The organism is Vibrio sp. 2-2(8), assembly GCF_963888495.1.
Taxonomy (GTDB): Bacteria; Pseudomonadota; Gammaproteobacteria; order Enterobacterales; family Vibrionaceae; genus Vibrio; species Vibrio anguillarum.
In genome coordinates this window covers 114,358-229,700 of the sequence record NZ_CAWPJM010000052.1, presented here as the reverse complement: position 1 = coordinate 229,700, position 115,343 = coordinate 114,358, and the positions used below count along the sequence as shown (strand labels likewise).

The 115,343-nt window shown below is 46.4% G+C and carries 102 protein-coding genes (2 of these 102 only partly in view); 51 read left to right on the top strand and 51 right to left on the bottom strand.

Going from position 1 to position 115,343, the window contains the following annotated elements:
- A protein-coding gene (purH, locus tag AACV12_RS15210; protein WP_170888871.1) for a bifunctional phosphoribosylaminoimidazolecarboxamide formyltransferase/IMP cyclohydrolase crosses the window boundary here: on the bottom strand, positions 1–389 show its 5' end (the start). 1,222 nt of this gene lie to the left of the window's left edge; 389 of the gene's 1,611 nt are visible here — the first part of the coding sequence; it begins with the start codon at positions 387–389; its stop codon lies off the left edge, out of view.
- A 164-nt stretch (positions 390–553) separates the two neighbouring features.
- Between purH and zntR the strand changes: the two genes are divergently transcribed.
- Entirely contained in the window at positions 554–952 is a 399-nt protein-coding gene (zntR, locus tag AACV12_RS15205; RefSeq protein ID WP_017046798.1) for a Zn(2+)-responsive transcriptional regulator, read from the top strand.
- A 28-nt stretch (positions 953–980) separates the two neighbouring features.
- Here zntR and AACV12_RS15200 read toward each other — a convergent pair whose 3' ends face one another.
- The 10 genes from AACV12_RS15200 to AACV12_RS15155 all read right to left on the bottom strand — a co-directional run bounded on the left by AACV12_RS15200 (position 981) and on the right by AACV12_RS15155 (position 12,649).
- Positions 981–2,621 (bottom strand): methyl-accepting chemotaxis protein, encoded by a 1,641-nt coding sequence (locus AACV12_RS15200; RefSeq protein WP_170900662.1) that lies wholly within the window; start codon positions 2,619–2,621, stop codon positions 981–983.
- A 400-nt stretch (positions 2,622–3,021) separates the two neighbouring features.
- Entirely contained in the window at positions 3,022–3,318 is a 297-nt protein-coding gene (fis, locus tag AACV12_RS15195) for a DNA-binding transcriptional regulator Fis (RefSeq protein WP_010320338.1), read from the bottom strand.
- 23 nt (positions 3,319–3,341) lie between these two features.
- Complete coding sequence (dusB, locus tag AACV12_RS15190) at positions 3,342–4,310, bottom strand: tRNA dihydrouridine synthase DusB (RefSeq protein WP_010320339.1); 969 nt, start codon at positions 4,308–4,310, stop codon at positions 3,342–3,344.
- Positions 4,311–4,449: 139 nt separating this feature from the next.
- Positions 4,450–5,337 carry a 50S ribosomal protein L11 methyltransferase gene (gene prmA, locus AACV12_RS15185; RefSeq protein ID WP_013855808.1) on the bottom strand — a complete coding sequence of 296 codons (888 nt, stop codon included), beginning with the start codon at positions 5,335–5,337 and terminating at the stop codon, positions 4,450–4,452.
- 113 nt (positions 5,338–5,450) lie between these two features.
- Positions 5,451–6,797: an acetyl-CoA carboxylase biotin carboxylase subunit gene (gene accC, locus AACV12_RS15180; RefSeq protein WP_013855809.1), complete on the bottom strand. Its 1,347-nt coding sequence runs from the start codon at positions 6,795–6,797 to the stop codon at positions 5,451–5,453.
- A gap of 14 nt (positions 6,798–6,811) precedes the next feature.
- Positions 6,812–7,267: an acetyl-CoA carboxylase biotin carboxyl carrier protein gene (accB, locus tag AACV12_RS15175; protein ID WP_013855810.1), complete on the bottom strand. Its 456-nt coding sequence runs from the start codon at positions 7,265–7,267 to the stop codon at positions 6,812–6,814.
- 83 nt (positions 7,268–7,350) lie between these two features.
- Positions 7,351–7,800: a type II 3-dehydroquinate dehydratase gene (gene aroQ, locus AACV12_RS15170; RefSeq protein WP_013855811.1), complete on the bottom strand. Its 450-nt coding sequence runs from the start codon at positions 7,798–7,800 to the stop codon at positions 7,351–7,353.
- 285 nt (positions 7,801–8,085) lie between these two features.
- Positions 8,086–10,035, bottom strand: a complete 1,950-nt coding sequence (gene acs / locus AACV12_RS15165) for an acetate--CoA ligase (RefSeq protein ID WP_026027881.1) — start codon at positions 10,033–10,035, stop codon at positions 8,086–8,088.
- Positions 10,036–10,176: 141 nt separating this feature from the next.
- Complete coding sequence (locus tag AACV12_RS15160) at positions 10,177–10,809, bottom strand: 3'-5' exonuclease (RefSeq protein ID WP_026027882.1); 633 nt, start codon at positions 10,807–10,809, stop codon at positions 10,177–10,179.
- 13 nt (positions 10,810–10,822) lie between these two features.
- Entirely contained in the window at positions 10,823–12,649 is a 1,827-nt protein-coding gene (locus AACV12_RS15155) for a DUF294 nucleotidyltransferase-like domain-containing protein (RefSeq protein ID WP_170900722.1), read from the bottom strand.
- Between the two features lie 202 nt (positions 12,650–12,851).
- Between AACV12_RS15155 and AACV12_RS15150 the strand changes: the two genes are divergently transcribed.
- Together AACV12_RS15150 and AACV12_RS15145 are read left to right on the top strand one after the other, a co-directional pair.
- Positions 12,852–14,042 carry a 3-phenylpropionate MFS transporter gene (locus tag AACV12_RS15150; RefSeq protein ID WP_170900660.1) on the top strand — a complete coding sequence of 397 codons (1,191 nt, stop codon included), beginning with the start codon at positions 12,852–12,854 and terminating at the stop codon, positions 14,040–14,042.
- 86 nt (positions 14,043–14,128) lie between these two features.
- A complete protein-coding gene (locus tag AACV12_RS15145; protein ID WP_170900658.1) occupies positions 14,129–17,563 on the top strand; it encodes a PAS domain-containing hybrid sensor histidine kinase/response regulator in 3,435 nt (1,144 codons plus the stop codon).
- Between the two features lie 94 nt (positions 17,564–17,657).
- Here AACV12_RS15145 and AACV12_RS15140 read toward each other — a convergent pair whose 3' ends face one another.
- Both AACV12_RS15140 and AACV12_RS15135 read right to left on the bottom strand, forming a co-directional pair.
- Entirely contained in the window at positions 17,658–19,361 is a 1,704-nt protein-coding gene (locus AACV12_RS15140) for a sodium:solute symporter family protein (RefSeq protein WP_013855817.1), read from the bottom strand.
- Between the two features lie 12 nt (positions 19,362–19,373).
- Positions 19,374–19,640 carry a DUF4212 domain-containing protein gene (locus tag AACV12_RS15135; RefSeq protein ID WP_013855818.1) on the bottom strand — a complete coding sequence of 89 codons (267 nt, stop codon included), beginning with the start codon at positions 19,638–19,640 and terminating at the stop codon, positions 19,374–19,376.
- 387 nt (positions 19,641–20,027) lie between these two features.
- Here AACV12_RS15135 and AACV12_RS15130 point away from each other — a divergent pair, with 387 nt between their 5' ends.
- Positions 20,028–21,773: a potassium/proton antiporter gene (locus AACV12_RS15130; protein WP_013855819.1), complete on the top strand. Its 1,746-nt coding sequence runs from the start codon at positions 20,028–20,030 to the stop codon at positions 21,771–21,773.
- A 4-nt stretch (positions 21,774–21,777) separates the two neighbouring features.
- On the opposite strand, the gene AACV12_RS15125 is transcribed toward AACV12_RS15130, so the two are convergent.
- The 11 genes from AACV12_RS15125 to aspA all read right to left on the bottom strand — a co-directional run bounded on the left by AACV12_RS15125 (position 21,778) and on the right by aspA (position 36,410).
- On the bottom strand, positions 21,778–22,407 hold the full coding sequence (locus tag AACV12_RS15125) for a response regulator transcription factor (protein ID WP_013855820.1): 630 nt from the start codon (positions 22,405–22,407) through the stop codon (positions 21,778–21,780).
- A gap of 239 nt (positions 22,408–22,646) precedes the next feature.
- Positions 22,647–24,449, bottom strand: a complete 1,803-nt coding sequence (locus AACV12_RS15120) for a protein-disulfide reductase DsbD (RefSeq protein ID WP_170900656.1) — start codon at positions 24,447–24,449, stop codon at positions 22,647–22,649.
- Positions 24,450–24,609: 160 nt separating this feature from the next.
- The gene (locus AACV12_RS15115; RefSeq protein ID WP_088718009.1) at positions 24,610–25,068 is read right to left on the bottom strand and encodes an arginine repressor; all 459 of its coding nucleotides are present in this window, start codon (positions 25,066–25,068) and stop codon (positions 24,610–24,612) included.
- A 408-nt stretch (positions 25,069–25,476) separates the two neighbouring features.
- Positions 25,477–25,941 carry an aspartate carbamoyltransferase regulatory subunit gene (gene pyrI, locus AACV12_RS15110; protein ID WP_017042201.1) on the bottom strand — a complete coding sequence of 155 codons (465 nt, stop codon included), beginning with the start codon at positions 25,939–25,941 and terminating at the stop codon, positions 25,477–25,479.
- 15 nt (positions 25,942–25,956) lie between these two features.
- On the bottom strand, positions 25,957–26,886 hold the full coding sequence (gene pyrB, locus AACV12_RS15105; RefSeq protein WP_017042200.1) for an aspartate carbamoyltransferase: 930 nt from the start codon (positions 26,884–26,886) through the stop codon (positions 25,957–25,959).
- A gap of 468 nt (positions 26,887–27,354) precedes the next feature.
- Entirely contained in the window at positions 27,355–28,365 is a 1,011-nt protein-coding gene (locus AACV12_RS15100) for an ornithine carbamoyltransferase (RefSeq protein ID WP_013855826.1), read from the bottom strand.
- 115 nt (positions 28,366–28,480) lie between these two features.
- Positions 28,481–29,392 (bottom strand): carbamate kinase, encoded by a 912-nt coding sequence (gene arcC, locus AACV12_RS15095; protein WP_013855827.1) that lies wholly within the window; start codon positions 29,390–29,392, stop codon positions 28,481–28,483.
- Between the two features lie 73 nt (positions 29,393–29,465).
- Positions 29,466–30,689 (bottom strand): arginine deiminase, encoded by a 1,224-nt coding sequence (arcA, locus tag AACV12_RS15090; protein ID WP_017046788.1) that lies wholly within the window; start codon positions 30,687–30,689, stop codon positions 29,466–29,468.
- Between the two features lie 843 nt (positions 30,690–31,532).
- Positions 31,533–32,978, bottom strand: a complete 1,446-nt coding sequence (locus tag AACV12_RS15085; RefSeq protein ID WP_026027156.1) for a YfcC family protein — start codon at positions 32,976–32,978, stop codon at positions 31,533–31,535.
- A gap of 515 nt (positions 32,979–33,493) precedes the next feature.
- On the bottom strand, positions 33,494–34,807 hold the full coding sequence (locus tag AACV12_RS15080; RefSeq protein ID WP_017042196.1) for an anaerobic C4-dicarboxylate transporter family protein: 1,314 nt from the start codon (positions 34,805–34,807) through the stop codon (positions 33,494–33,496).
- A gap of 148 nt (positions 34,808–34,955) precedes the next feature.
- The gene (gene aspA / locus AACV12_RS15075) at positions 34,956–36,410 is read right to left on the bottom strand and encodes an aspartate ammonia-lyase (protein WP_017042195.1); all 1,455 of its coding nucleotides are present in this window, start codon (positions 36,408–36,410) and stop codon (positions 34,956–34,958) included.
- Positions 36,411–36,889: 479 nt separating this feature from the next.
- On the opposite strand from aspA, the gene AACV12_RS15070 reads away from it, so the two are divergent.
- Together AACV12_RS15070 and cspE are read left to right on the top strand one after the other, a co-directional pair.
- Positions 36,890–37,393, top strand: coding sequence for an FxsA family protein (locus tag AACV12_RS15070; RefSeq protein ID WP_038149154.1), 504 nt, complete (start codon positions 36,890–36,892; stop codon positions 37,391–37,393).
- Positions 37,394–37,679: 286 nt separating this feature from the next.
- Complete coding sequence (gene cspE, locus AACV12_RS15065; RefSeq protein WP_013855834.1) at positions 37,680–37,892, top strand: transcription antiterminator/RNA stability regulator CspE; 213 nt, start codon at positions 37,680–37,682, stop codon at positions 37,890–37,892.
- 96 nt (positions 37,893–37,988) lie between these two features.
- On the opposite strand, the gene trmL is transcribed toward cspE, so the two are convergent.
- From trmL to AACV12_RS15050, 3 genes are all read right to left on the bottom strand, one after another.
- Positions 37,989–38,465, bottom strand: coding sequence for a tRNA (uridine(34)/cytosine(34)/5-carboxymethylaminomethyluridine(34)-2'-O)-methyltransferase TrmL (trmL, locus tag AACV12_RS15060; protein ID WP_013855835.1), 477 nt, complete (start codon positions 38,463–38,465; stop codon positions 37,989–37,991).
- Positions 38,466–38,564: 99 nt separating this feature from the next.
- Positions 38,565–39,965 carry an envelope stress sensor histidine kinase CpxA gene (gene cpxA / locus AACV12_RS15055; RefSeq protein ID WP_170900654.1) on the bottom strand — a complete coding sequence of 467 codons (1,401 nt, stop codon included), beginning with the start codon at positions 39,963–39,965 and terminating at the stop codon, positions 38,565–38,567.
- Positions 39,965–40,651 carry a response regulator gene (locus AACV12_RS15050; protein WP_013855837.1) on the bottom strand — a complete coding sequence of 229 codons (687 nt, stop codon included), beginning with the start codon at positions 40,649–40,651 and terminating at the stop codon, positions 39,965–39,967. The genes cpxA and AACV12_RS15050 overlap by 1 nt, the downstream gene beginning before the upstream one ends.
- 183 nt (positions 40,652–40,834) lie before the next feature.
- Between AACV12_RS15050 and AACV12_RS15045 the strand changes: the two genes are divergently transcribed.
- The 3 genes from AACV12_RS15045 to pfkA all read left to right on the top strand — a co-directional run bounded on the left by AACV12_RS15045 (position 40,835) and on the right by pfkA (position 43,586).
- Entirely contained in the window at positions 40,835–41,332 is a 498-nt protein-coding gene (locus AACV12_RS15045; protein WP_170900652.1) for a CpxP family protein, read from the top strand.
- A gap of 122 nt (positions 41,333–41,454) precedes the next feature.
- Positions 41,455–42,363 carry a CDF family cation-efflux transporter FieF gene (fieF, locus tag AACV12_RS15040; RefSeq protein WP_010318335.1) on the top strand — a complete coding sequence of 303 codons (909 nt, stop codon included), beginning with the start codon at positions 41,455–41,457 and terminating at the stop codon, positions 42,361–42,363.
- A 260-nt stretch (positions 42,364–42,623) separates the two neighbouring features.
- The gene (pfkA, locus tag AACV12_RS15035) at positions 42,624–43,586 is read left to right on the top strand and encodes a 6-phosphofructokinase (RefSeq protein ID WP_026027886.1); all 963 of its coding nucleotides are present in this window, start codon (positions 42,624–42,626) and stop codon (positions 43,584–43,586) included.
- A 111-nt stretch (positions 43,587–43,697) separates the two neighbouring features.
- Here the strand turns inward: pfkA and glpX are convergent, their stop codons facing one another.
- Positions 43,698–44,705, bottom strand: coding sequence for a class II fructose-bisphosphatase (glpX, locus tag AACV12_RS15030; protein ID WP_013855841.1), 1,008 nt, complete (start codon positions 44,703–44,705; stop codon positions 43,698–43,700).
- Positions 44,706–45,022: 317 nt separating this feature from the next.
- On the opposite strand from glpX, the gene zapB reads away from it, so the two are divergent.
- Complete coding sequence (gene zapB / locus AACV12_RS15025) at positions 45,023–45,265, top strand: cell division protein ZapB (RefSeq protein WP_013855843.1); 243 nt, start codon at positions 45,023–45,025, stop codon at positions 45,263–45,265.
- Between the two features lie 118 nt (positions 45,266–45,383).
- Here the strand turns inward: zapB and metF are convergent, their stop codons facing one another.
- The 3 genes from metF to AACV12_RS15010 all read right to left on the bottom strand — a co-directional run bounded on the left by metF (position 45,384) and on the right by AACV12_RS15010 (position 50,097).
- Positions 45,384–46,274, bottom strand: coding sequence for a methylenetetrahydrofolate reductase (metF, locus tag AACV12_RS15020; protein WP_017043191.1), 891 nt, complete (start codon positions 46,272–46,274; stop codon positions 45,384–45,386).
- 245 nt (positions 46,275–46,519) lie between these two features.
- Positions 46,520–48,931: a bifunctional aspartate kinase/homoserine dehydrogenase II gene (locus tag AACV12_RS15015; RefSeq protein ID WP_170895443.1), complete on the bottom strand. Its 2,412-nt coding sequence runs from the start codon at positions 48,929–48,931 to the stop codon at positions 46,520–46,522.
- Positions 48,931–50,097, bottom strand: coding sequence for an O-succinylhomoserine (thiol)-lyase (locus AACV12_RS15010; protein WP_170900650.1), 1,167 nt, complete (start codon positions 50,095–50,097; stop codon positions 48,931–48,933). The genes AACV12_RS15015 and AACV12_RS15010 overlap by 1 nt, the downstream gene beginning before the upstream one ends.
- Before the next feature lie 393 nt (positions 50,098–50,490).
- Between AACV12_RS15010 and metJ the strand changes: the two genes are divergently transcribed.
- Positions 50,491–50,817 (top strand): met regulon transcriptional regulator MetJ, encoded by a 327-nt coding sequence (gene metJ / locus AACV12_RS15005; RefSeq protein ID WP_010318342.1) that lies wholly within the window; start codon positions 50,491–50,493, stop codon positions 50,815–50,817.
- A 148-nt stretch (positions 50,818–50,965) separates the two neighbouring features.
- Here the strand turns inward: metJ and AACV12_RS15000 are convergent, their stop codons facing one another.
- Complete coding sequence (locus tag AACV12_RS15000) at positions 50,966–52,243, bottom strand: malic enzyme-like NAD(P)-binding protein (RefSeq protein WP_026027888.1); 1,278 nt, start codon at positions 52,241–52,243, stop codon at positions 50,966–50,968.
- Positions 52,244–52,448: 205 nt separating this feature from the next.
- Complete coding sequence (rpmE, locus tag AACV12_RS14995) at positions 52,449–52,664, bottom strand: 50S ribosomal protein L31 (RefSeq protein WP_010318344.1); 216 nt, start codon at positions 52,662–52,664, stop codon at positions 52,449–52,451.
- 268 nt (positions 52,665–52,932) lie between these two features.
- Between rpmE and priA the strand changes: the two genes are divergently transcribed.
- The 7 genes from priA to rraA all read left to right on the top strand — a co-directional run bounded on the left by priA (position 52,933) and on the right by rraA (position 60,784).
- Positions 52,933–55,134, top strand: coding sequence for a primosomal protein N' (priA, locus tag AACV12_RS14990; RefSeq protein WP_170900648.1), 2,202 nt, complete (start codon positions 52,933–52,935; stop codon positions 55,132–55,134).
- A 305-nt stretch (positions 55,135–55,439) separates the two neighbouring features.
- A complete protein-coding gene (gene cytR, locus AACV12_RS14985; protein ID WP_170900646.1) occupies positions 55,440–56,447 on the top strand; it encodes a DNA-binding transcriptional regulator CytR in 1,008 nt (335 codons plus the stop codon).
- Positions 56,448–56,549: 102 nt separating this feature from the next.
- A complete protein-coding gene (locus AACV12_RS14980; protein ID WP_170900644.1) occupies positions 56,550–57,092 on the top strand; it encodes an SPOR domain-containing protein in 543 nt (180 codons plus the stop codon).
- Positions 57,093–57,212: 120 nt separating this feature from the next.
- Complete coding sequence (gene hslV, locus AACV12_RS14975; protein ID WP_010317615.1) at positions 57,213–57,779, top strand: ATP-dependent protease subunit HslV; 567 nt, start codon at positions 57,213–57,215, stop codon at positions 57,777–57,779.
- Positions 57,780–57,814: 35 nt separating this feature from the next.
- Positions 57,815–59,146 (top strand): HslU--HslV peptidase ATPase subunit, encoded by a 1,332-nt coding sequence (gene hslU, locus AACV12_RS14970; RefSeq protein ID WP_094124733.1) that lies wholly within the window; start codon positions 57,815–57,817, stop codon positions 59,144–59,146.
- A 122-nt stretch (positions 59,147–59,268) separates the two neighbouring features.
- Positions 59,269–60,186, top strand: a complete 918-nt coding sequence (locus AACV12_RS14965; RefSeq protein ID WP_017043197.1) for a 1,4-dihydroxy-2-naphthoate polyprenyltransferase — start codon at positions 59,269–59,271, stop codon at positions 60,184–60,186.
- A 76-nt stretch (positions 60,187–60,262) separates the two neighbouring features.
- Complete coding sequence (gene rraA / locus AACV12_RS14960) at positions 60,263–60,784, top strand: ribonuclease E activity regulator RraA (protein WP_026027418.1); 522 nt, start codon at positions 60,263–60,265, stop codon at positions 60,782–60,784.
- 105 nt (positions 60,785–60,889) lie between these two features.
- Here the strand turns inward: rraA and AACV12_RS14955 are convergent, their stop codons facing one another.
- Together AACV12_RS14955 and tpiA are read right to left on the bottom strand one after the other, a co-directional pair.
- Complete coding sequence (locus AACV12_RS14955; protein WP_170900642.1) at positions 60,890–62,227, bottom strand: MATE family efflux transporter; 1,338 nt, start codon at positions 62,225–62,227, stop codon at positions 60,890–60,892.
- Between the two features lie 147 nt (positions 62,228–62,374).
- The gene (tpiA, locus tag AACV12_RS14950) at positions 62,375–63,148 is read right to left on the bottom strand and encodes a triose-phosphate isomerase (RefSeq protein ID WP_026027419.1); all 774 of its coding nucleotides are present in this window, start codon (positions 63,146–63,148) and stop codon (positions 62,375–62,377) included.
- Between the two features lie 292 nt (positions 63,149–63,440).
- Between tpiA and AACV12_RS14945 the strand changes: the two genes are divergently transcribed.
- Positions 63,441–63,788: a 5-carboxymethyl-2-hydroxymuconate Delta-isomerase gene (locus AACV12_RS14945; protein WP_017043199.1), complete on the top strand. Its 348-nt coding sequence runs from the start codon at positions 63,441–63,443 to the stop codon at positions 63,786–63,788.
- A 17-nt stretch (positions 63,789–63,805) separates the two neighbouring features.
- Positions 63,806–64,231, top strand: a complete 426-nt coding sequence (locus AACV12_RS14940; protein ID WP_029190043.1) for a DUF805 domain-containing protein — start codon at positions 63,806–63,808, stop codon at positions 64,229–64,231.
- Between the two features lie 76 nt (positions 64,232–64,307).
- Here AACV12_RS14940 and AACV12_RS14935 read toward each other — a convergent pair whose 3' ends face one another.
- Both AACV12_RS14935 and AACV12_RS14930 read right to left on the bottom strand, forming a co-directional pair.
- Complete coding sequence (locus tag AACV12_RS14935) at positions 64,308–64,646, bottom strand: DUF3135 domain-containing protein (RefSeq protein WP_013855858.1); 339 nt, start codon at positions 64,644–64,646, stop codon at positions 64,308–64,310.
- A 116-nt stretch (positions 64,647–64,762) separates the two neighbouring features.
- On the bottom strand, positions 64,763–65,380 hold the full coding sequence (locus AACV12_RS14930) for a helix-turn-helix transcriptional regulator (protein ID WP_017043200.1): 618 nt from the start codon (positions 65,378–65,380) through the stop codon (positions 64,763–64,765).
- Between the two features lie 252 nt (positions 65,381–65,632).
- Between AACV12_RS14930 and AACV12_RS14925 the strand changes: the two genes are divergently transcribed.
- From AACV12_RS14925 to AACV12_RS14915, 3 genes are all read left to right on the top strand, one after another.
- Complete coding sequence (locus tag AACV12_RS14925; protein ID WP_010317634.1) at positions 65,633–65,923, top strand: co-chaperone GroES; 291 nt, start codon at positions 65,633–65,635, stop codon at positions 65,921–65,923.
- Between the two features lie 69 nt (positions 65,924–65,992).
- On the top strand, positions 65,993–67,627 hold the full coding sequence (gene groL / locus AACV12_RS14920) for a chaperonin GroEL (RefSeq protein ID WP_013855861.1): 1,635 nt from the start codon (positions 65,993–65,995) through the stop codon (positions 67,625–67,627).
- Between the two features lie 191 nt (positions 67,628–67,818).
- Positions 67,819–68,376 (top strand): VC2662 family protein, encoded by a 558-nt coding sequence (locus AACV12_RS14915; RefSeq protein ID WP_170900640.1) that lies wholly within the window; start codon positions 67,819–67,821, stop codon positions 68,374–68,376.
- Between the two features lie 49 nt (positions 68,377–68,425).
- Here the strand turns inward: AACV12_RS14915 and AACV12_RS14910 are convergent, their stop codons facing one another.
- Together AACV12_RS14910 and epmB are read right to left on the bottom strand one after the other, a co-directional pair.
- Complete coding sequence (locus AACV12_RS14910) at positions 68,426–68,899, bottom strand: MgtC/SapB family protein (protein WP_013855863.1); 474 nt, start codon at positions 68,897–68,899, stop codon at positions 68,426–68,428.
- Between the two features lie 72 nt (positions 68,900–68,971).
- Entirely contained in the window at positions 68,972–69,994 is a 1,023-nt protein-coding gene (gene epmB, locus AACV12_RS14905; protein ID WP_019282863.1) for an EF-P beta-lysylation protein EpmB, read from the bottom strand.
- Positions 69,995–70,027: 33 nt separating this feature from the next.
- Here epmB and efp point away from each other — a divergent pair, with 33 nt between their 5' ends.
- Complete coding sequence (efp, locus tag AACV12_RS14900) at positions 70,028–70,594, top strand: elongation factor P (RefSeq protein WP_017043203.1); 567 nt, start codon at positions 70,028–70,030, stop codon at positions 70,592–70,594.
- Positions 70,595–70,718: 124 nt separating this feature from the next.
- Here the strand turns inward: efp and frdD are convergent, their stop codons facing one another.
- From frdD to frdA, 4 genes are read right to left on the bottom strand one after another with little or no spacing between them, the layout of a single operon-like run.
- The gene (gene frdD, locus AACV12_RS14895; protein ID WP_010317640.1) at positions 70,719–71,096 is read right to left on the bottom strand and encodes a fumarate reductase subunit FrdD; all 378 of its coding nucleotides are present in this window, start codon (positions 71,094–71,096) and stop codon (positions 70,719–70,721) included.
- A 12-nt stretch (positions 71,097–71,108) separates the two neighbouring features.
- A complete protein-coding gene (gene frdC, locus AACV12_RS14890; RefSeq protein WP_017043204.1) occupies positions 71,109–71,492 on the bottom strand; it encodes a fumarate reductase subunit FrdC in 384 nt (127 codons plus the stop codon).
- Positions 71,493–71,494: 2 nt separating this feature from the next.
- Entirely contained in the window at positions 71,495–72,253 is a 759-nt protein-coding gene (locus tag AACV12_RS14885) for a succinate dehydrogenase/fumarate reductase iron-sulfur subunit (protein WP_017046770.1), read from the bottom strand.
- A complete protein-coding gene (gene frdA, locus AACV12_RS14880) occupies positions 72,253–74,067 on the bottom strand; it encodes a fumarate reductase (quinol) flavoprotein subunit (protein WP_013855868.1) in 1,815 nt (604 codons plus the stop codon). Before frdA ends, AACV12_RS14885 begins: the two co-directional genes overlap by 1 nt.
- A 244-nt stretch (positions 74,068–74,311) precedes the next feature.
- On the opposite strand from frdA, the gene epmA reads away from it, so the two are divergent.
- The 5 genes from epmA to cysE all read left to right on the top strand — a co-directional run bounded on the left by epmA (position 74,312) and on the right by cysE (position 78,660).
- A complete protein-coding gene (gene epmA, locus AACV12_RS14875; RefSeq protein WP_170900638.1) occupies positions 74,312–75,286 on the top strand; it encodes an elongation factor P--(R)-beta-lysine ligase in 975 nt (324 codons plus the stop codon).
- A gap of 156 nt (positions 75,287–75,442) precedes the next feature.
- Positions 75,443–75,877, top strand: a complete 435-nt coding sequence (locus AACV12_RS14870) for a rhodanese-like domain-containing protein (RefSeq protein WP_010317649.1) — start codon at positions 75,443–75,445, stop codon at positions 75,875–75,877.
- Positions 75,878–76,044: 167 nt separating this feature from the next.
- Complete coding sequence (gene secB / locus AACV12_RS14865; protein ID WP_170900636.1) at positions 76,045–76,512, top strand: protein-export chaperone SecB; 468 nt, start codon at positions 76,045–76,047, stop codon at positions 76,510–76,512.
- 181 nt (positions 76,513–76,693) lie between these two features.
- Positions 76,694–77,752, top strand: a complete 1,059-nt coding sequence (gene gpsA, locus AACV12_RS14860) for an NAD(P)H-dependent glycerol-3-phosphate dehydrogenase (protein WP_013855871.1) — start codon at positions 76,694–76,696, stop codon at positions 77,750–77,752.
- Positions 77,753–77,838: 86 nt separating this feature from the next.
- Positions 77,839–78,660 (top strand): serine O-acetyltransferase, encoded by an 822-nt coding sequence (cysE, locus tag AACV12_RS14855; RefSeq protein ID WP_010317654.1) that lies wholly within the window; start codon positions 77,839–77,841, stop codon positions 78,658–78,660.
- A 62-nt stretch (positions 78,661–78,722) separates the two neighbouring features.
- Here cysE and AACV12_RS14850 read toward each other — a convergent pair whose 3' ends face one another.
- The 3 genes from AACV12_RS14850 to argE all read right to left on the bottom strand — a co-directional run bounded on the left by AACV12_RS14850 (position 78,723) and on the right by argE (position 83,631).
- The gene (locus AACV12_RS14850; RefSeq protein WP_010317655.1) at positions 78,723–79,262 is read right to left on the bottom strand and encodes a PadR family transcriptional regulator; all 540 of its coding nucleotides are present in this window, start codon (positions 79,260–79,262) and stop codon (positions 78,723–78,725) included.
- Between the two features lie 366 nt (positions 79,263–79,628).
- Positions 79,629–82,262 carry a phosphoenolpyruvate carboxylase gene (ppc, locus tag AACV12_RS14845; RefSeq protein ID WP_026027891.1) on the bottom strand — a complete coding sequence of 878 codons (2,634 nt, stop codon included), beginning with the start codon at positions 82,260–82,262 and terminating at the stop codon, positions 79,629–79,631.
- A 232-nt stretch (positions 82,263–82,494) separates the two neighbouring features.
- On the bottom strand, positions 82,495–83,631 hold the full coding sequence (gene argE, locus AACV12_RS14840) for an acetylornithine deacetylase (RefSeq protein ID WP_010317659.1): 1,137 nt from the start codon (positions 83,629–83,631) through the stop codon (positions 82,495–82,497).
- A gap of 155 nt (positions 83,632–83,786) precedes the next feature.
- Between argE and argC the strand changes: the two genes are divergently transcribed.
- The 4 genes from argC to argH all read left to right on the top strand — a co-directional run bounded on the left by argC (position 83,787) and on the right by argH (position 88,924).
- Positions 83,787–84,788 (top strand): N-acetyl-gamma-glutamyl-phosphate reductase, encoded by a 1,002-nt coding sequence (gene argC, locus AACV12_RS14835; protein ID WP_094147415.1) that lies wholly within the window; start codon positions 83,787–83,789, stop codon positions 84,786–84,788.
- A 23-nt stretch (positions 84,789–84,811) separates the two neighbouring features.
- Positions 84,812–85,603: an acetylglutamate kinase gene (gene argB / locus AACV12_RS14830; protein ID WP_010317663.1), complete on the top strand. Its 792-nt coding sequence runs from the start codon at positions 84,812–84,814 to the stop codon at positions 85,601–85,603.
- 93 nt (positions 85,604–85,696) lie between these two features.
- Positions 85,697–86,920 carry an argininosuccinate synthase gene (locus AACV12_RS14825; RefSeq protein WP_170900634.1) on the top strand — a complete coding sequence of 408 codons (1,224 nt, stop codon included), beginning with the start codon at positions 85,697–85,699 and terminating at the stop codon, positions 86,918–86,920.
- A 129-nt stretch (positions 86,921–87,049) separates the two neighbouring features.
- Positions 87,050–88,924, top strand: coding sequence for an argininosuccinate lyase (gene argH, locus AACV12_RS14820; RefSeq protein ID WP_013855879.1), 1,875 nt, complete (start codon positions 87,050–87,052; stop codon positions 88,922–88,924).
- A gap of 193 nt (positions 88,925–89,117) precedes the next feature.
- Here the strand turns inward: argH and AACV12_RS14815 are convergent, their stop codons facing one another.
- From AACV12_RS14815 to AACV12_RS14805, 3 genes are all read right to left on the bottom strand, one after another.
- Positions 89,118–89,372: a DUF3624 domain-containing protein gene (locus tag AACV12_RS14815; RefSeq protein ID WP_013855880.1), complete on the bottom strand. Its 255-nt coding sequence runs from the start codon at positions 89,370–89,372 to the stop codon at positions 89,118–89,120.
- Positions 89,373–89,501: 129 nt separating this feature from the next.
- Complete coding sequence (locus AACV12_RS14810) at positions 89,502–90,971, bottom strand: dihydrolipoyl dehydrogenase (RefSeq protein ID WP_170900720.1); 1,470 nt, start codon at positions 90,969–90,971, stop codon at positions 89,502–89,504.
- 113 nt (positions 90,972–91,084) lie between these two features.
- A complete protein-coding gene (locus tag AACV12_RS14805; RefSeq protein WP_013855882.1) occupies positions 91,085–91,813 on the bottom strand; it encodes a redoxin family protein in 729 nt (242 codons plus the stop codon).
- Between the two features lie 146 nt (positions 91,814–91,959).
- Between AACV12_RS14805 and oxyR the strand changes: the two genes are divergently transcribed.
- Positions 91,960–92,850 carry a DNA-binding transcriptional regulator OxyR gene (oxyR, locus tag AACV12_RS14800; RefSeq protein WP_026027425.1) on the top strand — a complete coding sequence of 297 codons (891 nt, stop codon included), beginning with the start codon at positions 91,960–91,962 and terminating at the stop codon, positions 92,848–92,850.
- A 36-nt stretch (positions 92,851–92,886) separates the two neighbouring features.
- Here the strand turns inward: oxyR and AACV12_RS14795 are convergent, their stop codons facing one another.
- Positions 92,887–95,385, bottom strand: coding sequence for a PBP1A family penicillin-binding protein (locus AACV12_RS14795; protein WP_170900631.1), 2,499 nt, complete (start codon positions 95,383–95,385; stop codon positions 92,887–92,889).
- A 149-nt stretch (positions 95,386–95,534) separates the two neighbouring features.
- On the opposite strand from AACV12_RS14795, the gene pilM reads away from it, so the two are divergent.
- The 14 genes from pilM (at position 95,535) to AACV12_RS14725 (ending at position 110,822) form a co-directional block, all read left to right on the top strand.
- Positions 95,535–96,545, top strand: a complete 1,011-nt coding sequence (pilM, locus tag AACV12_RS14790; protein ID WP_170900629.1) for a type IV pilus assembly protein PilM — start codon at positions 95,535–95,537, stop codon at positions 96,543–96,545.
- A complete protein-coding gene (locus tag AACV12_RS14785) occupies positions 96,535–97,137 on the top strand; it encodes a PilN domain-containing protein (protein WP_017047271.1) in 603 nt (200 codons plus the stop codon). The genes pilM and AACV12_RS14785 overlap by 11 nt, the downstream gene beginning before the upstream one ends.
- Complete coding sequence (locus AACV12_RS14780) at positions 97,130–97,723, top strand: type 4a pilus biogenesis protein PilO (protein ID WP_013855887.1); 594 nt, start codon at positions 97,130–97,132, stop codon at positions 97,721–97,723. The genes AACV12_RS14785 and AACV12_RS14780 overlap by 8 nt, the downstream gene beginning before the upstream one ends.
- Positions 97,710–98,231: a pilus assembly protein PilP gene (locus tag AACV12_RS14775; RefSeq protein ID WP_170900627.1), complete on the top strand. Its 522-nt coding sequence runs from the start codon at positions 97,710–97,712 to the stop codon at positions 98,229–98,231. Before AACV12_RS14780 ends, AACV12_RS14775 begins: the two co-directional genes overlap by 14 nt.
- A 23-nt stretch (positions 98,232–98,254) precedes the next feature.
- On the top strand, positions 98,255–99,970 hold the full coding sequence (locus AACV12_RS14770) for a type IV pilus secretin PilQ (RefSeq protein ID WP_013855889.1): 1,716 nt from the start codon (positions 98,255–98,257) through the stop codon (positions 99,968–99,970).
- A gap of 186 nt (positions 99,971–100,156) precedes the next feature.
- Entirely contained in the window at positions 100,157–100,678 is a 522-nt protein-coding gene (aroK, locus tag AACV12_RS14765) for a shikimate kinase AroK (protein WP_010317691.1), read from the top strand.
- Positions 100,679–100,702: 24 nt separating this feature from the next.
- Positions 100,703–101,791, top strand: coding sequence for a 3-dehydroquinate synthase (gene aroB / locus AACV12_RS14760; protein WP_026027426.1), 1,089 nt, complete (start codon positions 100,703–100,705; stop codon positions 101,789–101,791).
- Between the two features lie 48 nt (positions 101,792–101,839).
- Entirely contained in the window at positions 101,840–103,339 is a 1,500-nt protein-coding gene (locus tag AACV12_RS14755) for an SPOR domain-containing protein (RefSeq protein ID WP_013855891.1), read from the top strand.
- Between the two features lie 69 nt (positions 103,340–103,408).
- Positions 103,409–104,239: a Dam family site-specific DNA-(adenine-N6)-methyltransferase gene (locus AACV12_RS14750; RefSeq protein WP_013855892.1), complete on the top strand. Its 831-nt coding sequence runs from the start codon at positions 103,409–103,411 to the stop codon at positions 104,237–104,239.
- Between the two features lie 112 nt (positions 104,240–104,351).
- A complete protein-coding gene (rpe, locus tag AACV12_RS14745; protein WP_013855893.1) occupies positions 104,352–105,026 on the top strand; it encodes a ribulose-phosphate 3-epimerase in 675 nt (224 codons plus the stop codon).
- Between the two features lie 95 nt (positions 105,027–105,121).
- Positions 105,122–105,808 carry a phosphoglycolate phosphatase gene (locus tag AACV12_RS14740; protein WP_026027427.1) on the top strand — a complete coding sequence of 229 codons (687 nt, stop codon included), beginning with the start codon at positions 105,122–105,124 and terminating at the stop codon, positions 105,806–105,808.
- Between the two features lie 155 nt (positions 105,809–105,963).
- Positions 105,964–106,980 carry a tryptophan--tRNA ligase gene (gene trpS, locus AACV12_RS14735; RefSeq protein ID WP_013855895.1) on the top strand — a complete coding sequence of 339 codons (1,017 nt, stop codon included), beginning with the start codon at positions 105,964–105,966 and terminating at the stop codon, positions 106,978–106,980.
- A 155-nt stretch (positions 106,981–107,135) separates the two neighbouring features.
- Complete coding sequence (locus AACV12_RS14730; RefSeq protein ID WP_088718007.1) at positions 107,136–107,900, top strand: substrate-binding periplasmic protein; 765 nt, start codon at positions 107,136–107,138, stop codon at positions 107,898–107,900.
- A 306-nt stretch (positions 107,901–108,206) separates the two neighbouring features.
- Entirely contained in the window at positions 108,207–110,822 is a 2,616-nt protein-coding gene (locus AACV12_RS14725) for an ExeM/NucH family extracellular endonuclease (protein ID WP_170900625.1), read from the top strand.
- Positions 110,823–110,867: 45 nt separating this feature from the next.
- On the opposite strand, the gene AACV12_RS14720 is transcribed toward AACV12_RS14725, so the two are convergent.
- Positions 110,868–111,758, bottom strand: coding sequence for a LysR family transcriptional regulator (locus AACV12_RS14720; protein WP_170900623.1), 891 nt, complete (start codon positions 111,756–111,758; stop codon positions 110,868–110,870).
- Positions 111,759–112,093: 335 nt separating this feature from the next.
- Between AACV12_RS14720 and AACV12_RS14715 the strand changes: the two genes are divergently transcribed.
- The 3 genes from AACV12_RS14715 to AACV12_RS14705 all read left to right on the top strand — a co-directional run.
- A complete protein-coding gene (locus AACV12_RS14715; protein WP_170900621.1) occupies positions 112,094–112,930 on the top strand; it encodes a TauD/TfdA dioxygenase family protein in 837 nt (278 codons plus the stop codon).
- Positions 112,927–114,363, top strand: coding sequence for an FAD-binding protein (locus tag AACV12_RS14710; protein WP_170900619.1), 1,437 nt, complete (start codon positions 112,927–112,929; stop codon positions 114,361–114,363). The genes AACV12_RS14715 and AACV12_RS14710 overlap by 4 nt, the downstream gene beginning before the upstream one ends.
- A 76-nt stretch (positions 114,364–114,439) precedes the next feature.
- A protein-coding gene (locus AACV12_RS14705; RefSeq protein ID WP_170900617.1) for an L-tyrosine/L-tryptophan isonitrile synthase family protein crosses the window boundary here: on the top strand, positions 114,440–115,343 show its 5' portion. Its footprint extends 839 nt past the window's final position; 904 of the gene's 1,743 nt are visible here — the first part of the coding sequence; it begins with the start codon at positions 114,440–114,442; its stop codon lies beyond the right edge, outside the window.

Genomic DNA, 115,343 nt, shown 5'->3' with positions numbered 1-115,343 from the left:
CCACCAATGTCGATATTTTCTACCGCATCAGCTAGGGTACAACCTGCTTTAGCAACGGTTTCGGCAAACGGGTAAAGGTTGACGACTACCATATCAATCGGCTTAATACCGTGTTGTTGCATAATGTCGTCATCTTGACCGCGGCGGCCCAACACGCCACCGTGTACTTTCGGGTGCAATGTTTTTACGCGACCGTCCATCATCTCAGGAAAACCGGTGTAGTCAGAAACTTCTGTAACAGCAATACCTTGGTCTGCTAATAAGCGAGCGGTGCCACCAGTAGAAAGAATATCGACACCGCGCTTCGCGAGAGCTTGAGCGAACTCAACAATGCCGGTTTTGTCTGATACGCTGATCAATGCGCGGTGAATAGGACGAGCGTTATTCATGCTTCGGTCTTCCTCAAATCATGGAGTTAATAGGAAATTTGATGGCGCACATTCTAACCAAACAATCATCAAAAAGCTCGCGCAATCGTTTGGCATCGCAAAATTTTTTATAAAAACGGCGATATTGGGTATCAAACGTAATAAAAACGTTAAAGGAGAATGAGATGTTTCAAATTGGAGAGCTCGCCAAACGCTGTAAAGTTTCAACCGATACGCTGCGTTTTTATGAAAAAAATGCGCTAATAAAACCGGCGGGGCGCAGTGAGTCTGGTTATCGTTTATATAATCAAAAAAATCAGCAGCAGGTGAGTTTTATTCTCAAAGCCAAAGAGCTAGGGCTCAGTTTGGATGAGATCAAAGAGTTATTGGAAATAAAGCTGGAAGCGACCGAACACAGCTGTGCAGAAGTGAAATCGATCACCAGCGCTAAGCTGGTGGTGATTGATCAAAAAATCGCCGAGTTAACGGCGATTCGTCAAGCGCTAAAAAAAATCAACGATGCGTGCTGCGGTCATATAGACGACAACGCCAGCCACTGCTCAATTTTAGCGGCATTGGAGTGATCTCATCAGCCGATAAGGTGTGAGTTGCTCACACTTTAAAATGGCTAATGCTCTGTTTCAGTTGTTGGCCACTGTCTGAGAGATATTGACTGGCTGTCGACACTTGATCGGCTTGGGCTGCAGCTTGGGAGCTGTGCTCGGCAATATGAGTCAGATTGCGATTAATCTCTTCTGTAGCGGTGGTTTGCTGGGCGCTTGCCTCAGCAATATGTTCATTGAGTGAGAGAATCTGTTTTACTTGCTCGTCGATCTCATTGAGCACTTGCTGCGCTAAAACGGCTTGTTGCTGTGTGGCGGTTGATTGTTGCTGCGTTTGAGCCATAAATTCTCCCAGCTCTTTTGCGCGAGCCTGTAATCTATTGATTATCTGCTCTATCTCGTTGGTACTGGTTTGAGTACGCGTTGCCAGCGCCCGTACTTCATCCGCGACGACCGCAAAGCCTCTCCCTTGTTCACCAGCACGCGCTGCTTCAATCGCCGCATTCAGGGCCAATAAGTTGGTTTGTTCGGCTATCCCTTGGATGACCGCCAGTATCGCTCCGACATCTTGCGTCTCTTTCGCGAGGTTTTTAGTGGTAGTGTCAGTGGTGGTCAGTAGTGCAGACAAGGAGTCCATAAAATCAGAAGCTTTGCCAATCACCGAGCTGCCTTCTTTGCCTTTGCTGCTGGCCGTATGCGCGGCTTTCGCGGCACTACTCGCTGCATTAGCCACTTCTTGATTGCTCGCATGCAGTTCGTTCATCGCTGATGCGACCGTATCGACGGATTGCTGCTGCTCTAAGGCTTTGATTGAGGCATGTTGTGAGAGTTGAGTAAGCTCATTTGCCGAGTGGTTAACATTGTCGGTGATCGGTGTGATATTGGTAATGGTATGACGAATCTTCTCTGTGAACTCATTGAAGGCTTGCGCTATGTGTGACAGCTCATCACTACCTTGCACCGAGAGCTGTTTGGTTAAATCACCGTCGCCTTTGGCGATTTCTTCAAGTGCCTGTTTGGTTTCTTCACACGGTTTAGTGATGCTATTTCCTATCACTACTGAAAGAATCAGCATCACAATAATAACGAGGCTAAGAATGATCAATATCGATTGTAGGCGTTGCCAAATCAGCGCATTGACATCATCGATGTAGACTCCAGAACCGAGGATCCAACCCCAAGGTTTAAATAATTTTACATAAGAGATTTTACCCACATCGACGCTAGAACCTGGTTTGGGCCACATATAGTCGACAAAGCCTTCACCCTGCTGTTTAGCGACTTTAGTAAATTCTACAAACAGTTTTTTTCCGGTCGGGTCTGCGGCATTGGAGAGATCTTTACCGTCCAATTGGGGCTTCATTGGGTGCATGATCATACTTGGCTGAAGGTCGTTGATCCAAAAATAATCATCAGCCTCGTAGCGCAGTTTCGCGATGGCTTGTTTGGCTTGAGTCTGTGCTTGTTGCTCGGACAAGGTGCCATCGATTTGTAATTGGTGGAAGTAACTTAATACGCCGTATCCTGTTTCGACGATGTGGCGAGTTTTTGTCTGTTTTGATTGCATTAAATCGTGTTGATAACTATTGAGCATGGAGACAAATGGGATCAACAGTAGCAGTGTGGTGACCGTGGTCAGCAGGTATAAACGCGTTCTAATTTTGGTCTGGCGCAAGTTCAGTAAGCTCATTGACGTCACTCCTTGTCAATCTTCCGAGTGGTTTTATCATTATAGGCCCATTTGACTTGGTGTTTAGATTGTTGCGTCGCCGAGCTCATCTTAGTCACTCCATTTTTGGGGGGATAAAGCCTTACTCATTGTATGCACTGTTCACGACAAGTGATTTGGGGATCGGTCGGTAAATTTCCATCACATGCACAATGTAACCAGTTTGTTGCGGTCGCGTAAATGCGACAACAGAAGAAGAGAGAGCCCGCTCAAACAATCAGATCTCTTTATTGCATTAATGCAAAGTAAAGCAGCCCGTTGATATTTTAGTTATCCGTTGGGTGAAAATGAAAAAACCGAGCGCAGAGGCTCGGTTTTAAAAGCGATGGTATCTAGTTGCTAGATTTGTGCAGTAGCTAGATTAGTTCATGCCGTATTTTTTTAGCTTCTTACGAAGAGTGCCGCGGTTGATGCCCATCATGGTTGCTGCGCGAGTTTGGTTACCGCGAGTGTACTGCATGATGGTGTCGAGTAGTGGCTGTTCAACTTCAGCAAGAACTAACTCGTATAGTTCTGTCACTTCTTGGCCGTTTAACTGCGCAAGGTAGTTTTTAAGAGATGCTTTAACTGAATCACGTAGTGGCTTTTGCGTGATTTGATCTTGTGAAGTTACGGTTGTTACTGTGAAAGCTTCTGAAGTCAGGTTTTGTTCGAACATATGCGGTCTAGCTCTTCTCTTAATTATGATGCAACGTTATCAAAATAACCTTCGAGCGCGTCAATTTGCAGCGGTGCTGCGTCAATAGCGTTGAAGGTACGGCGAAACTCACTCGCTTGTTCATGTTCTTTCAGATACCAACCCACATGCTTACGAGCGATGCGAGGGCCTAAATACTCACCATAGAAACTGTGGAGAGCCTGTACATGGCCAAGCATAATATCTTTCACTTCCGCAGCCGGAAGTTCAGACATCGTGGTGCCGTTTTCCAAATAGTGTTGGATTTCTTGGAAAATCCACGGGCGACCTTGGGCAGGGCGTCCAATCATTAAAGCGTCAGCGCCGGTGTAATCCAGCACGTATTTCGCCTTCTCTGGGCTATCGATATCACCGTTAGCAATAACCGGAATAGAGATGGCGTTTTTCACCGCTTTAATGCTGTCGTATTCGGCCTCGCCTTTGTACATACACGCTTTGGTTCTGCCATGCAGGGCTAAAGCTTGTATGCCGCAGTCTTCGGCTAATTTAGCGATGTAGACACAGTTTTTGTTGTCTGTGTCCCAGCCAGTACGGGTCTTTAATGTCACTGGGACATCAACGGCGTTCACCACCGCTTTCAAGATCTGTTCAATCGTCTCCGGAAATTGGAGTAAGGCTGAACCCGCCAGCTTTTTATTCACTTTTTTTGCTGGGCAACCCATGTTGATGTCGATGATCTGAGCACCGTTCTCAACACTAAATTGGGCTGCATCGGCCATAAGCTGTGGGTCGGCTCCCGCAATTTGTACCGAGCGAATGCCCGATTCGCCCTCATGTACCATACGTTGCATCGACTTTGACGTATTCCATAGAGCAGGATTAGAGGACATCATTTCACTGACGGCCATGCCTGCTCCATAGCGAAGACACAACTCTCGAAATGGTCTGTCAGTTACTCCTGCCATAGGGGCAACGATAAGATTGTTCTTAAGTTGATAGTTTCCGATTTTCAAAACGTCATCACAGTTCTGTACCAGCAAGGGCGCGCATTTTACGCATTTTTTTACTGCGTGAAAAGACTAATATTTGAGCATTTACAATTTGTTTTAGTAAATCGTATAAAATACAGTCTATTAGCACGCAAAGTCTTATCTAGCCTTGCTTGCGACCCGAGATGCGGCACCACTCATTGAGCTCAATTATCGGGTCAATGTGAAGCTCGTCACGATAATGGTTGGCAACTTCTTCGGCTTGAGTGTCCAAAACACCGGACATCGCAAGTTGGCCGTTGGGTTTAAGTAACCCTTTGATCACGCCATTCAGGTCACGCAGTGGGCCGGCCAAAATGTTGGCCACAACCACGTCAGCGATTAAGCCTTCAGGTTGGTCTTGTGGTAAATACACTTCAAGTTGGTCAGCTACGCCATTGCGTCCTGCGTTGTCGTTGGAAGCAAGCAGTGCTTGTGGGTCGATATCAATCCCGACGACTTTGGCTGCGCCCAATTTGATCGCTGCAATGGCTAGGATGCCTGAACCACAACCAAAATCGATGACGGTTTTGCCTGTCAGATCGAGCCCTTCGAGCCACTCTAAACATAATGCGGTCGTCGGGTGAGTCCCTGTACCGAATGCAAGGCCCGGGTCGAGCATTACGTTGACAGCGTCAGGTTCTGGGATTTCACGCCAGCTTGGGCAAATCCACAAACGTTGACCAAATTTCATCGGGTGGAAGTTGTCCATCCATTCACGTTCCCAGTCTTTATCTTCGAGCTGTTCAACTTTGTAGGCAAAGTCATCACTCAGCAGTTTGCTTGAGCGAATTTGGTCAATGATCCATGCGCTATCGGCTTCGGCATCATATAGCGCCAGCACGTCGGTATCGCCCCAAAGGCGAGTTTCGCCCGGAAGCGGTTCAAAAACAGGGGTGTCGTGAGCATCAAGAAAAGTGACGGATACTGCGCCCGTCTCTTCCATCAGCATGTCGCCAATTGGCTCGGCATTGGCGTTAGTTGCGTTCAGTTTAATTTGAATCCAAGGCATGTCAGTTGCTCTGTTATGTCGTCAGTTGGCGCAGAGTTTAGCAGAAACTGACTCGGCTGCCGAAAACAAAAATGCTCACCGAAGTGAGCATTTGGTCTCTCGCGACGCGAAAATTAGTGCTGTAAACCCAATTTCTTCTCAAGGTAGTGGATGTTCGCTCCACCGTGTTGGAAGTTCTCATCTTGCATGATCGATTGCTGCAAGGTGATATTGGTTTTAATGCCATCGACGATCATTTCGTTTAACGCATTTTTCATGCGCGCAATCGCCACGTCACGGTTTTCACCGTAAGTGATGAGCTTGCCGATCATTGAATCGTAATGTGGCGGCACTGTGTAGCCAGCATAAATGTGCGATTCCCAACGAACGCCCATACCGCCCGGCGCGTGAAAACGTTCAATTTTGCCCGGTGAAGGGAGGAAACGAACCGGATCTTCCGCGTTGATACGGCATTCAATTGCATGGCCACGGATCTTGATGTCATCTTGGGTAAACGACAGTGGTTGACCTGCGGCGACGCGAAGCTGTTCTTTGATGAGATCAACGCCAGTGACCATTTCAGTGACTGGGTGCTCAACTTGAATACGCGTGTTCATCTCAATGAAGTAGAACTCGCCGTTTTCGTATAGGAACTCAAACGTACCGGCACCACGATAGCCAATTTCGAGACAAGCGCGAGTACAACGTTCACCGATGTATTTACGCATCTCTTCGGTAATGCCTGGTGCAGGAGCTTCTTCAACCACTTTTTGATGACGACGCTGCATTGAGCAGTCACGTTCACCAAGGTGAATAGCGCCACCTTGACCATCCGCAATAATTTGTACTTCAACGTGACGTGGGTTTTCTAGGAATTTTTCCATGTAAACCATGTCATTGTTGAACGCCGCTTTGGCTTCGGCACGTGTCATTGCGATCGCTTGGGTCAGTTCATTTTCGCTACGAACCACGCGCATACCACGACCGCCGCCGCCACCAGAAGCTTTGATGATCACAGGGTAGCCGATGCGTTTCGCATGAGCTTTGTTTTTGACTTCATCGCCATCCAGTGGGCCGTCAGAACCCGGTACACAAGGAACGCCCGCTTTTTTCATTGCGCTGATGGCTGACACTTTGTCACCCATCATGCGAATGGTATCGGCTTTCGGGCCAACAAAAATGAAGCCTGAACGCTCGACTTGTTCAGCAAAGTCGGCGTTTTCAGAAAGAAAACCGTAACCGGGGTGAATTGCTACTGCGCCAGTTACTTCTGCTGCAGAAATAATGCGTGGAATGTTTAAGTAGCTGTCAATACCACGTGCTGGGCCAATACAGATGGTTTCGTCGGCCAGCAGTACGTGTTTTAAATCACGATCGGCAGTGGAGTGCACGGCAACAGTTTTGATGCCAAGCTCTTTACATGCGCGCAGAATACGAAGTGCAATTTCACCTCGATTCGCGATGACTAATTTATCTAACATAAAGCAAACCTCGATTATTCGATAACAACAAGCGGTTGGTCGAATTCAACGGTCTGGCCGTCTTCAAGTAGGATTGCCGTAACGATACCTGCTTTATCGGCTTCGATTTGGTTCATCATTTTCATCGCTTCAACGATGCATAGTGTGTCACCGACTGAAACACTTTGACCGACTTCGATGAACGCTTTTGAATCTGGACTTGGTGAGCGGTAGAAAGTACCGACCATTGGCGAAAGTACTTGGTGACCTTTTGGCGCTACAGGCGCGGCGGCTTCAGCCGTTGGCGCAGGGGCAGCGACTGGCGCGGCTTGTTGTGCTGGCGCTGGTGCAGCGTAATGCATCTGAGCCATCTGTACTGGCGCAGTGTTACGACTGATGCGTACCGATTCTTCACCTTCAGAGATTTCTAGTTCAGAAATGCCAGATTCTTCTACCAGTTCGATAAGCTTCTTGATTTTACGAATATCCATCTTTTCTTTCTCTTTATCTTGTGAATACGTCAGCCCTTAAGGTTGGGCCGTAGAGTGTTTGTTTATCGTTGATCGTCTGTGGGTTATTTTGCCTGTAGCGCTTTTATGGCAGCTGCAAGAGCAAATTCATAACCTTGTGCACCTAACCCGCAAATCACCCCTTGCGCCTTATCCGACAGATAGGAGTGGTGGCGAAAAGGTTCACGTGCGTGAACGTTGGATAGATGCACTTCAATAAATGGGATGGCGACACCCAATAACGCATCGCGCAGTGCCACACTGGTGTGCGTCAATGCGGCGGGATTAATGATGATGAAGTCGACCTTGCCGTAAGCGGCATGGATGGCTTCGATCAGCTCATATTCGCGGTTCGATTGAAGATGTTCTAACTCAATATCTGCTTTTTGCGCTTGTTCGCGTAATGTCTCGACAATGTGCGCTAAGGTGTCAGAACCATAATGTGCAGGTTCACGTAGCCCTAACAGGTTAAGATTTGGCCCATTTAAGACCAGAATGCGAGATTTGGCAGTCATTGTGTCGACATCTCCCTATATCGTGAAACGAATATTAATATTCCCATATTATTCTTAGGTCAGAGTGAATTTTTCGTCAAAAATTCCCTGAATTTAAGAAATTGCCCAAGATTATAGCTAATTCAGCGCAAATGGCAGCAATTTACTGGTCTTATCAGATAGTTTACTCATTTAATTCTGCAACCGAGTTAACAGAATGAGAAGAACTGAGAGGGAAAGAAAAAGCCGCCACAAGTGTGACGGCTTAATCATCTCAATGCCTCGCGGCAGGTAGAATCGTTAGCGTTAAGACAATTCTGCTTTTTCGGCGATCAATTTATCCACTACGCTAGGATCGGCCAGTGTTGAGGTATCGCCCAAATTGCTGGTGTCGCCGGTGGCGATTTTACGCAAAATACGACGCATGATTTTGCCAGAACGGGTTTTGGGCAGTGAATCGGTCCAGTGCAGTACATCGGGCGTTGCAATTGGGCCAATCTCTTTCCGTACCCAATCTTTGACCTCTTTGTGTAACTCGGCACTGGGGTAGACGCCATCATTTAAGGTGATGTAAGCATAAATGGCTTGGCCTTTAATATCGTGTGGCACGCCGACAATTGCCGCTTCTGCAATTTTATCAAAAGCAACCAAAGCGGATTCAATTTCCGCGGTGCCCATGCGGTGGCCAGAAACGTTTAACACGTCATCCACACGGCCCGTTATCCAGTAGTAGCCATCCTCATCGCGGCGTGCACCATCACTGGTGAAATACATACCTTTGAAGGTTGAGAAGTAGGTTTGTTCAAAACGGTCATGATCGCCATAAACGGTGCGCATTTGGCCCGGCCATGAATCTAAAATAACCAAGTTACCTTCGGCAGCTCCTTCAATGATGTTGCCCATGTTATCGACCAAGGCTGGTTGCACGCCAAAAAATGGTCGTGTGGCCGAACCCGGTTTAAGTGCTGTCGCGCCCGGCAGTGGAGTAATTAAAATGCCACCCGTTTCGGTTTGCCACCATGTATCGACAATCGGTGATTTTTCGTTACCGATGGTTTTGTAGTACCACTCCCACGCTTCTGGGTTAATCGGTTCTCCCACCGAACCCATAATGCGCAAACTGGTGCGTGACGTCTCTTTGACGGCTTCATTGCCTTTCGCCATCAAGGCGCGAATAGCGGTCGGCGCAGTGTAAAGAATGTTGACTTGGTGTTTATCCACCACTTGACTCATGCGGTTGGTGTCTGGGTAGTTGGGAACCCCTTCAAACAGAACGGTTTTTGCACCATTGGCCAAAGGACCGTAAACCAAGTAGGTGTGGCCAGTGATCCAGCCCACATCGGCGGTACACCAAAACACTTCGCCTGGCTGATAGTCAAACACATATTTGAAGGTCATCGCCGCGTAAACAAGGTAGCCACCGGTTGTGTGCAGCACACCTTTGGGTTTACCCGTTGAACCAGAGGTATAGAGAATGAAGAGGGGATCTTCGGCTTTCATGGCTTCGGCTGGGCAGTGGTCGGAAGCTTTTGCGGTTGCTTCATGCCACCACACATCACGATGTTCGTGCCAGTCAATTTGGCCACCAGTGCGTTTAAAGACGATCACTTTGCTGATGTTTTTCACTTCAGGGTGGGTCAAGGCTTCATCGACGTTTTTCTTCAAGGGCACAGCGCGACCGCCACGTACACCTTCGTCGGCAGTGATGACTATTTTGGAATCAGAATCAATGATGCGACCGGAAAGGGCTTCCGGTGAAAAGCCACCAAACACCACAGTATGCACTGCGCCTATTCGAGTACAAGCGAGCATCGCAACGGCTGCTTCTGGCACCATAGGCATGTAAAGACAGACCACATCTCCTTTGCGTACTCCTTGATCTTTTAACACATTAGAAAAGCGACACACTTGTTGATGGAGTTCTTTAAAGGTGAGGGTTTTATCGTCAGCCGGATCGTCACCTTCCCAGATAATCGCCACTTCATCACCACGAGTGGCAAGGTGGCGATCGATGCAGTTAGCAGAGACGTTTAATGTGCCATCTTCAAACCAGCGAATATCTACATGGCCAGTATCAAACGAGGTTTGTTTCACTTGAGTGAAAGGCTTAATCCAATCCACAATCTTGCCGTGTTCACTCCAGAAGCCTTCTGGGTCGGTCACTGATTGTTGGTACATCGCTAGGTAAGTGTCATTATCCGCATGTGTTTTGGCTTTGATGTTCTCTTTTACCGGATAAACGTGGGCTTCACTCATTGCTTTTCTCCTTGTGAATTCGAACAATTTCCCTGTTGATTGGCGATCAAATTGCGCTGAAAGGAAAATCTGTATGTGGGTAACTGTCAGTCAGAGTGCGATTTTCTACAATTAGACTTTAGGATGAGTGTGGGGTAAGTGCTAGCGCGAGTAAGGTGCAACAAAGGGAGGCAGATCACCTTTGGTCAAGCGCACAAACACTAATGCCGCGGCGATGGCATCTTGCAGCGCGTCGTGTTTATCCTGCATCGGCAAGTCAAGATGGCGACAAATCGCCTCTAAGCTGAGGTCGATGTACGCGTTCGGCAGCATTCTCTCTAACTGATCATGATAGATCTGACTTACTTCGATGAGAGCATTGGGCAGTGGAAAGCCTAAATGTCGCCGACAAGCGAGGTCGAGGATTTTTTTGTCATAACGAATGTGATAGCCCACTAAAGGTCGGTTGCCGATAAAGTCTAATAGGTGAGTGATGGCCTCTTGCTCGTCGATGCCATCGACCAGATCTTGATGGCGAATTTTGTGGATTTTGACTGAACCCGAGTCGAGCGATTGTGGCGCGCTCAAACGCACTTCAAATGGCTGGCTGGTTAAAATGCGGTTGTCGATGATTTTGGTGGCGGCAATCGTCACTAACTCGGCGCGATTCGGGTCAAGGCTGGTGGTTTCGCAATCGAGCGACACATATTCCCCTTGCATCGGCGTCGCAAACAACGGCTGATAAGGCGAGTCTTTCAGCTTGTGAAACCAATAATGGCGTGTAAACCAATTCAATTGTTCGCCTCCACTATTCGCGAATTTGATAGTGATAGCCAAGCCACTGCTTGAATTTTTTCACCACGTGTAAACTGTGCCTGAGCAGGTCACGCTCGGTTCGGTCGAGCTGTTTTAAATCGAGTTTATTGGTGCTGTGTTGATTGCTCAGTTGCTGAGCTAAGCGCAATTTAAAGAACTGTTTGAGCGCTTCACTGAGATTATCGGCGGTTTCTTTTTCCAAAACCCGTTGCTCTACTAGCGCCTCGATGCGTTCAAAGGTGTTGTTTTGTTGAACTTGATGTTCAAGGCTTAGGGCGCGAATGCCATGCACAATCGGGAAAATGCCACCTTGTTTAATATCTAAGCCAGATTTGGAGTGTTTTACGGTGCCAAACAGCGTGAGTGGCACAGAAAAGCTCAGCGCGGGGCGAGTAAACTCCATCAAAATCAATTCTTGGTCGGCCATTAAATGGCTCAAGTGCTGTTTAATAGGGGCCAATAAGTGTTTGTTGCCCGCAACTGCGTGTGCGTCGGCCATGATCGCAATATCCATCACTTGCTCGGGTTTGGCCGCTTTCACCCATTGGCTAAGCGTGGTTTTCCACTCAGTTTGGCTTTTAACCCATTTCGGATTATTGACCATCACATTGCCCGGACAAAGCGGATAGCCGAGCTGCTGTAAGGTGTGGGTGAGCGTGTCCATGACCACACCCATTTGATGCCACTGCAAGCCATCTTTGATGATCAGCGCGTTATCTTGGTCGGTTTTGAGGATCTGCTCCCCACGGCCTTCGGAGCCGAGTACGATCAAGCAGCAGTGATCATGCAGCGCGGGTGGCACAACCAAATGAAAGGCTTTTTCGATGATCTGTTCATTGACTGCTGAAATCAGCTCCATAATAAAACGAGTGCGAATGCCATTGTTGATTAGGCTTTCAACCAGTTGCCGCTGTTTGTTGGAGGCGAGAGCTAACTCTTCCACGCAGTTGGCGCGAGCAATACTTAATGTCAGCACGTGAGAATGAGTGGAGAAAGCACTGAGAATTTGTGTCATGTCCAGCATGCCAACGGCTTGATGACCATCACACACCATCACTCGTTTTATGCGGTTGCGCGTCATGGCGATCATCGCATTAAACAGAAAGTCGCCATCGTTGATGTGCAGCACAGGAAAGGTAGCAATTACCCCAACAGGGGTATCGAGCGGGTGGTTATCGAGCATGACGGAATGCAGCATATTGGTGCGCGTGACGATAGCATAGGGGTGCGCACTGGGGTTTTCGATTAAGCGTTGATCATGCTCGGCAAGACGAACTAAGGCCGCATCAACTCCGTTATCGCGTAATTGCTGGGTCACTTGGTTGAGCGGTTGATCTGGGTTTAAAATCATCGGTGGATGGTAAATCGAGTCATCAACCTTAGTTAAAATAAATTCGGCTAAATTCTTCTGCTGATGTGCCACATCAAGCAGAGCTTGGCGTTTGGCAAGGTTATTGTCGAAGTAGGCGGCGAACTGGCCGTTGTCGTTATACAGTTCGAGAAAGACGGCTTTCGGCAGCAGATAGCTTAAGGTATCTTCCAGCGCCACGTACTGATGCTTGGCTTTTTCTTCAAACAGTGCGCGTACATCAAACATGTCATCGTTGGCGTAGTGAGCAAAAATCTCTTTGCCATCTGGCGAGCGTTCTTCGACCGCGCCTTTGATCAGTACGTGCAGATACAAGCTGGCTCTGTCACTGGCCTGCAGCAGATCGTTGCTACGAAAATACGCCACATCCAAGGATGAGCGAAGTCGCTGTTGCTGCGGCAATGTTAAGCGGTCAAAGGGCGGTGACTGCATGTTGAATTTGTCAGGCATAACGATCGTCACTCAGAAGAAATTCCTATCTAAGTGTGACAAAAATCGCCACTACCTCCAGACGACTTTGGTCTAATGAGTGATATGACCCGCAAGGTTGTGAATAAGGAAACAGATTTATCAGTAAACTTCCCTTTTTAGAATCTTAAACTGCCTGCATAATACGGCGGTTTTCTCTCCCTCGTTTTGTTCAGGATGAATCATGCTTAACCCCTCTCCATATGGTTGGATATCGCAGTACTTTATTGGTTTCTTCTTTGCGTATGGCGTTTACTTGCCATTTTGGGCGCTGTGGTTTGAAACCCAAGGTGTGTCTGCAACCGATATTGGCGTATTAATCGGTATGGGCTTTGCCACGCGTTGCGTCGCTAATTTGGTGATTACGCCGCGTATCCATAAGGCCGAGCTTCTTCTACCAGCACTGCGTTGGTTAAGTTTGGCGGCGTTTTTATTTATTGGTTTTCACTTCTTTACGGGCGGCAGTTTCTGGCTGATGGCGTTAGCTACTGTGTTGTTTAACCTTTGCTGTGGCCCCGTGGTGCCGCTATCCGATGCGATGGCTAACTATTATGCACGCTTAAAAATGCTCGATTATGGTCGCACCCGCTTATGGGGGTCGGTGGCTTTTATCGCTGGTTCTACCGTGGTTGGCGTACTTGTGGCACGTTATGGCTCTGACATGATCCTCTACACCGCCTTGGCTGGGGTATTTGTTTCGCTACTGATTAGCTTGCGCAATCCCAACCCAATGCCCGTGACGGTTGGTGATGCACATGCCGTCCGGCCGAAACTGACGCAGTTATTGCGTGAGTGGCCAGTGATAAAATTCTTGATTTTAGCGGCGCTAATACAGGGCAGTCACGCGGCGTATTACAGTTTCAGTTCGATTCACTGGAAAGCGGCGGGGCATTCGGAAGAGCTGATTGGCTATTTATGGAGCCTTGGGGTTGCCGCTGAAGTGGCGGTATTTGCGCTCAGCAAACGCCTTTTTTCAGGGTGGTCACTACGCACATTATTTGTTGCCGCGTCGATCGGGGTTGTGGTGCGCTGGGGGCTTATGGCATCGACCACCGCGCTGCTTGCGTTGGGGACGATTCAACTGCTGCATGGGGTGACGTTTGCGATGGCGCATATAGCGGCGATTCAATACATTCAGCACGCACCGCAAAGCAAAATGGTGGCTATGCAAGCGCTGTATAACGCCATTCCACTTGGGGCATTTATTGCTTTGATGACCACCTTGAGTGGCTGGGGTTATGAACGCTGGGGCGCTAATGTATTTTGGGCGATGGCGGCAATGGGCATTTTGGCGCTGTTGATTAAAGTCGAACCCACATCATCCAATGAGTCAGGTACTGAGGTAATGAAAGCGGCGCCTGAAGCACAGAATTAACCTTAACTGATTGAGATTAAAAATTATCCTTAGTTAAATGAAGCCTCTTCTTTGAAGAGGCTTTTTTGAACCGATAAGGATATCAAATGCAAGGATGGATCGTCGTTCCCGTTTCGCTCGCTTACTTAGGCGTGCTGTTTCTCGTCGCTTGGTATGGTGATAGGCAAAGCCAATGGCTGGCGAAATGGCGACCGTGGATCTACAGCTTATCGATCGCGGTCTATTGCACCTCTTGGACTTTTTACGGCACTGTGGGTCAAGCGGCTAGCAACCCTTGGTCATTTCTGCCTATCTACATTGCGCCTATTTTAGTGTTTACCCTTGGCTGGCGTATGTTGGCGCGGCTGATTTTGATTGCGAAGCGCGAACATATTACCTCCATCGCCGATTTTATTGCTGCTCGCTACGGAAAATCGCAAGGATTAGCGGTAACCGTAACTTTGATTGCCGTGGTGGGCATTTTACCTTACATCGCCTTGCAACTGCGCGGCATCACTATGGGGCTTGAGATTGTCGCCCCCAACCTCGCTACGCAATTTGGTTATCAGAATTATCACGTCTCGTGGTTTGTGGTCGCGGCTTTAGCGCTATTTACTATGCTGTTTGGTACACGGCATATTGATAACACCGAGCACCACCGCGGCATGATGATGGCGATTGCGTTTGAATCGATTGTTAAATTGGTCGCTTTTTTAACCGTGGGCGGTTTCATCATTTATCTGGCTTCAAGCCGTGAAACGGTTGATCTAAGTGCGATTGCCCAGCAGACGTATCAAGCGCCCAACTGGCCAACGCTGTTGATCCACACCGTATTAACCATGATGGCGATCATCTGCTTACCGCGTCAGTTTCATACCATGGTGGTAGAAAATGAACGCGCGCAAGATCTACACACGGCGCGCTGGTTATTTCCTCTTTACCTGACTTTGATGGGGTTATTTGTTCTACCTATTGCATGGGTTGGGCAAAGTTTGCTAAGCGGCAGCCCTGCCGATACTTATGTACTCAGCGTGCCTATGTCGGTGGGCGCCGAGCAGATAGCGTTACTGGCGTTTTTAGGTGGCACATCAGCGGCCAGCGGCATGGTGATTGTCTCGACCATTGCATTGGCGATCATGGTTTCTAATGATTTGGTGATGCCGCTTCTGTTGCGCCGCATGCGCTTAACTCAGCGCAACTACCGTCATTTATCTGGGTTGTTGCTCAACATCCGTCGCGGGTTGATTCTATTGCTGCTGCTTGGCGCTTGGGGTTTTTATCAGGCGTTGGATGCGATTGGTTCTTTATCGGCGATCGGTTTTCTCTCATTTGCGGCGATTACCCAATTTGCCCCTTCATTGATTGGTGGCATGTACTGGCGTGAAGGCAACCGCAAAGGCGTTTATGTTGGATTGGCGGTCGGTTTTACTGTGTGGCTCGTAACCTTAATGAGCCAAACCGACATGCTGGCGGGCGATGCACAAACTAACGTTCTGTTATGGATGATCACCCCGCCGGATTGGTTGGTGCAGATGGGGCTGAAAAACTCAGATTGGGGCATGATGCTCAGTGTTGCGCTTAACACATTCTGCTACGTTGTTGTCTCTATGGTGACTCGTCCGAGTTTGAGTGAGCGTTTACAATCGGCCTCTTTTGTCGGTACGCCGCTGCCTGAGAGTGAGAATCTCAGCTTGTATCAAAGCCGCGTGACAGTGGCTGAGCTTGAAATGTTGGCCGCTCGTTTTGTGGGGCGCACTCGCGTTCGCACTGCTTTTCGCCAATATTGGAGCCAGCAGAGAGAGACGTTACTACCTAACCAACAAGCGCCATCTACCTTAATCCGTCATACAGAAAGAGTGCTGGCGGGGGTGTTTGGTGCTTCTTCGGCCAAATTGGTGCTCACTTCTGCGCTGCAAGGACGCAACATGCAGCTTGAGGAAGTGGCGACCATTGTTGATGAAGCATCCGAACTGTACGACTTTAGTCGCGGCTTATTGCAAGGGGCCATTGAGCATATTGGTCAAGGAATTACCGTGGTCGATAAAAAGCTACGGCTGGTGGCGTGGAATCAACGCTATCTCGAACTGTTTGAGTTTCCCGCTGGGCTGATTCAAGTGGGGCGGCCGATTGCGGATGTGATACGGCACAACGCGCAACACGGATTATGCGGCCCTGGTGACCCTGAGGATCACGTGCGGCGGCGGGTGTATCACCTTGAGCAAGGAACCAGACACACCTCGGCGCGTATTCGCCCAGATGGACGAGTTATTGAAGTGCAAGGCAACCCGATGCCGGGCGGCGGGTTTGTGATGAGCTTTAGCGACATCACCGTTTTTCGCGAAGCGGAGCAGGCATTAAAAGAGGCCAATGAAACCTTGGAAGAGCGCGTGCACCAACGCACCCTAGAGCTTGAAACCCTCAACAAACGCTTGGTGGCGGCAACTCAAAAATCAGACCAAGAATCGCAATCAAAATCGCGCTTTTTGGCCGCCGTCAGCCACGATTTAATGCAGCCGTTGAACGCTGCGCGCCTGTTCGCTTCCTCGCTCTCGGAAGTGGCTAAAGAGACGGAAGTGAAAACGTTGGCGGGTTATATAGAGAGTGCTCTGGGCGCGGCTGAAGATCTGATTGGTGATTTGCTGGATATTTCACGTTTAGAGTCCGGCAAGCTCGATGTGCATTCTCATAGCTTTGCTATTAATGATGTATTTTCGAATCTTAACGCTGAATTTAGCGCTTTAGCTAAGCAGCAAGGGATTGATTTTAAAGTGATCCCATCCTCGCTCTATGTGATGTCTGATCCTAAATTATTACGTCGCGTGGTACAAAACTTTCTCACTAACGCGTTTCGCTATAACCCTAAAGGTAAAGTGGTGCTGGGTGTACGCCGAGTGCGAGATCAGGTCAGGATTGATGTTTGGGATAACGGCATTGGTATCGAGCAAGATAAGCAGCAAGAAATCTTCGAAGAGTTTAACCGTGGTAGCCAAGTCCGTTCTGACCAAGGTTTGGGGCTCGGTTTAGCGATTTCAAAAGGCATTGCATATGTGCTGGGTCATGAAATTTCGATGCGCTCTTGGCATGGAAAAGGCAGCGTGTTTTCGCTCTCTTTGACGCGCGCTGAAGCTGTCAAACAGGCTCCGACACTGGCGATAGAACAAGGTATGCCATCTGATCTCAATCATCTGCGCGTACTGTGTGTGGACAACGAAGCTGATATTTTAGTCGGCATGAACGATCTGCTCGCAAGGTGGGGGTGTGATGTCAAAGTAGCAACGGACTTGCTGCAAAGCCTGAAAGCATTAGAAAACAATTGGTTGCCTGATGTTATTTTGTCGGATTACCGCTTAGATAATGGTCGCACTGGTTTAGAAGTGTTGCAGCAGTGTCGCTTGCGGCTTGGAGATAGCTTTGAAGGGGTCATCATCAGCGCTGATCGCACTGAAGAGATGATGGATGCGATTAAATCCAATGGCTTTAGCTTTATTCCCAAACCAATAAAACCACTCAAACTGCGCGCGCTGTTGAATCGAGTCAATTAAGCATGCAGCATAAAGCCGATGCGTGGGCATCGGCTTTATGGGCATCACACTTCACTGCGGAGCGAACATCGAGCATGACGCTCGCAGGTGAAGATTAATGGTCGTGAGCTTGCCCCGCGCCTTTCGGGAAGCGGATTGATTCCACCATTTCTTGCACTTCGGTTGGAACTTCTGCGGTAAATTTATTCACCACAATCGATACCACGAAGTTCAAACACATACCTAACGTACCAATGCCTTCAGGGCTGATACCAAACAACCAGTTATCTGGCGTGCTGGCTGCCGGGTTAATGAATTTGAAGTAGATGATGTAGGTTGCAGTAAAGATAATCCCTGCGACCATGCCCGCGATCGCGCCTTCTTTATTCATCTTCTTGTAGAAGATGCCCAAAATAATGGCCGGGAAGAAGGAGGCGGCTGCCAAGCCGAAGGCAAACGCTACCACCTGAGCCACAAAACCCGGTGGGTTAATGCCTAGGTAACCAGCACCCACAATCGCAATGATGGCGGCTAAGCGTGCGGCTAACAGCTCTTGTTTATCGGTCATGTTTGGTTTGAAGCCTTTCTTCAATAAGTCGTGAGAAATTGACGTCGAGATAACCAATAAAAGACCTGCAGCTGTCGAAAGCGCAGCAGCTAAACCCCCAGCTGCGAGCAAGCCAACCACCCAGTTTGGCAGTTTTGCCAGTTCAGGAGACGCCAATACGATGATGTCACGGTTAATGTTCATCTCGTTGCGCTCATCGCCAGAGTAGAACATACGACCGTCGTTGTTCTTATCTTTCCAGCTTACAAGGCCAGTATTCTCCCAGTTCTTAAACCAAGTAGGCGCGTCTGTTGCGGGTACGCCTTGCATGTCTGGGCCATTAATGGTCTCAATCATGTTCACGCGGGCAAAAGCAGCAACACCTGGCGCTGTGGTATATAGCAAAGAGATGAACAGCAATGCCCAACCTGCTGAGATACGCGCATCACGCACTTTAGGCACAGTGAAGAAGCGAATAATGACGTGAGGAAGACCAGCAGTACCCACCATCAAGGCTGCGCAGATAAAGAACACGTCAACCGTGCTCTTGTTGCCTTCGGTATAAGCGGTGAAGCCGAGCTCTTGAGTTAAGCCATCGAGTTTATCGAGTAGGTAAACATCGGTACCGGTAATGGTTGAGCCCATACCAATTTGTGGCAGAGGGTTACCTGTCATCATGATCGAGGTGAAAATGGCGGGAACAAGGAAGGCGAAAATGAGCACGCAGAACTGTGCAACTTGCGTATAAGTGATGCCTTTCATGCCACCGAGTACCGCATAGAAAAACACGATCCCCATACCGATGACGATACCAACGTTAATATCCACTTCGAGGAAACGAGAGAATACCACGCCGACGCCGCGCATTTGCCCCGCAACATAAGTAAACGAGATAAAGATGGCGCAAAATACCGCCACCATGCGCGCGGTTTTTGAGTAGTATCGCTCACCGATAAAATCTGGCACGGTGAACTGGCCAAATTTACGCAAATAAGGTGCAAGGCAAAGTGCCAATAACACATAGCCGCCTGTCCAGCCCATCAAGTACACGGTACCATCATAGCCAATGAACGAGATGATACCCGCCATTGAGATAAATGAAGCGGCTGACATCCAGTCCGCTGCGGTTGCCATGCCGTTGGCAACAGGGTGAACACCACCGCCAGCAACATAGAATTCACTGGTCGATCCTGCACGGGCCCAAATGGCAATGCCGATATAGAGTGCAAACGTAATACCGACCAGAATAAACGTCCAAGTTTGAATATCCATTTCGTAAACCTCTTAATCTTCCTGCACGTTGTATTTCTTGTCGAGCGCATTCATGCGCACAACGTAAATAAAGATCAAGGCGACAAAGGTATAGATGGACCCTTGTTGTGCGAACCAGAACCCTAGTTTGAACCCGCCTAAATGAATCGTATTAAGTGCGTCGACGAAAAGAACGCCTGCACCATATGATACCAAGAACCACACTGCCAGCAGTGAGCCCATAATTCCCAAGTTTTCCTTCCAGTAGGCTTGAGCATGTTCGGTTGATTGGAACGCCATGACCTTCTCCTTCGGTTTGCATATCGTAGTGTTAATTTAATGTTACGAAATTAAGATAGCAGTGAAAGGGTGGTGGGTCTGTGCAACTTTAGTCGGGAGGTTGTTTTTTTCAATTCATTGTAACTAAATGAAATTCCTCAATTTAGAAGGTCTTTCTTATGTTGAGTAAATGTTAAATTAGCCAAAAGTATAAGATCATAAGCTCTTGATTGGAAAATCGCTCATGGCGAGTTAACGATTTTTTATGTGGTTGGTTATTCATGCCGCGATAAAAACGATCAATGTTTACATAAAGTTGTCTTAAAAACGGATTAAACTAAGGCACAATGGAACGCGAATTTATGTTGGTTATTCAATCAATAATAATTAAATCAATAAGGAAGGAATATGGATGCAATCGCTATCAATGGTTTTTTTCTCGTAGGTGCTTTGCTGATTGCATTAAGTGTGTTGTTAAGTCCAGTCTCTTCTAAGTTAGGAATTCCTATTCTGCTCGTTTTTTTATTGGTGGGTATGTTGGCTGGGGAGGATGGCCCCGGTGGCATCTTATTTGATAATTATCCGATTGCTTATTTAGTCAGTAACTTAGCGCTTGCCATCATCTTATTGGATGGCGGCATGCGTACCCGTGTTGCCAGTTTTCGGATTGCCTTTTGGCCGTCAGTCTCGTTAGCGACGTTTGGGGTGGCGATCACCACCATTCTCACCGGCTTGATGGCGGCGTGGCTGTTTAATTTGGAATTGCTGCAAGGTATTTTGGTGGGAGCGATTGTTGGCTCAACCGATGCGGCGGCGGTTTTTTCCCTGCTTAAAGGGAGAAGCTTGAATGAGCGCGTCGGTTCAACGTTAGAGATTGAATCGGGCACTAACGATCCAATGGCGGTGTTTTTAACCGTGACATTAATTGCGGTACTGGGTAGCCAAGGCGATGATCTCAGCGCAGGATTCTTGCTGCTGAGTTTTATCCAGCAATTTGGCCTCGGGGCTTTATTTGGATTAGCCGGAGGTTGGCTGCTCTGGAAGCTGATTAATAGCAATCAACTTCCAGAAGGGCTCTACTCCATTTTGGCCATCAGTGGCGGTTTGATTATCTTTGCGCTGTCCAATTCACTCGGCGGCAGTGGTATTCTATCCATCTACTTGACGGGTTTATTGCTGGGCAATAAACCGACTCGTTGCCGCTATTCCATTCTGAACGTACTGGATGGGATGACGTGGCTTAGCCAAATTGGTATGTTCTTGGTGCTTGGGTTATTGGTCACACCTTCTGAATTGCTGACCATTGCGGTGCCGGGCTTTGCGCTCGCTTTTGGTATGATTTTGTTTGCGCGCCCCATTTCTGTATGGATTGGTTTATTGCCATTCAAAGCATTTACTGCGCGTGAAAAGTGGTTTATCTCTTGGGTTGGACTGCGCGGCGCTGTACCCATTATTTTAGCGGTTTTCCCAATGATGGCCGGTTTGCCGAATGCGCAGCTCTATTTCAACTTAGCCTTCTTCGTGGTGATGGTGTCGCTAGTGGTACAAGGGGGAACCTTAATGAAAGCGGCCGCTTTGGCTCGCGTTGAACTACCGCCCAAACCTGAGCCAATTTCACGTACCGGTGTTGAGATATACCCGTGCAGCGAATGGGAAATGTTGGTCTATAAACTCAAACAAGATAAATGGTGTATTGGTGAGCCATTACGCAATCTCTCAATGCCTGAAGGAACACGTATTACCGCTGTGTTTCGTGACGAGCAACTGCTTCACCCATCGGGCAGCACCAAGTTGCAAGAGGGCGATGTCTTGTGCGTGTTAGCACAGGAGAAAGATCTCGAATCACTGAGCAACCTATTTAGTGAAGCGCCAGAAAAAGCCTCGTTAGAGCGCTTCTTTGGTGACTTCTTTTTGGATGTGGATGCAAAACTCGTTGACGTTGCTGCTTATTATGGTTTGACGATTGAACACCTCAATCAAGAGATGACGCTCAACGATTTGCTGATCCAAGAGCTCGGAGCCACACAAGTACTGGGTGACCATTTTGAATGGCAAGGTCTGTATCTGGTCGTGGCGGACGTGGCCGATTGGCAAGCAACCAAAGTCGGTTTGCGATTACCTTTAGAAGAGACGTTAGATGAAGCGAGCGAGTAGCCGACTACTCGCCCAACTCATTGAGTAAAATTACTGCTTGGGTACGGTTTTTAACCCCAAGTTTACGGAAAATAGCCGTCATGTGCGCTTTGATGGTCGCCTCAGAAACATTAAGCTCATAGGCGATTTGTTTGTTGAGTAGCCCATCAGAGAGCATGCCTAATACTTTGTATTGTTGTGGGGTTAAGGCGGCAATTTTCTTGGTTAAATCATTACATGCGGCGTGATTGGCAATTAGCCCTTCAGGGAAAAATGGGTCACCGGCTAGGACTTGATTGAGCGCCGAGATCAGCGCGCGCATGTCACTCGATTTAGGAATAAAACCAAAGGCACCGTGGCTTTTTACTTGCGCCACCACTGAAGGTTCTTCACTGGCTGAAATCACCACAATCGGTAAATCAGGGTATTCGGCTCGCAAGTGAATCAGCCCTGACATCCCATTTGCGCCTGGCATTTTGAGATCCAACAGCAGCAAATCCACATCGCTCTGTTTGGTTAATAAGGCTAACAGGGCATCTAGCGAATCCGCTTCCAATAAATTGGCACCGCTTATCGCCATATGCACCGATTGAAATAGCGCATTGCGAAACAGAGGGTGGTCGTCAGCAATGATGATGGTGTAGGTCGAATCCATGACGTTTTACACTTTTAGCAATGTCGTTAAATCGATTATTGACCGCGATTTCTCACTGAACAATCTTTATACGCTAAAAGTCTGAACTGTATCCACTTTTTGTCTGATACTGAGTAGTGACTGAGCCTGATCTGAGAGTGGTGTATGTCAGGCGGTTCGAGAAGAAGTGATGGTGTTCACGCGCCATTATTGCCGACTGTTGCAATGGCTTGCTCAAACAGGCGGCAATAACGGGTACCTTAAAGCTGGTGGGCGATGAGGTGTGCTAAAAAGCGATCGGCTGGCATAAAACCGCTGATACGTGCGTTTGAAACGCGTTCACCTTGCGCATTCCAAAAATCAATCGTCGGTAACCCTAGCACGTTCATCGCCTTGAGCAGCTCAATATCTTGTGGCTGATTTTTGGTGACGTCCGCTTGCAATAGCACAAAGTTTTGCAGTTTCTGCGCGACCTCTTGCTGATGGAAAGTGTACTTTTCAAACTCTTTACACGCCACGCACCAGTCGGCGTAGAAATCGAGCATGACGGGTTTACCTGCTAATTTGGCTTGGCTCAACTGCAAGTTGAGCTCAGCAATATTATTCACCCGAATGAACTCGACATGGCTACGGCTTGCTAGGTTGGTTTGTTCTGGCTTAAACCACACATCCAGTGCAGGTTGCGCTGAAGCAAACAGACCCAATACCGCAATAATGCCAACCATGCTCTGTTTCCAGCCACCAAACGGCAAGCTGTTTTTACAATGATAGAGCCAACCAAACGCGACGATCCCAAGCGCAGACCAGAGCGCTGTCGACCACACTGGTGGCAATAAGCGTTCAAGTAAGAAGATCGGCGCAGCCAGTAAAATAAAGCCAAATAGTGTTTTGACTCTCTCCATCCAGCCACCGGCTTTGGGGAGTAGTTTGTTACCAAATACGGCGACCAAAATCAGCGGAATCCCCATGCCCATAGCTAAGGCATACAGTGCAATCGCCCCTGTGAATAGGTCGCCACTTTGCGCGACATACAGCAGCGCGCCAGAAAGAGGCGCGGTGGTGCACGGTGAGCAAACCAAACCGGAAATCGCGCCCATGGCAAACACGCCAAGACTGTTCCCGCCTTGCTGCTTATTACTCAGGCTGTTTAGCCACGTCTGCACTTTGCTTGGCAGTTGCAAGGTATAAACGCCAAACATCGACAGGGCGAGTAGCACAAATAGGGTACTGAGGCCAATCAGTACATAAGGGTGCTGCATCGCGGCTTGAAATTGTAACCCAGCCGAAGCGACGACTAGGCCAAGTACGGTATAAGTGAGCGCCATACCTTGCACGTAAATAAACGATAAAATCAACGCGCGCCGTGGTGAAAGTTGGCCACGGCCAAGCACGATACTGGTGAGGATCGGGTACATAGGGAGTACACAAGGGGTAAAGGCTAGGCCAACGCCAAGTGCTAAAAAGAGCAGCGGTGTCCACCAAGAATCGGCGAGGCGGCTTGCTAGCCCGTCTTGTTCAGCCACGGGCGCTTTTGGCGAATCTGTTTCGCTTTTCGCTACATTGGCCGCCGTGTTGTTGTCAGAGCGAGTATCGCTTGCCACAGCTTGAAGGTCGATAATTCGCGTTTCTGGTGGATAGCAAAAGCCCGCTTTTGCACACCCTTGGTACTGGATAATTAATTTGGCGTTCGCTGCTGCACTGAGGAGCGGTACGTCGACAAACAGTGGCTCAGTATAAATCTTCACATCACCAAAAAATTCATCGTGATATGGCTGACCATCGAGCATCTCGATTTCACCAAGCTGTGCATTTTCGGCGCTGATACTGATCCGATCTTGGTAGAGGTAATAGCCCTGCTTGACCTGCCAATCTAAGAAGACCTGCTTACCTTGCTGCTCGGCATGAAAAGGAAACGCTTGGTCAACTGGGACAAATTGATTGTCGGCTGAGGCCAAACCGAGGTTGTTACCACTATTGAATGGATTGTCATTGCCGAAGACCGCCAACGCAGGTTGGGAAAGTGTCAGCAGAGCTAGCAGTACAAAGGAAAAGAGTAGGCGCATACAAAAATCGAGTCTTCATTAGGTGAGTGTCATCTTAACCCAATCAGACCGCTTTTCGGCGCAATAAGTTTCACAGTGATGGAAAAATCGTCGCTGATGAGGCAGTGAAGCGAGAAAAGCCAAGTGAGGTTGTGGACCTCACTTGGCTGGGCGATGGGGGTTAAGCGACACCTAGGCGAGTTTTCACCACCGCTTCACACGCTTCAATATTATTGATGTCTTTGGGAATAATAAGCACAGTGTCATTACCACCGACCGTTCCTAAAATCTCAGTGTGGGGATCAATATCAACCAATCGCGCGACCAATTGAGCACTTCCAGGATGAGTTTTTACCACCACAGTGGATTGATTGTGAGTGATAAACTCAATTTGTGAGGCGATAGATGACTCAACACGCACTGGCGCGGTTTCGACCGTAATGCAGTACACTTTTTTGCCGCACGCATTTTGCACTTTCACCACACCAAGTTGGGAAAGCAAGCGTGACACAGTGGATTGGCTAATGCCTTCGTAGCCGAGCTCTATTAGCCTGAGTCGTAGCTCATTTTGGTTAGCAAAACTTTGTTGTTGTAGGATTTTTTTACAAGCGGAAGCTAACGTTTTGTCATCGGTTTGCATTGCGCCGTGGGGGATTTTTCTGTTCACGGGCGGTTCCTTTTATACACGCTACTGCGTCTGGGGTATCGGTGATCCTTACCATGCCAGCACACTCCCAAAGCCATAGAGTGTGAGTTCACGTTATGTTTGACGCCAATGGCGCAACGGTTGAGCATTGCTCTTTTCCCCTCTATAAGTGGTGGGGGATTATTATTGATGCCTGTAGCTTAACATTAATCAATGTGTCGCTTTTTGCGGGGGATCACCAAATAATAAACTAGATTACCGATTGATTTTTGGCGTTTTATGTTGATTTGATGGAATAATATGCACGGAAATATGCAAGATTCGTAAGTTGGTCCAGCGCCGAGTTAGGACGCTGGAGGCTGGCAGGGCTGTAAACGCGATGGATGCGCGCTTAGTGCTGTTTTAGCAACGTTCAGTCATGATTTCGCGCGAGAATACTTTCTCACAATAGTGGCATTTGAGATGCACATTCTCTTGTTTGAGCTGCACTTTAAAGCGGCTCTCGACAGGCTCGCCATGAGAGATGCAGTTGCTGTTTGGGCAACGAAATACGCTGTCAATTCGCTCTGGCAAAGTGAGGGTCAGTTTGTTGACCACTTTATACTCTTCAATTTGATTGACGGTGGCTTTCGGGGCATACAGTGCTAATTGGTTCGCTTGCTCTTTGGTGAGATAAAGGTTTTCTATTTTAATCAGATCTTTATTACCTAACGCAGAAGAGGGTAGGTTTAGGCCAATCGTCACACGTTGATTGGTTTCATTTAACTTAAACAAAGAGAGAATTTTGATCCCAAGGTTGGCAGGGATATGGTCAATCACGCTACCGTTACGAATCGCTTCAACTTGCAATTGGGTCTCTTTTACCATGATGTTATCTCCTACTTATAAGGTTGGGTTAAGAACAAGGGCTAATAAAGCTTCACGCGCATAAACGCCGTTTTCGGCTTGTTGGAAATAGTAGGCGTAAGGTGTTTTATCGACATCGGTGGTGATTTCATCGACCCGAGGCAGTGGGTGCAGCACTTTTAAATTGTGGCGCGCTTCTTTTAATGTTTCTGCGGTTAAGATGTAAGCCGATTTCATATGTGCGTATTCGGATGCATCAAAGCGCTCTTTTTGTACGCGCGTCATGTACAGCACATCCAGTTCAGGCACGACCTCTTCAATGCTGGCGTGCAAACTAAACGCAATGCCAGCCTCTGAGAGCTCTTCGCAAATGTAATCTGGCATCGCCAGCACTTCTGGGGCGATAAAAAAGAAACGTACATTGTTGAATTTCGATAAGGCTTGGGTGAGCGAATGGACGGTGCGGCCATATTTTAAGTCGCCGACGAACGCGACGTTAAGGTTATCGAGCCTGCCTTGCGTTTCATAAATGGAAAACAGATCGAGCAAGGTTTGAGTGGGATGCTGGTTAGCACCATCGCCACCGTTGACTACGGGAACGCCGTTGGAAAACTCAGAGGCTAAACGTGCAGCGCCTTCTTGTGGGTGGCGCATGACAAATGCATCGACATAAGAGGAAATAACTTGCACCGAGTCAGCTAAGGTTTCCCCTTTCTTGGCAAGTGACGTATTGCCGCCATTATCAAAACCAATCACTGTGCCGCCTAGGCGCTGCACTGCCGTTTCAAACGACAAACGGGTACGTGTAGAAGGTTCAAAGAAGCAGCTTGCCACCACTTTATTTTTGAGAAGTTCAGGGTTTGGTTCCGCTTTAAGCCTTGTTGCAGTTTCAACAATCAGCTCCAGTTCCGCGCGGCTCAGTTCTGGAATGGAAATGATGTGCTTGTTAAATAACGAATGCGCCATAACGTGTCTTCCCTCTGTATGGTTCGCTTTGGCTACTAGCCTTTGCGAAATTTTGCTTAAAAAAAAGCCCCCTAAAATAGGAGGCTTCAATAACGTTCAGAACAGAAAAAAAAAACAGCTAACTCGACCGGCGCCGGGTGTAATGGATGGCGTTGATGGGGAGTGCTGCGGTTCATTTTCTGCTCCGTTTAGACAAATTGCGAAGGATTATACGGACAAAAAACACGCTGGCAATACTCTTTGGAAAATATCCAGAAAATGGATTTTTATGCGAAATTAGCTTGATTTCGATGTTATTTACTACGCGTTCACAGCTAAAGCATAAGCGCGATTTGTGAGTGTTATTGACTGAAAAAAAATGCGAGCTTTATTCAAGCTCGCATCGATTCAACATCAAAGAGATGAAGTAGACGATTCATCGTCTACATTCATTATCTACTATTCGTTACCTAAGTTAGCTACCCTAAGTTAGTTACCTAAGGTGGCCACCATCACGGCCTTGATGGTGTGCATGCGGTTTTCAGCTTCATCGAACACGATGGAATGCTCAGATTCAATCACTTCATCGGTCACTTCAACGCCTTTGGCAAGCACTGGGTAGTTTTTCGCAAGCTCTTTGCCAACGGTGGTATCTTCGCCGTGGAAAGCAGGCAAGCAGTGCATGAATTTCACATGTGGGTTACCAGTGGCTTTTAACATCGCCATATTCACTTGGTAAGGTAGCATCAATTCAATGCGCTCTGCCCATGCTTCTTTCGCTTCGCCCATCGATACCCAAACATCGGTGTAAAGGAAATCACAACCTTGAACGCCTTCTTGAACATCATCTGTGAGCGTAATTTTCGCGCCTGTTTGCTTTGCAATAGTGCGACATTCCGCGACTAATTCTTCGGTTGGCCAGAACGCTTTTGGTGCAACAAGGCGAATGTCCATGCCCATTTTCGCAGCGCCCACCATCAAGGAGTTACCCATGTTGTTGCGTGCATCACCGAGGTAGGCAAATTTCATTTCATGGAGGCGTTTGCCACGGCCATGTTCGATCATGGTAAGGAAATCAGCCAAAATTTGTGTTGGGTGGAATTCGTCAGTTAAGCCGTTCCATACTGGTACGCCAGCGTAGGCACCAAGCTCTTCAACGATCTCTTGACCAAAGCCGCGATATTCGATGCCGTCATACATGCGGCCTAAGACGCGCGCGGTATCTTTCATCGATTCTTTGTGGCCAATTTGTGAACCTGATGGGCCTAAGTAGGAGACTTGAGCACCTTGGTCAAACGCTGCTACTTCGAATGCACAGCGAGTGCGAGTTGAGGTTTTTTCAAAGATAAGTGCAATGTTTTTGCCTTTGAGACGAGGCTGCTCATAACCGTTGTATTTGGCTTTTTTCAGCTCAAGTGATAGATCCAATAGGTGCTGGATTTCGCGTGGAGTGAAATCAAGAAGTTTTAGAAAGTTACGATTGCGTAAGTTAAAAGCCATGATCTTTTCCTCATTTGCAACGCTTGCTTCTGATGAGAGGGTGGAAGAAAGCGTTACTATTTGTTTAAAGTTAAAAACAGATTCGGTTTATAAAATAGATTTTAAAAACAATGTGTTAGTCACGCGTAATATTGGTGCCTGCTGTGCCTTCTAAGATGCGTAGGCCATCTTCTAACGCGCCGATCCCAACGACTTTCCCGCCTTGTTGAATGAATTCGCACGAGGCTTCAATTTTTGGCCCCATAGAACCAGCATCAAATTGATAGTTGGCAAGCTCGCTTGGCGTTGTGCTGCGCAGCGCATGTTGGGTTGGTTTACCCCAATCAAGGTAAACGGCGTCAGCATCGGTCAAAATGAGCAGCGCGTCGGCGTTCAATTGTTTGGCAAGAAAGGCAGCAGACATGTCTTTGTCGATCACTGCTTCTACACCGACTAATTTGCCGTTTTCACGTTTGACTGGAATACCGCCACCACCGGTGCAAATCACTAAATGACCAGCACTGATAAGCTGGGAAATCGCATCATGTTCGACGATGCCTATCGGTTGAGGGCTCGGAACCACACGGCGGAAGTATTGGCCGTCGGGCTTGACTGTCCAGTGGTATTTCTCAGCCAATTCACGCGCTTCTGCTTCTTGATAAACTGGGCCAATCGGTTTGGTTGGGTTGGCAAAGGCAGGGTCTTTCGGGTCGACCATCATTTGGGTCAACATGCACGAAATGTTGCGTTCAGGCAGCATGTTTTTGAACTCTTGCATCAACATGTAGCCAATCATCCCTTGAGTTTCACTGCCCAATACGTCGAGTGGGTACGGCGCTACTTTTTTGTATTCGAGACCTTGTAGTGCTAGTAGGCCAACTTGAGGGCCATTGCCATGCACCAGCACCACGTTATAGTGTTTGGCTATTTCGGAAATGGTTTTGACTGCAATTTCAATGTTGCGACGTTGAACATCTGCTTCTAATGGCTGACCACGACGAAGTAGCGCGTTTCCACCTAATGCAACAACAACAGTTTGTTTGCTCATAATTCTATCTCTTCTAAGGTGGGTTGAGGCGTGCAGAGGAAATTTGCCTCAACCCATTTGATTAACCTAAGGGCTAGATACCGTCACGCTCAATTGGGCAGCTCATGCAGCGTGCACCGCCACGGCCACGGCCCAATTCGTCACCAGGAATAGACAGAACAGTGATGCCTGCTTTGTCGTATTTTTCATTGGTATAGGTGTTGCCTTCATAGCCAATCACTACGCCAGGTTTGACGGTTAGGACATTGTTTGCATCGTTCCACTGTTCACGTTCTGCGTTGAAGTTGTCACCGCCCGTTGTGATTAGGTTGAGCTTGTCAACGCCAAGTGCTTTTTCGATGGCGGTAACGAAGTAACCTTCTTCTTTCACGTTTACGGCACCAGACTCATCGCCTGTGAGGCTCCAGCATTTCACATCTTTGCGTACCACTTCTGGGTAAACAGAAAAGGTGTCTTCACGCATGTGTGTCATGACGGTATCTAAGTGCATGCAAGAGCGGTGTTTTGGTAGTTCCATCGCAATGATTTGCTTCGCTTGGCCATGTTTAAATAGGCCCGCAGCTAAGTGTTCAACACCTTGCGCTGTGGTGCGCTCAGACATACCAATCAGTACTGCACCTTTGCCAATCACAAGAACGTCGCCACCTTCAATGGTTGAATTATCGTAATTAATGCTCTCGTCATCACCGAAGTATTTAATGAAGTCTTGGCCCGCAAAGCTTGGATGCCAGCGGTAAATCGCACGCACATGGTTGGTTTCACGTTGACGTGCAGGTTTTGCCATCGGGTTGATTGACACGCCACCGTATACCCAGCAAGACGTATCGCGAGTAAAGAGATGGTTTGGCAGTGGTTCAATGATGAAATCGGTTGGTGCATGCAAGCCTTGCATCATTGAAGAGGATTTCATTGGCATTTCAGCGTAAGACAAACCACCTGTCAGGATTTTTGCCAATTCAAGGTTTGGCAGATCGCTGAGGTAGCAGCGCACGTCATTCGCAAATGTTTTGCCAAGGCGGTAATCCGATACTTGTTGAGTAAGCAGCCACTCTTTTGCGACGGGAACCGCTAGCGTGTCGGCTAATAGATCGGTCAGCAGTAAAACTTCAACACCTTGGTCACGTAGCGTTTGTGTGAATGCATCATGCTCTTTCCCCGCACGCTCTACGGCCAATACATCATCAAACAAAAGGTCGTGACAGTTGGATGGTGTTAAGTGAGTGAGTGAGCGTCTTGGGCGGTGAACAAGAACTCGACGTAATTGACCAATTTCAGAACCAACATATAACTTACTCATAATAGTATCTCTCTTAATTTATATGCATTTATGCCGTTATATTTTTGACATTAAATTCAACTTGTTCTGGATAAATACATAATTATTTCTGTAGGGAATTCAGTATGAATTTATTTATTCACTTCTTTGTTCTGCAATTAATATTACCCTTGGTCTGTATATGTTCTTAGAGGTCCATCACAGAATGATTTATATTGAAATTCGGCGAAAATAATAGTTTTTTAACAATGTTTATGCAGTGTTTATATTGTGAGTGTCATATTTATTACTGCTTTTTTTATGGATGTTCATTCAATTTAAATCTCACGCAGCACTACTCCATATAGGCTCGGTATTTTGGTTGGGAATTTTATGCACCAAAAACACATCGATAATTCATCGAATTGGTTAAGAATATGCACTTGAAAAGGGTATATAGTTGAATGTGAGTCGAAGAAATGGGCTGTGTTAACATAACTTTCTTAATAAAACTTGATCTCACGCAGGCTTTCTAATGTAGATGTTTTGTCTGAATGGGCGTAATAGAGGACGGAAAATGAGAGATGAAATAGCAGGCGATCTGAATTTGGTGATAAAGGAATATAGGCCGCGTTTTATTTAGTCACCAAAAGTGGTTATTTATCCCAGCCGATTGCTATAAAAAAATAGCCATCAAAACTAATGGTTATCTAACGACGTTGAAAGCCATCACTTCCTGATTTGGCTAACGTATCATGTTTAGAACTGGGTAGCTGCGCAGCCAATGAGCCTAAGTCGGCCTGCCAATAAAAAAGCCGCAATCATGCGGCTTTTAAAGGGTGTGGCGCGGTTTTTACCTACGACATATCGTTCATCAGTTTGGCGCTATAGCATCGCACCTAGGCTGAGAGATAGCATAATGAATACGCACAATATGCCTAACAGTGGTGCGACCCATTTCACCCAGCGAACATAAGGTACACGAGCAATTGCTAAGCCGCCCATCACTACCGCAGAGGTTGGCGTGATGAGGTTGACTATCCCTGAAGCCGATTGGTAAGCCGTGACGACAAGGTCGCGGCCAACGCCTGCAAAGTCAGCCAATGGAGCCATGATGGGCATGGTTAATACCGCAAGGCCAGAAGACGAAGGTACAAGGAAAGAGAGAAGAATTTCCAGTAAATACATTACGTTAATAAAAATGACGGATGAAAGGCCAGTAACCATTTGCTCGGCTGAGAACAAAATAGTGTCGGTGATCATCCCGCGGTCCATGATCACCACAATGCCGCGTGCGATACCAATGATCAGCGCTACGCCTAATAGGTCTCGTGCACCATCAATAAAGCTGGTGGTGAATTCCTCTTCACTCATACGAGCAATTAAACCGATAATGATGGTTGCACCCAAGAACATCGCTGAGATCTCAGCCATCCACCATCCAGCAACAGATACCCCATAAATCATCACGCCAAAAGCGGCCGCGAAAATGGTCAAAATAACTTTGCGGGTGGCGGTGAATTCGAGTTTCTCTCCACTTTGGTTGCCAAGGAAGTGAGCTTTGTTCTCTTCGTACTTGTCGTACACAATCGATTTGCTTTGATCTGCTTGCACCATTTTCGCGTAGCGCATCACGTACAGTACACAGATAACCCAACCGACAGCTAACATTGCTAAGCGCAACATGATGCCATCAGTAAACGGAATGCCCGCTGCGTTGGCCGCAATTACGGTGGCAAACGGGTTGATAGTGGAGCCCAGCGTACCGATACCCGCGCCAAGCAGTACGGTAGCGGCGGCAACCAGTGGGTCAAAACGAGCGGCCATCATCACAGGTACGAGTAAGGTGTAGAAAGGTAAGGATTCTTCCGCCATACCGTAAATCGTACCGCCTGCGGCAAACAGCGCCATCAGGATGGGTATCATCAACTCTTCACGCCCTTCAAGCCGCGCTGTTACGCGTTCAATGCCCGCATCAATCGCACCTGTTTTGGTCACTAGGCCCAAAAAGCCACCAATGACCAAAATGAACAGAGACACGTCAATCGCGGCAGCTTCGTAGCTGTTGTGGTCATAAAAGCCGTCAATCGGTGCCATCAACACATCGATCACCCCTTGTGGGTTACCTTCTGCGTGTTGATAAGTTCCCGCAATAGGCACTTCTTTGCCCAGTTCTTCATTCATGGTGCGCTGATACTGACCTGCAGGCACAATCCAGGTTAAAAGGGCCACAAGAGCAATTAGAATGAAAAGGATGGTGTAAGCGGAAGGAAACTTAAAGTTAGCAAAGAAGCCACCTTTAGGTTCCGTGGATACAGTTTGGGTTGTCATAGCGATCTCCTTACACTCAGAGAACAACGAGATTCTGAGTGTGTTCAGCGGCTAATGTTCTTCAGTCTTCCAGCCCATTAAAATATTATCTACTAGGGGTGAAAGAATAAAAAGTTATTGGAACTTCAATTAAATACGTTAAATGAAAAGTTTTAATTATTATTAAGTGAACATAAATGCTCACTTGCTCAGATATCTGTATAAATTCTAAGGTGAGTTTTAAAGCGTAACTTTGTCTTGCTTCACAAAACAATAGTACCGAGTTACACACCATTTTTTTAGGGAATTTAATTTAGGGTAATTGAGTGTAAATAATGGAATTATATTCTTACGCTTTTTATTCGAAGACATGGAGATAGGCGGATAATCGTTGTAGGGTAAATATATTGAAATTTTATTCATTAAGCTGAATGAGTGAAGAGAAGTAATTATTTATTGCTTTATTGATATGTATCAATATTTTATACGTGACAAATAAAAAGGGAGCCAAAGCTCCCTTATAACAATAGTAGAGATTACATCAAAATATTGGAGAACAACAAACCAAAACCAATACTAAACACCATGCTTAACAAGCCTGGGAGCATAAAGCTGTGGTTGAAAATATACTTACCAATACGAGTGGTACCAGTCCGGTCAAAGTCGATAGATGCGATGATAGGGCCGTAGTTTGGAATGAAGAAGTAACCGTTAACGGCAACGAAAACCGCAATAATAATGGCTGGTGGCAAACCCAAGGTTATTGCAACAGGGACTAACACGGCTGTTGTTGCGCCTTGGCTATTGACCATCACCGACAGAGCAAATAACGCGAACGCGAATGTCCATGGTGCGACTTCCACTAGGCCAGAGACCGCTTCTTTGACCATGGCACCATGGCCGGCAATGAAGGTGTCACCTAACCAAGCGATACCGAAGATCGCCACGATAGCACGCATACCTGCATGGAATACGGAACCTTGGCTGATGGCGTTGCCGTCAGGTTTGCACAGTAAAATGATCAGCGCCGCGATAGACAGCATCACGATTTCAATCGTGTGCGCCATCCCCATGGCTGAGCCGTTAAATTGTGGGCGCAAGCTAGGCAATGCACCCATCACCACCACTACAATGGCACCGAACAAAAATAGCCCGACCGATTTTTTCGCTTGTGGCGTGATTTGAATATCAGCAATCGATACTTCTTGTTCCATCTCTGCGCGGAATTCTGGGTCTTGCAAGCGACGTTGATATTCTGGGTCGTCTTTCAGCTCAACACCGATTTTATTGACGAATAAGCACGCGCAAGCCAAACCAAGAATGGTACTTGGGATGGTGATCATCAACACATCCGTTAGCGTGATGCCTTGTGGTTCTAAGAAGGCGACTAACGCCACGACGGCGGCCGCAATTGGGCTAGCTACAATCGCAAATTGTGACGCGATCACCGCCATACCTAAAGGACGTTCTGGACGAATACCACTGCGACGGCTCACTTCAGCAATAACGGGCAGTACTGAATAGGCCACGTGACCTGTACCAGCCATCATTGTAAAAAAGTAAGTTACCAAAGGGGCGATGAAAGTGATGTGGCGAGGGTTTTTATGCAAAATGTTAGTGGCAATTTTGATCAAATAATCTAAACCGCCAGCCGCTTGCATTGAGGCTGCTGCTGCAACCACGGCCATGATCATCAACATCACATCAATCGGTGGGCTGGTTGGTTGCATGCCAAATCCAAAGCTCAGTACAGCAAGGCCAATACCGCCCATCACACCAAGCCCAATACCACCAATCCTTGCACCAATTAGGATACATCCTAATACGATAAGGAACTCAATTAAGAACATCTTATACTCCTAAAGATAATGAAAAATAGGGTCATTCTACAGGTTCAGCGATATTGAACGGTATGCTTTGCGCCATGATGTAACGCAATTTTTTCTCACTTAATAACTTGTAGAAAGTAAAAAGGCTCTGAATCAGAGCCTTTTTTGATTATTCGTAGCGTTTCGCTTTGTACTGAGGGCGCATAAAGTTTTCGACGGACAAGATGTCATCGAGCTCTTCGGCGGTGAGTAAGCCTCGCTCAAGCACCACTTCACGTACGCTCTTACCCGTTTCCGCACAAATTTTACCCACGATGTCACCTTCATGGTGGCCAATATATGGGTTAAGGTAAGTCACGATACCGATAGAGTTGAATACGTAAGCTTCACACACTTCTTTATTGACAGTGATGCCGTCAACACACTTATCACGAAGGTTTATGCAGGCGTTTGAAAGAATTTCAATTGACTCAAACATGCTTTGTGCAATCACAGGTTCCATCACGTTTAGCTGTAATTGGCCACCTTCTGCGGCAAAGGAAATAGTGTTGTCGTTACCAAGTACTTTAAAGCACACTTGGTTGACCACTTCAGGCACCACAGGGTTTACTTTTGCAGGCATGATGGAAGACCCAGCTTGCAGTTCAGGTAGGTTCAACTCGTTTAGACCCGCGCGAGGGCCAGATGAAAGAAGACGCAAGTCATTACAGATTTTAGAGAGTTTCACAGCAAGGCGTTTTAGCGCGCCGTGCGCCATAACATAAGCTCCGCAGTCAGAGGTTGCTTCAATTAAATCTTCCGCTGGTACCACAGCTAAGCCAGTCACCGCAGCAAGGTGTTTCACCGCCGCCGCTTGATATCCCGGCGCCGCATTCAGGCCAGTACCGATCGCTGTTGCGCCAAGGTTGATCTCAAGCAGCAGTTTAGAGGTGTACTCTAGGTTGCGGATCTCTTCATTAATGGTGACCGCCCAAGCGCGGAACTCTTGACCTACGGTCATCGGTACGGCGTCTTGCAATTGAGTACGACCCATTTTCAAAATGCCAGAGAACTCTTGGCTTTTTAGCTCAAATGCACCTTTTAGATAGGCAATAGAATCAATCAGTTTCAGGATGCTGTTGTATACCGCAATGCGAAAACCGGTAGGGTAAGCACAGTTGGTTGATTGGCTTTTATTAACGTGGTCATTAGGGTTGATGAACTCGTACTGACCCTTTTCTTTACCCATCAATTCCAGAGCAAGGTTTGCGATCACTTCGTTGGTGTTCATATTGACGGAAGTACCGGCACCGCCTTGGTATACGTCTGACGGAAATTGATCCATGCACTTACCTGTTTCTAGGATCAAGTCACACGCTTGGAGGATGTAATTAGCCACTTGGCTTGGAATGACGCCGAGCTCTTTGTTGGCTAGCGTGGCGGCTTTTTTGGTCATCACCATACCGCGTACAAATTCAGGCACATCAGAAATGGTTGATTTTGAAATATTAAAGTTTTCGATAGCGCGCAGCGTATGAATGCCGTAATACGCGTCAGCAGGAACGTGACGTTGACCTAATAGATCTTCTTCGATACGAGTGGCCGAGTTAGCTGTAGCAGCTGTCGTTTCTGATAGGGTAGCCATAACAGGATCCTTAGAGAATTATTCTGATAATTAGTGAAATTATTAGCCATTTCTGCAGTTTAAGAATCCATTCGTCAGAATTTTAGGCTGGAAAATCCGTCCTGACTTCTGTGGCACATCATACTCAACCTAGATTTAAAAAATAGTAAGTGGATCACTTTTTAGGTCAATATTTTATGAAAATTTGATACGCACTCACATGCGTTATTTTTAGGTTTTAAAAACAGTTATCGCGTTGATAAATAGTTGTGATGCCGGCGGTTGGATTTGTCTGTGTGGTATGCGATTTGTTCAGGTTTTGTTAGCAAAATGAACGAATGAATGGATTTCAGATAGAGCCAATATTCGGTCTATTTTAAGATAGATAGTGGCTCTATTTAGTCATTTAGGCTGCGAGGTGGTGCTCTTTGATTGAGCGTTGAGTGTTGTAGTCGCTTGTGGTTGACGGTAAGGTGAGAGCAATAAACAAAGGAGGGCGTGTGTTTCCAATCTTACTTCTGGCTTTTATTTTTGTGCCAATCATTGAAATTGGTCTCTTTATCCAAGTAGGCAGTTTGCTAGGTATGTGGCCAACTATCGCCTTGGTGCTGATTACGGCATTTGTTGGTGCATCATTGGTTCGTAGTCAAGGGATACAAACTTTACTTAGCGTTCAACACCGTTTGCATCAAGGTGAGCTACCTGCGCAGCAAATTATTGAGGGCGTGATGCTGGCGGTGGCGGGTGTGCTGCTTTTAGTACCGGGTTTTTTGACCGATGCACTTGGTATGGTGGTGCTATTGCCTGCGCCTCGGGCTTTGCTTGCCAACTATTTGATGAATAAAGTGGTGGTGAACGGTGTATCAGGCCGTTTTCAGGCGCAGTTTGATGATAGCCGTCATAACAAAGCCCCATTTGATCGTGACTTTGAACCATCTGAAACGGGAAAAACCTTCGAAGGTGAATTTGAACGTAAAGATGATGAGCATAATAGGCTGAAATAAAAGACTTTTTATGGTGTTTCTTACTCTATTGTTTTGAGTTGTAAAAATTAAATGCCGAAATAGATTGCTTAGTGCAACGTTAGCGAATATAGTTACCTCGCTCTGTTGTTCAGGGGTTATTAATGAAACAAAAAATAAAAGTAAAAGTAAATTCTCAGAATCCCATCGTAAAAGTTGATGTCCTCAGTGTTTCCCTTACCTTATTAGTAACATTAAATAATTCAATCTATCAGTGCATTGCGCATAAGCGCGATAACTTTATGAATTTAAATAAAAGGGACACATTATGTCTAACAAAACAACTGGTTCTGTAAAATGGTTTAACGAAACTAAAGGTTTCGGCTTCCTTACTCAAGATAACGGCGGCGCTGACGTGTTCGTACACTTCAATGCAATCGCTTCTGACGGTTTCAAAACTCTAATTGAAGGCCAAAAAGTGTCTTTCAATGTAGAAAACGGTCAAAAAGGCCTACAAGCAGCTCAAGTAACTGTTCTGTAATCTAGCCTAATATCTAGAATTAATAAAAAGGTCGCCTAGGCGGCCTTTTTGCTATTTGGTGATTTATCTTCCTACCGTTTTAGAACACTAGCGCTGTTATTGCGCACCTTCAAAGCCCATTTGACGCCACGCTTCAAACGCAATAATAGCGACCGCATTAGAGAGATTTAAACTGCGAGCTTCTGCCATCATCGGAATACGAATACGTTGTGTCATCGGTAGGCTTTCGATGACTTGCGCTGGTAATCCACGAGTTTCTGGGCCAAACATCAACACATCTCCTTTTTGAAACTGCGCATCGACGTGGTGCCCCGTGGTTTTAGTGGTACAAGCAAAAATCCGGTACGTTTCGCGCTCTGCATTGAGGTAGTCCATAAAGGCATCCAAGTTGGCATGACGCGTTACGCGCGCTAAATCGTGGTAATCAAGCCCTGCGCGGCGCACTTTCTTCTCTTCTAGATCAAAACCTAGCGGTTCAATAAGATGCAAATTAGCGCCGCAATTGGCACACAAGCGAATAATATTTCCGGTATTAGGGGCGATTTCAGGTTCGTAAAGTGCGATATCAAACATGGTATAGCTGCTCTTAAAGAGTGTGGGCCGGAAGTATAAGGTGACGAGCCTATTGAGTACAAGTCACCCGTTATTTGGCGATATAGGCATAAGTGGAATTTAACTATCCAATGGGAGCGTGAATTGTACTTTTAACCCACCTAATTGGCTGCGACTTGCGTGAATCGTACCGCTGTGTTGACGAATGGCACTTTCGGTGATGGCTAAACCTAACCCTGTACCACCACTGTGCCTATCACGCGCAGTGGAAACACGATAAAAGGGGCGGAAAATATCGTCTAACTCGTTTTCGGGAACGCCTTCACCATTGTCTTCCACGCAAACCGATAGTCTGCCTTTTTCGACCGAAAAGGTAATATTGATTTCATCTTTGCCATAGTAAATGGCGTTACGCACAATGTTTTCCAATGCGCTCATCAGCAGTTTTGGTGTACCGGAAATCGTGTGCGGTGGAATCGCATTATAGGTGAGTCTTTTTTCCATCTGCTCCGCCTCAAATTGGGCATCACTCAATAATTCCTCCCATAAACTGGATAGCGGTTGAGTTTCTCGGCTGAGATGGCTATTGGTTTGCATACGCGAAAGCGTCAGAAGTTCACCGATCATCTGCTCTAAACGCTGTGCTTCGGTGTCGATCCGCTCCAATTCTGAGCTGCTACCTTGTTTACGAGTGGCAAGTGCATTGGCCATTCTCAGTCGAGTTAAAGGGGAGCGCAGCTCGTGTGAAATATCCGACAGCAATCGCTGCTGGCCAGAAATCATCTGATTGACGGCTTCTACCATTTGGTTAAAGCTTTTTCCCGCTTGGCGAAATTCACTGGTGCCTTTTTCTAAGCTTGGGTCGACCACAAATTCGCCGCGAGCGACCCGTTTGGCGGCTTGCTCGAGGCGGCTGGCGGGTTGACTCAATGCCCATGCGAGCCATAAGAGTAGCGGTGTACTGACGAGCATCACGGCAAGCAGTAGGCCGAACGGACGGTCAAATAGTTGCAATAAGAACGGGGGAGGCTCATTCCAGCGAATACCGACAAACATGAGCAGATCTTGCTTAGCAAGGCTAATTGGCAATGGACCTGAAATCATATAACGGCCATAGAGCTTCTGTTGTGGCTTATCAATGGATTCAATGCTGGTCACGAAATTTTGGAGTGCTTTAAACTTAAAGTCGGCTTGAGTTTTGGTGGTGAGAATTGTGCCATCTGGCGTTGTGATAAAGAATTGTGGAGTGCCGTTCTTCTCGCGCATGTGCCCTTCACCACGCTTGTTGCTGCTACTTTCTAAACGAAAGAGGATGCGTGTAAGTTCATGCTCATCTTTAAACATACTCTCTATTTTCTGTTTTAAGTGTGTAAGACGTTGGTATTCATCGCTAGGTATATCACGGGTTTTGCGAGGATCAAGGTGCGGCAGTGCTAATACTGCGATCAGCACCAGCAGCATCGTAAACCAAAAAATGGCAAAAATTCTGCCATAAAGGCTGTTGATCTTAGGCAGGCGCATTAATCCTCCAGAATCATGAGGTAGCCACGACCACGCAGCGTTTTAATCCGTGATTTACCATCGACACGCTCAGGTAATTTCTTGCGTAAATTCGAGACGTGCATATCAATCGCGCGGTCAAAGGCCGCCAACCGTTTTCCTAGAACATCAAGGCTGAGCGCTTCTTTAGTTAAGGTTTCGCCTGGGTTTTGCACAAAATGAGTCAGCAAGGCAAATTCCGTGGTGGTAAGGTCCAACAATTGCCCTTGGCAATAGGCTTCCTGCTTGCTGGGGTATACTTGAATATCTTGGCACTCAATGACTTCATTATGTTTGGTGCCATTGCTGGTTTGGGTTCGGCGCAAAATCGCGCGAATGCGTGCCAGCAGTTCTCGGTCACTGAAAGGCTTCGGTAAATAGTCATCCGCGCCGAGTTCTAGACCGATGACGCGATCGATCTCCTCTCCTTTGGCGGTGAGCATTAATACCGGGGTATGCCAGTTTTCACGTAACTTTTTCAGCGTTTCCATCCCATTAAGCTTAGGCATCATTACATCGAGTAAGACAAGATCAATGCGATCATGAATGGCCGCGAGCCCGCTCTCTCCATCATTCGCTTCAGAGACATCGAAGCCTTCATAGCTCAAGACTTCTTTTAGTAAGCTGGTGAGCTCAGTATCATCATCAATCAGAAGAATATGCGCCATGTGTCGCCTCGTCGTTGGGGAAGTTATGGGTACAGTTTACTGCGAAATAGGCAAGATATTCAGTGAGCAATAAGCTCTTTACGATTCTTTACGCTCACTATACGTTGCTTTACCGTACAGGCCCTATTCTACACTCAAGCGCTGTGAATACAGCTTGTTAGAATCCACTTAGTGAAGGAATAGATGATGAAAATGGCAAAAAAATTAGTACTTGCGGCGGTGATACTTCCTCTGACTCTTAGCACAGCAAGCGTCTTTGCATTTGGTGGTAAAGAGCAGCATAAAGGCCCAAATTATGAGTGTGGCGGTTTTGATCGCGGCATGATGCAGCAGCTTGATTTGACGTCTGATCAACAAGCAAAGCTGAAAGGAATGCGTGAGGCGAATCGCGAAGCGATGAAGGGTGAGCACAAAGGTCAACGCCAAGCGAAAATGAAAGCGCACCATGACAAAGTACAGGCTCTCGTGCTCGCTGAGAACTTTGATGCGGCAGCGGCAAATGAACTAGCCAAAGAGATGGTCGATCAACAGGTCGCTCACCGTGTCAAGATGCTAGAAAAACGTCATGACATGATGAGTGTGCTAACTCCGGAACAAAAAGCAAAACTGCAAACGCTACAACAAGATCGCATGCAGAAGTGCATGGAAAATGGTCCTAAGCACATGAAAAAAAATAGCTAGTCATTGATAACCGCTAATCATTGATAATAGGCCTCGGGTGAGGCCTGTTCATTTTTGTGTCATATTCATTCTTAATTTGAGAAGGTATACTACCTGCTCATTCTCAAGCTGATTTTAGTGATATGAAACAAGAATACGCACGCCTTGTTACGCTTGCTGCCTGGACAGCAACCCTTGTAGCCTCATTGTTGCTGATAGTAAAAGTGATCGCTTGGTGGGTTACTGGCTCGGTCAGCCTACTCGCATCCTTGATTGATTCCTTACTTGATATTGCCGCTTCCGTGGTCAATTTAATTGTGGTGCGTTACGCACTGCAGCCCGCAGATAAAGAGCACGCCTTTGGTCATGGTAAGGCGGAATCGCTTGCGGCTCTTGCCCAAGCGATGTTCATTTCAGGCTCGGCCTGTTTTCTTATCCTCAATGGGGTTGACCGTTTTTTCCGCCCACACGAATTAACTTCTCCTGAATATGGCGTTTATGTCAGCCTGTTTGCAATGCTAGTGACTTTTGGCTTAGTGTTGTTCCAAAAGCATGTCGTGAAAAAAACGGGCAGCCAAGCCATTGCCGCGGATTCATTGCATTACCAAACCGATCTGTTCATGAATGCGGCGATTATGATCGCGCTTATATTGAGCTGGTTTGGCTTTAAACAGGCCGATGCCATCTTTGCGATCGGCATTGGCGTTTATATTCTTTACAGCGCTTTTCGTATGGTGCAAGAGGCCATTCAGACCTTATTGGATCGTAAGTTACCTGATGAGGAATTGAAGCAAATCCGCACAGAATGTCTTTCTGTGGCTGGTGTGTTGGGTGTGCATCAATTAAGAACTCGCATGTCTGGACCTGTAAGATTCATTCAATTACATCTGGAACTAGATGACAATATCCGCTTGATTGAGGCGCATCGCATTTCCGATGAGGTGGAAGATAAGCTACTCGAGGCTTTCCCGGGAGCTGATGTATTAATCCACCAAGATCCTTATTCTGTGGTGTTTGGACCAGAAAAAAAGCAAAAATCACAAGGGTGGTAGCGACAAAAACGCGCTTATTAACTATCTTTTTAAGAACAATAAATAAGCCTGATTCTGATATGAATCAACAAAGCATTAACTCAAAACTGTAATACTCTTACATAAGTAGCAAACTTACATAATTTCGTGCAAATAACAGTAGTATTCCTCTTTAGGAAAGGTAACATTATGCACAGATTAGAAAGATTTTGCTGTCGGTTTTATCGCTAACGGACAGCGTAAAAAATTAGTATTAAGTTCCCAAAAAATCGAGGGTGAGCATGATTAAGAAGATCGGTGTTTTGACTAGTGGCGGTGACGCACCTGGCATGAACGCAGCAATCCGTGGTGTTGTTCGTACGGCACTCGGTGCTGATTTGGAAGTATTTGGTATTTACGATGGCTACCTTGGTCTTTATGAAGATCGCATTAAAAAATTGGATCGTTCAAGCGTTTCTGACGTTATCAATAAAGGTGGTACTTTCCTAGGTTCTGCGCGTTTCCCTGAATTTCGTGAAGTCGCAGTACGTGAAAAAGCGATCGAAAACCTAAGAAAGCATGGTATTGATGCTTTAGTTGTCATCGGCGGTGACGGTTCTTACATGGGTGCGAAAAAGCTGACCGAAATGGGTTTTCCATGCGTTGGTTTACCAGGCACGATTGATAACGACATTGCTGGTACCGATTACACCATTGGCTACTTAACGGCATTGAATACGGTTATCGATGCGATTGACCGCTTACGTGATACTTCCTCTTCTCATCAACGTATTTCTATTGTTGAAATTATGGGTCGTCATTGCGGTGATTTGACTCTGATGTCGGCGATTGCAGGCGGTTGTGAATACATCATCACCCCTGAAACTGGCCTGAATATGGAGCAACTGATTGCAAATGTTCAAGACGGTATTAAGAAAGGTAAGAAACACGCCATTATTGCACTGACTGAGTTGATGATGGATGCTAACCAACTGGCGAAAGAAATTGAAAAAGCAACGGGACGTGAAACTCGCGCTACCGTGCTGGGTCATATTCAACGCGGTGGTCGCCCGACGGCGTTTGACCGTGTTCTTGCGTCACGCATGGGTAATTTTGCAGTACATTTACTGCTTGATGGCCACGGTGGTCGTTGTGTTGGTATTCAGAAAGAGCAGTTGGTTCACCACGATATTATCGACGCAATTGAAAATATGAAGCGTCCAGTTCGCACTGATTTGTATAAAGTGGCTGAAGAGCTGTTTTAATCGCTTCTTCCATCTCGGTATAAAGTGATTAAGTAAAAAAGACCGCATTGCGGTCTTTTTTGTCTCTCTATGCTTTGTCTTTAAAATAAAACAGAGCAAAGCACTGGCGGATTACAAAATGATCGCGCGCACTTCTGGGTCTTTGCGCTCTAAGTAGTGAATTGATTTAATACGGCGAATGGTACGACAGCGGCCACGAATTAATAGCGTTTCTGTGGTGGCGATGTTGCCTTTGCGGGTAATACCTTCCAGCAGATCCCCTTTGGTGATACCAGTAGCTGAGAAAATGACGTTATCACTGCGGGCCATCTCTTCCATTTTCAGCACTACGCCAGCTTCGACACCCATTTCCGCGCAGCGAGCTAACTCTTTTGCACCATAAATACGGTTTTCTTCCGTATCGCCTTTGACTTCATGACGTGGTAGTAGACGGCCATGCATGTCACCATCTAGAGCTCGGATGACCGCGGCTGAAACCACTCCTTCAGGTGCACCGCCGATGCAGTACATCACGTCGACCTCACTATCAGGCATGCAAGTTAGGATCGAGGCGGCGACATCGCCATCTGGCACAGCAAACACGCGAACACCCATCTCTTGCATCTGCGCTATGGTGGCATCATGGCGAGGTTTCGCTAAGGTGATCACAACTAGAGTGTCTAATGGTTTATTCAGCGCGGCGGCGATATTTTCTAAATTCTCTTTTAAAGGCTTATTGAGGTCAATGCACCCTTTAGCGCCGGGGCCAACCACCAATTTTTCCATGTACATATCAGGTGCTTTAAGGAAGCTGCCTTTTTCGCCAGCCGCCAAAACAGCCAATGCGTTTGACTGGCCCATTGCCGTCATGCGCGTACCTTCAATAGGATCCACTGCGATATCAACCGCATCGCCACCAAGGCCAACAAGCTCGCCAATGTAGAGCATTGGAGCATCGTCAATTTCGCCTTCACCGATTACAATTTCACCTTGGATGTCGGTTTTATTGAGTAGGTTGCGCATGACTTCTACCGCTGCGCCATCGGCCGCATTTTTATCGCCTCGACCAAGCCATTTGTAACCTGCCAGTGCGGCACCTTCAGTGACTCGAGAGAATGCCATTGCTAAATCGCGTTTCATGCTAGCTCCAAAGAAAAGGGAATAGGAAATTTCGGCGGGAATTTTAGCATATCAAATAGTAAACGTTTGCTTTTTTAGTTCGCAAGGGTTGCACTTGATCAAAGCTAAGCCTCAAATTGAGCAAATCTATGGTCAGATAAAGTGTTTTTCGGCCTAGGTTTGGCGCTTAAGTGAGTTGACGGTTAAGTTGAGCCGATTTTTTAGCCAAATAGCGAGAAAATTTGCATATAGTGAGTGTTTCTGAGCGCTGTGCTGAGTAGAATGAACCAATAAGTGAAATTTTGTTCACCTCAACCGAATAACTAAGGGTATGCACCATGTCTTTTGAAGTATTAGAACTACTAGAAGCAAAAATTCAAACCGCAGTTGACACCATCGCACTTCTACAAATGGAAGTGGAAGAGCTTAAAGAAGAGAAACAGCAGCTCGTGAATGAAGCGAATGAGCTAAAAGTAGCGCGTGAAGAGCTTGAGCAAAAAGCGCAACAAATGGAGCAAGAGCAGAGTGCATGGCAAGATCGTATTCGTAGCTTACTTGGTAAAATGGACGACGTGGAATAATCTGCTCGCTTAAGTGATACCACAACGCCGACATCAAGTCGGCGTTACTTTTAATCAATCATCGCGTTCTATCACGAACAACATTTACCAATAATAGCGTTATGAGTGCAGAGAAAGTTTATGCTTTCGGTCTTACGCCCAACGTATGGCACAATGCGTAGGTCATTTCAGCGCGATTGAGCGTATAGAAATGGAAGTCTTTGACGCCTTCACGGCTTAAAATGCGAACCATGTCAATTGCTTGGCTTGCACCCACGAGCTGGCGTGTGGTTGGGTCATCATCTAATCCATTAAATTGTTTCGCCATCCATCCGGGGACTTTAACGTTGTTTTGCGCGGCAAAGCGAGAAGCTTGTTTAAAGTTTGATACCGGTAGAATGCCCGGTACAATTTCAGCATCAATACCAGCAGCTACGCAGCGGTCGCGAAATCGTAAGTAGCTTTCAACATCAAAAAAGAATTGAGTAATTGCGCGGTTTGCACCTGCATCAATTTTGCGTTTTAGATTGACCAGATCGGATTGCGCGCTTTTCGCTTCAGGGTGGACTTCTGGAAATGCCGCGACAGAAATATCAAAATCATGGCGAGATTTGAGTAGAGTCACTAAGTCGGAAGCATACATTTCTGGTTTGCCGCCACCAGCGGGAATATCGCCACGCAGTGCAACTATGTTCTGGATGCCGTTGTGCCAGTAGTCATCGGCAATCTGAATCAGCTCATCGCGAGAGGCATCAATGCAAGTGAGGTGCGGTGCTGCAATAAGGCCAGTTTGATCTTTAATCTCTTTAATGATCGAATGGGTGCGGTCGCGCTCGCCAGAGTTTGCTCCGTAAGTCACAGAAACAAATTTAGGTTGTAGGGTTTTTAAACGGTGAACGGAATTCCACAATGTCTCTTCCATTTGCGCTGAGCTGGGTGGAAAAAACTCAAATGAGACATTGATATTATCTGATAGCTCAGCCACGTTCTGGTTGAGTGCATCAATATGACCGGCGTGCGTGTATCCCATTTTATTTCTCCCTGTGGCGTTCTTCCGCCAATCTATCATTCCTTAAGTTGACGTTTAGACGTCTATATGGCCATAGGATGTATTGAATAGCATTTAATGTCAACACTGTAATTATGAATATTATTCATGTTGATTGTGAGTGACCTTCAAGTCATGCTCAACCTCGGTATGCATGACCTAATATCATCCTTTCGCAGTTAAATTAAGGAGCCTAGTGGCCCCTTAATCTGGAATAAGCTGGAGTGTTACAGCAAGCTTGACAGCAAGTTGAGGTCCGATTGGATAGCTCCTGCTGTCACTTCTCTACCAGCGCCCGGGCCACGAATCACTAACGGGTTATCGCGATACCATTTACTCTCGATAGCAAAAATGTTGTCACAAGGTAAAAGGTTAGCCAAAGCGTGTTCACGCTCTAAAGCTTCAACCCCCACCGTTGCTTTGCCATTTTTCTCAAGCCTTGCGACATAGCGTAGCACTTTATCTTCACGTTGTGCTTTGGTTAGTCTCTCTGCTAATTTTTCACTCAGTAGTTGGCCTTTGTCTAAAAAGTCATCCAGTGAGAGGTGCTTGAGCTCATCAGGAACCAGTGATTCAACTTTGACATTTTCCGGTTCGATATGTAATCCCGCTTCACGGGCTAGGATCACCAGTTTGCGCATTACGTCTGAACCATCCAGATCGCTGCGCGGGTCAGGCTCGGTAAGTCCTTGTTGCCATGCTAAATCGACCAGTTCGCTAAACGGTATTGAGCCGTCGAATTGCTGAAATAACCAAGATAAAGTGCCAGAGAAAATACCAGAGAGGGCGACGATTTCATCACCGCTTTCACGCAAATCACGTACCGTGTGGTTAATGGGTAAGCCTGCGCCAACCGTCGCGTTGTAGAGCCAATGGCGGCTAATTTTCGCGAACGCTTCTTTTATTTGGTGGTAATCGACGCTAGAGGAAGAGCCCGCGACTTTATTCGCTGAGATGAGGTGCATCCCATTTTCAGCAATGCTGAGATAGTGATCAGCCAGTTCTTTGCTTGCGGTTACATCGAGCACAACCGCTTCGTCATATCCTTGAATATTGCTTAATCGTTGTAGCCAAGCCATTCCCTCACTGGCAATCGCTTCATCGTCAAAATGCTTTAAAACCGATGCCGCATCAATCCCTTGCTCATCAAACCAATAGGTTTGGCTATCGACCACTGCGACCAACTCGAAGTTCATGCCATGGCGTTTTTCTAACTCTGATTTTTGTTCAGCAAAGAGTTTTAACCAACTCGAACCAATGTTGCCTTTGCCACACAGTGCCAGTGCGACCCGTTTTTGCGCCTGAAATAGTTGGTTGTGCATACCCACCACTAAGGGGGTGATCGGCGTTTTACGCAGTACCGCAACTAAACTCAGCCCAGATTCGGCTTCACAGATAAACTCGATCGGTGATGAACGTAGCTGTTGATAAAAGCCGTAGCAGTGATTGGGGTTTTTCGTCACTCCCGCACCCACAGCCCCCACTAATGAAAATCCTTCTTTGAGTTTAATTTCCGCTTCAAAAGCGGCATCTTGCAGATGGGCTAGGGCTCCACCTGAAATCTCAGCAGTATAGGCAAGGCGCAGTTGGTGTTGATCGGCTTGAGTATCGAAAGCTAGCGGTTCGAGTTGAGCACGACGCAAGCTGCGCAGCACATCGTTTTGTAGGCGCTGGAAGTCATGCCCGTGAGCAAAATTAAGCTCAATCAACAGCACATCATCAAGTGAAGTAATGATTTTGGCACCGCGTCCCGATGCCAATACACGCTCAATACGAGTCGATCCTGCTTCGGGTTGATAACTGCAGCGCAAGTGCAAATCCATGGTGCTTTGCGCCACGGGCTGCAAAGTTCGGCTGTGTAATACTGGGGCGGCAAGGCGTGCTAACTCGTTGGTTTCGTCCAAACGCAGTAGCGGCAGTAAACATGCATCACTGACAATACGCGGGTCGGCGCTATAAACACCGGCCACATCACTCCAAATCGTTACCCGGTTTACTTCCGCAAGTGCACCGATCATAGTGGCGGAGTAATCGGAACCATTGCGCCCAAGTAGCACAGTATCACCTTGTTCACTGCGAGCCATAAAGCCTGTGATGATCACTCGGTGATGCGCGTGTTGTGCCAAAATTTCTTTCAGCAAAGGGTAGGAGCGAGCGCGATCCACTTCCGGTTGTGTGCCTGCTTGCGCGCGAAGAAATTCGCGGGCGTCTTGTGCCACAGCCGCAAGATTATGTTGATTGAGTAACGCCGCCAATAAGCGTGATGACCACACTTCACCATGGCCAAGTACCGCCGCTTGTTGAGCTGGCGATAGGGGCGCGCAAAGCTGACCCAAGGTGCGAATTTCGTTGGTGAGTAAAGTGATGAGCGGTTGCGCTGCATCTTCATCGAGCAGCGCGTTGATTAAATCGATTTGGTACTGACGGACCGATTGCAAGTTCTCATGAGCCACTCGGCCATCTTTATTGAGAGCGTCGAGAAATTCGATTAAACGATTGGTGGTTTTTCCTGCGGCAGAAACCACCACCAAATCATCAGCTTGAGAATACTCTTTTAAGATATTAACGACCCGTTTGTAGCATTCAGGATCGGCAAGGCTGCTACCGCCAAACTTGTGCAATTGACGTAGGGCAGTCATTAATAGGCCTCCTGCGCTTTAGCAAAGGCTTGCGCGAGATCGTCAATCAAATCTTGGGCATCTTCTAAGCCGACCGATAGGCGTAATAGCTGTTGTGAAACACCGGCTTCGACCAACGCTTCTTCGCCCATCGCTCGGTGAGTCATCGAAGCGGGGTGGCAGATTAAGCTCTCCACGCCTCCTAATGATTCTGCCAGTGAGAATAATGTTAACTGAGAGACAAAATATTTAAGCTGTTCAAAGCTACCCGCAAACTCAAAACTGAGCATAGAGCCAAAGCCAGATTGCTGCTTTTTCGCAATCTCATGGCCAGGATGCTCTGGCAAACTCGGGTGATAAATGACCTTAACTAAGGCTTCGCTTTGCAGATAGTCCAAAATGGCGCGTGAGCTCTCCTCATGGACGCGCATTCTTGCGCCTAAGGTACGAATGCCACGCAGCGTCATATAGCTATCAAAAGGGGTTCCCGTTGAGCCAAGGCAGTTACCCCACCATGCTAGCTCTTCAGCGTGCTGCTCTGTTTTGGTGATAACAACTCCGCCAATCACATCGGAGTGGCCGTTGATGAATTTGGTGGTGGAGTGGATGACAAAATCTGCGCCCAACTCTAATGGTTTTTGGAAGACTGGCGTTAAGAAGGTGTTGTCAACCGCCACTAATGCACCGACGGCGTGTGCTTGTTGGCAAATATCAGCAATATCTACCACGCGAACTAATGGGTTGGATGGGGTTTCAATGAGTACCAATTTGGGTTTTTTCGCCAAAGCAGCCTGCAAAGCGTTTGGATCGGATTGATCAATAAAGAGTGTCTTAAAATCGCATTTTTTGGCGCGTGTATTAAACAGGCGATATGTGCCACCGTAACAGTCATGCGGGGCCACAATCAGATCGTCAGGACTTAAAAAGGCGGAAACCCATAGATTCAGCGCCGAAGTGCCACAGTTAGTCACCACCGCGCCTTGACCCGATTCTAGTTCAAACAACGCTTTTTCGAGCAGACCGCGATTCGGGTTGCCAGAGCGTGTGTAATCGTATTTAGGCACTTCACCAAACGCAGGAAAGCTATAATTTGTCGAAAGATAAATTGGAGGCACAACAGCATGATATTGAGAGTCGGATTCAATACCGGTTCTAACGGCGATGGTGGCTGGCTTGCGAGTGGTCATGACGGTTTCCTTACTTAATTAAACTCAATAAACTGACTTTTATTGAGGGGTTCCTGCTTTATCTGGGGACAACGAAAGGGCAACGTCCATTGTCTCGAGTATTAGCTATATCCGATAGTGCGTGAGATTGCTATCCCCTTTCTAACTTGAAGTTGCTGCGATGTTGGCTAGATTCACCTACTTCAATCACATAGTCTGGTTGCCTTGACTTGCCGCTCTGCTGAAATTTCAAGTATTTCGGGTATCTCTTTGTCGATAATGGCACACTTTACTGAACTCAAAAGAAGACGTCAATATATCTAGACGTCTATATGTCTTTGCTTGTGGCGGTAAATCCCGCTAAAATCCAACTTTCAAATTTTTAACGACCAATTACGATAACGAAGGTGCGCAATGGCAGACTGGAATGGGGAATACATTAGCCCATATGCTGAACATGGGAAGAAGAGTGAGCAAGTCAAAAAAATCACCGTTTCAATCCCATTGAAAGTGTTGAAAGTATTAACTGATGAGCGCACTCGCCGTCAAATCAATAACTTACGCCACGCAACGAACAGTGAACTGCTGTGTGAAGCCTTCTTGCATGCTTATACTGGTCAACCTTTACCGACCGACGAAGATTTGAGAAAAGATCGTCCAGACGATATTCCGACGGAAGCAAAAGCATTAATGACCGCAATGGGCATTGAATTTGAAGCGTATGATGATGAAGAAGTGTAGCGCGTAATTGCGGTATAACGAGATAAAATAGAGAGGATACTGGGTAAGTTGCCATTGTGACTTTGGCTCTGTGTCTCAGAATATAAAAAAACCGCTGAAAGTCAGCGGTTTTTTTTCGAGCGAGGCATTTAGCCGCTCAAGATTGTGATTATTCTTGCATGTAATTGACAGGCATCTCGATTCGAGCGACGCCAGAGTCAACCGCTGCTTGAGCAACCGCTTTAGCAACACGAGGCAGTAGGCGTGGGTCCATCGGTTTTGGAATGATGTATTCAGGGCCGAAACTTAACGCTTTTACGCCAGCAGCTTTCAACACTTCAGCCGGCACTTCTTCTTTAGCCAGTTCACGTATCGCCTCAACTGCGGCTAGCTTCATTTGGTCATTAATTTCACTAGCACGGACATCCAAAGCGCCACGGAAAATAAATGGGAAGCACAACACATTGTTGACTTGGTTTGGATAATCGCTACGACCTGTGCCGAGAATTAAATCATCACGTACCGCGCGTGCGAGTTCCGGTTTAATTTCTGGATCCGGGTTTGAGCAAGCAAATACGATCGGTTTATCGGCCATTAATTTTAGCGCTTCGGCAGGCAGCAGGTTGGGGCCTGACACACCTAGGAATAAGTCAGCGCCTTCAATCACATCTTCCAGTGTGCGTTTGTCGGTGTTATTAGCAAACAACTGCTTATATTCATTAATGTCATCGCGACGAGTATGAATCACACCTTTGCGATCAAGCATGTAGATTTTTTCACGCATTGCGCCGCACTTAATCAGTAGTTCCATGCAAGCGGTAGCTGCTGCGCCAGCGCCAAGACAGACGATAGTGCATTCGTTGAGTTTCTTGCCTTGTAGTTCAATCGCATTGAGCATGCCAGCTGCGGTAACAATCGCAGTGCCGTGTTGATCGTCATGGAAAACAGGCACATTACAGCGCTCGATCAAACGGCGTTCAATCTCAAAGCAATCTGGTGCTTTGATATCTTCTAAGTTGATGCCGCCAAAGGTGTCGGCGATGTTGGCAACCGTATCGACAAATTCATCGATTGTGCGGTGTTTTACTTCAATATCAATTGAATCAAGCCCAGCAAAGCGTTTAAACAGTAGCGCTTTTCCTTCCATGACGGGCTTGGAAGCCATCGGACCTAAGTTACCTAAACCAAGAATAGCCGTGCCGTTTGAGATCACAGCGACGGTGTTGCCTTTCGCAGTGTATTTATAAACGTTGTCGATGTTCTGTGCGATTTCACGAACCGGTTCAGCGACGCCCGGGCTGTAAGCTAAAGCAAGGTCTTCAGCCGAGTCGGCAGGCTTAGTTAGTGAAATGGCAATTTTACCCGCGGTTGGGTAAGCATGGTAATCGAGTGCGCGTTGGCGAAATTGTTCTTCTGCCGTTAATTCTTGGTGAGTGTCATCAGACATAGGTATAAGTGCTCGTGTTGGATTGGAAAAGGTCCATAATTCTAATGGATGTCGCTCAAACTTCCTAGGCGGGAACCTGACGTGCTTCATCAAAAAATGGAGAAAATGTCGCAGATAAGACCAGTGCGTACTGACAACTATACAAAAAATGCCAACAAAAAAGGATGCCGAAGCATCCTTTTTTAATTTTCTAGCAAAAAAGAGATTATTTGCTAGAAAGAGCACCGAAACGCTTGTTGAAGCGATCTACACGGCCGCCAGTATCAACGATACGTTGCTTACCAGTGTAGAATGGGTGACATTTGTCACACACGTCTAGGTGGATAGAATCTTTGCCTAGCGTTGAGCTGAACTCGAAAGAGTTGCCGCAAGAACAAGTCGCGCTAACTGCTTTGTACTCTGGATGGATACCAGCTTTCATGGGATAACCTCAAATTGGGCCGCGTCGCTATCCGAATCTATGCCGGACACCACACGTAGTTAATAAAAAAATGTTGATACCGCTGACTGCTTAACATCAAGCAAGAAGCCATATCATCAAGGCGCGATATATTAATGAATCCTCTTCAGTGGATCAAGCCATTTCGCCGCTATTTTCGCCACATTTTTGTCCAATGACGAAGCTCGAATTTCGGTGACGCATCCAGTAGACTGTCTTTTCACATTTTTTGTAGAACGAACGGTCGATTATGCGCCCCACCATTGCACGCGTTGCCTTACCTGTCCCATTGGATAAGCAGTTTGATTATCAGATCCCAAGTCATCTGTTTCCGATTGTTGGTGGACGAGTGTCGGTGCCATTTGGTCGGCAAACTCTGGTGGGTATCGTCACCGCTATAGTCAGTGAATCTGAGTTTTCAGTCGATCAATTAAAGCCGCTAAAAGCGGTGCTCGATAGCCAGCCAGTCTGGCCAGAGAAACTCTATCAATTGCTGTTGTGGTGTAGCCAATTTTATCAATACCCATTAGGAGACACGCTATTTAATGCCTTGCCTGGCGCATTACGCAAAGGGAAAGCGGCCGATTTTTCGACCTTAGTGGAGTGGCAACTGACGCCCAGTGGGCGCGATCAACTCATGCAAGGATTCGGGCGAGCGGTAAAGCAAGCCAAAGTGATGACGATGCTTGAGTCTGGCGCTGTACCCCATCAACTGTTTATTGATGAAGAGGTAGGTAGCAGCGTACTTAAAACCTTACAAGAGAAAGGCTGGATAGAATCACTGGAAAAACGGCCGGCACTGACGGCTTGGCCGCAAAATGTTGAAGCGGATGTGGAAAAGCCCAAGCTCAACCAAGAACAAGCGATCGCGATTGCTTCAATTAATAGCCATCACCATTTTGCATGCTATTTACTTGAAGGGGTCACCGGTTCAGGGAAAACCGAAGTTTATCTAAACTTAATCAAGCCCGTTTTAGAAAAAGGACGTCAGGCATTGGTACTGGTGCCTGAGATTGGTCTAACACCACAAACCATTAACCGCTTTCGTAAGCGATTTAATGTGCCAGTTGCCGTGGTCCACTCGGGGCTCAATGAAACCGAGCGCCTCAACGCGTGGTTAGCGGCGCGTGATAATATTGCGGGCATTATCATTGGTACTCGCTCAGCGCTGCTAACGCCTTTTGCAGACCTAGGTATCATCATTGTTGATGAAGAGCACGACGCTTCGTATAAACAGCAAGATAGCCTACGCTACCATGCAAGAGATGTTGCGGTAATGCGTGCAAACCTTGAGCAGATCCCGATTGTGCTTGGTTCTGCCACTCCAGCATTAGAAACGTTGCATAATGCATTGAGTGGCAAATATCATCACTTAAGCTTAACTCAGCGTGCGGGCGTAGCGGTTCCCACTAAAAACAAAGTGTTGGATGTGAAAGGCCTGTTTTTAGAGAGTGGTTTATCAGCGCCGCTGATTGCTGAGATGAGAAAACACCTCAGCGCTGGTAACCAAGTGATGCTGTTTCTCAATCGGCGCGGATTCTCGCCCGCGCTGATGTGCCATGAATGCGGTTGGATTGCCGAGTGCAAACGTTGCGATGCGTACTATACCTTTCACCAATACAGCAGTGACATGCGTTGTCACCATTGCGGCTCGCAACGTCCGGTGGTTCATCAGTGTCAAGGTTGTGGTTCCACTCAGTTGGTTACGGTTGGGGTAGGTACTGAGCAACTTGAAGCGCAACTGGCGCAGCTTTTCCCCGAATATAAAACGGTGCGTATTGATCGCGATAGTACGCGTCGTAAAGGCAGTTTAGAAAGTGCGTTATCATCGATTCGCCAAGGTGAGTATCAGATTTTAATTGGCACGCAGATGCTCGCTAAAGGGCACCATTTTCCCGATGTGACTTTAGTAGCGTTATTGGATGTGGATGGTTCGCTATACAGCAGTGATTTTCGCGCCGCCGAACGCTTGGCGCAGCTATTTACTCAAGTGGCAGGTCGAGCAGGACGCGCTAGTAAACCCGGCGAAGTGATTTTACAAACGCATCACCCGGAACACAGTTTGCTGCAAGCACTGTTGCAAAAGGATTATCGTCATTTTGCAGAAACCGCGTTAGAAGAGCGGAAAATAGCGATGTTGCCGCCTTACACCTATCTCACACTGTTTAAAGCGGAATCCAATCAAGCTTCGATGGTGGAAGAGTTTTTACGCCAAATTAGGCATACGTTAGAAGCGCATCCGTTATTTGATGATTCGTGCTTAGTCTTAGGGCCAACCCCAGCCCCATTGGCGAAAAGAGCGGGCAAATATCGCTGGCAGTTATTACTGCAAACTCAGCATCGCTCAAAAATGCAAAAACTATTGATGAGTGCTAAGCCTGCGATTGGACTGTTACCATTAGCCAAGAAAATTCGCTGGTCGTTAGATATTGAACCGCAAGATCTCAGTTAAACCTCCGTAGCGTTTTCGATGAAACGAGATGTAACATATTGAAGCAATCGAGTGCTAAAAAGGTTACTGTTATTTTTGTCAGCCTATTTAATCCTCTCTAATGTGAGTGGCTTCACGCTTATTATGTAAAATTTGTTAATCTGACCGTAACTTTCTGGGTGGAAATGAATAGACTATCACTCATATATCCGCTGTGAATAACAGCTCAGCGTTCAAAATGGATAACCAGATTTTACAACCGGATTTTATAAACATAACAACGGGTGATTTCAGCCCAGTAACAACTTTTAAAGAGGTTAATTTCTATGGCGACAATGAAGGATGTTGCCCAGCTTGCAGGTGTATCAACCGCCACAGTATCTAGGGCGTTGATGAACCCTGAAAAAGTATCATCTTCAACGCGAAAGCGTGTCGAAGATGCTGTTTTGGAAGCTGGTTACTCACCAAATTCTCTCGCTCGTAACTTACGCCGTAATGAATCTAAAACCATTGTCGCTATCGTGCCTGATATTTGTGACCCTTACTTCACAGAGATCATTCGTGGTATCGAAGATGCGGCGATGGAACATGGTTATTTAGTACTGTTGGGTGATAGTGGTCAGCAGAAAAAGCGAGAAAGTTCGTTAGTTAACCTCGTATTTACTAAGCAGGCCGATGGCATGTTGTTGCTGGGAACTGATTTGCCGTTTGATGTTAGTAAGCCGGAGCAAAAAAACCTGCCACCTATGGTCATGGCATGTGAATTTGCGCCAGAACTTGAGTTGCCGACGGTACATATTGATAACCTTACTTCAGCGTTTGAAGCGGTGAACTATTTGACGCAGCTCGGGCACAAACGCATCGCGCAAATATCGGGGCCAGCAGAGGCCACGCTGTGTAAGTTCCGCCATCAAGGTTATCAACAAGCCTTACGCCGTGCAGGAATTACCATGAACCCTAATTATTGCACTTATGGTGATTTTACTTTTGAAGCTGGGGCTAAAGCACTGCGCCAATTATTGGCGTTATCTGAGCCACCCACAGCCATTTTTAGTCATAATGACAGTATGGCTATCGGTGTCATTAAGGAAGCCAAAAATTTGGGTTTACGCGTTCCACAAGATATTTCAGTGGTGGGATTTGATGATATTCAATTTGCGCTCTACTGCGATCCACCGTTAACGACCATCTCACAGCCGCGCTATGAGATAGGGCGTCAAGCGATGCTCATGATGCTCGATCTTCTTCGCGGTCAAGAGGTTGGCGCAGGTTCTCGACTATTAGAAACCAAGTTAGTGATTCGAGAAAGCGCAGCGCCTCCTCGCTTGAGCTAACCACATGCAGCGCATTTTTGATGCGCTGCAACTCTTTCAGCACTATTAAGTCGTTGGAAACTGCATTAACATTGGCACAAACCATCAACTTTTGAATTCTCTGTGGCTAATAAAGATTATGTAAGGCGCGGTCGTAGTCCGAAAAAGCCGACCCCGAAAAAAACAACTCCACGTCGTAAACCTTGGCGTAGTGGCTTATTGGCACTGTTGCTCGTTTCCGGTTTTGGTTATGGGCTGTTCTTACTCAGCCGTGATCCTGAGCCGCCTCAAGCGGTTGTGGTTCCTACAAAACCAGTCGTAAAACCTAAGCCAGAGAAAGTGATCCCACCGCCTCCAGAGGAAAAATGGGATTACGTGGATAGCTTGCCGAAACGTGAAGTAGAAGTGGTAGCCAAAGAACAAAAAGTGTCTGAAATTCCTTATATCATGCAGTGTGGGGCGTACAAAACTTCGGCACAGGCTGAAAGCCGTAAACTTGATATCGCGTTTCAGGGTTTAAAAAGTGAAATCCGAAAAACGGAAGGCAGCAGTTGGTATCGCGTGGTATTAGGGCCATACAAATATAAGCGTGATGCGCAGCGTGACGAGCATAAATTACAACGCGCTAAAATTGAGCCGTGCGCCATTTGGACTGAACCACAATAAGAGCGATCACTCACCGCATCCAATCGATTCGCGGTGAGTGTTTTTTGTGACTTGAAATCTTCCCCAACCATCCTCATATATTTGCTAACTCCATCGTGAAAACAAATAAGAGGTCCTGTCGTGACTACCATCGTCTCTGTACGTCGTAATAATAAAGTTGTCATCGCCGGTGACGGACAAGTATCGCTCGGTAATACAGTAATGAAAGGCAACGCGCGCAAGGTTCGCCGTCTGTACAATAATCAAGTCTTGGCAGGGTTTGCAGGTGGCACAGCCGATGCGTTTACCTTGTTTGAGCGCTTTGAAAGTAAGCTGCAAATGCATCAAGGTCATCTTACTAAGGCCGCGGTTGAGCTGGCAAAAGATTGGCGTAGTGACCGAGCACTGCGTAAGCTAGAAGCGATTTTAGCGGTGGCTGATGAAACGGCATCACTCATTATTACGGGCAATGGTGACGTCGTTCAACCAGAAAACGACCTGATTGCTATCGGTTCGGGTGGTAATTTTGCCCAAGCTGCGGCGACCGCATTATTAGAAAATACCGATTTAGATGCACGTGAAATCGCTGAAAAAGCACTGAAAATTGCGGGCGACATTTGCGTGTTTACCAACCATTTTCACACTATCGAAGAACTAGAAATACCGGCGGAATTGCTACTGCAACAAACAGTGACCACCGAAAAATAAAGACAGTGTTAGGGTAAAGAATTAAGGAAAATCTGATGTCTGAAATGACTCCACGTGAAATTGTTCACGAATTAAATCGCCATATTATTGGTCAAGATAAAGCCAAACGTTCGGTGGCGATTGCGCTGCGTAACCGCTGGCGTCGCATGCAGCTCGAAGAGAGCTTGCGCGCCGAAGTAACGCCGAAAAACATTTTGATGATTGGTCCAACTGGGGTGGGAAAAACGGAAATTGCTCGTCGTCTCGCCAAGCTTGCCAACGCACCATTTATTAAAGTGGAAGCGACCAAATTTACCGAAGTGGGTTATGTTGGTAAAGAAGTGGAAACTATTATTCGCGATTTAACCGATGTCGCGGTAAAAATGACTCACCAGCAAGCGATGGAAAAAGTGCAATTTCGCGCGCAAGAGCAAGCAGAAGAGCGCATTTTAGATGCTTTATTGCCGCCAGCTCGTGATGCTTGGGGAGAGAATGAAAAGGGCGAAGAGAGCTCGAATACTCGCCAAATCTTCCGTAAAAAGTTGCGTGAAGGAAAGCTCGACGACAAAGAGATTGAAATCAATGTCGCTGTCCCTCAAATGGGGGTTGAAATTATGGCACCTCCAGGCATGGAAGAGATGACCAATCAGCTGCAAGGTTTGTTTCAGAACCTTGCGGGAGATACCAAGAAAAAACGCAAACTCAAAATCAAAGAGGCCTTCAAAGCTTTGACTGAGGAAGAAGCGGCAAAATTGGTCAATCAGGAAGAGCTGAAAGATCAAGCTATTTTTAATGTTGAAAATAACGGTATTGTCTTTATCGATGAGATTGACAAAATCTGTAAACGCGGCGAAAGCTCAGGTCCAGATGTGTCGCGTGAAGGGGTGCAACGTGATTTGCTACCTTTGATTGAGGGCAGTACCGTCTCGACTAAGCACGGCATGGTTAAAACTGATCATATCCTCTTTATTACGTCGGGTGCATTCCAAGTGGCGAAGCCCTCTGATTTAATCCCCGAGTTGCAAGGCCGCTTGCCGATTCGCGTCGAACTTGAAGCATTATCGAGCCATGACTTTAAACGTATTTTAACTGAGCCGAAAGCCTCTCTGACCGAGCAGTATATTGCGCTGATGAAGACGGAAGATGTGAGTATTGAATTCACTGAAGATGGCATCACTCAAATTGCGGAAGCCGCGTGGAAAGTGAATGAAACCACGGAAAATATCGGCGCACGTCGCCTGCATACCGTGATGGAGCGTTTGATGGATGAAATCTCATTTGATGCAACAGAAAAACCTGGCTCCTCAATGATTATCGATGCCGCCTATGTCAAGCAGCGCCTAGGTGAGTTAGTCGAGAATGAAGATTTGAGCCGCTTTATTCTTTAGCGGGTCGAATGGTCAGTACACTGTTTGTAGCCCGTCCAAAGTGACGGGCTTTTTATTGCCGTGTTATACTCGCCAGCAGAACAGTATATACTGACCCCTTTTTTGAACGGCAGTGACCTTGCATGAAGAATTCGCTCCATATCTGGCTTGATGCGGCCAGGCCTAAAACGCTCCCTCTCGCGCTAGTTTCTATTTTAACGGGCAGCGCGTTAGCTTTCTCATCGGGCCATTTTTCGTTGCCAGTAGCGCTGCTTGCTCTGCTTACCGCAACTTTATTACAAATCTTATCCAACCTTGCAAATGATTATGGTGATGCGGTCAAGGGCACGGATAATGAGGCTCGCTTAGGGCCAATCAGAGCGATTCAATCCGGTGCGGTGACGCTCGATGATATGAAGCAAGCGATGCTGATTAACATCACATTGACGGTTATCTCGGGTTTGGTGTTGATTTTTTATGCACTGGATAGCGTGCAAAGTATTCTGGCTTTTGTCGGGCTGGGCGTGCTCGCTATTGTGGCTGCGATTGCTTACACGGTCGGTAACAAACCCTACGGCTATGTCGGCTTAGGTGATTTATCCGTATTCATTTTCTTTGGTTTACTTGGGGTGTCTGGAACCTATTTCTTGCATACCGGCCATGTGGAACCGAGCCTGTTCTTACCCGCGTTAGGCTGTGGCTTATTGGCGGTCGCTGTGCTCAATGTCAACAATATGCGTGATATTGAAAATGATGCAGTTTGCGGTAAAAAAACCGTTGCCGTACGTCTTGGGCAAACGCGTGCCAAGCAATATCACTTTATGCTATTGGCGGGTGCGGTAATCGCTTTTGCTTGGTATTTAGTGATGCAAAGCAGCCCAACGTGGATAAGTTTGCCCTTTTTGTTGAGCATTGTGGTAGTGGTAAAACACAGTAAAGCGGTGTGGGTGAGTGATCAACCTGCGCAGATAGCACCTATGATGCCCGCTATCGTCAAATGTTCACTGATCACCAACTTGTTGTTTGTTGGAATTGTTATAGCTCAAACTCTGACGAGTTAATTGTCGCTTGTCATTGCAATGACTTAATGACCCTATATACTCGGTGAAGATAATTTTCGGCAAGAGAAGAACCATTATGGAATACAACACCTCTGCGTTATGTGATATTTATCTCGACCAAGTCGATGTGGTGGAGCCAATGTTTAGTAACTTTGGTGGAAGCGCATCCTTTGCTGGCCAGCTTACGACGATTAAATGTTTTGAAGATAATGGCTTAATCCGTGAAGTATTAGAGCAAGATGGGCTAGGACGGGTGCTGTTAATTGATGGTGGTGGTTCACTGCGCCGTGCGCTGATTGATGCAGAATTGGCCGCTCTTGCTGAAGAAAATGAGTGGGAAGGCATCGTTGTTTACGGTTGTGTCCGTGAAGTGGATGAACTCGAAGAGATGAGCATCGGCATTCAAGCGCTCGCCTCTATTCCTGTTGGAGCATCCAATCAAGGTATCGGTGAAGTGGATGTGCCTGTCAATTTTGGTGGCGTCACTTTCCTACCTGAAGATTATTTGTACGCTGATAATACGGGTATTATTTTATCTCCTGAGCCTTTAAATGTGGATATGGACTTAGATGATGACCTTGACGAGATTGAAGAGTAGTTTCTCGCGCTGAAAGGCGATGTTTCTAAGTGATAAAGCCAGCATGAATGCTGGCTTTTTTATATTTAGTTCACCACGACGTGCTCAACCAGATAAATGGTAGCATTAGCGAAACAGGTAAGTTCGTTTTAGACGCAGGGCGTAGTAATAACCCAGCAGCCCACCTAAGGTATTGCCTGCGGCAATCCCGATAAACAGCCCTTCGACATCATAGAGATACGAACCTAACCACGCGGCGGGAAGAGTGAACACAAATAGCCGCATCACGCTCCACTGAAAGGCGCGCATGGGTTGATGCAATGCATTCAATCCAGAGACAAGCATCATCACAATGCCTTGAAAGCCATAGCTCAGTGGCACCACCAGCAAATAGTGCCACAATAGATCGCGCACCGAGGGCTCTTGAGAAAATAGGGCTGACAAAGGGATGCTCAGCGGTACCATCATCGCAAAAATTATCAATTGAAATACGATAGAAAAACGCATGCTTAGGAACAGGCCAGCAAAGCTACGCTCAATGTTTTTTGCGCCGATGTTTTGTGCCATAAAGGGAGTCAGTGCTGAGGTTAGTGACATCAAGACCAAAATGAGTATCGACTCAATACGCTGCGCGGCGCCGTAAGCGGCCACGGCAGCCGTGCCATGGCTTGCCAGCATTATCATTAATAGCGCACCAGAGAGTGGATTCATTGCATTGGAGAGTGCCGCTGGTGTGCCCACTTTTAAGATCTGCTGCCAATCATGCCATAAAGTAGGAAAATACGGCCATGCCAATAATTTTTCTCTTTTGATTAAGACATATAGCGATCCGCACAGTGCGCCTAACCAACTGAATGCACTGGCAATAGCAGCACCTTGGATTCCTAATTCAGGGAAAGGGCCATAACCAAAAATCAGCATCGGATCGAGCAGACCGTTAATACAACCTGCGATCATCATAATTTTAGCCGGCGTTTTAGTATCACCTGTGGCTCGAATTGCACTGTTACCAGCCATGGGAATAACGAGCAAAGGAATGGTCAAATACCAAACCTGCATGTATTGCTCAATCAAAGGGATTAAATCGTCAGTGGCACCAAGCAGTAGGAAGAGTGGCTTAATGGTCAGTAACCCCAGAATTGAAGCGAATGTCACCAGCACCACAGCCAGCAACACGCCATGACTAGAAAAACGTGCCGCATTCTTAGCGTCACCTTGACCGAGTAAGCGGCCAATACTCGTCGAAAGTCCAATACCAATTCCCATGGTAATGCAGTTGACCGCAAAGGTGACGGGAAAGGTAAAACTGATGGCGGCAAGAGATTCGGTGCCCAGCAGTGAGATAAAAAAGGTGTCGACCAAGTTAAACATCAAAATCGCGATCAAACCAAAAATCATTGGGATCGTCATTTGAGTGAGCACATTTGGAATTGGGGCGGTTAATAGGCCGTGTTTATCGTGCATTACTGGCAACGTAGGTTAAGCAAAACGTTAGGATACTTGATTCTGGCGATCGCGACTATAGCTGCTAGGATGGGAAGTGTGACGAGAGTGAAGAAACAAAAAAGGCCAGCAAATGCTGACCTTCTTAACGATAATTAGTGTGAATAATTACGCTTTTTTCGCTTCAGCTGCTGCTTTTGCGATAGCTGCAAAGCTTTTCGCATCAAGTGCCGCGCCGCCAACTAGAGCACCATCAATGTCTGGTTGTGCGAAGTAAGCTGCTGCGTTTTCAGGTTTTACAGAACCGCCGTATTGGATAACGACATTCTTCGCGACTGCTTCTGATTTTGCAGCAATGTGCGCGCGAATAGCGGCGTGAATACGTTGAGCATCATCTGCTGTTGCTGCTTTACCTGTGCCGATCGCCCAGATTGGTTCGTAAGCGATGATCGCACCTTCTAGCGCTTCAACACCTTGAGTGTTGATCACAGCGTCAAGTTGACGTGCACATACGGCTACTGTTTCGCCAGCTTCGTTTTGTGCTTCAGATTCACCGATACAAAGTACTGGTGTTAGGCCATTTTCTTTTAGGAATGCAAATTTTTGCGCCACAAATTCATCGGATTCGTTGTGGTATTCACGACGCTCAGAGTGACCAATGATGATGTGTGTTGCACCGAATTCTTTCAGCATTGCTGGAGACATATCGCCAGTGAATGCGCCACTGTTGTGTACGTCGCTGTTTTGGGCACCCAGAATGATCGCGCTACCCGCATCGGTCAGAGTGCGCTCTGCTAGGTCAATAAAAAGTGCTGGTGGAGCAACGGCTACGTCAACACCCGTTACGCCTTCAAGCTCTGCATTCAGACCATTTAGCAGCTCAACAACCATCTCTTTGCTGCCGTTTAGTTTCCAGTTACCCATAACTACAGGATGACGCATAGGAATATCTCCATTATCTATCAAAGTTAAAATGAATGAATGTCAAAAATAAACGTGATTGCGAAAGAATATAACAGATAAAATCGGTCAGATCATGATTCGAGTCATGACTTTATGGGATCTTAAGCAATGCGTGACACCCCTTATCAGTGATCAGATAGACAGAATAGCCGATAATGGCTCGGATTTTACGAGATTAATTGCTATTAGTGGCTGTTAAAAGAAAAGCTAGTGATACCAATAAGGCTCACCAGTGTTGAAATTTGATCATGAATGAAGAAAAGGAATTCGTATGCCCAACCTTGTTATGGAATACTCGAACTCTGTGGATGAGCGTGTGAATGTTCAAGGGTTATTGGAAGATCTTCACCAAGTCGCACTTCGCTGCGGATTATTTGACGCTGACTCAGTGAAATCACGGGCGCTACGCTGCCACCATTGGTGTATTGGTGAAGAAGGCGACAGTGTTGATTTTATTCACCTCAGCTTTGATTTGCTGTCAGGGCGGACACCTGAACAAAAAAGAGAGTTGTCACGTCAATTAATGGCGGTATTGCAACAGCAAGCTAGTCAAGTCAGGAGTCTGACCGTGAATGTGCGTGATATGGATAAAGATTGCTTCCAAAAGGTTGTAAATTAACCATTTTAGGTAACAAAATGTCGATTAAAGAACTGCTATTTTCATTTCAAGGACGCATCGGGCGCAAAGTATTTTGGATGTGGAATCTCTGTTATTACGCGTCCATTATGGGCTTCGCACTCGCTGCAAACCAAATGTTTCCTGCCTATACGCACCTGATCTTGCCGCTGTTTTTGCTAGTGGTGTTACTGCCTGATTTGGCCATCACGGTAAAACGTTGGCATGACAGAGATAAGTCTGCTTGGTGGTTATTGCTTAATGTCCCTTTGGTGATAGGCCGTATGAGTATGCCTTTTGCCAGTGCCGAGATTGCCACTCAAGCCAGTATGACAGAGTCATTGGTATCGCTGGTCGCACTGGTTTGTGGCTCATGGATTTTAGTCGAATGTGGTTTTATGAAGGGAACGCAAAGCCGCAACCGCTACGGACCTGAACCAGAGTAAACTTGATAGAAAAAAATTGATGAAACAACAGGAGGCCAATGCCTCCTGTTGTTTTAAAAAGCTTCAAATAGCGAGGTTAACGCCAGTCGCTGTGGCGCGGCACAAATGGAATGATGGTCGCGCTCGGTTGAGTGCGCGCCGATTCGCCATCTAAGGCATTTCTAAATTTCATCATCTGTTCGCCGAGCTCACGCATCAGCATAACATTAGCATGGACAGGGTTTTTGCATTGGCTCACCACCAAGTCAATGTGACTTTGCTGAGCCCATAACCTGTCTTGCATGTTGTTGGAAGAGGAGAGGATCATCTCTTCACAGATATCTTTTTTCAGTTGCGTAAAGGCATCTGGATTATGTTTGGCAAGTTCAACCAACTCATCAAAAGAAGGTAAGGCCTGTTTTTGAGGGGGCTCCATATCTTTCTCCTTTACACTATTTCTCTGTTGATTATTTTATCAACACAATGAAAGCATAACCGATCAATAAGGTAGGAGTTGGAACGAAATCGCCATTTCTTACTAATGAGACGATCTTAGCGTGGTGTGATTTGATAACGGCAGCGACGCTCACCCATAATGATGTGTTCGCTCCGTTCAACTACATACTGCTCACCGATCAACGTTTGGAAAATATTAAGTTCAGATTGGCACAGGTTAGGGCAGCGTGCCGCAGCTTTACAGATAGGGCAATGGTTCTCAATTAAAGTGTAACCGTTCGTTGATGGTATGAGCTCTGCCATATAGCCTTCTTGCTCACGAAGCGTCACTAGCTTAGCTAGTTTTTCTTCTAAACTGTGGCAATCAATTAATGCTTGTTGATACTGTGCTAATGTGTGAGCTTCACGCTCTGCCGCCACTTTGGCTAGTCCTTCTTTACCAAAAAGGTGCTCAACAGCATCAATCACTTGGATGATTAACTCGCCATGCCGATCAGCAAATTGGTCGTGGCCTTGTTGTGTCAAAGACCAGTGTCGAGTAGGGCGTCCGACTTTTACTTTGACATCATGAAACGCCACAATGCCATCATCTTCCAAACTTTGTAGGTGCTGGCGAGCCCCCATGGTGGTAATACCTAGGTCGTCGGCCAGTCGTTTAGCGGTTACCGCTCCATCGCGTTTGATGGTTTGAAGTATTCGGTCAATGGTTTTCATCGCATTCCTCTGTTTGCCTTATCTATTATGAAGAAGCAGCTTAATAAAGCAAATTATTGACTATACAGGATGAGCCGCTAGTAACTTTTGTCAGCACAGAACCAAGATTCGCTATCAATTCGTTAAATAGATCACAAAATTTTCGCTTTCCCCCCTTGGGATCCCTTGCTTGCTCCCCCACATATCACTCACGAGCTGAGTAATCAGCCTTTTCATAAACCTAACGGAAAATCTAATCAGGAGAGACGACCGATGAACATTCGTCCATTACACGACCGAGTTATCGTTGAACGCCAAGAAGTTGAATCTAAATCTGCTGGTGGCATTGTTCTAACAGGTTCCGCTGCAGAGAAATCGACTCGCGGCGTCATCTTAGCAGTAGGCAAAGGCCGAATCCTTGAAAATGGTTCGGTACAACCGCTGGATGTCAAAGTAGGTGATACGGTTATTTTTGCAGAAAGCTACGGTACTAAAACGGAAAAGATCGACGGTAAAGAAGTGCTCATTATGTCTGAAAACGACATCATGGCGATTGTCGAGTAAGCATTGAGTAATTTTTGCTCTGATTCAAAAACGATTGATTAAAACAGAATTTAGAAAAGGAAATTAAAGATGGCTGCTAAAGACGTTAAATTTGGTAACGATGCACGTATTAAAATGCTAGAAGGCGTTAATATTCTAGCCGATGCAGTAAAAGTCACCCTTGGCCCTAAAGGCCGTAACGTTGTGATAGATAAATCGTTTGGTTCACCTATTATCACCAAAGATGGTGTCACTGTTGCGCGTGAAATTGAACTGGAAGACAAATTCCAGAACATGGGTGCACAAATGGTGAAAGAAGTTGCTTCTCAAGCTAACGATGCCGCGGGTGACGGAACGACAACCGCAACGGTATTAGCGCAAGCGATCATCACTGAAGGCTTGAAAGCTGTAGCAGCGGGTATGAACCCAATGGATCTTAAGCGTGGCATCGACAAAGCTGTCGTGGCGGCGGTTGAAGCGTTGAAAGAGCTTTCAGTACCTTGTTCAGACACTAAAGCGATTGCGCAAGTGGGTACTATTTCTGCGAACTCGGATTCAAGCGTGGGTAACATCATTGCTGAAGCGATGGAAAAAGTGGGCCGAGATGGCGTTATCACTGTTGAAGAAGGCCAAGCACTGCAAGATGAACTCGATGTAGTGGAAGGTATGCAGTTTGATCGTGGTTACCTATCTCCTTACTTCATTAATAACCAAGAAGCGGGCAGTGTTGATCTAGATAGCCCATTCATCCTATTGGTTGATAAGAAAATTTCTAACATTCGCGAACTGCTTCCTGCACTTGAAGCGGTAGCAAAAGCTTCTCGTCCACTACTGATTGTGGCGGAAGATGTTGAAGGTGAAGCATTGGCGACGCTGGTTGTGAACAACATGCGTGGCATTGTAAAAGTTGCTGCCGTGAAAGCACCTGGTTTTGGTGATCGCCGTAAAGCGATGCTACAAGACATTGCTACCCTAACGGGCGGTACTGTGATTTCTGAAGAGATCGGTCTTGAGCTTGAAAAAGTGACCTTGGAAGATCTAGGCCAAGCGAAGCGCATCTCTATCACTAAAGAAAACACCACCATCATTGATGGTGCAGGTGAAGAGCAAGCCATTAAAGGTCGCGTTGCACAAATTCGTCAACAAATTGAAGACGCAACTTCAGATTACGACAAAGAAAAACTACAAGAGCGCGTGGCCAAACTGGCAGGTGGCGTTGCAGTGATCAAAGTCGGTGCAACCACTGAAGTTGAAATGAAAGAGAAGAAAGATCGCGTAGAAGATGCACTGCATGCAACTCGCGCAGCCGTTGAAGAAGGCGTGGTTGCGGGTGGTGGTGTTGCACTGATCCGTGCGGCTGCTAAAGTTGCGGGCCTTGAAGGTGACAACGAAGAGCAAAACGTAGGTATTCGTGTTGCACTACGTGCGATGGAAGCACCAATTCGTCAAATCGTGAAAAACGCGGGCGAAGAGGATTCTGTTGTGGCTAACAATGTTCGCGCTGGTGAAGGTAACTATGGTTACAACGCTGCGACGGGTGAATATGGCGATATGATCGACATGGGTATTTTGGATCCAACCAAAGTGACTCGTAGTGCGCTACAGTTCGCAGCTTCAGTCGCGGGCCTTATGATCACCACAGAAGCTATGGTGACTGAGCTACCGAAGAAAGAAGCGGCAATGCCTGATATGGGCGGCATGGGCGGTATGGGAGGGATGATGTAATCATCCTCTCTCAATAAGAAACCGGAGCTTGCCTCCGGTTTTTTTTTCGCATAATTAGCTCAATCCTGACGTTTGAGTGATCCGACTCTTCTAGACTTCGTCTCTTCACTGATCACAATTTGGTGATGATGTGAGTGAAATAGCGTGAACAAACCCAATATTAACGGTTTCATTGGTCAATGGAGATCTTTATGAAAAAAATACTTTCAGCACTAGCCGTAGTGGCTGCGTTATCTTCTTCTGTTGCGATGGCTGGCACTCCAGTTATGTTTTCTTCCATCAATAACTTCAATGCGCCGGATGAAAATGCGGTATCAGGTGTTCGTGTTGCGGCTCTTTACGGTAAAGTGAATGAAGTTAAAGGCTTAGATCTCGCCGTTGTTGGATTATCTGAAACTGACTCTACGACGGGTGTAAATTTAGGTCTTTTAGGGGCATCGAAAGTCAATCAAGAGATGACTGGTGCTTCACTCGGTTTGTTAAACTGGAATACAGGGCAAACCGTGGGTGCTAACGTGGGTGTAGTGAATCTGACCAACAATGTACAAGGTGCTAACGTCAGTCTAGTGAACTACTCTGAAGGTAATACCATGGTTGATGTTGGTGCAGCAAACTTCTCTGATACATCGAAAGTGCAAGTGGGTTTGTTCAACAAAACCACAAAAATTGAAGGTGTTCAGGTCGGTCTAATTAACTGTGCGGATAACGGTTTCTTTAAGTGTTTTCCTATCATCAACTTTGCTAAATAGCCGATGAATTGAAATCGAAAGAGCAGCATCAAGCTGCTCTTTTTTCACCTTATGTACGACGACGAAAGCGTTGATGGACACCACGGCGCAAACTTTGAAAGCTATTTTCTACCTTATCCACGCCATACAACACACACAATGCTAATACCGTGATAATGATGGATTGCTGTAAGTAACCAAGACCGATCATCAATCCCAGTGATGCCAGTACCCAAATAACAGCGGCTGAAGTGACGCCATGGATTTTCCCATCTTGAGTCATCATCACGCCTGCGCCTAAAAAACCAACCCCAGTAATAATTTGTCCAAGCACGCGAGCTTGATCTAAGGTGTTAGGGGACAGTGATACGGCCATCGCTAGAAAGAGATAAGTCCCTGAGATGATTAATATTGATGTGCGAATGCCCACAGGTTTACCACGGGTTTGGCGTTCAACGCCAATCAGTAACCCATTGATAGCACAGCACAATAATGCAGACCAACTGAATGGACTAAGATCAAGAAATTGTCCGAGAGATTGCATGATGGTTTTCCCAAAAGTATGAAGGTAAGAGTTCGTTGATTGACACCGAACCGCTCTTTTGAAGTTCTGTAATTACTCAAGATGCAGATCGAGTGGCGTTTTACTGGCTCTGCCACCGATTTCTCGAGTTAGCTTAGCAACAAGATAGCCCGAGACTCGCTCAATGACACCTGCCATTATTTCTTTTGCTTTTTGATCACTAACAAAAAAGTGCGCTGCGCCTTGCACTTTATCCAGCACATGCAAGTAATAAGGCAAAATTCCTGCATCAAATAACGTTTCGCTGAGCGCGACTTGCGCGTCAACGCTATCATTAACACCTTTTAACAATACACCTTGGTTGAGTAAGGTAACATTGATGGCGCGCAGACGACTCATCTGCTGTTTGAATTCTAGATTGATTTCATTGGCATGGTTAATGTGCGTCACCAAAATGACTTGTAAGCGAGTTTCACGCAGCAGATCACACAATGCATCGGTGATTCGAGCGGGGATCACCACGGGTAAGCGCGAGTGAATACGCAACCGTTTAATATGAGGCACGCTGCTGATTGCATCGATGAGCCAACGCAGTTCTTCATCTTTTGCCATTAACGGATCACCGCCCGATAAAATGACCTCATTGAGTTCGGGATGCGCGGCAATATAGTCGACACTTTGCTGCCACACCTGCTTTGAGCCTTTATTCTCTTGGTAGGGGAAATGACGACGAAAGCAGTAACGGCAGTTAATCGCACAACCACCTTTGACTATCATTAGCACTCGGTTGCGGTATTTATGCAGCAATCCCGGAATGGCATTGTTTTGTTCATCAAGCGGATCATTTGAGTACCCATCATGCCATTCAAACTCTTCATTGAGTGGTAAAACTTGACGCAACAGGGGATCGTAAGGGTTTCCTTTTTCCATGCGATCGACAAAACTTTGTGGCACTCGTAGTGCGAAGAGTTTGCGTGCGGCAAACCCGTTTTGCCAAAGTGCAGGATCAATCTCTAACTGCTGGAGAAGCTCGGCAGGGTTTGAGATCGCATTCGTTAATTGTTGAAGCCAGTTTTGCTCAACAGAATCAAGTTTTCGGGTTATTATATGCGGCATTGAATTTAACTCGAAGAATGGTAAGAGGAAAAAATGGCTACTGTTAGCACGAATGAATTTAAAGGCGGTCTCAAAATTATGCTTGATAATGAGCCTTGTGTCATTCTCGAAAATGAATATGTGAAACCAGGTAAAGGCCAAGCCTTCAACCGTGTCAAAATCCGTAAACTTCTTTCTGGCAAAGTGTTGGAAAAAACATTTAAGTCAGGTGATTCAGTAGAAACGGCTGACGTAATGGATATCGACCTTGATTATCTCTATAACGACGGCGAATTCTACCACTTTATGAATAATGAAACATTCGAGCAAATTGCGGCGGATAATAAAGCGGTGGGTGAAAGCGCAAAATGGCTAGTGGAAAACAACACCTGCATGTTGACGCTTTGGAACGGTAACCCAATTGCGGTAACGCCACCAAACTTTGTTGAACTTGAAGTGGCTGAAACTGATCCAGGCTTGAAAGGCGATACGCAAGGTACGGGTGGTAAACCCGCTACGTTGGTCACAGGTGCTGTGGTACGTGTGCCACTGTTCATCTCTATCGGTGAAGTGATCAAAGTGGATACCCGCTCTGGTGAATACGTAGGTCGAGTCAAATAATCACCTTAAAGTAAGTAAGAAGGTCGCTCGGTAAGCGGCCTTTTTTATTGCTCCAAAGCTGAGTGAGTGCCGTAATAAAAAAGAGCTGCCGAGGCAGCTCTTTGATGTCATCACTTTTCTATCTTTAAATCATAAAGATAAAAACGACTGCGAGCGCGGAAATCAGCCCAGCAAACGCATAACAAGCGATTTTACCCACTAAACCGGTGTGGAATTTTAGGTCATGCATACCGTGATGGACACGGTGCATGGCATGCCACATCGGTAAGGCTAATGTGCCAATGATAAACAGCGCGCCGATGATGCTAGTTGCAAAACTCGAAACGCGTTCATAACTCATTGCTTCAGCATCGATAATGCCTAATGGTGCTAAAATACCCAACACGAGAATGGTGATCGGGGTAATCATCGCAAACCATGTTCCACCGGCACCAAACAGCCCCCACCAGATAGGTTCATCAGAACGTTTTGGCGTGCGATTTACCTTATAATTGTTGTTCATGACTATAAGCTCCTACACCACGATGAGAACAATCAGTGAGATAAACGCAACCGCTGCCCACTGAGTTAATACGATGATTTTCTTGTCGATTAGCTTACCCTTCAAGCGGATTGGCATCACTTGAGGCATCATGCTAAAGAAGGTTTGTGCATGCAGCAAACTCCCCGCTAACGCGACAATATTGATTGCGACCACAATTGGGTTTGCCATAAAGCTTAGCCAGCCTTCCCATGCTTCAGGGCCTTTAACCAAGCAGCCCAAGCCAAAGGTAAGGAATAAGGTAAAGAATATCAGTGGCAGTACCGTGGCTTCACGCAACATGTAGAAGCGGTAGAATGGGTGATCTTTCCACCAAGTACGTGTCATTTCACGAACGTAAGGTTTACGGTTACTCATCCTTATCCCTCCACTTTCTTTGGTGAACCGTCAGGTTTTAGCATGGCAATCACGAAGTCCATTGAAGATTCAACTTTGCCTTGGTTGACGGCTGCCGCTGGGTCAACGTGTTTTGGACACACTTCAGAGCAGTAACCAACAAAGGTACAACCCCAAGCACCGTTATCACCATTGATAAGCTTCATACGCTCGGCTTTACCATGGTCACGGCTATCTAAGTTGTAGCGGTGAGCAAGGGTTAATGCTGCGGGGCCAATAAACTCAGGGTTCAAACCAAACTGAGGGCAGGCCGCGTAGCAAAGACCGCAGTTAATACAACCAGCAAATTGTTTGTATTTGGCCATTTGCTCTGGCGTTTGTAAGTTGGTGCCATCTTCAGGTTTGCGATCGTTGCCAATGATGTAGGGTTTAATGGCTTCAAGACGCTCGATAAACGAAGTCATATCCACGATCAAATCTTTTTCAATTGGGAAGTTGGCTAAAGGTTCAATTTTCACGCCATTAGGGTAATCGCGCAGGAAGCTTTTACAAGCCAATTTAGGTACGCCATTGACCATCACACCACACGAACCGCAGATCGCCATACGGCAAGACCAGCGATAAGAGAGATCCTTATCGAGGTTATCTTTGATGTAGCCAATCGCGTCGAGCACTGACATGGTGTCATCAAAGGGAACTTCAAACGCTTGCAGGCGTGGCTTAGCATCTTTTTCTGGGTCGTAGCGCAAAATGTCTACTTTTTGAATGCGATTTGCTGACATTATTTTTGCTCCTCTGCGCTTTTCTCTTCTGCCGCTTTTTCCGCGGCGGCAGCCTGTTCTGCCGCTTCACCATAGAGACGAGCTTTCGGCTGAGATTTCGTGATCTTAACCGCGCTGTAGTCGATACTTGGAGCGGCATCTGGTTGATAGAAAGCTAAAGAGTGCTTGAGGTAGTTCACATCATCACGCTCAGTACAACCTTCGTCTAACCGCTGATGCGCACCGCGAGATTCTTTACGCAAGATAGCTGAGTGAACCATAGCTTCAGCCACTTCAAGGCCATAACCGACTTCGATAGCGTACAGAAGGTCGGTGTTGAAGACTTTGCCTTTATCTTTAATGCTAATGTTCTTGTAGCGTGCTTTTAGCTCGGTGATTTTATCAATCGTCGCTTGCATTAAATCTTCTTGGCGGTAGATACCACAACCCGCTTCCATGGTGTGACCCATCTCAGTGCGAATGGTGGCCCAGTTTTCATCACCTTCTTGGTTCATTAACGCTGCAATACGCTCTTCTACGGCTTTGACTTGTTTGGCGATAGATTCATCGTTCCAACCTTTGAATTCCGCTGCGCGTTTCACTGCACTTTCACCCGCAACGCGGCCAAAGACCACAAATTCAGCTAACGAGTTAGAACCCAAACGGTTTGCACCATGCAAGCCAACCGAGGCACATTCGCCGACAGCAAACAGACCTTTGATGCGCGTTTCACACTGACCGTCCGTTTCGATACCACCCATGGTGTAGTGTACGGTTGGGCGAATTGGGATCGGCTCTTTTGCTGGATCAACGTTGACGTAAGCTTTCGCCAATTCGCAGATAAACGGCAAACGCTCTTGTAAGTACTCTTCACCGAGGTGGCGAAGATCAAGCAGCACAACATCACCAAGCGGATGTTTGATGGTGTTGCCTTTTTGTTGTTCATGCCAGAAAGCTTGAGAAACTTTGTCGCGAGGACCGAGTTCCATGTATTTGTTTTTAGGCTGACCCACCGGAGTTTCTGGGCCCATACCGTAATCTTGCAGATAACGATAGCCATTTTTATTGACGATGATACCACCTTCACCGCGGCAGCCTTCCGTCATCAAAATACCCGTGCCAGGTAGGCCAGTTGGGTGGTATTGCACGAACTCCATATCGCGTAGAGGGACGCCATGACGATAAGCCATCGCCATACCATCGCCGGTTACAATGCCGCCGTTGGTGTTGCAGTGGTACACACGGCCCGCGCCACCAGTGGCTAATACCACAGATTTTGCTTTGATGGTTACTAGCTCACCTTCGGACATATGAATCGCGATAAGCCCTTGAACTTCGCCATCTTCAACAAGTAGATCCACCACGAAATACTCATCAAATCGATTGATTTGTGGGTACTTCATTGAAGTTTGGAAGAGGGTGTGAAGCATGTGGAAGCCTGTTTTGTCAGCCGCAAACCAAGTACGCTCGACTTTCATGCCACCAAAACGGCGTACGTTGACTTCGCCATTTTCTTTACGGCTCCATGGGCAACCCCACTGTTCCATTTGCACCATCTCGCGGGTCGAGTTGGCCACAAAATATTCAACAACATCCTGTTCACATAGCCAATCTCCACCACCAACGGTATCGTTGAAGTGGTTGTCAAGGCTATCTTCTTCCTTGATAACTGCTGCTGAGCCTCCTTCCGCTGCAACCGTATGAGATCGCATAGGATAAACTTTAGAAATCAGAGCAACTTCTAAATCAGGGTTTGCTTCAGCGGCTGCAATTGCAGTGCGAAGACCAGCGCCGCCTGCGCCGATGACTGCGATATCTGTGGTGATAATTTGCACAGTTATCCTCCGGTGTGTGATGCGGAAAATCCGCTTGTTATAGTTAAAGGTTCGTAAGCCTTAAGTGGTACGGGTAGTGTAGAAGAGCTGTGTAAGGAAAAAATTGATTCTGTTAGGTTTTTGCTTCGGAAGTGCAAGCGCGAGCATACTTATTTTTCTTTGTGTGATAATAATCACGTTAGAATTTGGAATTGCGCTTTAAGTCAGTAAAATTCATATCATCCAAACTTATGTGTGCCAGAACATGAATAGAAAAAACTGGATGCCAACCGCATCAATATCACAACTCAAACAGCGTGCTCAGTTACTCAAGCAGATCCGCCATTTCTTTGAACTACGAGATGTATTGGAAGTCGATACACCAGCCATGAGTCATGCCACGGTAACCGACATTCATTTGCAAACCTTCCAAACCCAATTTGTTGGCCCAGGGTATGCTGATGGCCGTCAACTTTATTTAATGACAAGCCCGGAGTTTCATATGAAACGACTTTTGGCGGCGGGGAGTGGTTCGATTTATCAGATCAATAAAGCGTTTCGCAACGAGGAAAATGGCCGCTATCACAACCCAGAATTTACGATGTTAGAGTGGTATCGGGTTGGTTTTACTCACCATGATTTAATGGATGAGATGGATCAATTGCTGCAACTTATTTTGCAGTGTGGAGCGGCGCAGAAGATGAGTTATCAACAAGCATTTTTGCAGGTACTTGGGGTTTGTCCGTTAGAAGGCTCAATGGACGAGTTAAAAGCGGCTGCGAGCCGATTAGGTCTAAGTGACATTGCTGAGCCAGAAGAGGATAGAGATACCTTACTGCAACTGCTATTTAGTGTCGGTGTTGAGGCGGAAATTGGTCAACAGGTACCCGTTTTTGTTTACGATTTTCCTGCATCACAAGCGGCACTAGCTAAGATTAACCCGCAAGATCATCGTGTTGCGGATCGCTTTGAGGTCTATTTCAAAGGGATTGAACTTGCGAATGGTTTTCATGAGCTGGACAACCCACAAGAGCAACTGGCTCGTTTTGAAGCGGATAACCAAAAGCGTAAAACGATGGGGCTGGCTGAACAGCCGATTGACTACCACTTGATAGCAGCGTTAGAGGCGGGCTTACCTGAATGTTCAGGAGTGGCGCTTGGTATTGATCGCTTGATTATGCTGGCGTTAGGCCAAGATCATATTGATAACGTGACGGCTTTTCCTTTTCCGATAGCTTAAGCTTTTAAGCTGATGTGGATTGCGCGCTTGTAGTGCGATGAGCGCGCTGAAAAACGGCAACAGTTTCTTATTATGCAATGTAAGCCCTCGCGTCTGGCTGACAACCTCGTTATACTCCTTGTCTGATTTTAAGCCCACATTGCAAGAGCACAGAATATGCAAGAGTACATCGAATTTTTCCAACACAATATGATTCTATCTTTGGCATGGGTAGGTATTCTCGTCGCCTTAATCATGAGCATCGTGAAATCAACCACGGCAGCCTATAAAGAGATCACCGCTTCACAAACGACGCTTTTAATGAATCGTGAAAACGGTGTTGTTGTCGATATCCGCACGAAAGATGAATTTAAAAAAGGCCATATTACCGATGCGGTTCACATTTTACCGTCAGATATTAAATCCGGTAACTTGGCTAGCCTTGAAAAGCACAAGTCTGACCCAATCATTGTGGTATGTAAAACGGGTCAAACCGCGCAAGAGAGTGCCAACCTGCTTGCTAAAGCTGGGTTTGAGAATGTGAATTTACTGAAAAATGGTCTTGTAGCTTGGAATGAAGCGAACTTGCCATTGGTTCGTGGCAATAAATAATTCACTGATCGCGGTTATCTTGAACTGAGTGTGCTGGCTGAAAAGCCAGCATTTGATGCTAAGAGTTGTGATGTTTTCCACGTAATCGTGAGCTCATCTAGTCATTCGAAATCAGCTCGGTTAGTCTAAAAGCAACACTGAATTTGTAAGTATTTAAGGATTTAATCATGGCTGAAGCCGCACAACAAACAGCACAACAAAATTTCGCAATTCAACGTATCTTTCTAAAAGATGTCTCTTTTGAAGCGCCAAACTCACCTATTATGTTCCAAAAAGAGTGGAATCCAGATGTGAAGTTGGATCTTGACACTCAAAGTCGTGATCTGGGTGAAGGTGTGTATGAAGTCGTATTACGCCTAACGGTGACAGTGAAAAACGCGGAAGAAATCGCGTTCTTATGTGAAGTGCAACAAGGTGGTATTTTTACTGCTGAAAAAATGGAAGCGGGTCAACTTGCTCATTGTTTAGGTGCATTCTGCCCGAACATTCTGTTCCCATATGCACGTGAAACGATTTCTAGCTTAGTTGTTAAAGGGACATTCCCACAACTTAACCTTGCACCAGTGAACTTTGATGCATTGTTTATGAACTACCTACAACAACAAGCGACTCAAGGCGAGCAAGCAGAAGCTTAATCGTTAATGACGTGAGATCATTAACGTTGGCGTTCCACGTCAGACTTTGATGATAAAAAATGCACAAAGCATCCCAGATAATGATGGTGCGTTGTGCATTTTTTGTTTATTTCGAATGCCAATACCTCCGTTCCTTGTTACTCCGTATTGAAAGCTGTATCGGAAGGAATTTAGGTATAACATGACAACACGAATAGCAATGGACGAAACAATGACAGATCCTAACAGTATTTACGGTAAAGCGATCACCATGACAGTAGTTGGTGCGGGTTCTTACGGCACATCTCTGGCGATTTCTTTAGCGCGTAACGGTGCTAATGTTGTCCTTTGGGGACACGATGCTAAGCATATGGCTCGTCTTGATGCTGATCGTGCTAACCAAGAATTTTTACCCGGTATTGATTTTCCCGATTCGCTGATTGTGGAAACCGATTTAAAAAAAGCGGTACAAGCGAGCCGCGATTTGTTGGTTGTAGTTCCGAGCCACGTATTTGGCCTTGTTATGAAGAGTTTAAAGCCTCACTTGCGTGATGATTCCCGTATTTGTTGGGCAACCAAAGGGCTTGAACCTGAAACGGGCCGGTTACTGATGGATGTGGCCTATGACACCATTGGCGAGCGCTATTCATTGGCGGTGTTATCTGGGCCGACTTTTGCTAAAGAGCTGGCGATGGGAATGCCTACCGCAATTTCTGTTGCCTCGCCTGACGCGCAGTTTGTCGAAGATCTGCAAGGCAAAATTCACTGCAGCAAAACTTTCCGCGTTTACGCCAATAGTGATTTTATTGGCATGCAGCTAGGTGGTGCGGTGAAAAACGTGATTGCGATTGGCGCTGGCATGTCCGATGGGATTGGCTTTGGTGCGAATGCGCGCACTGCATTGATTACGCGCGGTCTGGCCGAAATGTGCCGTTTGGGGGCAGCGTTAGGTGCTCAGCCAGAAACTTTTATGGGTATGGCCGGATTGGGTGACTTAGTGCTCACTTGCACCGACAACCAATCACGTAACCGTCGCTTTGGTTTGGCGTTGGGACAAGGGAAAGACGTGGATACGGCGCAGCAAGAAATTGGCCAAGTGGTTGAAGGTTATCGCAACACCAAAGAGGTGTGGTTATTAGCGGCGCGCATGGAGGTTGAAATGCCAATAGTTGATCAAATCTATCAAGTGCTGTATCAAGGAAAAGATGCGCGTGTTGCAGCACAAGATTTGCTGGCTCGTGATAAAAAAGCAGAACGCTAATTCATTGCTCATGATTAGGCACAAAGCCTATTAGCAATCTACATTGACGCTCTAGAGATTGGATGAGGAAGGGTGATCAACCAACGATGAAACATTGCGAAAAACTCAAAGTGTGGCAAGCCATAGTCAAAGAGGCGCGCGAGCAGTCAGAACAAGAACCGATGCTGGCTAGTTTTTATCATGCCACTATTATTAAGCATGATAGTTTAAGCTCGGCCTTGAGCTACATTCTTGCCAATAAGCTGAATACGGCCTCAATGCCAGCGATGGCGGTGCGTGAAGTGGTCGAAGAGGCATTTGCCGCAGACCCCAGCATTATGGAAGCGGCGGCGTGTGACATCTGCGCGACTGTCAATCGCGACCCCGCGGTATCTATGTTTTCAATGCCTCTACTTTATCTCAAGGGCTACCATGCCTTACAAGGCTATCGCGTCGCGAACTGGTTATGGAAGCAAGGTCGAGTGGCGTTGGCTACCTATTTTCAAAACCAAATCTCGGTAGCTTGCCAAGTGGACATCCATCCGGCTGCACGTATTGGTCGCGGCATCATGCTTGACCATGCGACGGGCATTGTGATCGGTGAAACCGCGGTGGTGGAGAATGATGTCTCTATTTTACAAGATGTAACGCTAGGTGGAACGGGTAAAGAGTGCGGCGATCGCCACCCGAAAATTCGTGAAGGCGTGATGATTGGCGCGGGTGCCAAAATTCTCGGTAATATTGAAGTGGGCGAAGGGGCGAAAATTGGTTCTTGTTCGGTGGTATTGCAAGCGGTGCCTCCGCACACTACCGTCGCTGGAGTGCCAGCCAAAATTGTCGGTCGTCCGCAAACCGATAAGCCTTCGTTAGATATGGACCAACAATTTAATGGCCGTTCTCAAAGTTTCATTGCCGGTGATGGTATTTGATTTGGTCGCGGAAAACAAAAAGGGTGATGCTCACAGAGCATCACCCTTTTTTATGGTTGGCATTAAGCCATTGCATCGAGTTCAGCAAGCACTTCTTCAGCCCAATCAACCCACGCTTGGCGAACCAGTAGGTTGCGGCGTAGTGTTAGACGTTCAAGGCGCTGTAGCTTATCGAGAGTAGCTGGTGTTGCATAGTACGCAGACTCAATCTCTTTGTAGTGAGCAACCAGTTTTTTCGATTCTTCAACCAATTCACCCAGTTGAATTCGGTAAGGTGTTGCTGGTTGTACCGCGCAAGCGATCAATTTAGCGCTAAATTCATCACGTACGGTTGGATGAGCTGTAGGTTGGTCAAACCATTCACCTAAAGCGCTGCGACCTGCATCGGTGATGGAGTAAACTTTACGATCTGGCTTGCCATCTTGCGGTTCTAATACACAAGTGACTAGGCCTTGTTGACCCATTTTATTCAGTTCGCGGTAAACTTGTTGGTGGCTGGCTTTCCAAAAATAGCCAATGCTCGAAGAGAACTCTTTTGTGATGTCGTACCCTGTGGCATCGCGAGTGCTCAAAACAGTGAGGATAACGTGTGGTAATGACATGTCTTTAATCCAAATGGTTAATAAACTCAAAAACAACTTGCTCAAACTCGTGTTGTGCTTCTGATGGCATCAATCATGAATGAGTTTAAGCAACACCCACCGTTCTATTGACGGAGTGGGTTGTGTCACCTTAAAAAGCCGTTTATCACCTAGGATTATATGCGTGACGCATATCGACCTGCGATTTGTTATGTTTGTATGCTACCGCAGAGGAGCAGTAGTATATCTAAATAATAAGCATAAAGTAGAATACTTTGTTAGTTTAGCTTAAAAAACTGATAATATGCTCAATAATTTTTGTGATTTAAAATAAAAAGCCGCGCAGAGGCGGCCTTTTAGCTAGTTTGTGAAATAAAATGCTGTTACTTAGCCTGTGTTACGCATTCCTGCTGCAATACCCGCGATAGTCACCATTAAGGCTTCTTCTAACTCTGCTGGTGCGGTTTCGGTTTGGCGGGTGCGGTACAACAGCTCTGCTTGCAGCATATTTAATGGCTCAACATAGATATTGCGCAAACGGATTGACTCTTGACCCCAAGGATCGCTTTGCATTAAGTTCTCATTGTTTTCTACATTTAACACCGCTTTGATGTCTTTCTGTAATTGAGAACGCAAACGCTCACCGAGCGGGCGTAACGATTCATCGACTAAGCGTTCATCGTAATAGCGTGAGATTTCAATGTTGCACTTGGAGTAAACCATCTCTAGCATGCCCAAACGCGTTGAGAAAAATGGCCATTCACGGCACATCTCTTCCAGCAGTGCTTGGTGTCCTTTATCGATAGAAAACTGAATTGCTTCTCCCGCACCTAGCCAGGCTGGTAGCACGAGGCGGTTTTGGCTCCAAGAGAAGATCCACGGGATTGCACGTAAGCTTTCGACCCCACCATTAGGGTTGCGTTTAGCCGGACGTGAACCGAGCGGTAATTTACCCAGCTCTAGCTCTGGCGTTGCTTGGCGGAAGTACGGGACAAAGTCCGGCTCGCCGCGAACAATATGGCGATACGCTTCGCAAGAGACTTCAGACAATACCTCCATTAAGTCGCGCCAATCTTGTTTTGGCTCTGGTGGTGGCAGCAGGTTCGCTTCTAAAATGGCGCTGGCGTACATCGTAAAACTATTGACCGCTACTTCTGGTAGACCAAGTTTAAAGCGGATCATTTCGCCTTGCTCCGTCACACGCAAGCCACCTTTTAAGCTTTTGGGTGGTTGTGAAAGCAGTGCCGCATGTGCTGGAGCGCCCCCGCGACCAATGGTGCCGCCACGTCCATGGAATAGTGTCAGTTCAATTCCGGCCTCTTCACTGACATTAACCAAAGCTTCCATTGCGCTGTATTGCGCCCAACCGGCGGACATTACACCTGCATCTTTAGCGGAATCAGAGTAACCAATCATCACCATCTGGTGGTTTTGAATAAAGCCACGATAGAGATCAATGCCCATTAGTTGGCGGATCACCGTTTCTGCGTTGTTTAAATCATCCAAAGTTTCGAACAGTGGACAAACGTCCATGCGATAAGGACAGCCACACTCTTGCAACAATAGATGTACGGCAAGTACATCTGATGCGGTACGAGCCATCGAAATCACATAAGCACCAAAGGCTTCGCGAGGCTGAGAAGCAACGATTTTACAGGTGTCGATCACCTCTTGTACCGCTTCTGAAGGCTGCCAGTCACGAGGTAACAAAGGACGTTTTGAGCTCAACTCATTGGTGAGAAACGCAATTTTGTCTTGCTCGCTCCACTGGTCATAATCACCAATGCCTAAATAACGGGTGAGCTCGGAGATCACATCAGAGTGACGAGTGCTCTCTTGGCGAATGTCCAAACGTACAAGATGCACACCAAACGCTTTAATCCGGCGCAGAGTATCAAGCAGCGAGCCATCGGCAATGACGCCCATGCCGCATTGATGTAAAGATTGGTAGCAGGCATAAAGCGGTTCCCACAACTGTGCGATATTTTGCAGTGGTGCTTTGCGTGCCAGTTGTTGGCCATTGATCTTGGCATCCAACACTTCTAGTGTTTCGCTGAGTAGTTCACGCAGGCGTTTGAGAATAGCGCGATAAGGTTCGTGTTCATCTATGCCAGCCAAATCGCGTAGCGCGTCACTGCATTTGGTCATCGACAATTCGCTGACCAGCTCATTGATATCACCTAGGTAGAGATCGGCCGCTTTCCAGCGAGAAAGCAGCATTACTTCACGGGTGATTTTATGAGTCACAAAGGGGTTACCATCACGGTCGCCGCCCATCCACGAAGAAAAATGCACAGGGCGTGCATCAATTGGTAGCCCTTCACCTAAGTAGTTGGTGAGGTGCTCATCAAATTCACGAAGAAAATCAGGCACGGCTTGCCATAGAGAATTTTCCACCACCGCAAAGCCCCATTTTGCTTCATCCAGTGGCGTAGGGCGCTGCTTACGAATCACATCTGAATGCCAGCTTTGCGCGATCAACTGTTCTAAACGGCGTTCGGTTTTTTGGCGCTCTTTAAATGAAAGGTCACTGAGCTCAAGCTTGGAGAGACACTCGTTAATTTTCACCAGCTTGTTGATCATCGTGCGGCGTGTAATTTCGGTTGGGTGAGCCGTTAGCACTAACTCGATATTGAGATCGCGTACCGCTTGAGCAGCATCCAATTTACTGATTTTATTTTGATTCAGTTTAGTAAACAGTAAATTAATCGCATCAGGCTCACACACATGTTCTTCACAGTGACGTGAAATGGTGTGGTACTGCTCGGCCATGTTGGTTAAGTTAAGAAATTGGTTGAATGCCCGCGCTACTGGGGTGAGCTGTTCGTTGGGAAGGTTTTTGATCTCTTCAACCAAGCTGTCTCGGTCGGCTTGATTGCCATTACGGGCTGATTTTGAAAGTTTTCGGATGGTTTCCACTTTCTCTAAGATAACGTCACCATGGGCGTCCTGAATGGTGTTGCCCAGCAAACGGCCAAGCATGCTCACGTTACTTTTGAGCGCAGCGTATTTTTCGTTCATTGTCATCCTGCCTTGTAAAAAAATTACATCCATTGTTCCTTGCTAAGTACACAATCTAGCGAAAAGATCCCTGTAGAGTCAAATAAAGCCGACTATTTTTACGATTATTGCTGAATGTTATTGAACGTGATCATTTGGTGAATAATTGGCGTAAATTACTGAAATTTTATTACAAAAATGCCCGACCGTAGAAACCCTGTCAGGCATTTATCGCTTGAGTAAGCTTGGTAGACTAGAAGCAGTATTTATACATTGCTTTGGACAAAATCGAGATGGTTGGATCAATAAATTCAAACGCTAGGAATTCATCCGGTTGATGCGCTTGATCGATCGAACCCGGGCCGAGTACCAGTGTTGGGCATAATTGTTGTAAGAACGGTGCTTCAGTACAGTAATTCACGGTTTGTGAAGCGGTATTGCAAATCTCTTCAATGTTGCCAATAAAGGGGTGATCATGCTGACATTCATAACCTGGAATCGCATCATGCAGCGCGGTAATCTCAATGCGGCCGGGCCATTTTGCACTGACTTCATTCAGTGCATTGCGCAGCAAGTTATCGAGCCCATCTAGACTCATGCCGGGCAGCGGGCGCACATCGTAATGCAATTCGCAGCAGCCACAAATGCGGTTTGGACTATCGCCACCGTGGATATGACCGAGGTTCAAAGTGGGGTGAGGAATGGCAAAGCCTGGGTGATGGTACTCTTTGATCAATTTGTCGCGCAGTTGCATTAACGCGAACAGCACTTCATGCATGATTTCGATGGCATTTACGCCCAGAGCAGGATCAGACGAGTGGCCCGATTTTCCTGTCACTCGAATAGCGTTGGCTACGTGGCCTTTATGGCCGCGGATGGGCACAAGGCTAGTCGGCTCACCAATAATGCAGTAATCCGGTTGAAATGGTGCATGTTCAGTGAAATGACGTGCGCCGAGCATGGTGGTTTCTTCATCACAGGTCGCCAACACATACAGCGGTTTACTCTGTTTACTCCAATCGACTTTTTTAACCGCTTCGTAGATAAAAGCAAAAAAGCCTTTCATGTCTGCCGTGCCTAAGCCATAGAAACGATCATTGGCTTGCGTTAACGCGTGTGGTTCAAAATTCCAACGTCCTTCGTCAAATGGAACGGTATCACTGTGCCCCGCGAGCAGTAGACCACCTTCGCCGCACCCTTTCTTCGCCACTAAATTGTATTTTCCCGGCGCGACTTCAATGGTGTCGACTACAAACCCTAAGCTGGAAAACCAGCTTGCCAATTTATCAATCACATTCTGGTTACCTTCGTCCCAACGAGCATCTGTGGAGCTGATGGAAGAGGTTGAAATCAGACCTTGGTAAACCTCAAGAAAACTGGGTAATTGCATATTATCTTTGCTCCTAGTATTGACAGAGTAATTGCGAGAAGGTAAAACACATATTAAATCACTTTGTGTGAATAAAAAACCGAGTTAAGTGTCTTTTTTGAAATTTATAGTCATTTTTAGATTGTCTTTTTTACCTTGAAATTGGATGTCACGAGATGTTGAAAACCACAATTATCGGAGCTAGCGGTTATACCGGCGCTGAGTTGGCGTATATGGTGCAAAAACACCCACAACTCACGCTATCAGGTTTATACGTTTCCGCCAATAGCCTAGATGCTGGAAAACCAATGGCTGAGCTGCATGGCAAACTCTCCGGTATTGTCGACATGCAGGTACAACCATTAATGGATCCGGTGAGCGTTGCAAGCCAATGTGATGTGGTGTTTTTAGCTACGGCTCATGAGGTGAGCCATGATCTCGCGCCTATTTTTCTTGCGCAAAATTGTCAAGTTTTCGACCTTTCTGGTGCTTTTCGCGTCAAAGGTGATGATTTTTACCAAAATTACTATGGTTTTAAACATCAACACCCTAAATGGTTAGAAAACGCGGTTTATGGACTGGCGGAATGGAATTATGAGGCAATTAAGCAGAGCCAATTGATCGCTGTTGCGGGTTGCTATCCAACCGCATCGCAACTGGCGATAAAGCCTTTGGTTGAAGCGGGTTTGTTAGATACAACTCAATGGCCGGTGATTAATGCCACCAGCGGTGTCACAGGTGCGGGCAGAAAAGCGACATTAACCAATAGTTTTTGTGAAGTGAGCTTACAGCCATACGGCGTGTTTACTCATCGCCACCAACCTGAAATCGTCGCCCATTTAGGATGTGATGTGATTTTTACGCCTCACTTAGGGAATTTCAAACGCGGTATTTTGGCCACCGTGACGATGAAGCTTGCATCAGGTATTTCAGAGCAACAAGTCAGCCATGCTTTTGAGAAGGCGTACGCTAACAAACCAGCGGTTCGGCTCAAATCAACCTTGCCGAGCATCAAAGATGTTGAATTTACGCCATTTTGCGACCTCGGTTGGCGAGTGCAAGGTGAGCATATTATCGTCGTGTCCGCGATCGATAATTTATTAAAGGGGGCATCGAGCCAAGCGATGCAGTGTTTAAATATTCATTACGGTTTTTCTGAGCTAACGGCTTTGGTGTAACGCACCAAGCGTAAGGGTTAAATATGACAGATACAAAGCAAAATCCATTAGTGATTAAGTTAGGCGGCGCGGCGCTGTCTTGTTCTGAAACGCTAAGCAAACTGTTTGGCGCAATCGCACTGTATCAAGCCCAAGCTCAGCGACGAATTGTCATCGTGCACGGGGGCGGTTATCTCGTCGATGACCTGATGGCAAAATTACAACTAAAAACCGTGAAGAAAGAAGGTTTGCGTGTCACGCCTTATGACCAAATTCCGCTGATTGCAGGCGCGCTGGCTGGGACAGCCAACAAAATGCTGCAAGGGCAAGCGATTAAAGATGGCTTAAATGCGGTTGGTTTATCACTCGCTGATGGCGGGTTATGCAAAGTCGAAGAGTTGGATCCAGAACTCGGCGCAGTGGGCAAGGCTTCTCCTGGTGATTCACAAATCGTGCAAGCGATTTTAGCCGCTGGTGGTTTGCCTATTATCAGCTCGATTGGCCTGACCGCTGATGGCCAAATGATGAATGTCAACGCCGATCAAGCAGCCGTTGCAGTGGCTGGCGCATTGGACGCAGAGCTCGTTCTGCTTTCCGATGTGAGCGGTGTGCTGGATGGCAAAGGCCATTTGTTGTCGAGCCTCAATGAGCAGCAGGCCAATGCGCTGATTAAAGGCAAAGTGATCACGGATGGCATGATTGTCAAAGTGAAAGCGGCGCTGGAAGCGGCAAATGATTTAGGTCGCCCGATTGAAGTGGCGACATGGCGTTACCCAGATAAGCTCAGCAAATTGTTTGCGGGCGAAAGTATCGGGACCCAATTTTTACCTCAATAAACGCATTTAATCAGTTGTTGATAACAGCTGTAAGTAATTAATCACCCAGAGCACTGACCGCCAAGCGCAGCGCCGGGAAATGGAGAAAGTAAGATGAGCAAGGTTCAAGTCAATAAAGTCGTTGTCGCATACTCTGGCGGTCTAGATACATCGGTGATCATTCCGTGGTTAAAAGAAAACTACGATTGTGAAGTGGTTGCCTTTGTTGCCGATGTCGGCCAAGGTAAAGAAGAATTGGTCGGCATTGAAGAGAAAGCGAAAGCGTCTGGCGCGTCAGAGTGTTATGTGGTCGATCTTAAAGAAGAGATGGTCGCTGAATACATCTACCCAACACTAAAAACAGGTGCTTATTACGAAGGTAAATACCTGCTTGGGACGTCAATGGCTCGCCCAATCATTGCCAAAGCTCAAGTTGAAGTGGCGCGTAAAGTGGGTGCTGATGCGCTGTGTCACGGCTGTACGGGGAAAGGTAATGACCAAGTGCGTTTTGAAGGTGCGTTTGCAGCCCTAGCGCCTGATTTACATGTGATTGCCCCTTGGCGTGAGTGGGACATCGTGAGTCGTGAAGAGTGTCTTGATTTCCTTGCTGAGCGTAACATTCCTTGCGCCGCTTCATTGACGAAAATTTACTCGCGTGATGCGAACGCGTGGCACATTTCGACCGAAGGTGGCGTGCTTGAGAGTACTTGGAACGCCCCTAATGAGGATTGCTGGGTATGGACAGTAGATCCAGAACAAGCACCAAATGAACCAGAGTTTGTCACACTGCAGGTCGCGAAAGGCGAAGTCGTTGGCGTCGATGGTGAACTGATGACGCCTTACAACGCACTCGTTTACCTTAATGAGAAAGGCTCTAAACACGGCGTTGGTCGTATCGACATCGTCGAAAACCGTTTGGTTGGTATGAAGTCTCGTGGTTGTTATGAAACCCCAGGAGGCACCATCATGATGGAAGCGTTGCGTGCTGTTGAGCAGTTAGTGCTCGATAAAGCCTCATTCGAATTTCGTGAAGAACTGGGTGTCAAAGCGTCGCATCTTGTATACGATGGCCGTTGGTTCACTCCGCTGCGTAAATCCATCATGGCCGCAGCCGATGAGTTGGCACAGGATGTTAATGGTGAAGTGGTTGTGAAGCTTTACAAAGGGCAAGCGACAGTGACGCAAAAACGTTCGGAAAACAGCTTGTACTCGGAAGAGTTTGCGACCTTTGGTGAAGATGTTGTGTATGACCAAAGCCACGCAGGCGGCTTCATTCGTCTCTATTCGTTGGCAAGCCGGATCAGAGCGTTGAACGAAGCGAAGAAGAATAAAGCCTAGGTTAACACCCAAGGTAGAGACACAAAGATAACAATAAAAGATCGCTCTAGTAGCGATCTTTACTATAAAAATGATTGAGCAATTTGATGTGGTCACGCTCAGTCGCGACCTAAGAGCAGGAGATACGCAATGGCATTATGGGGCGGTAGATTTACCCAAGCAGCAGACACGAGGTTCAAAGAGTTCAACGATTCACTTCGCTTTGATTACCGATTGGCTGAACAAGACATTGTGGGCTCTATAGCATGGTCAAAGGCGTTGGTGTCAGTGAATGTTTTGGGCGAAGAGGAGCAGCAAAAACTAGAACTTGCGCTCAACGAACTCAAACTGGAAGTGATGGAAGATCCTGAGCAGATCTTACGCTCTGATGCAGAAGATATTCACTCTTGGGTTGAGCAGCAGTTGATCAGCAAAGTGGGTGATTTAGGCAAAAAGCTGCACACTGGGCGCTCTCGTAATGACCAAGTCGCGACCGATTTAAAATTGTGGTGCCGCCAGCAAGGTCAGCAATTACTGTTGGGGTTAGATCGCCTGCAAACGAAATTAGTGTCGGTTGCTCAGCAGCACCAAGCGACGGTTTTGCCCGGTTATACTCACCTGCAACGTGCACAACCAGTGACCTTTGCGCATTGGTGTTTGGCCTATGTTGAAATGTTTGAGCGTGATTACTCTCGTTTAAATGATGCGATTAAGCGCCTTGATACTTGTCCACTTGGCTCCGGCGCGCTGGCAGGTACGGCCTATCCGATTGATCGTGAACAGCTTGCTCATCATTTAGGGTTTCGCCGTGCCACGCGTAACTCGCTCGATTCAGTATCCGACCGAGATCACGTGATGGAATTGATGTCGGTGGCGTCGATCTCGATGCTGCATTTATCGCGTTTGGCGGAAGATATGATCTTCTACAACTCGGGTGAGTCTGGTTTTATCGAACTGGCTGACACCGTGACTTCGGGTTCATCCTTGATGCCGCAAAAGAAAAATCCTGATGCATTAGAGCTGATCCGTGGCAAAACGGGCCGTGTTTATGGCTCGCTTGCGGGCATGATGATGACGGTCAAAGCCTTACCATTGGCTTATAACAAAGATATGCAAGAAGATAAAGAAGGGCTGTTTGACGCGCTGGATACTTGGAACGACTGCATGGAAATGGCTGCGCTTTGCTTTGATGGCATCAAAATTAAAACCGAACGGACTTTAGAAGCGGCCAAACAAGGCTATGCCAATGCTACCGAATTAGCTGATTATTTAGTCGCCAAAGGGATCCCTTTCCGTGAAGCGCACCATATTGTGGGCGTAGCTGTGGTTGGCGCGATTGCGAAAGGGTGTGCGCTTGAAGAACTGACCCTTGCCGAGCTTAAAGAGTTTTCGTCGGTCATTGAAGATGATGTTTATGCGATCCTCACCATTGAATCTTGCTTAGAAAAACGCAGCGCTTTAGGTGGCGTTTCGCCAAAACAAGTGGCCTATGCGGTTGATCAAGCTAAAGCGCGTTTAGACAAACGTGACACCACGGCGGTGAAAGTTCGTCCTGCCCGTTTGACGGATATTGAAACGCTAGAAAGTATGGTCACTTATTGGGCGAATATGGGAGAAAACTTGCCCCGTTCACGCAATGAGTTGGTGCGCGATATTGGTTCATTTGCCGTGGCGGAACACCATGGTGAAGTGACGGGATGCGCCTCGTTATATGTCTATGACTCTGGGTTGGCTGAAATTCGTTCGCTTGGTGTAGAAGCAGGTTGGCAAGGTCAAGGACAAGGAAAAGCGATCGTCTCGTATTTGGTGAATAAAGCGCGGCAAATGGCGATTAAGAAAGTGTTTGTTCTGACTCGAACGCCAGAGTTTTTCATGAAGCATGATTTTATTCCAACCTCAAAAAGCTTACTGCCAGAGAAAGTGCTTAAAGATTGTGAACAATGCCCACGGCAGCACGCTTGTGATGAAGTGGCGCTTGAGATCAATTTGGTTGAGCAGATCATCAAGCGAGTCAACGTCGCTTAATGCGTTGATTACCAACGCGATCATTGCCGTTAATGAGGCCTTGGAAAAAGATCTCAAAAAGATCGAATGATCACGGAACAATTTAAGAAAAGCGTGGTCTATAACTGTACCACTGCTTTTTCTTAGAAGAATCTAAGAAGGCCCCAAACCTACTATTGGTTCTGGGGCTTTTTCTTTTGTGCTCTTTAGCTTTTTATTTGTCGCGCCCTTGCCGCTTACGCCAAGGGAGTACCACAAACTTCATCCACAGATGTAAAAACAGCAAACCGTTAAAGGCAAAGCCCGCTATTAGCAAGCTGATCGATTCAATGGTTTTAGGGTTCTCCCTGCATAACCACCACCACACAAGCCAGCACCCAACTGACAAAACAGTGAGCTGATCCATACAACGTTGGCAGCGGCCGATTTTTTTCCAAAACCACGAAGATTGGCAGTTATTGCAAGGCATAAGCGCGTTCATTGAAAGAGAAAATAACGGCAGTATAACGTGCGCGAAGGTGTGAGTTAAGGCGCGGCTGAAACTAAAGCGTATAAAAAACGGCCGCACAAGGGCGACCGCATGAATGGATGTTGAAAATTAACAGCCCGGACCGCAGTCCATGCAATGCTTTATCATCTCAGGACCTAAATGCAGTTTAGCGTTTAGATCACGCAGCGCGGTGCGCACGCCTTCTTCAATTACGGGGTGATAAAAAGGCATATCCAACATCTGTGAAATCGTCATCTGATTTTGATGTGCCCACGCCAGTAAATGAGCCAAGTGCTCTGCATTCGGCCCCATCATTTCAGCGCCTAAAAATCGCCCTGTTCCTTGTTCGCCATACACATGCAATAACCCTTTATTGCGCAGCATGACGCGTGAACGGCCTTGATTTTCAAACGACACAGTACCGATAGCAAAACAGCCACAATTTCCTAAACGAGTGGTTAGCTGTTTGTAGGATTCACCGACCATCGCAATTTGTGGGTCTGAAAAAACCGCTGAGATAGAAGAACGACGAAGCCCGGCACGAATATCTGGGTAGCGGCCAGCGTTATCCCCTGCAATACGACCTTGATCGGCCGCTTCATGAAGCAGTGGCAGTTGATTACTGGCATCACCAGCAATGAAAATACTGTCTACAGAGGTTTGCAGCGTATAGTAATCGGCCGCTGGTACGCCACGCGCATCAAGGCCTACATCGGTATTTTCAATTGCCAATTTATCTACGTTCGGGCGACGACCGGTTGCCGCCAACACATAGTCAACGACAAATGTCTCGAGCTGCCCTTCACGGTTGATGAATTGGATTTCAACTTTGTCGTTTTGGCCTGTTGGAGAAGCAATGCGTTTCATGCTTTCCACTTTAACGTCAGCGTCTAAATAGAATTCTTCTTTAAACGTTTTATCGGCGTAAGCCATCACATCAGGGTCGGTTAATGGGCCAACTTGTCCACCAATGCCGAACAGCTTCACTTTTACCCCTAAGCGATGTAAGGCTTGACCTAGTTCTAAGCCAATCACCCCTGGGCCAAATACGGCAACAGATTCCGGTAAGTCGTCCCACTCAAATAGGTCATCATTAATGATTAAGCGATCGCCAAGTTCATGCCATACCGCAGGGTAGGCTGGGCGAGAACCGGTAGCAATCACGATCCGCTTGGCGTTGATTTGGGTATGGTTGTCAACTTGCAGGGTGTGGTTGTCGATAAATTGGGCGTAGCCTGAGATTTTGTCTTCAGCGGGGATCTCCTCAACGCCTTCAAGCACAAATCCGACAAAGCGGTCACGTTCACGTTTTACCCGCGCCATCACTTCATGCCCATTAATGACAATTTCACCTTGAGGATGAATACCAAAAGCAGGAGCTTTGTGGATGTGATGGACGCTTTCAGCGGCCGCAATCAGTAACTTAGATGGCATGCAGCCGACGCGAGCGCATGTGGTTCCGTATGGGCCACCTTCGATCATGACGACACTAGTCGTATGTGCTTTTGCTGCACGATAAGCGCCGAGTCCTGCGGTCCCACCACCAATAATGGCTACATCAACGTTTAACTGTTTCATCATCGCTTTCTCTAAATTTGGAATGTGGATAGTCGATGGCAACATTTAATAATGCTGTCATTGAGTCTAAATGAGGAGGATGCCCTAGGAAGATTTTCCTAGGGCAGGCGTGATTAGCCCAGGTAAGCTTCTAGCTCTTCGCTGCCGCCGATGTGTTTACCACCAACGAAAACTTGCGGAACGGTGGTACGGCCTGTGATAGCTCGTAAGCTCACTGTGGTTGCATCTTTACCCAATACCACTTCTTCATATTGAAGACCGTGGTCAATCAAGAGTTGTTTTGCTTTAGTACAGAATGGGCAACCTGGTTTAGTAAATACGGTAACCGATTCTTGTGTTTTATAGTTAGGTGCAATGTATTTCAGCATAGTGTCAGCATCTGATACTTTGAACGGGTCACCCGGTTCATCAGCTTCGATAAACATTTTTTCGATGATGCCATCTTTGACTAACATGCTGTAACGCCATGAACGTTTGCCAAAACCGATTTGGCTTTTATCAACTAACATACCCATGCCGTCAGTAAATTCGCCATTGCCATCAGGAATGAAAGTAATATTCTCTGCTTCTTGGTCTGCTTTCCAAGCATTCATCACAAAGGTATCGTTCACCGAAACACATAGGATGTCATCAACACCATGCTCTTTAAACACCGGGTACAGTTCGTTGTAACGCGGCAAGTGGCTTGATGAACAGGTTGGGGTGAAGGCACCTGGCAAGCTAAATACGATAACGGTTTTACCTTTGAATAATTGATCTGTTGTGAGATTAACCCAAGCATCACCTTGACGAGTAGGGAAAGTGACTTGTGGTACCGCTTGGCCTTCTTTAGATACTAACATTCTATTTTCCTTGTGATTTTCTAAGTTAGGTTATGATTTTAAGAGCCGCTGCTCTCATTTGTTGAAGCCATTATGGAAGAAAACCTTTGATAGCTCCAATCGTTTGATGCTATGGTTTTGATAGGTGGATTCTATTGAGATTGAAGATGAACATTCGTGATTTTGAGTACTTAGTATCATTAGCTGAACATAAACATTTTCGTAAAGCAGCAGAAGCTTGTTTTGTGAGCCAGCCAACACTCAGTGGCCAGATCCGCAAACTGGAGGATGAGCTGGGAACAGTATTATTAGAGCGCAGCAGTCGCCGAGTATTGTTCACCGATTCGGGCCTACAATTGGTCGATCAGGCCAAGCGTATTTTAAGTGAAATCAAAACCTTCAGAGATATGGCCAGCGGCCAAGGCGGCTCGATGAGTGGTCCTATCCATATTGGATTCATTCCCACTTTAGGTCCCTACCTTTTGCCGCGTATTGTGCCTTTTTTAAAAGAGCAATTTCCTGAACTGGAGCTCTATTTACACGAAGCGCAAACCCAACAGCTTGTGCGCCAGTTAGAAGATGGCAAACTCGATTGTTTAGTGTTGGCCTCCGTTGCGGAAACGGCTCATTTTAAAGAGATTGATCTGTATGACGAAGCATTGAGTATTGCCGTGCCTAGTGGGCATGAATGGGCTGCAAAAAGTGAAGTAAGTATGTTGGATTTGAAAGGGCGAACGGTATTGGCTTTAGGTGACGGTCATTGCTTACGCGATCAAGCCTTAGGTTTCTGTTTTGCGGCAGGCGCAAAAGATGACGAACGTTTTAAAGCGACCAGCTTAGAGACGCTGCGTAATATGGTCGCAGCGGGTGGGGGAATTACCCTGTTACCTGAACTCTCTTTACCAGATGTCAAAGAGAAGGATGGCGTTTGTTACCTTAAAGCGGTCAACCCGCAGCCTTCACGCCGCTTAGTATTAGCTTATCGGCCGGGATCGCCATTGAGGCAGCGTTTTGAGCAGTTGGCTCACGCAATCAAAACAAAGCTAAATGAGAAATAAAAAAAGAGGCTAAATTTAGCCTCTTTTTACTGAGCTTTAGAATAGCTCTTCACCTGAAGGTGAAGAGTAGATGTTGTCAGAGACACTCTCTGCGACATACTCGGTTGGCTCTGTGCCTTGAATGAAGTATTCAAACATCGAGCTTGAATCAAACTTATTGGTTAACAGGCCGGTATCGATATCGATTCTTACCCGCACAATATTGGCGGGAATGGGTTTGTCTTGCGCTGGCACATCGACCAGTACTTGACGCATAAAATCAATCCAAGCGGGTTGTGCCGTTTTTGCTCCCGCTTCCGCACCGGATACACCATCGTCATCTACATTGCTGTTTTCGGTTGTCCTACCTAAGTTGCGGTTATGATCATCAAATCCGACCCAAGCAATAGCGACCATACCCGGTGCATAGCCGTTGTACCACGCATCTTTGGAGTCATTGGTCGTTCCTGTTTTACCACCAATATCACGACGCCCCAGCTTTTGTGCACGCCAGCCTGTACCATTCCAACCCGTTCCTTCACGCCAATTTCCGCCACCCCAAATATTGCTGTACATCATCTCTCGGACAAGAAATGCGTTTTGTTCGGAAATTACTTGTGGAGCATAGTGCGATGCAACATCTTGTTCATCGAACTCATTTGTGTCTGGGGTGCATTGTTGTTGGCAAACGACTTTTGGTGTGGCTTGATACTCAAGTTTGCCAAAGGGATCTTCAACTTTGCTGATGTAATAGGGTTCAACATAATAGCCGCCATTGGCAAACACGGAATAGCCTTGCGCCATCTTAACCGGCGTTAAGCTTCCCGCACCTAAGGCAATGGTTTCTGAGCGTGGTACTTGGTCAATATCAAAACCAAAGCGAGTGAGATACTCACGTGTTTCATCCAGCCCAACAGCGCGTAGCACTCTCACCGCCATCACGTTTTTGGATTGAGCCAAGCCAACGCGAAGACGAGTTGGGCCAATATAAGTCGGTGGTGAGTTTTTAGGACGCCATGCTGTACCTTGGCTTTGGTCCCACTGGTTAATCGGCGCATCATTAATGAGCGTCGCTAAGGTCATGCCTTTATCGATGGCGGCAGAGTAGATAAAGGGTTTAATACTTGAGCCGACTTGGCGCACCGATTGAGTCGCACGGTTAAATTTATTGTGCACAAAGTTAAAGCCGCCAACCAGCGCCAGTACCGCACCATTTTCTGGGTTCATGGCAACAAAGGCAGTGTTGGCATTGGGTACTTGGCTTAAGTACCACTGTGGTACTTCGTCGGTGGTATGCTCATCACTGTATTCAGCACGATTACGTACCCAAATTTGTTCACCAGCGGCGATGATTTCCGTCGCTGTACTCGGAACCGGTCCTTGTCGAGAATCAGTTAAGAAACGGCGAGCCCAGTTCATGCCTTGCCATTCAATGGTCTGCAATCCTTGGTTTTTCACCCAAACCGTAGCCGATTGGCTGCTTACGTGGGTAACGACGGCTGGTAATAAATCTCCATAAGTCGGCTCATTATTTAAGTGCTCGGCCAGTTGCTGTTCATTCAATGGCGTTTGGCCTTCTTTCCAAACTACTTTTTCAGCACCGCGATAGCCATGACGCTCATCATAGGCGAGTAGGTTATTGATTGCAGCTTTACTCGCGGCTTGCTGCTGTTTGGAATCTACCGTTGTGGTGACAATCATGCCAGAGGTATAGGCCGACTCTTCACCATAGCGCTCCACCATCCATGAACGGGCGATTTCTGCCACATAAGGTGCATTAAGTTCAATTTCAGCACCGTGGTATTTCGACATTAAGGGCTCAGAGCGGGCTTGCGCATATTGCGCTTGGGTTATGTATTTCTCATCAAGCATTCTCTGTAGCACCACGTTACGGCGGTTAGTCGCGCGATCTAGAGAATAGATAGGGTTCATGGTTGAAGGTGCTTTGGGAAGTCCTGCAATCAGGGCAATTTCACTCAGCGTTAAATCTTTGACTTCTTTTCCAAAATAAACTTGGGCTGCCGCTCCAATTCCATACGATCGGTAACCGAGATAAATTTTATTGAGATAAAGCTCTAGGATTTCTTTTTTCGTCAGCAATTGTTCGATATGAATAGCGATAAAAATCTCTTTGATTTTTCGCATGATCTTCTTCTCATTAGAGAGATAGAAGTTACGAGCAAGCTGCTGAGTAATGGTACTTGCACCTTGTTTAGCGCTACCTGAGGCGATCACAGCGACCGCAGCACGCGTGATACCAATTGGGTCAAAACCATAGTGCTCGTAGAAGCGGCTATCTTCGGTGGCGATAATCGCTTCGATAAGTTCAGGTGGGATCTCTTCAATACGCAGCGGAACTCGGCGCTTTTCTCCAAATTGGGCGATGAGCTTGCCATCTTGACTATAGACCTGCATCGGTGTCTGCAATTGTACATCACGTAAAGTCGCTACATCGGGGAGGTCTGGCTTCACGTAAAAATAGAAGCCAAATATCGTAGTGACTCCAAGAATAATGCAAATCAATGAAAGTAATAACAATCGCTTTATGAACTTCACCGGATAATCCCTGTTTAGTTAAGGCTGCCCTTATGCAAACCCTTGTACTCTAGGCTAAAAATTTAGCTCTAAAAATAAATTGTGGCTTATTTAACCTCAAAATAAGCAAATCGAGCTAAGCCTAAGCAGCGTTACTGGAGCTAAGCCGTATGGGTAAATCAATGGTTACGGGTATAGATATTGGCCACCATAGTATTAAAGCGGTGGTGTTAAAGCTAGCGGGTGATTCATATGCACTCGTCGGTTATAAAGAATTATTTATTACTGAGGACATATTCTCCGATAACCACACGCTGGATTATCAGAAAATTGTAAAGAAACTCAAAGAACTAAGAAAGGGTTTACCACTATTTAGTCACAAAGTCGCCATATCGGTACCGGACAATGCGGTAATAAGTAAGGTATTACAGATAGATAGTGACCTGCAGGCGCGTGAAAAAGAGTTTGCTATTTATCAGGCATTTTCTCATCAGTCACCGTTCCCGATAGAAGAACTGAGTCTCGATTTCGTCAAAGTGATGGAAAAAAGCGTAAGTCGCAGTAGCACCGTAAGTTATCAAGTTTACGCCACTCGTAAAGACGTCGTGGAAAGCCGTGCGTTAGCGGCTCAAAAAGCGGGCTTTTTTCCGATCGCGGTTGATGTGCAAATACACAGTTTGTTAAACATTTGGCAGTTGGCGAGCAGGGCACAACATCGCAGCGATTGGATGCTCATGGATGTGGGCCATACCCAAACGGCGCTCTGTATTGATTTTACTGATAAAGCCCCTTTTCATAAAGAAATCCCTCTCGGTTGTCAGTGGTTGTCCCAAGACAGCGCGATGTCGGGCACCAATGCGGAATTAGCCGATAAAAACGAGCGCTTTGTGCATGAGTTGATCGAGCGACTTCAACGTCAGTTGCAGCTTTTCACCTCCGTCAATGGCGCGGGCAGTTTAGCAGGCATTTGGCTCTCAGGTGGTGGCGTAGATACTCCGATGTTGGCGCAAGAGATCTCGCGGCGTCTCAAGCTTGAGTGCGAGATTCTCGATCCCTTCCTTCTGTTTAACAATAAGTTAGCGAAACGCCAGCGAGGTAAGCAGTCTGGGCAGAGTTTTAGCACCGCAGCTGGTCTTGCACTGCGTGGTATCGAGTGGTTGGAGTCTTCTCATGTTGCATAGTATTAACTTACTGCCTTGGCGAGAGGAACAAAGAGCGGCGCATAAGCGTCGTTTTATGGGCTTGGTCGTCTTAGGTGTGATGAGCGCTGTTGGTATTCAATGGGGTATCGGTTTGTATTTCTCTGGGCAAGCGCAGCAGCAAGAGTCTCGTCTGGCCTATTTGAATCAATACATTCAGCAGCTTGATAAACAGATCAATGCATTAAAAATGACGGAACAAGAACACAAGGCACTATTAACTCGCTTATCGGTTGTTGAGTCATTGCAAAGTCAACGCAATAAAACCACCGAGTTGATGAACCTGATGCCACAGCTTATGCCTGAAGGAGTCTACGTCGATAAGATCAAAATGAATGGTGAAGAAATTGAAATTACGGGCATCAGTGACAGCACTGCGCGTCTTGCGACCATGCTCGATAATTTTGAAAAATCAGCCTTACTTTCCGATGTCAACATGCACTCTATCGTGCACGGTAATAAGCGATTTGGTAAGGAGTTTCAGACGTTTAAAGTGTCATTTATGTTTCATTCCCCGACACCACAGGGCTCTGTGCTAACCAAGATTCGGCCTACAGGAGCTGTCCATGACTAGTTTTCAAGATCTTGATATGGATGAAATGGCTGAATGGCCGTTGCTGCCTCAACTGCTGGTTATTTTGGTGTTGATGCTGATTATTCAAGGCGTTGGCGCGTGGTTCTACCTGATGCCTCAAAATGAGCAATTGCAGAACTTAAAACAGCAAGAAGAGGTGCTGAAATCGACCTTACGGATTAAGGCCAGCAAAGCCGCCACCTTACCCCAGTTGCAAGCTCAACTGGATGAATTAACTGAACGTTATGATTTTTTATTACGCCAATTACCCGTGCAAAAAGAGCTCGCAAGCATGCTCGCATCGGTCAATGAACTAGGGCTAGATAACGCGTTAACCTTTACACGTATTGATTGGGGAGAAAAACAGAATAAAGAGTTTCTGTATCGTTTGCCGCTCAATATCGAATTAACTGGGAATTACCACGACATTGGTGATTTCTCAGAGGCGATCGCGAAATTGCCCCGCATTATTAATTTCGATGATGTTGATTGGCAACGGGTTAGCCAGGAAAGCAGCACGTTACATTTTAGGGTGCGCGCTTATACCTATCAATTCAAGCAAGAGGTGGACGATGAAAAACAATAATCTGCTGCTGATGGTGCTGTTGAGTACCAGTGTATTGGTTGGTTGTAAGGCGAATCAAGATTCATTGAAGGTTTATGTGGAGCAGGTCGAGGGGCAAGCACGCAAAGAAGTCTCCAAATTAAAACCCATTATTCAATTTGAAGTTGCTCATTATGCGCAACATGAATCCCGCGAACCTTTTGTGCTGCCTAAAGAAGCGATTGTACAAAATCAGCCTGTAGTGAAGGCAGACTGCTGGCAACCTCCGGCTCGCAGTAAAAATGGCCAGCTAGAGCGCTATCCGCTTAATCAACTGCGATTAAAAGGCGTGATGAGTAGCGGGGGCGCGGTATCGGCATTAGTGCAAACGCCCCAAGGCAAGGTCGTCAACGTGAAAGCGGGACAATATTTAGGTTTGAATCACGGCAAAGTTACTCGAGTTAATTCCAATTACCTGCTGATCAATGAAACCTTGCCAGACGGCTTAGGTTGTTGGAATCAACGTAACGTCAAATTGGCTCTGAAATAGAATTTGAATTTAGAGAAATCACTATGATTAAAGGACTACAGACACAAATGACTATGGTATTTCGGAGCCTCTTATTTGGCTTATTATTGAGTGTGGCAGGGCTAAGTGTGGCGGCAGAAACGACGCAGACCAACGAGCTTAAAGGCATTGATTTTCGAGTCAATAAAAACAAAGACGCTGTATTGATTGTTGAACTCGCATCACCTTCGACAGTAGTTAATGTGCAGAAAGTGGCTGACGGTTTACAAATTGAACTGCTTAAGACGGATGTCTCCAATGAGAAACTGTATGTCTTGGACGTCAAAGATTTTGCAACCGTTGTTGAGAGTATCGAGGTATTGCGCAAAGAGCCAAGTACACAGTTACTGGCGACCATTCATGGCGAGTTTAAGTATGATTACAGCTTGAAAGGGAAATACCTTGAGGTGGTGATTGGCAAACTGAAAGAACAAGAAAAACCTAAGCCGAAGAGCATTCTTGAGAAAGAGGGCAAGCTTATCTCGATTAACTTTCAAGATATTCCTGTGCGAAATGTTTTGCAGCTTATCGCAGATTATAACGCGTTTAACCTAGTCGTCTCAGATTCGGTCACTGGTAACCTGACGCTACGGCTTGATGGCGTGCCTTGGCAGCAAGTGCTCGATATCATTTTGCAAGTCAAGGGATTAGATAAGCGTGTTGACGGTAATGTGATTTTAGTTGCACCTAAAGAAGAGTTGGATTTACGTGAAAAGCAGCAGCTTGAAAAGGCACGTTTGGCTGAAGAGTTGGGCGATCTACGTTCTGAAATCATCAAAATTAATTTTGCTAAGGCGTCTGATATTGCGCAGATGATTGGCGGTGAAGGGGCGGTCAGCATGTTGTCTGAGCGAGGTTCCATCAGTATCGACGAGCGAACCAACTCACTGCTGATCCGTGAATTGGCTGAGAATATTGTGGTGATACGCCAAATTGTTGAATCGCTCGATATCCCGGTCAAACAGGTACAGATTGAAGCGCGCATTGTTACGGTCAACGAAGGTAATTTGGATGAACTTGGCGTACGCTGGGGTTTCACCTCGACCAATGGCAACAACACCGCAGGCGGAAGTATTGAAAGTAATTTATTCCAAGTGGGCAAGTTGGGGGAAAGCACATTGCCCGTTGATGACTTCCTTAACGTAAACTTAGCGGCGACCTCCGCTAATGCCTCAAGTATTGCCTTCCAAGTGGCTAAGTTGGGGTCGGATATGTTGTTGGATTTAGAGCTTTCAGCGCTACAACGTGAGTCGAAAGCGGAGATCATTTCCAGCCCTCGTTTGATTACGACCAACAAGAAACCCGCTTATATCGAGCAGGGTACGGAGATCCCTTATTTGGAGTCTTCTTCCAGCGGGGCAACGACAGTCGCCTTCAAAAAAGCGGTGCTGAGTTTAAAAGTGACGCCACAGATAACGCCGGATAATCGTTTAGTGTTAGATCTCAGTGTCACTCAAGACCGGCCTGGGGATATTGTAAAAACAGGGACGGGAGAAGCGGTTGCAATTAATACTCAGCGTATTGGCACTCAAGTATTGGTCAATAATGGAGAAACCGTGGTCCTTGGTGGAATATTCCAACATAGCGTCAACAATACGGTGGATAAGGTGCCATTGCTTGGTGATTTGCCATTGCTTGGTGCATTGTTCCGCCGTTCCTATGAGCAAGTGGGCAAAAGTGAGCTGCTGATTTTCGTGACACCGAAAGTCGTCATTCAATAACTTACGGCTGATATTGCGATTGGTTAAAAAATAAAGTTGCATTAGTGGCACCATATCTAGATAATTTCGGGTCTTATCACGAATCATCTGTGAGGAATAGGTGCCACGAGCGTCTTAACGGTCAGTATTATACTGGCTAATCTTGTGGCGATGTCATTGAATTAACGTTGTAAATTACTGCTAAACATGGCTGAGAAACGCAATATTTTCCTTGTTGGCCCAATGGGCGCCGGCAAAAGTACAATTGGTAGACATCTTGCTCAACAACTGCATATGGAGTTTTTAGACTCAGATACAGTCATTGAAGAGCGTACAGGCGCAGATATCGCATGGGTATTTGACGTCGAAGGTGAAGAGGGCTTCCGTAAACGTGAGGAAGCTGTAATTAATGACCTAACCGAGAAACAAGGTATTGTACTCGCAACAGGCGGTGGTTCTGTTAAGAGTAAAGAAAACCGTAATCGTTTATCTGCTCGTGGTATTGTGGTCTACCTTGAAACGACGATTGAAAAACAACTTGCACGCACGAACCGTGACAAAAAACGGCCATTGCTTCAAACAGACAATCCACGTGAAGTCTTAGAATGCTTGGCTGATGAACGTAACGATCTTTACGCTGAGATCGCTGATTTTACGGTTCGTACTGACGATCAAGGTGCAAAAGTGGTAGCCAACGAGATCGTAAAAATGCTAGAAGAACATTCCTAAGTTCTTTATTTTGGAGTGCAAACCATGGAACGGATTACGGTCAGTTTAGATGAGCGTAGCTACCCAATCTCAATTGGCGCCGGATTATTTAATGATCCGGCCCTCCTTTCTTTCTTATCGGCCAAACAAAAAGTCGTCGTCATCAGTAATGTGACGGTCGCGCCTTTGTACGCGGATAAAATCTTCGCCCTTCTTGCACCGCATGCTTGTAACGTCTCCTTGCTTGAACTGCCAGATGGCGAGCAGTACAAAACTTTAGATACATTTAACACGGTGATGAGTTACCTGCTGGAAGGTAATTACAGCCGTGATGTGGTGATCATCGCTTTAGGTGGTGGCGTGATTGGTGATTTAGTTGGATTCGCCGCAGCCTGTTATCAGCGCGGAGTCGATTTTATCCAAATACCGACCACGCTGCTTTCGCAAGTGGACTCCTCCGTTGGCGGTAAAACCGCAGTCAATCATGCTTTAGGTAAAAACATGATTGGTGCATTTTATCAGCCGAAAGCCGTCATTATTGATACTGAATGTTTGGCGACTTTACCTGCGCGAGAATTTGCCGCTGGTATGGCGGAAGTGATCAAATATGGCATCATTTACGATCATGATTTCTTTGTCTGGCTGGAAGAGAATCTCGATAAACTCTATGCCTTAGATGAGCAAGCGCTAAGTTATGCCATCGCTCGCTGCTGTCAAATTAAAGCCGATGTGGTCGCTCAAGATGAAAAAGAGTCGGGAATTCGCGCGTTGTTGAACCTAGGTCATACATTTGGTCATGCGATTGAAGCGCAGCTCGGGTATGGTAATTGGCTACACGGTGAAGCGGTTTCTGCCGGAACGGTGATGGCCGCTAAAACGGCGCAGTTACAAGGTTTAATTAACGATCAGCAAGTTGAGCGGATTGTTTCTATACTCAAAAGAGCAAATTTACCGATTCATACGCCCGAAAGCATGTCGTTTTCTGACTTTATGCAACACATGATGCGTGATAAAAAAGTGCTTTCAGGCGAACTACGTTTGGTGCTACCAACCAGTATTGGTACATCACAAGTAGTGAAAGGTGTACCCGAAGCGGTCATTGAACAAGCGATTGACTTCTGCCGCACCCTGTAAATCTTCATTGATACTAATTTGACAGTTGTCTGTCAGTAGGACGGCCTAATGAGTTTGGCGAATGAATTACGTATATTGGAATTAGATTCGCAAGTCGAGCTACTTGAGCGTTTGCAATTATTGACCAATTTTGGCTCAAATGTCATTACCGTTGGTGGTGGATTAGGTTTTGGTAAATCTTGGTTAGCGCAGCGTTATTTAGAAGCGTGGGCCGAAGATAAAAACCAATCTCTGTTGCTGTGTCATCCCAATCAAGATGACCAGCAGCGTCGAGCGACCATTCTTACCCAAATCGTTTCAGGCCCGTTATTTAATCCTCACGATACACTTTCTGACAGCTTAGCTCGCCTGCTTGATGGTGGCGGTTGTGATGTGGTGATTGTTGTCGATGACGCTCATCTACTCTCCGAAACCTTAGTGTCTGAGCTATGGATGCTGGTGTTAGAAGCACAAGCCAATCCATTGTGGACCATCAATGTCGTATTATTTGCACAAGCTAATAGCCTTGATGCTTTGCTGACTCGTTTAAGCTACGGACAAGAGCATAAACCCGTAGAGCTTGAGATTGAAGCCCTAAGCAATGAAGAAGCGGATCGCTTTTTTGAAAATCTGGTCATGCGTTATGTACCCGATGAGATGGAGCGCCGCGTACGCAACGCTTACAAAAAGGTGAAACGCGTGCCTGGGGAAATCATGGCATTAGGAGAGCAGAAAATGGAAAAAAGGATCATCATCCGTTCGATTATCGGTTCTCCTGTGCAGATCGCTGCTTTGGTTTTACTGCTTCTGCTCATCATCGGTGGTGGTTACTGGTGGCTATTTACCCAGCCCTCACCCGATGAGCAAGCGTCGCAAATTACAGGCACACTCGAGCAGACGGTGATTCCGACGCTAGGGGATGCTGCTGCACCAACAGTCAATACGCTTAACGATGATTCAGCAACTGACGCCACCAATAATGGGAAGGAGCTTGCGAAAAGTGACCCGAGTTATTTAGATGCTGAAGATGATTCCAGTTCGTTACCACCCGATGTGATGGAGAATTCAGAGAGCGTGGGCATAATTGACAGCGATCAGCAACGAGTGGTGATTGAGTCTGATGTTGTGGATGCGCTTTTGGAAGGCAATTCGACCAAAGCCGATACGTCAGTGATTAATAATGCACTTGCTGATGCACAAAACCGCACGGCGCAAACTGTGCCAGTAAGTGAGACTGCCACTGCTGCTGCGCCAACGAAAATCACCTTCTCCTTTGCGAGAGAAGAACTCAAAGCCTTTTCGCCACGCAGCTATACTTTGCAATTAGCGGCAGTCAGTTCGCTTGCTGAAGCACAAAACTTTATTAACACCTACGCGCTGCAAGAAAAGGTGCGTATTTATCCGACAGCACGCAATGATGTGGAGTGGTACATCATCACCTATGGTAATTATCCAACCATCCAGTTTGCGCGTGATGCCGTTGAAACCTTACCGAAAGCGTTGCAATTGCAAGGCCCTTGGGCCAAATCGCTCAGCCAAGTACAGCGAGAGATTGATCGTGCGAAATAACGCTGAGCTTGACGCAAAAATATGTTACATTCCGCAGCCTTATTTCGTGGTTGAAAGATAGAGCAGTAAATGAAGAAGCAGCGTGCCTTTCTTAAATGGGCTGGTGGTAAGTATGGCCTAGTCGAAGAGATTCAACGTCACCTGCCGCCAGCGCGTAAACTGGTTGAACCCTTTGTTGGTGCTGGCTCTGTGTTCCTCAATACTGATTTTGAACAGTATTTGTTGGCCGATATCAATCCTGATCTCATCAACTTGTACAACCTGATCAAAGATCAACCTGAACTGTACATCACCGAATCTAAGCGTTGGTTCACGGCCGATAACAACCGTAAAGAAGCGTATCTCGATATTCGCAAAGAGTTCAATAAAACCGATGACGTACTGTATCGTTCGTTGGCGTTTTTATACATGAACCGTTTTGGTTTTAATGGGTTATGTCGCTACAACAAAAAAGGCGGTTTCAATGTGCCTTTTGGTTCTTATAAAAAGCCTTATTTCCCGCAAGCAGAATTGGAGTTTTTTGCCGAGAAAGCCAAGAAAGCGACCTTTATTTGCGAAGGATACGAAGAGACGTTTCGTCGTGCTCGCAAGGGCTGTGTTGTCTATTGCGATCCGCCATACGCGCCACTCTCTACCACCGCCAATTTTACTTCTTATTCTGGTAATGGCTTTTCATTGGATGATCAAGCCTCATTGGCCGATGTCGCCGAAAAAGCCGCCAATGATCGTGGCATACCGGTACTGATTTCCAATCATGACACTAAGTTAACGCGCCGTTTATATCATGGTGCAGAACTTAACGTGGTCAAGGTTAAGCGCACCATTAGCCGTAATGGAGCAGGGCGCAACAAAGTAGATGAGTTGTTGGCACTGTTCAATACAGCGGAATGCGAAGGTTAACATTTCGCAGTTAAATCGGGTGTCGCGCTAGGATATCTTGGCCAGCTTAGGTAGAATTGCGGGCGAATTTTGCTCATCACGCATTTGCGCCCACTAGCCTAAGAGGTCAGGTATGAAAGATTTCCTAATTGCCCCATCTATACTCTCAGCAGATTTTGCTCGTCTTGGCGAAGATGTTGAGAAAGTGCTTGCCGCTGGGGCAGACGTTGTCCATTTTGATGTAATGGATAACCACTACGTTCCCAACTTGACCTTTGGTGCTCCGATTTGTAAGGCGCTGCGTGACTATGGTGTTACGGCCCCGATTGATGTTCACCTGATGGTGAAACCAGTTGATCGCATTATTCCTGATTTTGCCAAAGCAGGGGCTTCGATGATCACTTTTCATGTGGAAGCTTCTGATCACGTTGATCGCACATTGCAATTGATCAAAGAGCACGGATGCCAAGCGGGTGTAGTGCTCAATCCAGCTACGCCACTTGCGCATCTCGAATTTATTATGGATAAAGTGGACCTCATTTTGCTGATGTCGGTTAACCCTGGTTTTGGTGGCCAATCTTTTATTCCGCATACGTTGGATAAACTGCGCGCGGTGCGTCAATTGATTGAGCAATCGGGTCGTCATATCCGCCTTGAAATTGATGGTGGAGTCAAAGTCGATAACATTCGTGAAATTGCACAAGCGGGCGCAGATATGTTTGTCGCAGGCTCGGCTATTTTTGGTCAACCTAATTACCAAACGGTGATTGATGAGATGCGCGCAGAATTAGCCAAAGTGGCGCGCTAAGTCATAATACTGACTACACCTCAATAATCACTACGCAACATACTTATAACGCAACAAGGGGCTTTGTGCCCCTTGTCTATTATTCGGAAGTTAAGATGTCTTTAAGCTCAATTAAATTAATCGCCTTTGATCTCGATGGTACCTTGCTCGACAGCGTGCCAGATTTAGCCGTAGCCGCCGACCAAGCGGTACAATCGTTAGGCTATTCATCAGTATCAGAAATGCAAGTGCGTGATTACGTCGGCAATGGTGCAGATGTGCTGATCGCTCGCTCACTTAGCCAAAGTTTAACCATCAACCCTGATCTTAGCGATGAGATCAAAGCCACCGCTCGTGAGCGTTTTGATGAATTTTATGCCCAAACGGGCCATAAACTGAGCCATTTATATCCCCAAGTGAAAGAAACCTTAGCGCAGCTACACAGTGCTGGATTCACATTAGCTTTGGTGACCAATAAACCGTCTAAGTTTGTACCTGACGTATTGGTACAACATGGTATTGAGCACTTTTTTAGTGATGTGATTGGTGGTGATACCTTCCCGATCAAAAAACCTGATCCAATGGCGCTTAACTGGCTATTGGATAAACATCAACTAACGGCCAAGGAAATGTTGATGGTTGGGGATTCGAAAAACGATATTTTAGCGGCTAAAAATGCGGGTTGTTATTCGTTTGGTTTGACTTATGGCTACAATCACGGTGAGCCCATTTCAGCTTCCAACCCTGATTACGTGGCGGACTGTATCGACCAATTGCTTGATGTGTTGCGAGTTTCAGCATAAAAGTTCACACAATGCGCTAGTAAAATACTCGTCAATGAGTACACTGCATAAACCGCGTTATCGCTAAATCAAGTATCACTTAGCGAATAAGCGCGGTTTTTTTTCACAGACATTTTCAGTCTTATCTCATTTTAAGTAGCAAGGAAATCATCCCTATGAGCAAACCCATTGTATTGAGTGGTGTTCAACCGTCAGGTGAACTAAGTATCGGTAACTATTTGGGTGCTCTACGTCAATGGCAACAGATGCAAGATGACTATGATTGTCAATACTGCGTGGTTGACCTGCATGCGATCACGGTTCGTCAAGATCCGAAAGCACTGCATGAAGCCACGTTAGATGCATTGTCAATCTGTCTTGCAGTTGGTGTTGACCCTAAAAAGAGCACGCTATTTGTTCAGTCACACGTACCAGAGCATGCTCAATTGGGTTGGCTTCTCAACTGCTACACGCAGATGGGTGAATTGAGCCGCATGACTCAGTTCAAAGACAAATCAGCACGTTATGCGAACGATGTGAATGCGGGCTTATTTGGTTATCCTGTGTTGATGGCGGCCGATATTCTACTTTATGGCGCGCACCAAGTACCCGTGGGCAGTGACCAAAAGCAGCACTTAGAACTTGCGCGAGATATCGCGACTCGTTTTAACAACATCTATAGTCCTGAAAAGCCGATCTTCACCATTCCAGAGCCTTACATTCCTCAAGTGAACGCGCGAGTAATGAGCCTGCAAGATGCGACGAAAAAGATGTCTAAGTCAGATGATAACCGTAAGAATGTCATCACTTTGCTGGAAGATCCAAAGTCGATTATCAAGAAGGTTAATAAGGCTCAGACAGATACTGAAACGCCACCACGCATCGCTTTTGATACCGAAAACAAAGCGGGCATCTCCAACTTGATGAGTTTGTACTCTGCGGCGACAGGCAAAAGCTTTGCTGAGATTGAAGCGCAATATCAAGGTGTTGAGATGTACGGCCCTTTCAAGAAAGATGTTGGCGAAGCGCTGGTTGCCATGCTGGAGCCTGTTCAAGCTGAATACGCGCGCATTCGAGAAGATCGCGCGTATCTTGATTCAGTAATGAAAGCGGGTGCAGAAAAAGCCTCGGCCCGCGCTGCGATCACTTTGAAAAAAGCATTTAAAGCGGTAGGGTTTGTCGAGCGTCCTTAGTTTTTCCTGCGACAATCTAACTCCTTTCGCATTAAATAAAGCTAGGTTTTCCTAGCTTTATTTTTTACTTCTGCTTAATAAAATTTGATCTTTCTCTTTGTATTGTAGGCTTAGGTCTACACTTTAAATCATAACCATGATGATGAGTTTTGAACATGAGACGACTGCTGTTATTAGGATTGATGTTCATCTGTAGTGCCGCCGCCGCAGAGCCAGTTCGTATTTGTGTTGGTGATGTGAATGTTTGGCCCCCGTTCACCTATTGGCAGGGGAGCTCGTATCAAGAAAAAGCCGATTCCTTGACTGGCTCAGCCACAACGCTGGTGTTGGACGCATTAAAATCTCACAACATCGATTACCAGTTTTATTTTATGCCTTGGGCGCGAGTCCAGCATGAACTGACGCAAGAGCGCGGTCGCTGCGATCTGACATGGGATGCAAGTTATCGCGCAGAAAGGGCTGAGTACAGCTATTTTTCGGTCCCACTTTATACGATTCAACTCGGTTATTTTACGCTGCCAGACAACCATGAAGATTTAAAAGACCCATCCGTTGATGGCGTATTATGCGGAGTTAATGGCTTTAATTATGAGAATTTTGCACTGTCTAGAGAACCCTCTCTCTATTTAAATTCCGTACAGCAAGCGCTGAATATGCTGCAAAAAGAGCGGTGTGATTGGTTTGTGAGTGAAATTGAACCCATTTATGGTGGAATTCAGTTGGGTTTATATAAAATTGATCGGCCAATCGTTCATCATTTTCTCGCTAGAAACAAGCCGTACCACGTGCAAGTTCGCCGTAGCTTAGAAAATTCGATGCCGCTGTTAAATCAGCTTAATGACTATTTTCTCGATGCGCAGCAAACTGGTCGCGCGCAGGCGGTCTTTGATCGCTACCTCTCTTTTAGCCAGCCACAATAATCAAACTAAGGTGTTTGTCGTGTATGGAGCACCTTGTTTGCTTTTCTTTTTAGAAAAATAAGACTTTTCACCTCACTGCAATATAACTGTCGAAACCCCCCTTTACCTTCTTTGTTGAAAGTTTGCGCTTAGTTCAAGTATTTGCTCTAGCTATGCGATGTTGATCTCGATATGAATGGTGAATGTTTTTATCTTTCATTTAAAAACACAACACTGTACGCGCAAATGGAACCAATCCCCTTTATAAACGTGATTTACAACACCTTGCTTACCACTTCGGTTACAGAGCAGGGAAAGAGGTGAACAATGGAATCGACACGAATTAAACCCTTTGGCCGAACATTACTCGCTGCGGCGATAAGCTCCACATTGGCTGTATCAGCTCAAGCTGAGATTATTATTTCTCAGTATGTAGAAGGCAGCAGCTTCAATAAGGCCATCGAAATTGCTAACACTAGCAATGCATCCGTCAGTTTAGACAATTTCATTTTAGCGAAATCAAGCAATGGCGGTGGGAACTGGGATACACAGTTGCCCCTGACTGGGCGAGTAATTGCCGCGAACGATGTGTTAGTGATTTCTCATGCCAGCGCCAATAGTGCTATCCAAGCGGTGAGTGATGAAAATGATGGCTCGGTGATTAATTTTAACGGTGATGATCCGGTGGCGCTGCTAAACAGTGATGGTAGCGTACATGATGTGTTGGGAGTGATGGGCGGTATTAACTGGGGCAAGGACACCACTTTAGTGCGTAATAGCGATAGCCTCACGCCCTCAGCGGCTTATCAAGCTGCGCAGTGGAGCGCGTTAGGCAAGGATAATATTGAAGGGTTAGGCGCACTCGATGCCGTTGAGCCACCGGCTGAATTTACCTGTACTCAAGAGGGATCTGAACCCACCTTTACGTCTATTCAAGCGATCCAAGGCGAAGGGCAAACCTCTCCTTTTATTAGTGGCTACCCTTACATCACCGACCAAGAATATTTTGTCAAAGGTGTCGTGAGTGCCGTTACCACAGGGTTAACTAAGGGTTTTTATCTGCAAGCGTTGGAAGATGATTACAACTTAAATACCTCTGAAGGTTTGTTTGTTTTTACCGATCAATCAAGCTCAAGTTTAAAACCGGGAGATGTGGTTTGTGTGAAAGGTAAAGTACAGGAGTATTACAACCTCACACAGCTTAAAGTCGAAAACAACCAATGGCTAAAACAAGGTGAACAAGAGGCACCACAAGCGACCGCGATAGAGATTTTGCCCACCGATGAGAACTTTGAACACACATTAGAGCGTTATGAAGGCATGGTGGTAAAAACCACACCAGAGCTGGATATGCGTGTGACGCGCACCTTTGGTTATGACTATGCTTCTCGTCGCAATAACATGGTGTTAGCGCAAGGTCGTATTAACATGCAGCCGAACCAGCTATTCGCTGCGGGCTCTGAGCAAGCCAAACAGCAGAGCATCGAAAACGCGCAGCGCCGCTTGTTTATTGAATCAGATGCGAAAGCCGCCGATGGCCAAATTCCGTACTACCCAGAGTTTGGTCGCAGTGATATTGATCAAAATGGTTCGACGGAAGATTACATCCGCATTGATGACAGCATCATAGGTTTAGAAGGTGTGCTCTCATACGGTTACAACGAATATCGTCTGATTGTGACCAATTCGCTCGATCAAGAGAATTTCGTGCGCAATGATCCTCGCAGCGAGAAACCGGATATCGATGAAGGTGATCTGCGCATTGCCACATTCAACGTGCTTAACTATTTCAACTCGCCGTTTGGCGGTGATGCAAATCAGCATGGTGATAATCGTGGTGCTAATAACCTTGCAGAATTTGAACTGCAGCAAGCGAAGATCGTCAATGCGATTGTACGTTTGGATGCCGATATTGTCGGTTTGATGGAAATTGAGAATAACGGTTTCGGTGCAGGGTCGGCGATTGCGCAATTGGTCAATCAGATCAACAGCCAGATCTCGGATAAGAAAAAGCATTACCGTTTTGTCGCGATTGACTCAAATAATGATGGCGTGACCGATGAACTTGATTCTATTGGCACGGATGTGATCACCACAGGAGTGATTTATCGTGAAAAAGTAGTGAAGTTGACAGAGAATCGTGTAATTCCAATGCCAAGCCAGCAAGCACCAGAAGTGTTGGATGACAAAGGCAAAGTGATTGAAGATGGTAAAAATTACCAGCGTGACACGCTTGCACCGACCTTCAAAGTTAAAGGTGGCAATGAGAAAATTACCGTCGCGGTTAACCATCTAAAATCCAAAGGCTCGGCATGTTGGGAAGATGCCGCACCAGTTGAACAAGGTGGGCAAGGCGGCAAAGATCTTGATTTTCAAGGTGCATGTGAACAATTCCGTGTCGCAGCTGCAGTTGCTTTAGGTGAAGCGTTACAAAAAATAAAAGGGCATAAAGTCATTTTGGGTGATATGAACTCTTACGGTATGGAAGACCCGATGCTCGTATTGACGGACTACAGCCCAGAGAAGTATGGCAAAACCATTCGTGCGGCACGTAACACTTACATTGCAGGTACTCCTCAGTTTGGTGATGATGGCGCGTTGATTACTCACAATTATGGGTACCTTAACGCCGTGGCGATAAAACATCCAGAGAGCTGGAGTTACTCATTTAATGATGAAGTTGGCGCACTGGATCATTTGCTGGTCAGCAAAAGTTTGAAAGGCAAAGTGGTGGATGCGACCGATTGGCACATCAACGGTGGTGAATCGACACTGTTTGATTACAACAGTGAATTCAAAGGTGATTTGCCCAAATATCAAGATCATTTCCGCGCATCTGATCATGATCCTGCCGTGTTAGAACTGAACATCTATGGCGGTTCATTCGGCCTAGGAGCACTCTTCTCATTACTCGGCTTTGGTATGTGGCGACGTCGTCGTTAAGGCTTAAAGTGCGCCCCGTTAACTGACGGGGCGTTTTTGTTTTGCTCAAGCTCGGATTTTTTCAATTAAATAATCAATAAATAGCCTTACTCGTGGCGCAAGGTGGTGACGGCTCGGGTAAAGAATGTTCATGGTGTTATCTGATAGATAATAATCTGGAAAAAGCCTGACGAGGTTAGGATCATTGATTTCGTCAGCGAGAAAATTGGCAATCAAGCCGATCCCCATGCCTTGTTGTACCATTGACATCGCACCAAGCGGCGCATTGCAGATATGTTTAGGGCGGGTTTTGATGTCGCATCTCACTCCCTTTGGATTGATTAGCGTGACTTTATCTTGAGGAAGATTCAATAAAGTTAACGCAACCCATGGGTGCTGCTCTAAATCTCGTAGTTTCCTTAATAAAGGTGCACTAGCTAAGTATTTTTTACTGGCGTATATCCCCATTTTAAAAGGCATTAATTCGCGGCCAACCATTGAGCAAGATGTCAGTTCACCCATTCTGATCAGCACATCTAATTGTGTGGCTACTGGATCTTGTAAACCATCTTCGAGTTGAATATCAAACAGCACATTGGGGTAACTCTCAGAAAATGTTGAAATCAGCGGACTTAAAATATAGCTGCCGACATCAATGGTTGTACCGATCCTAATCACGCCTGCCACATCGGTAGACAAATACTGGACGGCCCGTAGCGCGTCTTCTGCCAGCGGTAAGAGGCCATTGGTATGTTGATAAAATGCGTGCCCTTCAGTCGTTAGGCTAACTTTACGGGTAGAGCGATGCAGTAAACGTACGTTAAGATGTGATTCTAGCAAGCTAACTTGCTCGCTCACTTTCGATTTTGCTATGCCTAACGATTCACCAGCCGAGGTAAACGAACCGTATTCAACCACTTTATTAAAAATGGCAATACGTTTTAACTCACTCAACATAATTGTTCCCTTATTGGTAACCTTTCGTTCTTGTTTTGTTATCTAGTCAACCTTTGTCATTCATCAAATAATGACAGCTCTAATTAGAGAGATATAAACCATTTTGGTTTCCTTTAAATACGGGCAAATAATAAATTTCTTCTGAATGATGGCACTATTGAGATATCTATTCCTAAATAAACTGGGATTAATAATTAAATTAGCAATGTCAATCTTATAAATATCAATATTGTGTAAATACTTTTAATATTATCCAACCGAATTTTCGAAAATGATGGATGCAATGTTGTTTTATTTCTAACGTTTTATTAAAAATTAATTTAAAGGAACGGGTGATGAATTATCAGGTCACGAAGCTCCATCCTTTTGGAGTAAAAATAGAAGCAAATGGATTAAAAATTCCCATTAGCGAAGTACCAATAGCACTACTGCGTAAACTATTTATTGAGCATCAGTTAGTATTGATACGTGGATTTAAAGCCTTTGAACAGGCCGAGCAATTTGCGGAATATTGCGAGCAATGGGGAGAGATCAGTATTTGGCCATTTGGCAAAGTGTTAGATTTAATTCAAAAAGATCAGCCAAAGGACCATATTTTTGATAGTAGCTATATGCCGCTGCATTGGGATGGCATGTTTCGTCCTCAAGTACCTGAATATCAGATATTTCAATGTGTTCAGGCGCCATTGCCAGCACAAGGCGGCCGGACGACCTTCACTCATACAACCAAGGCGCTACAGAACGCAACCGAACAGCAGCGCTCATTGTGGCGAAAAGTCACGGGGCACTACCAGCGAGAGATGGAGTTCTATTGCAGTCACACCATTTCCCCGATTATTGCTCAACACCCCTATCACTCACACGAGGTCATTCGTTACGCCGAACCGCATTTCGCTGAACGTGGCGATCTGCTAAACCCACCAAATGTGACCTTTAGTGGCATTGGTAGTGAGCAAATAGCGGAGTTCCACCGTAGCTTACGTGACGCACTGTATGACCCTCGTCATTTTTATGCTCACGAGTGGCAAAATGATGATGTGGTCATTACGGATAACTTTAACTTACTGCATGGTCGAGAAAGCTTTTTATCGCATACCCCACGTCATATCCGTCGAGTTCAGGTGCTAAGCGATCCACCGTTTGATAACCCAAGTTTGGAGTCTTACCGATGAGTGATTACCATACTGATATTATGATCGTTGGGGCAGGCCCTGTTGGGCTTATGTGCCACTATTTAGCGCAGCGCTGCGGTCTGAACTCACAAATTATTGATAAATCTAATGGGCCACTGGTGGTCGGACGGGCCGATGCGCTTAATGCTAGAACTCTGCAGTTACTTGATATAGTTGACTTATTTGAGCCACTTTACGTGCAAGGCAAACCCTGTAATACCAGTTCGGTATGGGCTGATGGTCAATTTTTGTCACGCCAGTCTCATTGGTGGACAGCGCTGCAAGGCTGCTTCTATCCTCACTTTTTGATGTTGGGGCAAGCACATATTGAAAAAGCGCTAGATAGTGCAGTCAAAGTGCAGAACGCGGCCGTGCGCCGTGGTTTATCTGTGGTCGATATCACTGTTGATGAGCAAGGCTGCGTGACGGAACTGAGCAGTGGCGAGCGAGTTCGTTCACGTTACGTGATTGGTGCAGACGGTGGGCGCTCTTTTGTACGTCAGCATTTTTCGATTCCATTTGAAATCGAGAGACCAGAAATTATCTGGGCGGTGATTGATGGTGTTATTGAGTCAGATTTTCCGAAAGTGCCAGAAATCATCGTATTTCAGGCTGAGACGTCAGATGTCGCCTGGATTCCACGTGAAGGTGATTTGGATCGTTTTTATATCCGTATGGACACCGAAGAGTTTACTCAGCAAGAGGTTATTGCGCGAATTAACCGAGCAATGTCGCCGTATTCACTGACGTTTAAGCAGGTTGAGTGGTTTTCTTATTTCTCGGTTAAGGAGTCTGTTGCAGAACGGTATGACCACCAGCAACGGGTCTTTCTAGCAGGAGATGCCTGCCATATACATTCGGTCAATGGCGGCCAAGGGCTCAATACTGGAGTTGCTGACGCGTTCAATTTGATCTGGAAGCTCAATATGGTGTTGCGTGGTCAGGCATCAACTACGCTGCTGGACAGTTATCAGGCTGAGCGCCAACCAGTGGCTCGCAGCGTGATTGAAAGCTCTGGTGCATTGGTACGTGCGACTAAATACTCAGAACGAGGAACCCATGCGGAGGACTATGTACAAATCGTTGAACAGCGAGCTGGTAACATCACAGGTATGGGCATTGGGTATGGCAATGGTGGCTTAAACGGTTCTCGAGTGTATGACTTTGAGATGCATAGCGATCAGCAGAGTTGCCGCTTTTATCAATGGCTAGATTACCGCTCCTTTACGCTTCTGTTGACTGGCGATGCGGAGTTACCACCAGAAATTCCTCCGTTTGTGCGTTGCCTTCATCTGTACGATCAAGCGAAGCCTGGGCAGTATTGGAGTGAGAGTTCATTCTACCAGGGGCAGGCTTTACTGATCCGCCCTGATGGTTATATTGCGGCTTTCGCGTCGCTTGCGCACGCGGCTGAACTGTTGGCTGGCCTATAAACTTTTTAACCGAGAGTGAAGATCGAGGGTTCTGCATCATTCCGTCAATGGTCTTCGCCTTTAATAAGGAAACACTATGCTTGATCATCAACAGCAGCAATGTGTGGATAATATTGCTTTTATTTTATTAGACCAATTATTAGCACAAACAGACGCCACTTTTACTGGGTATCAGAAGTTAAAAACGCAGATAGCTCAGTGTGTCATTGAAAACAAAGTTATTACATTATTACTACCCGCCTTTCCATGTAAAACGAATAACCTAGATAAGGTATTAGGTTATAAGCCTGACTTGGGTGAATATCGAGTTTTACAAAAATTTGTTAATGCCATTCGTGATATTCAATCTGTCTATTCTCCAGGAGTGATGTTTTACATTTTTTCTGATTATCATACATTTTCTGATTATATTAATGTCGATTTAGAACATCATTACACTTATTCTGATGAATTACGGAATATGGTGGAAAATATGAACGCCAGTGATTGTCTAAAAATTATAAACTTTGAGCACTTCTCTGCGTTTGATGACTTAAATGAATATCAATATTTCAATGGATTAAAGCAGCGCTTTGGTGATGCGGAATATGAGCGTGATTTTGCACGTCTTAAACAGCATGATAATGCAATGCATCATACCTATCTGGGCTTGAAAAAATTCATGCATCAGGATCAGAAATATGCGCTTGCTCCACTGAGTTATAAGAAGCGACGTGAGCGCCTAGCCCTTATGGCTAAGGGAATGATGGTGCAAGGACGTGCACTCGATAATTTCCTCAATACTCATTTGAGCCACGCTATTCGTCTCAGCATTCATGAACACCCAATGCAAGGCAAAAAATATTCGCTGTTTCTTTTTGATGAGCGATCGTTTAAGACACCTTGGCATACTTGTGTTTTATTTGATGCTTGCCGCGGAGAATTTATTATTGATACGCAGGCCAATCACAAACAACGTGAAGGCGTGATTATTCCCGTAA

Bases quoted from the DNA above. Each gene is read 5' to 3' on its own strand.
- zntR (WP_017046798.1), top strand. From the start codon at position 554: ATGTTTCAAATTGGAGAGCTCGCCAAACGCTGTAAAGTTTCAACCGAT.
- AACV12_RS15200 (WP_170900662.1), bottom strand. From the start codon at position 2,621: ATGAGCTTACTGAACTTGCGCCAGACCAAAATTAGAACGCGTTTATAC.
- fis (WP_010320338.1), bottom strand. From the start codon at position 3,318: ATGTTCGAACAAAACCTGACTTCAGAAGCTTTCACAGTAACAACCGTA.
- prmA (WP_013855808.1), bottom strand. From the start codon at position 5,337: ATGCCTTGGATTCAAATTAAACTGAACGCAACTAACGCCAATGCCGAG.
- accC (WP_013855809.1), bottom strand. From the start codon at position 6,797: ATGTTAGATAAATTAGTCATCGCGAATCGAGGTGAAATTGCACTTCGT.
- accB (WP_013855810.1), bottom strand. From the start codon at position 7,267: ATGGATATTCGTAAAATCAAGAAGCTTATCGAACTGGTAGAAGAATCT.
- aroQ (WP_013855811.1), bottom strand. From the start codon at position 7,800: ATGACTGCCAAATCTCGCATTCTGGTCTTAAATGGGCCAAATCTTAAC.
- acs (WP_026027881.1), bottom strand. From the start codon at position 10,035: ATGAGTGAAGCCCACGTTTATCCGGTAAAAGAGAACATCAAAGCCAAA.
- AACV12_RS15155 (WP_170900722.1), bottom strand. From the start codon at position 12,649: ATGCCTGACAAATTCAACATGCAGTCACCGCCCTTTGACCGCTTAACA.
- AACV12_RS15150 (WP_170900660.1), top strand. From the start codon at position 12,852: ATGCTTAACCCCTCTCCATATGGTTGGATATCGCAGTACTTTATTGGT.
- AACV12_RS15145 (WP_170900658.1), top strand. From the start codon at position 14,129: ATGCAAGGATGGATCGTCGTTCCCGTTTCGCTCGCTTACTTAGGCGTG.
- AACV12_RS15140 (WP_013855817.1), bottom strand. From the start codon at position 19,361: ATGGATATTCAAACTTGGACGTTTATTCTGGTCGGTATTACGTTTGCA.
- AACV12_RS15135 (WP_013855818.1), bottom strand. From the start codon at position 19,640: ATGGCGTTCCAATCAACCGAACATGCTCAAGCCTACTGGAAGGAAAAC.
- AACV12_RS15130 (WP_013855819.1), top strand. From the start codon at position 20,028: ATGGATGCAATCGCTATCAATGGTTTTTTTCTCGTAGGTGCTTTGCTG.
- AACV12_RS15125 (WP_013855820.1), bottom strand. From the start codon at position 22,407: ATGGATTCGACCTACACCATCATCATTGCTGACGACCACCCTCTGTTT.
- AACV12_RS15120 (WP_170900656.1), bottom strand. From the start codon at position 24,449: ATGCGCCTACTCTTTTCCTTTGTACTGCTAGCTCTGCTGACACTTTCC.
- AACV12_RS15115 (WP_088718009.1), bottom strand. From the start codon at position 25,068: ATGCAAACCGATGACAAAACGTTAGCTTCCGCTTGTAAAAAAATCCTA.
- pyrI (WP_017042201.1), bottom strand. From the start codon at position 25,941: ATGGTAAAAGAGACCCAATTGCAAGTTGAAGCGATTCGTAACGGTAGC.
- pyrB (WP_017042200.1), bottom strand. From the start codon at position 26,886: ATGGCGCATTCGTTATTTAACAAGCACATCATTTCCATTCCAGAACTG.
- AACV12_RS15100 (WP_013855826.1), bottom strand. From the start codon at position 28,365: ATGGCTTTTAACTTACGCAATCGTAACTTTCTAAAACTTCTTGATTTC.
- arcC (WP_013855827.1), bottom strand. From the start codon at position 29,392: ATGAGCAAACAAACTGTTGTTGTTGCATTAGGTGGAAACGCGCTACTT.
- arcA (WP_017046788.1), bottom strand. From the start codon at position 30,689: ATGAGTAAGTTATATGTTGGTTCTGAAATTGGTCAATTACGTCGAGTT.
- AACV12_RS15085 (WP_026027156.1), bottom strand. From the start codon at position 32,978: ATGACAACCCAAACTGTATCCACGGAACCTAAAGGTGGCTTCTTTGCT.
- AACV12_RS15080 (WP_017042196.1), bottom strand. From the start codon at position 34,807: ATGTTCTTAATTGAGTTCCTTATCGTATTAGGATGTATCCTAATTGGT.
- aspA (WP_017042195.1), bottom strand. From the start codon at position 36,410: ATGGCTACCCTATCAGAAACGACAGCTGCTACAGCTAACTCGGCCACT.
- cspE (WP_013855834.1), top strand. From the start codon at position 37,680: ATGTCTAACAAAACAACTGGTTCTGTAAAATGGTTTAACGAAACTAAA.
- trmL (WP_013855835.1), bottom strand. From the start codon at position 38,465: ATGTTTGATATCGCACTTTACGAACCTGAAATCGCCCCTAATACCGGA.
- cpxA (WP_170900654.1), bottom strand. From the start codon at position 39,965: ATGCGCCTGCCTAAGATCAACAGCCTTTATGGCAGAATTTTTGCCATT.
- AACV12_RS15050 (WP_013855837.1), bottom strand. From the start codon at position 40,651: ATGGCGCATATTCTTCTGATTGATGATGATACTGAGCTCACCAGCTTA.
- AACV12_RS15045 (WP_170900652.1), top strand. From the start codon at position 40,835: ATGATGAAAATGGCAAAAAAATTAGTACTTGCGGCGGTGATACTTCCT.
- fieF (WP_010318335.1), top strand. From the start codon at position 41,455: ATGAAACAAGAATACGCACGCCTTGTTACGCTTGCTGCCTGGACAGCA.
- pfkA (WP_026027886.1), top strand. From the start codon at position 42,624: ATGATTAAGAAGATCGGTGTTTTGACTAGTGGCGGTGACGCACCTGGC.
- glpX (WP_013855841.1), bottom strand. From the start codon at position 44,705: ATGAAACGCGATTTAGCAATGGCATTCTCTCGAGTCACTGAAGGTGCC.
- zapB (WP_013855843.1), top strand. From the start codon at position 45,023: ATGTCTTTTGAAGTATTAGAACTACTAGAAGCAAAAATTCAAACCGCA.
- metF (WP_017043191.1), bottom strand. From the start codon at position 46,274: ATGGGATACACGCACGCCGGTCATATTGATGCACTCAACCAGAACGTG.
- AACV12_RS15015 (WP_170895443.1), bottom strand. From the start codon at position 48,931: ATGACTGCCCTACGTCAATTGCACAAGTTTGGCGGTAGCAGCCTTGCC.
- AACV12_RS15010 (WP_170900650.1), bottom strand. From the start codon at position 50,097: ATGACCACTCGCAAGCCAGCCACCATCGCCGTTAGAACCGGTATTGAA.
- metJ (WP_010318342.1), top strand. From the start codon at position 50,491: ATGGCAGACTGGAATGGGGAATACATTAGCCCATATGCTGAACATGGG.
- AACV12_RS15000 (WP_026027888.1), bottom strand. From the start codon at position 52,243: ATGTCTGATGACACTCACCAAGAATTAACGGCAGAAGAACAATTTCGC.
- rpmE (WP_010318344.1), bottom strand. From the start codon at position 52,664: ATGAAAGCTGGTATCCATCCAGAGTACAAAGCAGTTAGCGCGACTTGT.
- priA (WP_170900648.1), top strand. From the start codon at position 52,933: ATGCGCCCCACCATTGCACGCGTTGCCTTACCTGTCCCATTGGATAAG.
- cytR (WP_170900646.1), top strand. From the start codon at position 55,440: ATGGCGACAATGAAGGATGTTGCCCAGCTTGCAGGTGTATCAACCGCC.
- hslU (WP_094124733.1), top strand. From the start codon at position 57,815: ATGTCTGAAATGACTCCACGTGAAATTGTTCACGAATTAAATCGCCAT.
- AACV12_RS14965 (WP_017043197.1), top strand. From the start codon at position 59,269: ATGAAGAATTCGCTCCATATCTGGCTTGATGCGGCCAGGCCTAAAACG.
- rraA (WP_026027418.1), top strand. From the start codon at position 60,263: ATGGAATACAACACCTCTGCGTTATGTGATATTTATCTCGACCAAGTC.
- AACV12_RS14955 (WP_170900642.1), bottom strand. From the start codon at position 62,227: ATGCACGATAAACACGGCCTATTAACCGCCCCAATTCCAAATGTGCTC.
- tpiA (WP_026027419.1), bottom strand. From the start codon at position 63,148: ATGCGTCATCCTGTAGTTATGGGTAACTGGAAACTAAACGGCAGCAAA.
- AACV12_RS14945 (WP_017043199.1), top strand. From the start codon at position 63,441: ATGCCCAACCTTGTTATGGAATACTCGAACTCTGTGGATGAGCGTGTG.
- AACV12_RS14940 (WP_029190043.1), top strand. From the start codon at position 63,806: ATGTCGATTAAAGAACTGCTATTTTCATTTCAAGGACGCATCGGGCGC.
- AACV12_RS14935 (WP_013855858.1), bottom strand. From the start codon at position 64,646: ATGGAGCCCCCTCAAAAACAGGCCTTACCTTCTTTTGATGAGTTGGTT.
- AACV12_RS14930 (WP_017043200.1), bottom strand. From the start codon at position 65,380: ATGAAAACCATTGACCGAATACTTCAAACCATCAAACGCGATGGAGCG.
- AACV12_RS14925 (WP_010317634.1), top strand. From the start codon at position 65,633: ATGAACATTCGTCCATTACACGACCGAGTTATCGTTGAACGCCAAGAA.
- groL (WP_013855861.1), top strand. From the start codon at position 65,993: ATGGCTGCTAAAGACGTTAAATTTGGTAACGATGCACGTATTAAAATG.
- AACV12_RS14915 (WP_170900640.1), top strand. From the start codon at position 67,819: ATGAAAAAAATACTTTCAGCACTAGCCGTAGTGGCTGCGTTATCTTCT.
- AACV12_RS14910 (WP_013855863.1), bottom strand. From the start codon at position 68,899: ATGCAATCTCTCGGACAATTTCTTGATCTTAGTCCATTCAGTTGGTCT.
- epmB (WP_019282863.1), bottom strand. From the start codon at position 69,994: ATGCCGCATATAATAACCCGAAAACTTGATTCTGTTGAGCAAAACTGG.
- efp (WP_017043203.1), top strand. From the start codon at position 70,028: ATGGCTACTGTTAGCACGAATGAATTTAAAGGCGGTCTCAAAATTATG.
- frdD (WP_010317640.1), bottom strand. From the start codon at position 71,096: ATGAACAACAATTATAAGGTAAATCGCACGCCAAAACGTTCTGATGAA.
- frdC (WP_017043204.1), bottom strand. From the start codon at position 71,492: ATGAGTAACCGTAAACCTTACGTTCGTGAAATGACACGTACTTGGTGG.
- AACV12_RS14885 (WP_017046770.1), bottom strand. From the start codon at position 72,253: ATGTCAGCAAATCGCATTCAAAAAGTAGACATTTTGCGCTACGACCCA.
- epmA (WP_170900638.1), top strand. From the start codon at position 74,312: ATGAATAGAAAAAACTGGATGCCAACCGCATCAATATCACAACTCAAA.
- AACV12_RS14870 (WP_010317649.1), top strand. From the start codon at position 75,443: ATGCAAGAGTACATCGAATTTTTCCAACACAATATGATTCTATCTTTG.
- secB (WP_170900636.1), top strand. From the start codon at position 76,045: ATGGCTGAAGCCGCACAACAAACAGCACAACAAAATTTCGCAATTCAA.
- gpsA (WP_013855871.1), top strand. From the start codon at position 76,694: ATGACAACACGAATAGCAATGGACGAAACAATGACAGATCCTAACAGT.
- cysE (WP_010317654.1), top strand. From the start codon at position 77,839: ATGAAACATTGCGAAAAACTCAAAGTGTGGCAAGCCATAGTCAAAGAG.
- AACV12_RS14850 (WP_010317655.1), bottom strand. From the start codon at position 79,262: ATGTCATTACCACACGTTATCCTCACTGTTTTGAGCACTCGCGATGCC.
- ppc (WP_026027891.1), bottom strand. From the start codon at position 82,262: ATGAACGAAAAATACGCTGCGCTCAAAAGTAACGTGAGCATGCTTGGC.
- argE (WP_010317659.1), bottom strand. From the start codon at position 83,631: ATGCAATTACCCAGTTTTCTTGAGGTTTACCAAGGTCTGATTTCAACC.
- argC (WP_094147415.1), top strand. From the start codon at position 83,787: ATGTTGAAAACCACAATTATCGGAGCTAGCGGTTATACCGGCGCTGAG.
- argB (WP_010317663.1), top strand. From the start codon at position 84,812: ATGACAGATACAAAGCAAAATCCATTAGTGATTAAGTTAGGCGGCGCG.
- AACV12_RS14825 (WP_170900634.1), top strand. From the start codon at position 85,697: ATGAGCAAGGTTCAAGTCAATAAAGTCGTTGTCGCATACTCTGGCGGT.
- argH (WP_013855879.1), top strand. From the start codon at position 87,050: ATGGCATTATGGGGCGGTAGATTTACCCAAGCAGCAGACACGAGGTTC.
- AACV12_RS14815 (WP_013855880.1), bottom strand. From the start codon at position 89,372: ATGCCTTGCAATAACTGCCAATCTTCGTGGTTTTGGAAAAAAATCGGC.
- AACV12_RS14810 (WP_170900720.1), bottom strand. From the start codon at position 90,971: ATGAAACAGTTAAACGTTGATGTAGCCATTATTGGTGGTGGGACCGCA.
- AACV12_RS14805 (WP_013855882.1), bottom strand. From the start codon at position 91,813: ATGTTAGTATCTAAAGAAGGCCAAGCGGTACCACAAGTCACTTTCCCT.
- oxyR (WP_026027425.1), top strand. From the start codon at position 91,960: ATGAACATTCGTGATTTTGAGTACTTAGTATCATTAGCTGAACATAAA.
- pilM (WP_170900629.1), top strand. From the start codon at position 95,535: ATGGGTAAATCAATGGTTACGGGTATAGATATTGGCCACCATAGTATT.
- AACV12_RS14785 (WP_017047271.1), top strand. From the start codon at position 96,535: ATGTTGCATAGTATTAACTTACTGCCTTGGCGAGAGGAACAAAGAGCG.
- AACV12_RS14780 (WP_013855887.1), top strand. From the start codon at position 97,130: ATGACTAGTTTTCAAGATCTTGATATGGATGAAATGGCTGAATGGCCG.
- AACV12_RS14775 (WP_170900627.1), top strand. From the start codon at position 97,710: ATGAAAAACAATAATCTGCTGCTGATGGTGCTGTTGAGTACCAGTGTA.
- AACV12_RS14770 (WP_013855889.1), top strand. From the start codon at position 98,255: ATGATTAAAGGACTACAGACACAAATGACTATGGTATTTCGGAGCCTC.
- aroK (WP_010317691.1), top strand. From the start codon at position 100,157: ATGGCTGAGAAACGCAATATTTTCCTTGTTGGCCCAATGGGCGCCGGC.
- aroB (WP_026027426.1), top strand. From the start codon at position 100,703: ATGGAACGGATTACGGTCAGTTTAGATGAGCGTAGCTACCCAATCTCA.
- AACV12_RS14755 (WP_013855891.1), top strand. From the start codon at position 101,840: ATGAGTTTGGCGAATGAATTACGTATATTGGAATTAGATTCGCAAGTC.
- AACV12_RS14750 (WP_013855892.1), top strand. From the start codon at position 103,409: ATGAAGAAGCAGCGTGCCTTTCTTAAATGGGCTGGTGGTAAGTATGGC.
- rpe (WP_013855893.1), top strand. From the start codon at position 104,352: ATGAAAGATTTCCTAATTGCCCCATCTATACTCTCAGCAGATTTTGCT.
- AACV12_RS14740 (WP_026027427.1), top strand. From the start codon at position 105,122: ATGTCTTTAAGCTCAATTAAATTAATCGCCTTTGATCTCGATGGTACC.
- trpS (WP_013855895.1), top strand. From the start codon at position 105,964: ATGAGCAAACCCATTGTATTGAGTGGTGTTCAACCGTCAGGTGAACTA.
- AACV12_RS14730 (WP_088718007.1), top strand. From the start codon at position 107,136: ATGAGACGACTGCTGTTATTAGGATTGATGTTCATCTGTAGTGCCGCC.
- AACV12_RS14725 (WP_170900625.1), top strand. From the start codon at position 108,207: ATGGAATCGACACGAATTAAACCCTTTGGCCGAACATTACTCGCTGCG.
- AACV12_RS14720 (WP_170900623.1), bottom strand. From the start codon at position 111,758: ATGTTGAGTGAGTTAAAACGTATTGCCATTTTTAATAAAGTGGTTGAA.
- AACV12_RS14715 (WP_170900621.1), top strand. From the start codon at position 112,094: ATGAATTATCAGGTCACGAAGCTCCATCCTTTTGGAGTAAAAATAGAA.
- AACV12_RS14710 (WP_170900619.1), top strand. From the start codon at position 112,927: ATGAGTGATTACCATACTGATATTATGATCGTTGGGGCAGGCCCTGTT.